Consider the following 115,343-nt stretch of genomic DNA (forward strand, 5'->3'; position numbering starts at 1 on the left):
CGGCGTACCCGGTCAGCAGATCGGCACTGTCCTGTTCGGCGATGTGCCGGACGAGACAACCCTCCATTACATTGCCGCACACCTCGAATGGATCGAGACGGAGCTCGGATGACAAATATTTCCAAGGACGCTGTGCTGCTCGAGACGCCGAGCGCGCAGGAGGCCGCGGCGGCACTGGCCGCACTGCGCACCGAGATCGGCAAGGCGGTGGTCGGCAACGACCAGGCCGTGCTGTACCTCATGCTCGCCCTGCTGTGCCGCGGTCACGTGCTGCTCGAAGGTGTTCCCGGCGTGGCGAAGACGCTGCTGGTGCGCGCGCTGGCCACCTCGCTGGCGCTCGAGCACGCACGCGTGCAGTTCACCCCGGACCTGATGCCGGGCGATGTCACCGGATCCCAGATCTACGACCCGCATTCGGCCGAGTTCACCTTCCGCAAGGGTCCGGTCTTCACCAACCTGCTGCTGGCCGACGAGATCAACCGCACCCCACCGAAAACCCAGTCCTCGCTGCTGGAATCGATGGAGGAGCGCCAGGTTTCGGTGGACGGTCAGCCGCGTCCACTGCCCGATCCGTTCGTGGTGGTCGCCACCCAGAACCCGATCGAGCAGGAGGGCACCTATCCGCTGCCCGAGGCGCAACTCGACCGGTTCCTGTTCAAGGTCGACATCCGGCTGCCCGACCGCGACGACGAGTTCCGCATCCTGCAACGCCACGCGAGCGGCTTCGATCCGCGCGACCTCGGCGCCGCCGGACTGCGCCCGGTCGCCGGACCCGAACACATCGCGGCCGCGCGCGCCGCGGTGGGCCAGGTGACGGTGAGTCCGGAGGTGCTGGCCTACATCGTCGATCTGTGCCGTGCCACCCGGTCCTCCCCCGCCGTCGCGCACGGCGCGTCCACCCGTGGCGCGACCGCGCTGCTGGCCGCCGCCCGCGCCTTCGCCTGGCTCAACGGCCGCGCGTATGTGACGCCCGACGACGTGAAAACCGTGGCGATGGCGGTACTTCGGCATCGCTTGCAGTTGCGGCCGGAGGCCGAGCTGGACGGGGTGAGCACCGAGGGCGTGCTCTCGTCGTTGCTGGTCTCGGTGCCGGTTCCGGTCTAGCGACGTGGTGGTCACAGGCCGGTTCGCACTGCTCGCCACGGCTGCGGCGGCGGTGGTGATGTTCGTGGTGCCCACGTGGGCCGGCGTGCTCGGCGCCTGCGCGGTGCTGGTGGCGCTGCTGCTGACCGATATCGCGCTCACCGCGCGCGCGGATGCGCTGTCGCTGACCCGTGATCCGCTGACGGTGGTGCGGCTCGGTCGCGGCACCGAGGTGGAGCTGGCTGTCACCAATACCGGCACGGCCACGGTGCGCGGGATGCTGTGGGACGCCTGGCCCGACAGCGCGCGTGCCGACATCCGCGAACACCGTCTGGATCTGGCCCCGCACACCCGAATCCGCTTGCGCACCAGCCTGACTCCCACCTATCGCGGTGATCGGGTCGCGGGCCCGGTGACGGTGCGGCTGCTCGGACCGCTGGGGCTGGCCGGACGGCAGAGCCGGGTCGAGGTGCCTGCCAGGGTGCGCGCGCTGCCCGCGTTTCGCAGTGAGCGGCTGCTGCGTTCGAAGGTGAAGCGGCTGCATCATCTCGAGGGGCGCAATGTCGCCAATACGCGCGGGCAGGGCACCGAGTTCGATTCGTTCCGCGAGTACGTGGCGGGCGACGACGTGCGCAGCATCGACTGGCGGGCCACCGCGCGCGCGAACGACGTGCTGGTGCGGACGTGGCGGCCGGAACGCAACCGGCACATGCTGATGGTCCTGGACACCGGGCGGGCCAGTGCGGGCCGGGTCGGTGAGGGAACGCGGCTCGACAGTGCGATCGAAGCGGCGCTGCTGCTCGGTGGTCTGGCCGCCGCCGCGGGCGACACGGTCGACCTGCTGGCCTACGACCGCCGAGTCCGCGCGGAAGTGAGTGGCGTAGGCGGTAATCAGCTGCCTTTGAAACTTATGCACACCCTCGCCGGGGTTACTCCACAGCTGGTGGACACCGACACCGACGGGCTGGTACGCACCGTGATCTCGCGGGTTCGGCGGCGGGCATTGATCGTGTGGTTCACCAGTCTCGACGGGCCGACCGTCACCGAGCACCTGTTGCCCGCGCTGCCGACGCTCACGCGGCGTCATCGGGTGCTGATCGTCTCCGTGATCGATCCCGACATCGCCGCGGCGGCGAGTGACAGTTCGCAGGTCTACACGGCGGCCGCCGCCGAAACTGTGCTGGCCGAACGCGCGCTCGTACAGGAATCGCTGCGGCGGCGCGGGGTGGCCGTGGTGGCCGCCGCACCCGATCGACTGCCCGAGGCGCTGGCCGACGAATACCTCGAGCTCAAGCAGTCCGGCTCGCTGTGATCGGTGGACATCGCGAATTGTGCACAACCGCACATGGTTGTGGATAACCGCAGTTTCCACCAGTACTCACAGTTCATCCACCGACTCGCCAACAGATTCATCCACAGGCGGGGTTGTGCACAGGTGGGTTCCCGCACAACCTGATTCGTGCACAGGCGATTCATCCACAGGCTGTTGAGCTAGACCCGTGAAAGCTGCTGTCGCCGAGCGAGAATCGCGCCGAGCACGTGAAAGGGCGGGTAGCCGACGGGCACCGGGCAGCGCAGTGCGGCGCACATGGCCTCGACGAGCTGCGTGCCCAGATAGTGCTGTGTGGGCGGCGTCAGCGTGGGCAGCCTGGTCAGATACCGCCGTGCCGCCGCAGCCAGTTCATCGGAGATCCCGCTCGGATCCAGCTGCGCCGACCAGCCGGTCAACCAGGGCGGGGCGACCGCCAGCGACGGCACCGGCATGGTCTGGCGGGTGTGCACAACTACCGTCCCGGCGAGCACGTCACCCACCCGTCTGCCCTCGCGCGAACACAGCGACGTGACGACCGCGACCGCGCCGAACGCACCGAGCATCCAGAAATCCACAATCGCGCCCGCGAGGCCGCGGGTGAGCGCGTGCCGGAAGTCGATCGGCCCGGCGTCGGCGCGCACCACACGCAAGCCGAAGGCCAGCTTGCCCAGCGACCGGCCGCGCGAGACGGTTTCGCTGACCACCGGATAGGCGATCAGCACGGCCACCAGCGTGATGACCGCCGTCACCGAGAACCAGGCCGAGTCGGCATCGGTGGCCAACAGCACGAGCATCAAGACGTACTCCAGCGTCGCGGCGAGGGCCAGCTGGAGCATCAGGTCGAGCAGAAAAGCGCCCGCACGGCTGGGGATGCGCGCGATGGGGAGGTCGAGCGCCACCGCTTCGCCGGTGGTGAATTCAGCCATGTGGCTAGCATTCCCGATATGGACACCGATGCCTACAGCTGGGCACGTCAACGGTCGTGGTATCGGCTCGATCAGCTGGTCCGCCAGCGCAAGCTGTCCGGCGCGGAGGCCGACGAGCTGGTCCGGTTGTACCGGTCCACCTCGCAGCAGCTGGCGAGATTGCAGGGGCACCACCCGGATCCGGAGCTCGTCGGCCGGCTGAGCGCGCTGCTGGCGCGGGCCCGTGGGCGGGTGCTGGCGGCGCGGTCGCAGCCGTGGCGCGAAGTCGGCCGGTTCTTCACCCGGCACTTTCCCGCGGCTGTGTACAGAGCCTGGCCGTGGTGGTTGGGGACAACTGCGATCTTCCTCGGCGTCGCGGGCGTGATCGGCGTGCTTGTGGATCGTTCGGCGGCGGCCCGCGACGCGCTGGGGATACCCGAGGGCGACCTGTCGGATGTCACCGGACCTGGGGGTTCGTTCGAGTCGTACTACTCCGCGCACCCCAACGAGGCCTTCGCCGCGAAGGTGTGGACACACAATTCGCTGGTCTCGGCGATCGCGTTGTTCACCGGCGTCCTGATCCTCCCGGCTGTGTACGCACTGTTCATGAATGCGCTGAATCTGGGGATAACCGGTGGATTGATGGCCGAGGCGGGGCGGCTGGATTCGTTCTTCGGCTTCATCCTGCCGCACGGCACGCTGGAGCTCACCGCGCTGTTCGTCGCGGGCGGGGTGGGGTTGAAGCTCGGGTGGACGCTGGTCGACCCGGGCCGGCGCAGCAGGGCGGCCGCGATGGCCAGGCAGGGGCGTGCGACCGCGACCGTGGCCCTCGGGCTGGTGGGCGTGCTGCTGGTATGCGGCCTGCTCGAGGGATTCGTGACGCCGAGTCCGCTGCCGGCGCCCGTCCGGATCGCGCTGGGGTTCGCGGCCGAGGCGCTGTTCCTCTACTACGTCTTCGGGATCGGCAGGCGGGTGGCCGAGGAACAGGATGCCGCGGCGGCGGTGCCGGTCGCGGCGGCGGATCCGGCCGATCGGTGGCTGATGGCGCCGGCGAAGGCCGTTGACCGGGCGTGAGTTCGCAACTGTGCGTGCATTTGTGAGGCCGACAACTCCGAGCACACCGCGCCGGGACAGCACCGGACAATCGGCAGCTACGGAAGGTTAAGAGACGGTGACGAACTCCCCCATTTGAGTTCCGCTGGCCGCAGCGAGTCGGGCTCGAACTGCGGCCAGCGTTACCGTCAACTGTACACAATCGTTATGCCCACGCAACCCCCAACGCGCAGGTCCGGGGTAGGAATTGTGAACCTGCAAAGCCCTGTGGACGCACCGATTTTCACACCTTCAGCAAACTCCTGGCGTGACCCTCACCGAGCAGTCGGCGGCACCGAGAATTCACCCCGAGCAAACCTTCGATAACGAATCACGCACCCTCCGCGGAGCCCGCTCGCGAATGCCGGGCAAGGTTGCTTCGGATCACACTGAGGCCAAGACATAGCTGTCACCTGGGGTTTCGGCAACGGAATTACGGTTGCCGCCTACTTGAAACGTTAAAAGAAACCTCAGGTTTGTTAACTACGTTGCAAACGAGATGTGCGCCCAGCAATCACAGTGAAACACCGAATTCATCGCCTCTAACTGGACGAACGACTGGTTGCGAACGGTCCGCCGAACGGACAGAAATCGGCAGAAGAACATCCGGAATACAAGGTTGCACGGGCAGTGTGACCTTCGCCTCACCTGCGAGAATCGGGAGTATCCGACAGTGCGAGCGGGCATGTGTGTCTCGGCAGGGGCAGCAGCGATACCGGCAGGCCACGGTGGTCATCGGGCTGCCGAAACAGACGCGAGGTCGGGTTCAGCGCGCGAGACGGGCGCAGCCGATTCGGACGACCTCGGTGACGGTTCCTGCCGAGCGCGCTGCGCCGGGTGATGAGCGCGCCCCTCCCTGGCGGGCCCTCGGCGACCGCGCCCGGCAGCGGAGTCGAGGTGTGAACGGCGCGGGTCGAGGGGCCGATAACGGCAGAATCGAATCCGTCGAGGGGGGTTGTCGGATCGGCCCCGACACGCCGCAGGGTCATCGACGGCCACCAGCCGATCCCCGTTGCCGAGAGAGGCGTAGGCCCCGCCGAGCAGGCTGTCCCTCGGTCGACGGCCGACGGCGGCGCGAAAATGCCGCCTACGATGACGAAATGACCGGGGTCAAAGATCGCCTGCTCACGACAATCGCCGGGCAGCTCGGCAATCCGCACGGTGTGCTCGGCAAGGGCGTGGCGTTCGTCCTCGATCGCGGGAACAAGCGTGCCATCGCGGCGGCGGTCGATGCCGCGGCGCCGCCCACCGGAGCGACGGTCGCCGATATCGGCTTCGGTGGCGGGGTGGGACTGGAGTTGCTGCTCGCTCGCGTCGGTGCCGAGGGCACGGTGCACGGCATCGAGCCCTCCCCCGACATGCTCGCCCGCGCCCGTGGCCGTTTCGCGGTGGAGGTCGCGGAGGGCCGCCTCCTCCTCGCCGACGGCACGCTCACCGCGCTCCCACTGCCCGACGCGAGCCTGCACGCGGCGATCACCGTCAACACCATCTACTTCCTCGACGATCTCCCGGCCGCCTGCACCGAACTCGCCCGAGTCCTGCGTCAAGGCGGTACCGCGGTGATCGGCATCGGAGATCCGGACGCGATGGCCAAAATGCCCTTCACCCCTTATGGATTCACCTTGCGCCCGGTTGCCGATGTGGTGGCGGCACTGAGCTCCGCGGGACTGACGGTGGACCAGCGCACCTTGCCGAATCCGCCGATCCCCCACCACCTGCTGATCGCCCGCAAAGCCTGACCCAAGCCTTGACCGACCGGTCGGTCATAGCTACCGTCGGTCCATGACACCGTTCACCGTCACCACGCGGTACGGCGAGATCGCGGTCCACCTGAGCGGATGCTCGCCCGAGGACGCACCGGGACTGCTTCTGCTGCACGCGAATCCGGGTGACCATCGCGATTTCGATCAGATCGTGCCGGCGCTGGGCAAGACATGGGCCGTCGCCGCTGTCGACTGGCCGGGCTACGGCGCGTCCACGGTCACCGACCCGGACGCCGTCACCGTCGACGCGCTCGGCGACATCGCCGTGCGAGTGTCGACATCGTTGGCGCAGATCGGTTTCGGTTCACTCACCGTGATCGGCAACAGTGTCGGCGGGTACGCCGCAGTGCGGTTGGCCGAGCGCGCACCGGACCTGGTGCGCGGGCTGATCCTGGTGCAGTCGGCCGGGTTCGCACCGCTGAATCCGTTGACCAGAGCCATGTTCGGGCTGATCGCCCGCCCGTCGGTGGCCCGGCGGTTCGTCGTCCCGCACGCGCGGCTCTACCTGGGCTCGCCGCGCAACGAGGGTGTTCGCCCCCTCTTCGAGCGGGCACGCGAGGTATCCGGCGATCCGACCCGGCTCGCCGTGTATCGCAGTCTCTGGCGGAGCCTGGACGACCCGCGCGTCGACCTGTCCGCCGCGGCGCCACTGCTGCCCGGGCTACCCGTCCAGGTCGTCTGGGGCCGCGACGACCCGACCAATCCCTGGCTGGTGAACCGGCGCGGCATCGCCCGCGCCCTGCCCGGCGCGCCGGTCGCCGTCCTGCCCACGCGGCACGAACCGTTCGCACAGGCGCCCGGGTTGTTCCTCGACGCCGTGCGCGAGTTCCTCACCGCCCGTGCTGGAATGCGGCAATGAGATCCGCCGAACCCGGGCGCCGCGCCCTCCTGAACGCGGGCAGGCAGCTACTGGCCACCGAGAATCTGAGCAAGCTCTCGGTCAACGCGATCGCGGCCGAGGCCAAGATGGCCAAGGGCAGCTTCTACCAGCACTGGCCGAGCCGCGAGTCCTACATACTCGCCCTGCACCGTGCCTTCCACGACGATCTCGACGATCAGGTCAGCGCGGCGACCGCCGACCTTGCGCCCGGCGAAGGACGGCTCGCGGCCGGGATCGCCGCCTACCTCGACGGCTGTCTGGCCGCCCCCGCGACGAAGGGCCTATTAGTACAGGCCAGAACAGATGCCGGCCTGGCCACCGAGGTGAGCGCCCGCAATTCCGCCGCCGCAGGCTTGCTCGCCACGGACCTCACGGCGATGGGCTGGTCCGACGCCGCGCCCGTCGCCGTCCTGTTGGTAGCGGCGATAGCCGAAACCGCCCTGCTCGAGCTGGACGCACAGTCGCCCCGGCCGGATCTGCGCGCGGCCCTGCTTCGCATCGCCCGTCACTGACCCCGGAAACGACCGAAGGCCCGATCCGGAAGGATCGAGCCTTTAGTCTTGTGGGCGAAGGGGGACTTGAACCCCCACGTCCTTACGGACACTGGCACCTGAAGCCAGCGCGTCTGCCATTCCGCCACTCGCCCGAGCGACTGGAAAAATCTAACATGCCCCGCGGGGGAAAATAAAATCGATTCCCTGACCTGCGGCGATGCCGATTGAAAGGGCGCGGGAACTGGGTCACGCCGCCGGGAGTTACCCAGGTAGAGGATCGTGGATATCATGCAAGGAACGTGGTCGGGTCCGGACACGCCGTAACCAGCGTGTCGAGGAGGGCGGACACGCGCACCGAAGGGAGGGCTGTGATGGGCATCGTGTCGAGATTCGAACGTCGCTTGCAGGGCGCTGTCGGTGACGTGTTCGCGAGGGTGTTCGGCGGCAGTGTGGTTCCCCAGGAGGTGGAGGCCGCCCTGCAGCAGGAAGCCGCAGATCAGATCCAGGATCTGGAGGGCGGGCACCGTCTCGCGCCGAACAGTTACGTGATCACGATCAACGAAACCGATCACGGCAAGCTCGACGCCGATCACGACCTGACAACCAAAGCGTTCGCCAAACATCTGCAGGATTACATCCGCGAGCAGGGCTGGCAGACCTACGGCGAAGTACACGTGGCGTTCGAGGCATCACCTACGCTGCACACCGGAATGTTCAGAGCGAGCGGCCGCGTCGACCCCGACGCCGGTCGCGGGACGGCCCCACCTCGCCCCGGACCGCCACAACGACCCGCACACCCGCAACCAGGAGCTGGCCCCATGACGCATAACTCAGGCTACGAGCCAAGCCGAGAGCCCGCGGAGTCCGATCCACGCAACCGCGGGTACGCACCGCCGCCCGCCGGCGCACCAGGGGCTTCCTACCCGGCCGACGATTACGGCCGCGGTGGCGGCTACGGCGCGCCCGAGGCGCAGCCCGGATACGGCGACGCGTACGGCCAGCAGGGTGGCGAATACCAGAACGGCTACGACCCCGCCGCGCCCGCACAGCAGGGCTACGGCCAGCAGGGTGGCTACGGCGCCGCGCCCGCGTACGGCGAGCCCGGTTACGACCAGCAGGGCGGCTACGGCCAGCAGGCCTACAGCCAGCAGGGCGGCTACGGCGCGCAGGGCGGCCAGGCCGGTTACGCCGAGCCCGGTTACGACCAGCAGGGCGGCTACGGCCAGCAGGGCTACGCCGAACCCCAGCAGCAGGGCTACGGCCAGCAGGGTGGGTACGGCCAGCAGGGCTACGCCGACCCGGGCTACGACCAGCAGGGCGGCTACGGCCAGCAGGGCTACGCCGAACCCCAGCAGCAGGGCTACGGCCAGCAGGGATACGGCGCGCAGCCCGGTTACGCCGAGCCCGCCTACGGCCAGGAGGAGCAGGGCGGCTACGCCCAGCCCGCCGCCGGTTACGGCCAGCAGGGCTACGGCCAGCCGCAGGGCGCGGGCTACGGCGCCGCCCAGTCGAGCTACTCGGCCACCCTCCAGCTCGACGACGGCAGCGGCCGCACCTACGCGCTGCGCGAGGGTTCCAACATCATCGGCCGCGGCCAGGACGCCCATTTCCGGCTACCCGACACGGGGGTGTCGCGTCGCCATATCGAGGTGCGCTGGGACGGCCAGACGGCCATGCTCTCCGACCTGGGTTCCACCAACGGAACCCTCGTCAACGGTTCCCCCGTGCAGGATTGGCAGCTCGCCGATGGCGACGTGATCCGGGCCGGACATTCCGAGATCCTGATCCGGATCGTCTGATCCCGTAAGCTGCGCGGTGCACGTCACGAGTCGACGCTGTCGGCTCTATGATGCTGCCATTACACGCACGGTCCCGACCTCGGGGCCCGCAAGCCAGCACGCTGGTGGGGGTGGTTCGCCCCGCACCTGCCGTACCGACGTACCCGGGCGAACAGGAGGTGGAACGCCGTGCAGGGATTGATCCTGCAATTGACCCGCGCGGGGTTCCTGCTGCTGCTCTGGTTGTTCGTCTGGGCCGTTCTGCGGACCTTGCGCAGCGATATCTACGCGGCATCCGGCATACGGATACAGCCGAGGGCAACCCGCGGAAATCGCGGATCCATCGGTCTGCCCTCCTTCAGCCGAAGCCAGAAGGGCGCCAAGTATCTAGTGGTGACTCATGGTTCACTCGCCGGCACTCGAATCACCCTCGGCACGCAACCGGTTCTCATCGGACGCGCCGACGATTCCACGCTGGTACTCACCGACGACTACGCCTCGACCAGGCACGCGCGACTGTCTCAGCGTGGTGACGACTGGTACGTGGAAGACCTCGGTTCCACCAACGGCACATATCTCGACCGCGCGAAAGTCACCACCGCCGTCCGTGTTCCGCTCGGCACTCCTGTGCGAGTCGGCAAAACAGTGATCGAGCTGCGATCGTGACACTTGTTCTGCGCTACACCGCGCGAAGCGACCGCGGACTCGTCCGGGGCAACAACGAAGATTCGGTCTACGCGGGCGCACGCCTGCTAGCGCTGGCCGACGGCATGGGTGGGCACGCCGCCGGAGAAGTGGCCTCCCAGTTGATGATCGCCGCGCTGGCGCATCTCGACGACGACGAGCCGGGCGACGACATCCTCGGCAAGCTCGACCACGCCACGCATTCCGGCAACGCCGCCATCGCCGACCACGTCGAGGCCGAACCCGAACTCGACGGCATGGGCACCACGCTCACCGCCATCCTGTTCGCGGGCCGCAAACTCGGCCTTGTCCACATCGGCGACTCGCGTGCCTACATGCTGCGCGACGGCGAACTCGCCCAGATCACCCGCGACGACACCTTCGTGCAGTCGCTGGTCGACGAGGGCCGGATCACCGCCGAACAGGCGCACACCCATCCACAGCGTTCGCTGATCATGCGTGCCCTCACCGGCAACGAGATCGAGCCGACGCTGATCATGCGCGAAGCCCGCGCCGGTGATCGTTATCTGCTGTGCTCCGACGGACTTTCGGACGTGGTGAGTGACGAGACCATCGGCAACACCATGCGCGAGGGCAACACCGACGAGTGCGCCGACCGGCTCATCGAACTGGCACTGCGCAGTGGTGGGCCGGACAACGTGACCGTTGTCGTCGCCGATGTGATCGACCTCGACTACGGCCAGAGCCACCCGATTCTCGCGGGCGCCGCCTCCACCGAGGAGGAGGAAGACTCCCCGCCGCCGAACACCGCGGCTGGGCGTGCCGCCGCGATGCGTCCGCCGCGGGCGCAACCGCGCCGGGCCGCCGCCGCACCTCCGCCGCCGGAGACGAAGTCGCACAAGCTGCGCTGGCTGCTGCTGTCGCTGGCGTTGATCGCCGCGGTCGCCGTCGGACTCGTGGTGGGCTACAAGATGATTCGCAGCAACTACTACGTGGGCGCCGACAACGACAAGGTGGTCGTGATGCGCGGCCTGCCCGGTTCGATCCTCGGCTACTCGATCCACGATGTGGAGCTGACGGGCTGTGTGAACAGCAAGAGCGAGCTCACTCTGGTCGAGGTCGGCAAGTCCGCGCCGAGTGGGTGCAAGCCGCTGCTGGTCAGTGACCTGAAGCAGACCGGACGCGACCAGGTGCAGAAGGGCCTGCCGCCGGATTCGCTGGACAAGGCGCGCGGCAGCATGAAGGTGCTGGCGCAGAACGAGCTCCTGCCGCCGTGCCCGAAGAAGGAATCGGTACCGCAGCCCGGCGTGCTTCCGCCCGAGCAGACCCCGGTGATCCCCGGCGGCGCACCGACTCCCGGCCCCGACCAGCCCGCGACACCGACCACGACCGCGCCTGCCCCGACCACCACCACCGTCCCCCCGACAACCCCGCAGATCTCAGGGGAGAACTGCCGGGTGACGGACTGATGTCCGCACCGCCACCGCCGTCGGCTGGGGCGTTCCCCAGTCCCCCTGGTGGATTCGCGCCGGCGCCGCCGCCGTCGACGCGACGCAACCAGGAGTTGCTGCTGCTGGCGGGCGCGGCGGGCATCACCACGGTGTCGTTGTTCATCGTCGAGGCGAGCCAGGAACAGTCGATCACCACCGACATCGCCAAGTACGGGGTGGCGTTCCTCGCGCTGTTCGGGATCGCGCATCTCGCGGTGCGCCGGTTCGCGCCGTTCGCGGACCCGCTCCTACTACCGATTGTGGCGCTGCTCAACGGATTGGGGCTGGTGCTGATCCACCGGCTCGATCTCGCCGAAGCGCAGAAGGCGGCATACGACGCGACATCGGTCCCCTCCCCCGACGCCAACCAGCAGATCATGTGGACCGGCCTCGGCATCGTGGTGTTCATCAGCCTGCTCATCGTCTTGCGGGACTACCGCACGCTGGCGCGCTACACCTACACACTAGGCCTGGTAGGCCTGGTCGCGCTGGCGATTCCGGCACTGTTGCCGAGCCGGTTCTCCGAAGTGAACGGCGCCAAGATCTGGATCCGGCTGCCCGGATTCAGCATGCAGCCGGGCGAATTCGCGAAGATCCTGCTGATCATCTTCTTCGCGGGCGTACTGGTGGCCAAGCGTGACCTGTTCACCGCGGCGGGCAAGCACTTCCTCGGCATGGAATGGCCGCGACCGCGCGATATGGGCCCGATCCTGATCGTGTGGATCGTCTGCATCGGCGTGCTCGTGCTCGAAAAAGACCTCGGCACTTCGCTGCTCATCTTCGGCACGGTGCTGGTGATGATCTACATCGCCACCGAACGGGTGGGCTGGCTGATCATCGGTGGCGGACTGCTCGCGCTCGGATTCGTGTTCGCCTACGAACTGTTCGGGCACGTGCGCGTGCGCGTGGACACCTGGCTGCACCCGTTCGACGACTACCACAACACCGGGTATCAGATCTCGCAGTCGATGTTCGGCTTCGCCACCGGCGGACTCGCCGGCACCGGCCTCGGCAGCGGACGGCCCCAGCAGGTGCCCTTCGCCAAGACCGACTTCATCGTCACCACCATCGGCGAGGAACTCGGCCTGATCGGGCTCACCGCGGTGCTGATGCTGTTCCTGATCTTCATCGTCCGCGGGTTGCGCACCGCGCTGGCCGTGCGTGACAGCTTCGGCAAGCTGCTCGCGGCGGGCCTGTCGTTCACCATCGCGATCCAGATCTTCGTGGTCGTCGGCGGCGTCACCAAACTGATTCCACTCACCGGTCTGACCACGCCGTTCATCTCCTACGGCGGTTCATCGCTGCTGGCGAACTACGCGCTGCTCGGGCTGTTGATCAAGATCTCCGATGCGGCCCGCGCACCGGCACCGGCCCGTAAGCGCGCGCCCGCCCCGATCGCGGACGCGGCCACCGAACTGGTCCGCAGGCCGGAAAGCAGGGTGAGCGAATGAACACACCTCTGCGTCGCGTCGCCGTCGCCGTGATGGTGATGGTGGTGGCGTTGCTCGTGAACGCGACCTACCTGCAGGTGGTCAAGGCCGACGACCTGCGCAGCGATCCGCGCAACTCGCGGGTGCTGCTCGACGAGTACTCGCGCCAGCGCGGTCAGATCTCTGCGGGCGGCACCGTGCTCGCCGGCTCCGTCGCGACCGACGACCGGTACAAGTACCTGCGCGAATACCCCTCCGACCCCTCGGCGTACGCGCCGGTCACCGGCTTCTACTCGATGCAGTACGGCAAGACCGGGCTCGAATTGGCCGAGGATCCGCTGCTCTCGGGCAACGACTCGAGCCTGTTCGGCCGCCGGCTCATCGACATGTTCTCCGGGCGCGATCCGCGCGGCGCGAACGTGCTCACCACGCTGAATCCGATGATGCAGCAGGTCGCCTACGAACAGATGACGTCGAAGGGCTACACCGGCGCCGTGGTGGCGATCGAGCCGAGCACCGGCAAGATCTTGACCATGGTCTCCACGCCCAGCTACGACCCCAACGAGCTGTCGGGCCACGACGGCGCGGCGGGTCGCGCCGCCTGGGAACGACTGAGCACCGATCCGAGTCAGCCGATGCTCAATCGCGCCGTCTCGCAGACCTATCCGCCGGGGTCGACGTTCAAGACCGTCGTCACCGCGGCCGCACTGTCCAACGGCGTCGCCGGTCCGAACGACCAGTTCACCGCAGCGCCCAACATCACCCTGCCCGGAACCAGCACCACGCTGGAGAACTACAACGGCAGCACCTGCGGCGACCAGGCGACGGCCAGCCTCTACGAGGCGTTCCGGCGGTCGTGCAACACCGCGTTCGTCGAACTCGGCGTGAAGGTCGGCGCGGCCAAGCTCAAGGACGAGGCCGCCGCGTTCGGCATCGGTGTCGAGGATCCGCCCGGTGTGCCGATCCCGGTCGCCGAATCGACCGTCGGCCCGATCCCGGACAACGCCGCGCTCGGCCAGTCGAGCATCGGCCAGCGCGATGTGTCGGTGACGCCGCTCAACGTCGCGGTGATCGCCGCGACCATCGCCAACGGCGGCACCAGGATGCAGCCGTATCTGGTCGATCAGACCCAGGCGCCCGATCTGTCGGAGCTCAGCAAGACCAAGCCGGTCAGCGTCGGGCAGGCGGTGAGCCCCCAGGTAGCGTCGACCCTGACGGATCTGATGGTCGCTTCGGAAGCCAATACCGCGGGCGGTGGACGGTCGCCGTACCAGATCGCGTCCAAGACCGGAACCGCCGAACACGGCAGTAATCCCCGTAACACCCCGCCACACGCCTGGTATATGGCCTTCGCGCCCGCGCAGAACCCGAAGATCGCCATCGCGGTGATCGTCGAGAACGGCGGCGATCGGGCGCTGGCGGCCACCGGAGGTTCGGTAGCCGCGCCGATCGCCAGGTCGGTACTGGACGCGGGCCTGGCAGGGGGCTGAACGAAATGAGTGTGCGAGTGACAACACGGGGGCCCCGATGCTGAACAACGGCGCCATGATCGCCGACCGCTACCGCCTGCAGCGGCTCATCGCCACGGGCGGTATGGGTCAGGTGTGGGAAGCGATGGACACCCGGCTCGATCGCCGGGTGGCGGTCAAGGTCCTCAAGACCGAGTTCTCCGCCGACCCGACCTTCCGGGCGCGGTTCCGCGTCGAGGCGCGCACCACCGCGCAGCTCAACGCGCCCGGAATCGCGGGCATCTACGACTACGGCGAGACCACCGACCCGTCGGGCGGCGAGACCGCCTACCTGGTGATGGAGCTCGTGCAGGGCGAACCGCTCAACGCGGTGCTCAACCGGATGGGCAGGCTCTCGGTCGTCCAGGGTCTCGACATGCTCGAGCAGACCGGGCGCGCGCTCGAGGTCGCCCACGCGGCCGGGGTGGTGCACCGTGACGTGAAGCCGGGCAACATCCTGGTGACGCCGACCGGGCAGGTGAAGATCACCGACTTCGGCATCGCCAAGGCGGTCGACGCCTCGCCGGTGACCAAGACCGGCATGGTGATGGGCACCGCCCAGTACATCGCGCCCGAACAGGCCGTCGGCGAGGACGCCACCGCGGCGTCGGACGTCTACTCCCTCGGCATCGTCGGCTACGAAGCACTGGCCGGAGTCCGCCCGTTCACCGGTGAGGGCGCGATCACCGTCGCGATGAAGCACGTGCGCGACGCACCGCCGCCGATGCCCGACGACCTGCCCGCGAACGTGCACGAACTGATCGCCATCACCATGGCCAAGGACCCGCTGCAGCGCTACAGCAGCGGCGGCGAGTTCGCTGATGCCGTGGCCGCGGTGCGTGCCGGGCACATGCCGCCGATCCCCGGTGGCGCCACCGGTCCGTCGATGACCGGGGCCACCCGGGTACTTCCGCCCGGCCCGACCGTGGTGCTCCCCGCCGCCGCGGCAGCCGCGGCCGCGGCGGACTACGACGGCGCGACCATGCGCTTCGGCCATCAGCCCGGCGGCCCGGTCGGTCCGCCCACCGGCGGTTACAGCGGTCCGGCCACCCAGGCTTCCGCACCCGCGCCGGTCCCCGCGAGCAACGCCAAGAACAACCAGAAGTGGCTGATCGCGCTCGGTGTCGGCGCGCTGCTGCTCGGCGGCGGTGTGCTGTGGCTGCTGTTCGGCGGTGAACCGAACCGGGATTCGGGGACCACGACCACCACCGTGCAGACCACCAAACCGCTGCCGCCGCCGGTGACCACCACCCGGCCGGTCCCGCCGCCGCCGGTGACCACCGAGGAACCGCCGACCACGACGGTGCCGCCGACCACCACCGAGCCGCCGACGACGACCACCGAGCCGCCGACGACCACGACGGTGCCGCCGACCACCACCACGACCAAGACCAAGCCGACCACCACGCCGAAGCCGACCAAACCGGAGCCGACCACCACGGCGCCGGCCGCGGGCACCACCACCGTCGGTCGTCCCCGGCTGCCCACCTTCGACCTGCCGTTCCCCGATGGCGACACGGCGGTAGGCCCGACCATAGGACAACCATGACGACCCCGAAGAATCTCTCCTCGCGGTACGAGCTGGGCGAGATCATCGGGTTCGGCGGCATGTCGGAGGTGCACCGCGCCCGTGACGTGCGGCTGTCCCGTGACGTGGCGATCAAGGTGCTGCGAGCGGATCTGGCCCGCGATCCTACGTTCTACCTGCGGTTCAAGCGCGAAGCCCAGAACGCGGCCGCGCTGAACCACCCGGCCATCGTGGCCGTGTACGACACCGGCGAAGCCACCGTCGACGGCGGGCCGCTGCCCTACATCGTCATGGAATACGTCGAGGGCGACACCCTGCGCGACATCGTGCGCGGCAAGGGACCGCTCGCGCCGCGCAAGGCGATGGAAGTCGTGGCCGACGTGTGCGCCGCGCTCGACTTCAGCCATAAAGCCGGGATCGTGCACCGCGATATGAAGCCGGCCAACATCATGATCAACCGCGCCGGTGCGGTGAAGGTGATGGACTTCGGCATCGCGCGCGCGATCGCCGACAGCGCCAACCCGATGACCCAGACCGCCGCGGTGATCGGCACCGCCCAGTACCTCTCGCCCGAACAGGCGCGCGGCGAGACCGTCGACGCGCGCTCGGACGTGTACTCGGTGGGCTGCGTGCTCTTCGAGATCCTCACCGGGCAGCCGCCGTTCACCGGTGACTCGCCGGTCGCGGTCGCCTACCAGCATGTGAAGGAAGATCCGCCGCTACCGTCGTCGGTCAATCCCGGTGTGCCGCGTGAGCTCGATTCGGTGATCCTCAAGGCGATGGCCAAGAACCCGGCCAACCGCTACCAGACGGCAGCGGAGATGCGGGCCGACCTGATCCGGGTGCTCGGCGGGCAGAAGCCCAGCGCGCCCATGGTGATGAACGAGGAAGACCGCACCGATTACGACGACGAGCCGGGGCCGCGGAGTTTCCACGACCGCCGCGACGACACCTCCGAACACCCCGTGGTCGGGCCCGATGGCGAGGAACGTAACCGCACCGGGCTGATCGCGCTCGGTGTCGCGGCCGCGCTGGCTGTGGCGTTCGGGCTGTTCTGGGTACTGGTCGGTCCTGGTAGCCGGGCCGATCAGGTCGCCGTCCCCGATCTGTCGGGCAAGCCCGCCCAGCAGGCGCAGACCGCACTGCAGCAGGCCGGTTTCTATGTGGCCGTGCAGGAGAAGCCGGACGGCAAGGTCGCGCCGGGCAATGTGATCGCGACCCAGCCGCTCGGCGGTTCGCGCATCGACAAGGGCAGCACCGTGACGCTGCAGATCTCGACCGGGCCGACGCAGGTGCAGTTGCCGCGACTGATCGGCATGAGTCAGGCCGACGCCGAACGGCAGCTGAATTCGCTCGGGCTGCAACTCGATCCGAATGTGGCCCGCAAGCCGTCGAGTACGGCAGACACCGACAAGGTGATCGCGCAGGAACCGAGTGCTGGTGTGCGGGTCGACATCGATCAGCCGATCATCATCACCATCGGCGGCGGGCCGGAAGAGGTCCGAGTGCCCTCCGTGGTCGGCCAGGACATCTCCGTCGCCCAGCCGAATCTGGTGGATTCCGCCGGTTTCAAGGTCGAGATCCAGGAAATGAAATCCTCGCTGCCGAAGGGCCAGGTGCTCGCCACGAACCCGGCAGGCGGCAGCAACGCGGAGAAGGGCTCGACCATCACGGTCCATGTCTCCGCCGGTGACCGGATCACCGTGCCCGATCTGACCGGGCTCACGCCGGTGCAGGCGCAGGAAACGTTGCGCGGGCTCGGGTGGACCGGTCAGCTCAGCCAGACCACGGTGATCACGCTCGACGGCAATGCCTCGGGCAAGGTCGTCGGGCAGAATCCGGCGGCCGGTTCGGCAGTGACGATCAACGGCAATGTGGTGCTGCACGTGGGAGCGTCGCCGATTCCGCGATGAGGTCTCGATTGGATGGCGAACACGTCCGCCGTGTCCGCGCGGGCGCAGAATGAGGCTGCTTTCATCCCATCCAGCGTTGCTGACGAGGAGGTAGCCCCCTATGACGACAGCCAGGGACATCATGAAGCCCGGTGCGCAGTGGATCACCCGTGGTGACACCGTGACGACCGCGGCGACGGCGATGGCCGATCTCGGGGTCGGATCGATCGTCGTCGCCGATGACGACGAGCGCATGTGCGGCATCATCACCGACCGCGACATCGTGGTGAAGTGCGTCGCGCTCGGACTGTCACCTGATCTGACGACAGCGGCGGAACTCTGCGAGTCGACGCCGCGGTGGGTCAGCGCGGACGCCGATGTGGAAGACGTGCTCGACCAGATGGAATCGCACCGGGTGAAGCGGATGCCGGTGATCGAGAACAAGCGCCTGGTCGGGATGATCAGCGAGGCCGATCTGGCGCGGCACCTCGATGACAATCAGCTCGGCGAATTCGTGACCGCCATCTACGGGCGGCCCTGAGCTAACTCAGGTCGAGGTGGGTGTTCATCGACTTGGCTTCCGCGGCCAGGTCGGTGAGCTCCACCACGCGCACGCCATGGGTGCGGAGTTTGTCCACACCCTCGCAGGCGGCGACGAACAGGCTCGGCTCGCGCCAGGCGATCACGACCGTGGGGATGCCGGCGGCCAGGATGCGATCGGTGCACGGCAGCCGGGTCGCGGTGGCGCGGGTGGAGCACGGCTCGAGGGTGCTGTAGATCGTGGCCCTGGTCAGGCGGGGGTCGTCGGGGTCGAGCTTGTTGAGCGCGGACTCCTCGGCATGCACTTTCTCGTCGGTTTCGCGGGAGAAGCCGGTCGAGATCTCCACCCCGTCGGCGACGATCACGGCGCCGACCGAATAGGCCGTCTCGCTGGGCGGACAGTTCCTGGCGAGCTCTATAGCCCTGTGCATGAACCGGTGGTCGGCGTCGTCGTGGCTCATGTCGTTTCCCTGTGGTCGGCGAGTTATCCACAACTCTCGCGTGATGTGGAATCGGTCATGTTCAGGTGTGGAGCAAAGTTGTCCGCGAACTGTGGACAGCTGAATTTTCCCAGGTCGATGCAGTGATTCTGTTCGCGGTATCAGTTAGTTGCGGGCTGCGGATCGGGGCTGACCAGGTAGTTCAGCACAGCGACATCCCCAAGTTGTTCCACACCCGCCAGCTGCAACCTGCGACCGGCCCCGCCGGGGAACTGCGCCGGTCCGACGAAGCGCGGCGCCGCCGGATCGCCGACCAGGATCGGCGCGATCGCCAGGCGGATCTCGTCGACCAGATCGGCCGCGAGGAAGCCGGTGTGCATGCCGGTACCCCCTTCGACCATCAGCCTGTGGATACCTCGTGCGCCGAGGTCGGCGACGAGGGCCGGGAGCGCGAGTCGCTCGCCGAGGCCGACCACCTCGGCGAGTCCGTCGAGCCGGTCGCCCAGCCTCCTGACGCCCGCATCGGAGGTGTAGACGAGTTTGTCGCCGCCGGTGTGCCAGAAGCGCAGCCCCGGATCGAGATCACCGGACTCGGTGACGGTCACTTTCACCGGGAACTCCGGTTCACCCGCCGCCACCCGAGCGGCCCGGCGCTCGGCGCTGTTCACCAGCAGGCGGGGATTGTCGGTGCGCAGAGTGTGCGCACCGATCAGGATCGCGTCGGACTCCGCGCGGATCTGGTCGACCCGATCGAAGTCCGCGGAGTTCGACAGCAGCAGGCGCTGCGCGCTCGCGTCATCGATATAGCCGTCCAGACTCGCCGCCACCGACAACCGCACCCACGGCCTCACTGCGTGACCAGCGCGGCGACCTCCGCCTCGAGCGCGGAGACGAGTGTCTCGGACGGACGTTCGCCGCAGACCTCGAGCCAGTTGGCGAGCATCCGGTGGCCACCCTGGGTGAGCACGGACTCGGGGTGGAACTGCACGCCGTGGATGGGCAGCGTGCGGTGGCGCATCGCCATCACGATGCCGCTCTCGGTGTGGCCGACCACCACCAGCTCCTCGGGAATGGTTTCCGGGAGAACCGTCAGCGAGTGGTAGCGGGTGGCGGTGAACGGGTCGGGCAGGCCGGCCAACACGCCGGACCCGAGATGGAAAACTTCGCTGGTCTTGCCGTGCAGTAGTTCGGGCGCCCGGTCGACGGTGCCGCCGAACGCCTCGCCGATCGCCTGGTGCCCGAGGCACACGCCGAGCAGCGGCTTGTTGTGCCGGGCGGCCGCGTGCACGAGCGGGATGCTCGCGCCCGCGCGGTCGGGGCTGCCCGGCCCGGGGCTCACCAACACGCCGTCGAACGCTCCACCTTCGTTCCCGACGGTGAGGAGGGTGTCCAGATCGTCGAGGCGGGGGTCATCATTGCGCCAGACCACGACGTCGGCACCAAGCTGGCCGAGGTACTGCACCAGGTTGAACACGAAGCTGTCGTAGTTGTCGACGACCAATACACGCATGCGTCGAGGGTACGGGAGTTGAGATAGCCTAGGAGTTACCTGTACTCCGAATTCGAGGACGTCATGCCCAAGTCCAAGGTCCGCAAGAAGGCCGACTACACCCCGAGCCCCGCCAGCCGCACGCCGGTGAAGGTGAAAGCGGGGCCGTCGCCGGTCTGGTACGTCGCGATCATGCTGGGCTTCATGCTCGCCGGCTTGGTGTGGCTGATCGTCTACTACCTGGCCCAGGACCACATCGGCTTCATGCTCGATCTGGGCGCCTGGAACTTCCTGATCGGGTTCGGCCTGATGGTCATCGGCCTGGTCATGACCATGCGATGGCGCTGATCGCAGCGGATTACACCGGTGTTATTCATGCACACCTGTGGATAACCCTGTGCACAACTCGAGGATAGAGGGGCGAACAACCGCGTGAGCGATGCACAACCCGTCTCGTGGTCCACCCCTGTCGCAGGTCTGCTCGCCATCAGCGGTGGCGGAATCCTGCTGGCCGTGCTGGCGATCCTCGCCCAGGACGGCCCGAGCAGGCTGCTCATCGGCATCGCTGCGGCCGCCGTGCTGGCGATGTCCGCGCTCGGTATCCGGCAGCGCCCTCGGCTCACCATGGTTCCCGGCCCCGCGCCGCGCCTGGTGGTCGGCACGCTCACCGGCCCGAAGGACTACCCACTCGACCGGATCGACCGGATCCGGATGGTCTCCTACCGCCGCATCGGCCGCAAATCCTCGATGCTCGAGGTCGATGTGCGCCACGAGGACACCGAGCGATTGCTGATCTTCGGCCGCTGGGACCTCGGCACCAATCCCCACGACGTGTACGACGCTCTGGTCGTCAACGGCTTCGCCTCGGTGACTTCTGACTGACGTTGTTTCACGTGAAGCAAAGAGAACTCCCCGCCGCGACGGTCCGCGGCGGGGAGTTCCGTGTCTGGCCTTGATCAGTCGATCGTCACAGCCGAGATGATGACCGGCTCGTCGGGGCGATCATTGCGATCGGTCTTCACCGAGGCGATAGCGTCGACGACCTTGCGCGAATCGGGGTCGACCACCTCGCCGAAGATCGAATGCTTGCGGTTGAGGTGCGGCTGCGCGCCGACGGTGATGAAGAACTGCGAACCGTTGGTCTCGGTACCCGCGCCCGCATTCGCCATCGCGAGCAGATAGCCGCGGTCGAAGCGCAGATCCGGGTGGAACTCGTCGGCGAACTCGAAGCCCGGCCCACCACGGCCGGTGCCTGTCGGATCGCCGCCCTGGATCATGAACCCCGGAATGATCCGGTGAAAGACGGCGCCGTCGTAGAACGGGCCACTTTCCGTCCCACCGGCGTTGACGGTGGAGTACGGCGCGGTGCCGTCGGCGAGACCGACGAAGTTGCGCACCGTCTTCGGGGCGTGGTTGCCGAAGAGCGCGATCCTGATATCGCCGTGGTTGGTGTGCAGAGTTGCCACGGCCGTCTGGTTGGGTGAGGTCACGCCGTTATGGTGCCACGCGACACGTCGAATCTGTTTGTGCCACAGTGGTCGAATGAAGCTTCGTAATCCGCTGCTCGCGTCGATCGCGCTCGCCGGGGCGGGCGCCCTGGCCTACCTGGCCCGCGCCAAGCGTCCACAACTGCCGGAACCGGCCGCCGAGCCGCCGCGTCTGGGGTATTCCCGCAACGGCTCGGCGCACTAGTTCCGGCTGTTGTTCAGCGGCTGACCGACTTCTTGTACTGGATCTGAGCCAGCGGCACGAAGACGATCAGGATCACCACGATCCACATCAGCGTGGTGGTCACCGGATGCTGCATCGGCCACGCGTCCGAGGGCGGCGCCATCGGGTTGACGTTGCCGAACAGGTCACGCACCGCTTGGGTGAGCGCCGAGACCGGGTTCCATTCGGCGAAGACCCGCAGCGGAGCAGGCATGTTGTCGAGCGGGACGAACGCGTTGGACAGGAACGTCAGCGGGAAGATCACCATGAAGCTGGCGTTGTTGAACACCTCCGGCGCCCGCACGATCAGGCCGACCACGGCCATCATCCACGACAGCGCGTAGGCGAACAGCAGCATCAACGCGTACGCGAGCACCGCGTCGAGGAACGATCCGCGGATCCGCCAGCCGACGACCAGACCGGTCAGCGACATCACCACCAGGCTGACCACGTTGATCACCACATCGCTGATCGTGCGCCCGACCAGCACCGCCGACGGCGCCATCGGCAGCGACCGGAACCGGTCGATGATGCCCTTCTGCATGTCTTCGGCCAGGCCCGCACCGGTGAAGGTGGCGCCGAACACCACGGTCTGGGCGAAGATGCCGGCGATCAGGAACTCCCGGTAGCCACCTTCGAGCCCGGGGATCGAGATCGCCGAGCCGAAGACATAGGCGAACAGCAGCACGAACATGATCGGCGACATCGTCGTGAAGATCAGCACGTCGGGCACGCGCTTGATCTTGATGACGTTGCGTTTGGCGATGGTGATGCTGTCGCTCACCACCATCGACAGTCGTTCGCCGAAGCTGGGAGGGTGCAGCTCGGCCTTGTCGAGTGCGACGGTCATCGGTTCTTTCCTTCCGCGGCGCCCACGGTCTCCGACTCGCGATCACCGTTGACGAGTTCTTCGGCCTCGTGCCCGGTGAGCGTCAGGAAGACGTCGTCGAGCGAGGGTCTGCGCAAGGCGACATCGTTGATGTCCACCTTGTGCTCGGTGAGCCTGCCGATGGCGGTGACCAGGTCCTGTGACCCGTCGGCGACCGGCACGATGAGCTTGCGCAGGCCGGGTTCGAGATGGATCTCGCCGTCGGCGAGCCCGCTCAGCACCTGCTGGGCGACGGCGAGCTGGTCGGCGGCGCCGACGGTGAGTTCGATCCGGTCGCCACCGACGAGGGCCTTGAGTTCGTCGGCGGTGCCGCGGGCGATCACCTTGCCGTGGTCGATCACCGCGATCGAATCGGCGAGGCGGTCGGCCTCGTCCATGTACTGGGTGGTGAGCAGCAGGGTGGTGCCGCCGGCGACCAGCTCCTCGATGACGTCCCACAGGTCGAGCCGCGCACGCGGGTCCAGACCCGTGGTCGGCTCGTCGAGGAACAGCACCGGCGGGTTGGCCACCAGGGCGCCTGCCAGGTCGAGGCGCCTGCGCATACCGCCCGAGTAACCCTTCACCGGCCGGTCGGCCGCGTCGCTGAGGCGGAAGCGGTCGAGCAGTTCGCGGGCCCGCTCCTTACTTCGCTGGGTGCCGAGGTGGTAGAGCCTGCCGACCATTTCGAGGTTCTCGAAACCGGTGAGGTATTCGTCGACCGCGGAATACTGGCCGGAGGCGCCGATGCGCGAGCGCAGGGCCTGTGGATTGTCGAGTACGTCGATGCCGGCGACGGTGGCGCTGCCCTCGTCGGGTATCAGCAGCGTGGTGAGAACGCGAACAGTCGTGGTCTTTCCCGCGCCGTTGGGGCCGAGAAGCGCGGTGACGGTACCTTCCGGAACGGACAGGTCGAGTCCGTCGAGGGCGACGAGCTGCCCATACCGTTTGACCAGACCCTCGGCGACGATTGCGTCGGGCATGATTCTCCTGAAGTCGTGGTTGGCGATGCTGTGCCCAGTATTGCCCTACCCACCGACAAGTCGCATCCCAAATTTCCGCGCGACCACATGTCAGATGTACACATTTGTTCGACATGCCGACGTGTCGCGACACGCGGCGAATCGGACTGATTTTCTGTCTCCCGACACGAACAAGAGCGCCTGTTCGCTGGACGGTCGCCACCCGCGAGACGAGAACATGTTCACCGGTGATTCCCCGTAAAAGCTTGTGTACCAGCCGATTCCGATGTCCGTAAGACACCTGACAGGTACCGGGAGCGGGCACCGGCCGAGCGCCGCACCCCGGGCCACCGCCGACACCCGCACCGGCACCCGAAAAATCTTGTGAACTCGCCCGGTGCGCGTACACGAATTCCGCGCGTATCGCGTAGGATCGTTCAGGTCGGCCCCTCCCCCCCGGGCCGACCCTACGCGGGCCTCGGCTAACTCCCCCCCTTCGCCGAGGCCCGCTCCCCATTTTCCGGCAAGGTCGCAGCTCGGCAGATCAGCCGAAGCGCACCGCAACGCCGAGCGTCACAGTCCGGCCACGTTCCGGCGATCACCCGGCAACCAGGGTTATCGTCGGCCCATGGTGCCTGGTCGCGGTGCGATCGCCGGGGTCGTCCTCTCGATGACGATCCTCGTTGGTTGTAGCGGATCCACCGACGACACCCACACCACTACGACGACCACCGCCGAGCTCCCCCCGAATCAAGTCGCCGGTGTCGCCCTGCCCGCCGACGCGGTCGGCAAAGCCGTCGGGCAGCTCGACGAACTGGTGGGCTCGCTGATGGACTCCAGCCGCATTCCCGGCATGGCCGTCGCCGTGGTCCACGGTGGAAAGACCTTGTACGCGAAGGGTTTCGGTGTTCGCCAGGCAGGCGCGCCCGACAAGGTCGACGCCGACACCGTCTTCCAACTCGCCTCGGTGTCGAAGTCGCTCGCCGCGACCGTCGTGGCCAACCAGGTCGGCGCGGACACGATCGAGTGGACGACCCCGGTGGTCGCCCACCTTCCGTCGTTCGCGCTGGCCGATCCCGCCATCACCGCCCAGCTCACCGTCGGCGACCTGTTCGCGCACCGCAGCGGCCTGCCCGATCACGCGGGCGACCGGCTCGAAGACCTCGGCTACGACCAGGCCGCGATCTTCGACAAGCTACGCCTCGAGCCCCTCGACCCCTTCCGGATCACCTACCACTACACCAACTTCGGGCTCACCGCCGGCGCCGAAGCCGTGGCCGCGGCGGCCGGGAAGGATTGGGCCCAACTGTCGTCGGATGCCCTCTACGCACCACTCGGCATGCGCGACACCAGCTCTCGCTTCGACGACTTCCTCGCCCGGCCGAATCACGCGGTGGGACACGTGAACATCGACGGCGACTGGGTGGCCCGCTACGTGCGCGACCCCGACCCCCAGTCCCCCGCCGGCGGCGCGAGCTCCTCGGTGAACGACATGGCCCGCTGGCTCACGATGCTGCTCGGTAACGGCACGGCGGGCGCGACAACCATCGCCCCGCCCGAAGCGCTGCTGCCCGCCGTCACACCCCAGATCGTCTCGGCGCCGCCCACGTCCCCCACCGCGCGGGCGGGCAGCTACGGGTACGGCTTCAACGTGTCGGTCTCCGCGGCCGGGCGCACCACCACCAGTCATTCCGGTGCCTTCGGCCTCGGCGCGGCGACCAACTTCCTGGTGATCCCGTCCGCCGACGTGGCCATCGTCGCACTGACGAACGCCGCGCCGCTCGGCATCCCGGAGACGTTGACCGCCGAATTCGCCGATCTGGTGCAGTTCGGCGAGGTACGCGAGGACTGGCGCGGGCTGTACCGCGACGCGTTCGCCGCCATCGACGATCCGGAAGGCGACCTGTCCGGTGAGCCCGCCCCGGCGAATCCGGCCCCCGCACAGCCACTACCGACTTACGAAGGCACCTACGACAGTGCCTATTGGGGTCCCGCCACGATCGTCGCGACCGACACCGGATTGCGCCTGACCATCGGCCCCGAGCAGCGGACCTATCAACTCCGGCACTGGGACGGCGACACGTTCGCCTTCGACCTGAGCGGCGAGAACGCACCGCCCGGCAGCGTCACCTCGGCACGGTTCGCCGACGGCACACTGACCATCGACTACTTCGACGAGAGCGGTCTCGGCACGTTCACCAGAACGAATTGACACCGCACCAGAACGGATTGACACCGCACCAGAACCGGTCGATCAGGCCAGCGTGCGCCACGCGGTCGCCAGTCGCGCCGCCCGCACCTTGCCCGCGACCCCGAGCAGCGGCGCATCACGCTCCCAGCGCTTCCTGATCTCCGGATCCACCGGCGTCCACAGCGGCTCCAGTTCGGTCCGCAGACCGGCCAGCCGATCGAAGATGCCTCCGAGCGCGATGTGCACACCCGGGGAGCTCGGGTCCTCGGCACCGACCCCACGCACCGCCGCAAACAGCGCCAGCAGCTGTTCTACGGGCTCCGCGGGCCACTGCGCTAGCCGGGCGACCCGGACGAGCTGACCGAGCACAGCGGCCACCACATGCAGGTCCTCAACGGTCCGGAACGGCTTCAGGTAATCGGCGTAGCCGTCACCGGGCAGCAGTTCGCCCGGCGCGGCATCGAAGACGACTTCCGCGTGTGGGATCTCCGGCGCGAACGGCAGCGTGGGCAGCGGCGTCACCGCGGCCGACGCACCGGCGCGGACGAGCACAGCGCGCAGCAGCGGCCTGCCGTCGGGCTGGGTGCCGGAGCGGGCGATCACCAGGAACCGATCGGCGAACGCGCCCAGCGTGGCGAAGGATTTGGTGCCGCTGACGGTGCCGTCCTCGCGCACTGTTGTCGTCATCGTCGACGGTCGCGCACCGGCGCCTTCGGTCGCGCACATCGAGGAGAGCTCGGCGGGATCGAGCGAGGGAACCAGCGCGTGCAGGGCTTCCTGATATCCACCGAGGAAAGCGGGACCTGTTCCCGCGCCGTCGAATCCGGCGATCGCGGCCCGATCGAGCGAACTCGCGAACCCGGCCGTCCTGGTGCGGTGTCGCGCCCAGTCCGCCGCGAAATCAGCCGAAACGGCGTCGGCGGGAGTGCTGGTGAGAAGAAAATCGAATACCGAGGAATTCACAGATGTGGAGCCTAGGGGAATCGAACCCCTAACCCCTGCCTTGCAAAGGCAGTGCTCTGCCAATTGAGCTAAGGCCCCTTACCGGTCATCGACCGGTTGGCAACCCGAAATCAGCGGGTGGTGACCTCGCGCCAGAGGTCTGCGTCGTCGCGCTTGCGGAATTTGTTGACACCGATGAGAACGGCGATCACAACACCGACCATGAGGACAATCTTCATGATTCCCACCCTACTGTGCTGTTCGGGAGTGGGCCTAGGAGGACTTGAACCTCCGACCTCTTCGTTATCAGCGAAGCGCTCTAACCGCCTGAGCTATAGGCCCGAACTCATTTCGATCCCCGCCGGAGCAGTGAACCGCAACGAGAAACGAGGTTACCTTACCTGCCTGCCGATAACCAAAACGGCCGGTCAGACCCAGTTTCCTGGGACCGACCGGCCGTACCGGAAACCGGCTTCTAGTCGGGATCGGCCAGGGTTACCTGGATGCCACCGACGAGATCGCAGCACTGGTTGTAGATGAACACGCCGACCGTGGCCAGCGCGGTGAACAGCACCACGTTGATCAGGCCGATCACACCCGCGTAGCCGAACACCGTGCCCGCGTCGATCAGGCTCGACGAGCTGCCCTCCTGGTTCAGCATCTCGCCCAGCGAGTTGTCCAGGTTGTCCCACACGCCCATGCCCGCCAGCACGATGTAGAGCAGGCCGACGGCCAGCATCCACACGAAGAACAGCGCGACACTGATCACCAGGGTGATCTTCAGGGTCGACCACGGGTCGATCCGGCGGATCTGCACGGTCGCGCGTAGTGGCTCACCCGACGCGGCGGCCGCGATAGCCACCGGCACCGCGGGCGAGACGCTGCCCGCCGCGGCTGCCCGCGCGCTCGGCCCCATGTTGTGCTGGGGCTGCGGCGCCATCGGCAGCCCGGGCGGCGCCACCGGCGCCTCGGGTGCCGGGTGGCGCACGTCGGACAGGTCGGGCATGTCCTTGACCAGCTCCGGACGCGCGATGCTGCGGGTCGGCCCGTCGATCCCGACGGACTTCACCATCGCCGCTTCCTTGCGGGCCGCCTTGGCCGCCAGGTCGGCAGTGGTGCGGGCGTTGGACGCCCCACTGCCCTTGAGACCGCCGCCGCCCGGTGCCCCGGACGAAGGCCGCCCCTGACTCGGCGATTCGCCGGGCCGGTACAGGTTCGACTGCGGTTCACGCTGCGGAAGCTGAGCCCACCCGTCCTGGTAGGGCGAGGATTTGCTGCCCTTGCCCTCGAACGAATCGGTCCCGGCCGCACCGGATTCCGGCGCCGCGCCCTCGGCCGGACCGCCCTGGCGTGGGATCGGCCGCGGCGGGATCGGAGACGTGGCGATCCGCTCGGTGACGCCGTTGGTCTGGTTCCGATCGTCGTTCGACTGATTCGGTGTGGTCAATGGAATCCTCAGATCCGTTCGTTGCCGCCGCTATTTGGTGTGTTACTCCGAAGCCACGTCGCCGAGGAGCTGATCGGGATCGGGCTCGTCGGCGTTGCGCGCGATCGCTAGCAAGGTATCGCCATCCGCGAGGTTCATCAATCGCACGCCCTTGGTCTGGCGTCCGGCTTTACGAACCTGCTTGGCTGCGGTGCGGATGACGCCACCACTGGAAGTGATCGCGTACAACTCGTCCTCGTCGTCGACGATGAGCGCACCCACCAGGCTGCCACGCTTCGGATCGTATTGGATTGTCAATACGCCTTTTCCGCCACGTCCCTGCGCGGTGTACTCCTCGATCGCGGTCCGCTTGGCGTACCCGCCGGCCGTCGCGACCAGCAGATATGTCTCCAAACGCACCACATTGAGCGAGAGCAGCTCGTCGTCGGTGTTGAAGCGCATACCCTGCACGCCGGAGGTGGCGCGGCCCATCGGACGCAGCGCCTCATCGGTCGCCGCGAAGCGGATCGACTGACCGTGCGCCGAGACCAGGAGCAGGTCATCGTCGGACGAGCACAGCACCGCACCGACCAATTCGTCGTCATCGCGCAGGTTCACCGCGACGATGCCGCCGGAGCGGTTGGAGTCGAAATCGGTGAGTTTCGACTTCTTCACCAAACCCGCGCGTGTCGCGAGCACGAGGTACGGCGCGTCCTCGTAGGTCTTGAGCTGGATGATCTGGGCGATCTTCTCGTCCGGCTGGAACGCGAGCAGGTTGGCCACGTGCTGACCACGCGCGGTCCGGTTGGCCTCGGGCAGCTCGTACGCCTTGGCCCGGTAGACGCGCCCCTTGTTGGTGAAGAACAGCAGCCAGTCGTGCGTGGACGACACGAAGAAGTGCTTGACGATGTCGTCCTGCTTGAGGCCGGCGCCCATCACGCCCTTGCCGCCACGCTTCTGCGAGCGGTAGAGGTCGGTCTTGGTGCGCTTGGCGTAGCCGGTCTCGGTGATCGTGACCACCACGTCCTCGCGGGCGATCAGGTCCTCGTCGGCGACGTCACCGTCGGCGGCGATGATCCTGGTCCGGCGGTCGTCGCCGTACTTCTCGACGATCTCGGCCAGCTCGTCGCGCACGATCGCGCGCTGACGCTCGGGCTTGTCGAGAATGTCCTTGTAGTCGGCGATCTCGATCTCGATCTTGGCCAGATCGTCGATGATGCGCTGACGCTCGAGGGCCGACAGGCGACGCAGCTGCATGTCGAGGATGGCGGTCGACTGGATCTCGTCGATGTCGAGCAGCTGCATCAGGCCGGTGCGCGCGGTATCGGTGTTGGCCGCGCCGCGGATCAACGCGATGACCTGGTCGAGCATGTCCAGGGCCTTGACCAGGCCGCGCAGGATGTGGGCCCGTTCCTCGGCCTTGCGCAGCAGGTAGCGGGTGCGCCGCACGATGACCTCGAGCTGGTGATTCACGTAGTAGCGAATCATCTGATCCAGCCGCAGCGTGCGCGGGACGCCGTCGACGATCGAGAGCATGTTCGCGCCGAAGCTGGTCTGCAGCTGGGTGTGCTTGTAGAGGTTGTTCAGCACCACCTTGGCCACCGCGTCACGCTTGACCGTGACCACGATGCGCATGCCGACGCGGTCCGAGGACTCGTCGTGGATATCGGAGATACCCGCGATCTTCGCGTCCTTCACCTGCTCGGCGATGGAGTTGACGAAGTTGTCGGTGTTGACCTGGTACGGCAGTTCGGTGATGACGATCGTGGTGCGGCCACGCGCGTCTTCCTCGATCTCCACCACACCGCGCATGCGGATGGAACCGCGGCCGGTGGTGTACGCGTCGTGGATGCCCTGGCTGCCGACGATCAGGCCGTGCGTCGGGAAGTCGGGGCCCTTGACCCGTTCCATGCAGGCGGCGAGGGTGGATTCCTCGTCGGCCTCGTAGTTCTCCAGCGCCCAGTAGATGGCGTCGGCCAGCTCGTTGAGGTTGTGCGGCGGGATGTTGGTGGCCATGCCGACCGCGATGCCGTTGGAGCCGTTCATCAACAGGGCGGGCACGCGCGCGGGCAGCACGGTCGGCTCCTGCGAGCGACCGTCGTAGTTCGGGACGAAATCGACCGTCTCGGAGTCGATATCGCGCAGCATCTCCATCGCGAGCGGCGTCAGGCGGCACTCGGTGTAGCGCATGGCGGCCGCGCCGTCGTTGCCGCGGGAACCGAAGTTGCCCTGGCCGTCGACCAGCGGATAGCGCAGCGACCACGGCTGAGCCATGCGCACGAGGGTGTCGTAGATCGACGAGTCGCCGTGCGGGTGGTAGTTACCCATGGTTTCGGCGACGGGGCGCGCGGACTTCACGTAGCCGCGGTCCGGGCGGTAGCCGTTGTCGTACATCGCGTAGAGCACGCGACGGTGCACCGGCTTGAGGCCGTCACGCACGTCGGGCAGCGCACGCCCGACGATCACGCTCATCGCGTAGTCGATGTAGCTGTTCTGCATTTCGGTCTGGATATCGACCGGTTCGGTCCGGTCGCCCGCACCGCCGGACGGGGGCAGCGTGGTCTCAGTCATCAAATCTCCTTCGAGGGGCCGACATGCGAGCGGGCGCGCCCGAGGGCGCAGCGCCGCTTACACATCGAGGAAACGGACGTCCTTGGCATTGCGGGTGATGAAGCTGCGACGCGCCTCCACGTCCTCGCCCATCAGCACGGAGAACAGCTCGTCGGCCGCGGCCGCGTCGTCCAGCGTCACCTGACGAAGCACCCGTACCGAGGGATCCATCGTGGTCTCCCACAGCTCCTTGGCGTTCATCTCGCCCAGACCCTTGTAGCGCTGGATCCCGTCGTCCTTGTTGATCTTCTTGCCCGCGGCCAGACCGGCCTCGACCAGCGCGTCGCGCTCACGGTCGGAGTAGGCGAACTCCGGGTCCGAACGCATCCACTTGAGCTTGTACAGCGGCGGCTGCGCGAGGAATACGTGACCGTGCTCGACCAGCGGACGCATGAAGCGGAACAGCAGCGTGAGCAGCAGCGTCGCGATGTGCTGACCGTCCACGTCGGCGTCGGCCATCAGGATGATCTTGTTGTAGCGCAGCTTGGCGATATCGAACTCGTCGTGGATACCGGTGCCGAACGCGGTGATGATCGACTGGACCTCGTTGTTCTTGAGGACGCGGTCGATGCGGGCCTTCTCGACGTTGATGATCTTGCCGCGCAGCGGCAGGATCGCCTGGTACATCGAGTCGCGACCCGACTTCGCCGAGCCACCGGCGGAGTCACCCTCGACGATGTAGATCTCGCACTTGCCCGGGTCCTTGGACCGGCAGTCGGCCAGCTTGCCCGGCAGTCCGCCCAGGTCGGTCGCCGACTTGCGACGCACCAGCTCGCGTGCCTTACGGGCGGCCATCCGGGCCTGTGCCGAGGACACCGCCTTCTGCACGATGGTCTTCGCGTCGGCCGGATTGGCCTCGAACCAGTGCTGCAGGTGCTCGTTGCAGGCACGCTGCACGAACGACTTCACCTCGGTGTTGCCGAGCTTGGTCTTGGTCTGGCCCTCGAACTGCGGCTCGCCGACCTTGACGCTCACGATGGCGGCCAGGCCCTCGCGGATGTCGTCACCGGTGAGGTTGCCGTCCTTCTCCTTGAGGAGCTTCTTCTCCTTGGCGTACTTGTTGACCACCGTGGTGAGCGCCGCGCGGAAGCCCTCTTCGTGGGTGCCGCCCTCATGGGTGTTGATCGTGTTGGCGAAGGTGTGGACCGACTCGGAGTAGCCCGAGTTCCACTGCATCGCGACCTCGAGCTCGTGGCCGGTGCCCTTGACCGTGTAGCCGACGACCGAGTTGTGGATGGCCGACTTGGTGCGGTTGATGTGGCGGACGAAGTCCACCAGGCCGCCCGGGTAGTGGTAGGTGCGGGTCTTCACCTTGTGCTCGACCGCTTCCGCGGCGACCTCTTCGGCGTGCTTGGGCGCCTCGGCGGTCTCACTGACCACTTCGTCGGTCACGTCGCCCACGGCGACCCGCTCGTCGGTGAGCTTGATGGTGAGGCCCTTGTTCAGGAAGGCCATCTCCTGCAGGCGCCGCGCCACGGTCTCGAAGTTGTAGGTCGTGGTCTCGAAGATGTCGGGATCGGCCCAGAAGCGCACCGTGGTGCCGGTGGCCTTGGTCGGCTCGCCCTGCACCAGCTTGCCGGGCTTGGCGTCTTTGTAGGTCTGGGTCCAGTGGTAGCCGTCGACGTCGATCTCGACCTCGACCTTGGTCGAGAGCGCGTTCACCACCGAGATACCGACACCGTGCAGACCACCCGACACCGCGTAGGAGTCGGAGTCGAACTTGCCACCGGCGTGCAGCTGGGTCATGACGACCTCGATCGTGGGCACGCCCTGTGCGTGCATCCCGACCGGGATACCACGGCCGTCGTCGATCACCTCGACGCCGCCGTCGGCGAGCAAGGTCACCTCGACCTTGGTGGCGTAGCCGGCCATCGCCTCATCGACCGAGTTGTCCACAACCTCCCAGATGAGGTGATGCAGACCGCGTTCACCGGTGGAACCGATGTACATGCCAGGGCGCTTGCGCACCGCCTCGAGGCCTTCGAGGACCGTGATGGAAGAGGCACCGTAGCCTGAATTGTTGCCCGATGCGTTGGAGTCGTTGGCAGCCACTTCTCGGTAGCTCTCCTTACTTGCTGATCCCTGGCGCAGCGATCCGGGCAGCACGCGCACGGCTCGCAAAGAGCCATCGAATACACGGACTGCACAGCACGCGCCGAGGGTTCGCCGCTGGTTACGTCACCATCCTACTGGTAAGCCCAACTTACAGTGCACCTACGACACCCCTGGCTTCGCCGTGAATGCAAGAAATCGTCCAACCGCGAGACGGTTCCGCCTCCCCGAGTATTTTGCCGGTCGTAGGCGCGAATAGAGTGTCCAGTCGGACCGGCGGTCGGGATGCTCGAGATTTGTGGGTTCCAAGGGAGTTACCCATGTCCTCGCGAAATCAGATTTGGCCTTCGAAGTTATCCACAGGCTCTATGCACATGTCCACAACTTCGGGCCTGAGAGCGGCGCGGGCCCAACGGATCTCGCCCCGGTCACCGCGCGGCTACCCGTAGGTATCGCGCGGGCCACGGCCCTTGATGTGGCGATCGCCCTTGCGCCAGCTCGGCGCGGCGGGGCCGGTGATGCGCAGCGAGGTCACCACTCCATGACCGACCGCGGCATTGATCTTGGCCAGGATCTGGCTCTGCAACATGCGCAGCTGGGTGGCCCACGCGGTGGACTCGGCGGCGATCTTGAGCACGCCGTTCTCCAGGGTCACCGGAGTGGCGTGGGAGGCGATGTCCTCACCGACCACCCGCGGCCAGCTGCCGAACACCGTGCCCTCGGCTACCTTGCCTGACCAGCCACGATTCTTCGCGAGCGTGCCACTGAGCGCCCCGAGGAGCTGGGGATCACGGGCATCGGGACCCGACCCGGACCAACCACTGCGGCGCCTGCCACCGGCCCGCAGCTTGCGCACCGGCGAGGCCCTGCCCTGCCCGACGGACTTGCCGCTGGCCTTGGCCGCGGCCCGCGCCTCTTCCAGCGCCCGGCGGGCCAGATCGATGCCGCGCAGTTCCGGTGCGGGTTCTTCCGGCACGGGTTTCCGCCTTCCGGTGTCGAGGGTGGCCGAGTGTGGATGGAGTCTACGCCGGGACGCAGACGGGCTCGTCGAGCACCGATCCGGCATATATCCAGCATGTTGCCGGTTTTCCACAGGGGCTGGGGATAACTATCGCGATCTGTGCATATCTTCGGCGTGTTGGGCGACTTCGGGGACGATCTGTGAGGTACGCCGGTCCGCCTCGCCGGTCGTGTGCACACGCAACGGTTCGGCGGCCAGTTCCGACGGCACATCCTCGGCCACCGCGGCCGTGATCAACACCTGCTCGGCACCCGCGGCCACCTCCGCGAGCGCGGTGCGCCGGCGGCGGTCGAGCTCGGCGAACACGTCGTCGAGCAGCAGCACCGGTTCGGAACCTTCTCCACGCAACAGCTCGAACGAGGCCAACCGCAGCGCGAGAGCGAACGACCAGGATTCCCCGTGACTGGCGAATCCCTTCGCCGGTGCGCTGCCGAGCAGCAACTCCAGATCGTCGCGATGCGGGCCGACCAGACAGACCCCGCGATCGAGTTCCCGGTTCCTGGCGGCGGCCAGCTCGCGCAGCATGATCTCGTGCAGCAGCTGTGCATCACCGGCCTCCGGCACTCTGGCCGGATCGAGAAGTTCCGGTGGGAGATACCCGGAGCGGTAAGTGATTGCCGCAGGACGTGATTCGGGTGCGATCGACCGATATGCCTGGGACAGATGGGGATACAGGTCGTGGACCAGGCGCAATCGTTCGGCGAGCAGCACCGCCGCATGATCGGCGAGGTGCCCGTCCCACACGTCGAGGGTGCCCAGATCGGCACGTGAACGCGATTGGCGCCCAGCGGTTTTCAACAGCGCCGAACGCTGCCGCAACACCTTGTCGTAATCGGCGCGCACACCGGCGAGCCTGGGCAACCGGGCTGTGGACAACTCGTCGAGGAACCGGCGCCGCTCCCCCGGATCCCCACGCACCAGCGCCAGATCCTCCGGCGCGAACAACACGGTCTGCAGAATCCCCAGGATCTCGCGCGAGCGGCGCACCGGCGAGCGATTGATCTGCGCGCGATTGGCGCTGCCCGCCTTGAGTTCCACATCGACGCGCAGTTCCCGCCCGGTGTTCACCACGGTGGCCCCGATCCTGGCCTGGGTGGCGCCCATCCGGATCAGCGGCGCGTCGGCGGAGACCCGGTGCGAGCCGAGTGTCGCCAGATAACCGACGGCCTCGAGCAGATTCGTCTTGCCGTTGCCATTCGCCCCCAGGAGCACCGTGCGCCCTGGGGACAACTCGAGATCGGCGTGTTCCCACGAACGGAAATCACGGACCGACAGCTCACGGATGAACATGTAGGCCTAGCCGCCCCTGCCTGCTCAGCCGGGCAGCCGGACCGGCATCAACAGGTAGATGTACTGGCTCTCCAGCGCCGCGAACGCGCCCGACTCGAGGACCTTGGGCTCCTCGTCGGAGGCGGGCAGCAGCACCGCGGGACGGCTGGGCGTGGTGAACCCGAACGTGACCCGGTCGGTGTGCAGCGCGGCCAGGCCCTCGGTCAGGTAGCCGGGGTTGAACGCGATGGTGAGCGGTTCGCCGCGGAAATCGGCTTCCAGCCATTCCTCGGCCCGGCCCGCGTCGTCCCCACCCGCCGACAGCAGCACGCCGTCTGTGGAGAACTCCAGCCGCACCTGGGCACCGCGCTCGGCCACCAGGGCGACACGCTTGATCGCCTCGGACAGCACGGCGACGGGCAGGGTGGCGATGGAGGTGTGCTCCTTGGGGAGCAACTGGCGGAACTTGGGGAATTCCGCGTCGAGCAGTCGGGTGGTGGTCCGCCGGCCACCGTTGACGATGCCGAGCAGGCCGTCGGCGCCACCACCGCTGCCCAGCGACAGCTGCACGGGCGCCTCGGCGGCACCGAGGGTCTTGGCGGCCTCGGACAGCGTGCGCGCGGGGATGAGCACCGCGGTCTCGATGTCGGAGCGGGTCGGGTTCCACTGCAAGTGGCGCACAGCGAGGCGGAAGCGGTCGGTGGCGGCGAGCACCACGTCGTTGCCCTCGATCTCGACGCGGATACCGGTGAGCATCGGCAGGGTGTCGTCACGGCCCGCGGCGACGGCGACCTGGCCGACGGCTTCGGCGAACACGTCGACGGTGAGTTCACCGGTCTGCTGCGGCACCTCGGGCAGCTGGGGATAGTCCTCGACCGGCATGGTCGGCAGGGAGAACTTCGCGCTGCCACAGGCGATGAGCACACGGGTGCCGTCGACGGAGACATCGACCGGCTTGTTCGACAGCGACTTGGTGATATCGGCGAGCAGGCGGCCCGACACCAGTACCTGGCCGGGACCGGCGACCTCGGCCGCGACACGCATCTGCGCGGAGACCTCGTAGTCGAACCCGGAGACCGTCAGGCCGTTCTCGTCGGCCACCAGCAGCACACCACCGAGAACAGGCACCGGAGGCCGGGACGGGAGACTGCGCGCCACCCAGGCCACCGATTCGGCGAAGTCCTCTCGGGCGACCCGAAACTTCATGCTCGCAAGCTCCATCGCCCGATTTGTCCTCTCCGAGTTTCGAATCCGTGTGCGGGTGTGTGTCAGCGGAGTTGAACTGCTGTGTCGGCCGCGCATTGAGTCTCGCACAACCGACCGACAACCAAACGGTACCCGTGCAGTGCGCGAACTCCGCATCGACCCTCCCGGTCGATTCCCGCTCGTCGAACCACCCCGCTCCTCCTTGCCTGTCTGTGAGTGAACGACCGCCTGACTCGAGCCTCCCCAACCGAGTTTCCACACACCCTGTTTTAAAAGAGTTCTCTCTAGAAGGAGAACTGAAGTAGTAGTAGGCACTGTGGAATCTGTGGATTTCGCCCAAATCCGCAGGTCAGAGCGCTTGATGGCATGGGGATGGCCTTGGGGTGACTCGAGGATGAATCAGCGGTGGCTGTGGAGGCGTGAAGTTGTCCCCATTCCATCCTCGAGTTGTCCTCGAGTTGTTCCACCGGATTCACCCAGTTGTTCACACGTCGGGCCAGCCTGGTGGCAACGGTGGGGATTCCTCGAGGACTCCACAGGGACTCCTCGAGGAATCCACAGGCCGGATTCGGTGACGCCGCAGGTCACCGCTAGTGCACAGGTGTTAGTGGAGCGTCTTGTGGATGATGTGGACAACTGCCTGTGCATGAACGCTGCACACCCTCGCCCAACACCCTGTGTACCGACCGGTGCACAAAGGTGTGGATTCCTCGAGGAATCCACAGGAATTCCTCGAGGAATCCCCAGGGCAAAAAAGAACACCGCCCCAGGTCAGGGCGGTGTTCCGGGTTGGGGATGAAATCAGCGGGAGCGCTGTTTGATTCGGGCTGTGAGTTCTTGGACCTGGTCGTAGACCCGACGGCGCTCGGTCATCTCCTTGCGGACTTTTTTCTCCGCGTACATCACGGTGGTGTGGTCTCGACCGAACGCCTGCCCGATCTTGGGCAGCGACAGGTCGGTGAGCTCACGGCACAGATACATCGCGATCTGCCTGGCTTGCGCGAGCGGACGCGCCTTGCCCGGGCCGGTCAGCTCCTCGAGCGTGGTGTTGAAATACTCGGCGGTGACAGCCATGATCGTCGCCGCGTTGATCTCCAGTGCCGCCGTGTCGGGCATCAGGTCGCGCAGCACCACCTCGGCCAGCGAGAGGTCGAGCGGCTGACCGTTGAGCGAGGCGAACGCCGTCACCCGGATCAGCGCACCCTCGAGCTCGCGGATATTGCGCTCCACCCGGCTCGCGATCAGCTCGAGCACGTCGTGCGGCACATCGAGCCGGTCCATCCGCGCCTTCTTGCGCAGAATCGCGATGCGAGTCTCCAGCTCAGGCGGCTGCACATCGGTGATCAGGCCCCACTCGAAGCGCGTCCGCAGCCGTTCCTCCAGGGTGGCCAGCTGCTTGGGCGGGCGGTCCGAGGACACCACGATCTGCTTGTTCGCGTTGTGCAGGGTGTTGAAGGTGTGGAAGAACTCCTCCTGGATGCCTTCCTTGCCCTCGATGAACTGGATGTCGTCGACCAGCAGGATGTCGGTCTCGCGGTAGCGACGCTTGAACGCGACCTTGCGGTCGTCGCGCAGGCTGTTGATGAAGTCGTTGGTGAATTCTTCGGTCGAGACGTACTTCACCCGCATGCCGGGGAACAGCCGCTGCGCGTAGTGACCCGCCGCGTGCAGCAGGTGGGTTTTGCCCAATCCCGAAGCGCCCCAGACGAACAGCGGATTGTAGGCACGCGCAGGCGCCTCCGCGATGGCGACCGCGGCAGCGTGCGCGAACCGGTTGGACGCGCCGATGACGAAGGTCTCGAACGTGTACTTGGCATTGAGACTGGCCGACGAGGAGGACTGCGGCGGCGCCTCGGGCGACTTGCTGAAATAGGTCGGCCAGTTGTTGCGGTTGCTCACCACGGGTTCGTCGTCGACCGGCTGCGCGCCGGGCTGACCGGGGAACGGCTTGTCCTGGCTCTCGCCACTCGGCTCCTCGGCACGAGCGGCGGCCGGCTCTTCGGACGGCCTGCCGCGGTTCGGCGCGCGCTGCGGCGCCGGGTCGGGAGTGAACAGCGACTCCTGGCCGGAGTGGTCGCGCCGCGGTGCCGCGGCTTGCTCGCGGCGGGCGGGCGGTGCGGTCTCGGGGACTCGCTGGTCCGGACGCGCGCCACGGAACTCACCGCGGCCGCCGAACTCGGCGCCGGGATAGTCGGGTACCGGGTACGCCGCGGTCGGCTCGAAATCGGTGCCGGGGAACTCGTTGCGGTCGCCCTGGTACTCGGCAGGCTGGCCGAAATCGGACGGTGCCTGCTGGTATTCCGGTTGCTGGCCGTACTCCGACGGTGCCTGCTGGTACTCGGGCTGCTGGCCGAATTCCGACGGACTCTGCTGGTACTCCGGCTGTTGCTGCTGGTACTCCGATTCGGCCGGGTACTCGCGGTGCCCCGCGTAGTCGTTGCGCTCGCCGTACTCGCCGGCCTGGCCGGGGTACTCACGGCCGCCGTAGCTGCTCGGGTACTCGCCGTTGGCCGGATAGTCGGGGGACGACTGATAGTCGTTGCCGTACTCGCCACCCTGGACGGGGTACTCGCCCGCGCCGTAGCGCGGCCTGCCGTACTCACCACGGGCGGCGTAATCGGGAACACTGAAATCGGGACCGGGATAACCGGCGGGTGGGCGCACCTGCTCGCGCGGACGCTCCGGCCTGCTCGTCATCCTGGCGTGCCGGGGCGAACTACCGGCCCGCTCCCCCGCGGCCGGGCTCGGCGCGGCGATGCGCACCCCGAGTCCTTCCACTTGGGGGCCCAGCCGACGGCCGAGCGATCGCAGGATCGGCTCGCGCAGATCACGCTCGATCGCCTCCTGTGCCAGCGAGGACGGGACCGACAGCAACGCGAAACCCTGCGCGACGGTGAGTGGCTTCACCAGCTTCAACCAGGCCTGCTGTGCGCGACTCACCGCGGGGATGGCGCCGTCGGCAGAGCCGGTGGTGAGCTCGGCAACCACCTCCGGCCACACTGTGGCCAGCACGTTCTGCTCGTCGTCCATACAGCGTCCTCCCCGGACCGGTTTGTTGGGGCCCACGGCCTTCGCGCACGCCGGAAAGCACCCGTGAACAGGTGTAATCCAGTGATCCTGCGTACAACCGAAGCCGGTTCGAACGCTGTGGCCCGGTAATTCCGGACTGCGGCGCGGGCACCGACGGCCTTACGAATATGCCACTGCGGCCGTCTGTCCACATAATTATCCACAGATGTGGACAAACCTGGGGATAAAGGAATTCTGCCAGCGTGTGGCAGTGAATGGGGCTGGACCTGCGGTTCTTCAGCAATCCCCCGGCTACAGAGGTTAGCTGGCCGCGCCACGCAACGCCAGGGGTGTGGAAGAACTCACGAAAAGTGGCCGCATGCGTCACTGCGGCCCGGGCGTGTCGTGCCTGGTCGGGCCAGACCTCTGGTCCGTTCGGGCGTCCGGTAGCCTTGACCTGTGCCGGTGACAGGTACGTGGGGGCCGAGTTTGACCCGTCCCTTCGGGATAAGTACCCTCGTACAGTCACCCCTTGGCGCGGTTGGCGGCTGTCTGCTGCACACCGATCGCCAAGGCAATCTGTGCGTAGACCGCGGTCCGCAGCGCAGACAAATCATTTGTACAGACTTCGGGCGCCGAATGGTGCCCACCTACTACAGGAGTGTTGACCGTGGCCAAGGGCAAGCGGACGTTCCAGCCGAACAACCGTCGTCGGGCGCGCGTCCACGGCTTCCGTCTCCGGATGCGGACCCGTGCGGGCCGCGCCATCGTTGCGGCGCGTCGCCGTAAGGGCCGTACCGAACTGACTGCCTGATCGCGCGTAGTCGGACGCTCGGGTGTTGCCTGAGCCGTATCGGTTGCACCACCGTGCCGAATTCTCCCGCACGGTGCGCCGCGGTCAGCGAATCGGGAGGCGAGATCTCGTCGTACACGCGCTCACGCACGCGTACGACGATGTCGCCGACGGCGATTCTCTGGTCCGCGTAGGTGGTCCTCGGTTCGGACTGATTGTCAGCAAGGCGGTGGGAAACGCGGTGGTTCGCCACCGGGTGGCCCGCCGCCTGCGTCATATGTGCGCCCAGGTGGTCGATGAACTGCCGGTCGGCACCGATGTCGTGATCCGGGCTCTGCCCGGCGCCGCCACCGCCGATTCCGCCGAGTTGCTGCGCCAGCTGCGCACCGGCCTGCGCAAGCTCGGATTGCGTGGGGAACCGGAGCTCGCGCTCGGTCGCACCTCGGCCGGTGAACGGCGATGAGGACCCTCACCCGCCTGCCCGCGAAAGCCCTGATCGCCCTGATCGAGCTCTACCGGACCTATGTCTCCCCCACCCGGATGCCGATCTGCCGGTTCACCCCCACCTGCAGTGAGTACGCGGTGACTGCCTTGCGTACCCGCGGGTTGGTCGTCGGATCGGCACTGACGGTCGTGCGGCTCGCGAAATGCGCGCCCTGGCACCCTGGAGGGTGGGATCCCGTGCCTGAGCGCGGGTCGAATGCCTGCACAAAGTCATCGCCCGCGCTGATCGGCGATACGAACGACGGGAGTACCTAGAGCCGTGCTCGACATCATCTATTGGCCGGTATCCGCAATTCTGTGGTTCTGGCACAAAGCCTTCGGCTTTGTGTTCGGGCCTGACAGCGGTCTCACTTGGGCACTGGCGATCGTGTTCCTCGTGTTCACGCTGCGCCTGGTGCTGTACAAGCCGTTCGTCAAGCAGGTACGCACAACCAAACAGATGCAAGAGCTGCAGCCCCAGATCAAGGAGCTGCAGAAGAAGTACAAGAACGACCGCGAGACCATGGCGAAGGAGATGCAGAAGCTCCAGAAGGAGCACGGCTTCAACCCGCTCATGGGCTGCCTGCCCGTCCTGGTGCAGGTGCCGGTCTTCCTCGGTCTGTTCCACGTGCTGCGCTCGTTCAACCGTACGGGCACCGGCTGGGGCCAGATCGGGATGTCGAACTACGACAACGCGCACACCGCGAACTACATCTTCAGCGCTGCCGACGTCCAGTCCTTCCTGAGCGCCCGCATCTTCGGTGCGCCGATCGCGGCGTTCATCACCGCGCCGCCGGAGCAGCTGGAAGCATTCGCGGACTGGGGTGGCACGCCCACCAAGCTGAGCATCGCGCTCGTCGCCGTCCCGCTGATGATCATCGCCGGCCTGGCAACCCACTTCAACGCTCGCGCCTCGGTGCAGCGGCAGACGCCCGAAGCCGCCGCCAACCCGCAGGCCGCCATCATGAACAAGTTGTCGCTGTGGGTCTTCCCGCTCGGCGTGATGGTCGGTGGCCCCTTCCTGATGATCGGCATCCTGCTCTACTGGGTGGCGAACAACATCTGGACCTACGGACAGCAGCACCTGGTGTTCGGCCGGATGGAAAAGGAAGACGAAGAGCGCAAGCAGAAGAAGCTGGAGCTGCGGTCGCAGAACGCGCCCAAGCCCGGTGCCAAGCCGGTCGACGTCCGCAAGAAGCAGGACGCCCCGGCCGTCGATGACGAGCCGTCGGTGAACGGCGCCGCGGCGACCAACGGCACCCCCAAACAGTCGGCCAAGCAGGGCGGTGGCAAGCGCAGGCCCGGCGGGCAGCAGCGGCCGGGTAACCGTGGCCGTGCGAACCAGAAGCGTAAGCGCTGAGACGCGATCGGATAGAGGGAATCCAATGACTGTTGAGACCGAGACCGACGGAGGGGACGCCACTGTGGCGACGACTGCTGTTGACGTCGTGAACGACGCCGAAGAAGCGTTGATCGAAGAGGGCGAGATCGCGGGCGACTACCTCGAGCAGCTACTCGATGTGCTCGACTTCGACGGCGATATCGACCTCGATGTCGAGGGCGACCGCGCCATCGTGAGCATCGACGGCGGCCGTGATCTGACCAAGCTCGTCGGACGTAACGGTGAAGTGCTCGACGCGCTGCAGGAGCTGACCCGGCTCGCCGTGCAGCAGGCGACCGGCGTGCGTAGCCGGCTGATGCTCGATGTGGCCGGTTGGCGCGCGCAGCGCCGGACCGATCTGAGCGAGATCGGCGTCGCCGCCGCCAAGCGGGTGCTCGAGTCGGGCGCGCCTGAGGCGCTGTCCGCGATGACTCCGTTCGAGCGCAAGATCGTGCACGACGCTGTCGCCGATATCGAGGGTGTGGCGAGCGAGAGCGAAGGCGTCGAGCCGAATCGTCACGTGGTGGTAGTGCCCGAGTAGGCTGACTTCCGCCGTAACCACGAACGATGTGATTAGGCCTCCGGTCTCGGACCGGGGGCTTTTTCATTGCCATCACTCGGAAGGATGTTTCACGTGGAACGAGAACTGGGTGCGCCGGCCGACGAGCTGGAACCGCCCGCCGCCGCTGCCCGAGTGTTCGGCGACCGCTTGGACATCGCCCGCCGGTACTACGCGGCGCTGGCGACGGCCGGTGTGGAACGCGGTCTCATCGGTCCCCGTGAGGTTCCCCGGCTATGGGAGCGTCACATTCTCAACTGTGCTGTCATCGGCGAGCTGATCGATGAAGGCGCTTCGGTTGTCGATATCGGCAGCGGTGCCGGGCTTCCTGGAATCCCCCTCGCGATCGCCCGGCCCGACCTTCGCATCACTCTCGTGGAACCGCTGCTGCGTCGGACGATCTTCTTGAGCGAGTTCATCGAAGAAGCCGGGTTGGATGTCACGGTGGTTCGCGGTCGGGCGGAGCAGTCCGGTGTGATCAAAGAAGCGGGCGGCGCGGATGTCGTCACTTCGCGCGCGGTGGCTCCTCTCGCCAAACTCGCCCACTGGTCGCTCCCCCTTCTTCGCGACCACGGTCGCATGCTCGCTCTCAAAGGAACCAGTGCCGCCGAAGAACTCGAGCGCGACGGTGCCGAGCTGATTCGCGACGGTGCTACCGATCTCCGGGTTGTCGGGTGCGGTGCCGGCATCGTGGAAATCCCCACTCTTGTCATCAGTGCCGAACTTCTCCCCCGCGCCGAGCGTCCGACTCGTCGCAGTGAACGGAAAGCCGCCGGGGTGGAGAAGAAGGCTCGGAAGCGTCGCGAATCCTGATCGGCCTGAAATCTCTTCCATCTAGCGGGTTCGCACGTTTCGTAACGTGACGAATCTTGCCGAGGGTCGTTGTATGGGCTTGGGGCGGGTCTATTTTTGGTAGTTGCGGATGGGTGTCGCGTTCGGTGAGTGGAAGTGTTTCACGTGGAACGCGACAACCTCTCCTCCTCGTTGTTGATCGAACTTCGTATGCGTCGTGCGGACTTCGCCAGTCGGGTTTGGTCGGGGTGGATTCGCTCGCTCGGTTTGAAGCGGAATGCCATCTGTTGGGGAAGTGCATTGGCTGTCAGCCGGGGCAGGTCTGGTGAGATCGAATCTTCGGCTCACGGGTCGGGGTGATCGTCGGGTGTCCGTTGGGTGGGGTGAGCGTCGGCGAAGTCGAGGGCGAAAATCTGGCGGTCTGTTGTGTGGCAGATCCTGGGATGGAAGTTGCCGTGAGCGAGTGTGTTCGGCAGTTGTGTGTTTGCCGATCAGCAATGGGCGTTGGTGTCCGATCGGAAGATGTGTGGCATCGGGTCTTCTCGGCGGCGCAGCTGGGTTCCGCTTCTCTCGTTGAGTAGCGCCACGGTGGTCGTCGCGGGCGACGCGTTCGGCTGGACCATCGTTGACTGCTGGGTGTGTGGAGATAGTCCGGTGGTGATCGGGCGTCGTTCGGTTCCCATAGGGGTGGGGTCAGAAGCTAGGCGGGTCGGATGTCGGCGAGACGGGCTGAGACTGTGAGCCGATGATTCATGTGGATCTGTTTGAGATGGGGCTCGGGGCGAGTGGTGAATTGGTTGGGGTGCTGTGCTGATGCTGAGGGGTGCTTCTCCGCTGACTCCGGGTGCATGGGTGATGGGGAGTGCGGGTGGGATTTGTGGCTGGGATTGGGTGTTCGGTAGTCCCAGGGGTTTGAGGCTGTGTTTGTTGGCGCGCTGGCGCGCGCGTGTCCGCGGCCCTGAGGGGCCGCCGGTTAGCGCTCGAGACTCGCGCCTGCGGCGCATGCGCTTCGAGCGCTAACCGGCGACCCGGCCGCGGACCGGCCACTTCGTGGCCGCCGCTCCCTAGGGGTCGCGGGGGCGGGGTTGGGAGTGCGGTCATGGCGGATCTGGGGAGTGCGGTGTGGCTGGGAGTGCGGTGTGGACGGGAGTGCTGTCTGGTTGGGAGTGCGGATTCCAGACGGATTTGAGGACGGGGTGGATGGGACGGGCTGAGTGGGGGAGCTCTCTGGGCGAGCTCGGCTCGTGTGTTGAGGCACTCATCGGCCGTCTGATTGTGGTGCCCACTCCCCCGTTGTTTCCCGTGAAACATCGGCCGCGGGCTCTAATTTGTGAGTGTTGGGTGTGTCCTTGTCGGCGTGCCGCGATTCAGCTTTCCTAAGTGTCCTGGGGCTGGCAAGCTGTCAGAGTCGGGCGGGAGTGAGCCACCCTCCTCGAGTCTTCGAGTTCTCCACCGACACAGTTTGTTTGTGACGACACGGCGCCGACGTTCGTCGGGGATACGTGATCTGAAGTTTCTCGGGTTAGGAGCAATCTATGTCGAGCGGTCCGGCGAATGTTTCACGGGAAACAACGTCGCGGGTCCCGGGGATGCTGGATTCCAGCAGCTTCGACGCGGAGACGTTCGGGAATACTCCTTTCGGGCATATCTCCCCGGCCGAGACCCCGATCGCGGCGGAAGCGCAACGCGCCAGCCAGATTCTGCATCCAGGAAAGGTCACTGTGCCGAAACCTCGCGAGCAACGGATCATCACTATCGCCAACCAGAAGGGCGGCGTCGGTAAGACGACTACGACGGTCAATCTCGCTGCGGCGCTAGCGCACCAGGGAATGACGGTCCTTGTGGTCGATCTTGATCCGCAGGGCAACGCGAGTACGGCGCTGGGCGTCGCACACAACTCGGGTGTGCCGTCCAGCTACGAGCTGCTGATCGGTGAAGTGACGGTCAAGGACGCGATCCAGGTGAGCCCGCACAGCGAGCGATTGCTGTGTGTCCCGGCCACGATCGACCTGGCCGGCGCGGAGATCGAACTGGTCTCGATGGTCGCCAGAGAAGGGCGGTTGAAGACCGCGATCCGCGAGGCGGGCATGGTCGGCTTCGACATCGACTACGTGTTGATCGACTGCCCGCCCTCCCTCGGTCTGCTCACGGTCAATGCGCTCGTGGCGGCCAAGGAGGTGCTGATCCCGATCCAGTGCGAGTACTACGCGCTGGAGGGTGTCGGTCAGTTGCTCCGCAATATCGGGCTGGTGCAGGCGCACCTCAACCCGGAGCTACACGTGTCGACCGTCCTGCTGACGATGTACGACGGCCGCACCAAGCTGGCGGACCAGGTGGCCGAGGAAGTGCGCAACCACTTCGGCGATGTGGTCCTCAAGTCGATGATCCCGCGCAGCGTGAAGGTCTCGGAGGCGCCGGGCTACGGGATGACCGTGCTCGATTACGATCCAGGCTCGCGCGGTGCGATGAGCTACATGGACGCGGGGCGCGAGCTCGCCGCTCGTGCGCAGCTGAAGCAAGACGCGTCTTAGCGTGAGTTGGAACGAGGAAGGGATCGGTAGCCGATGAGTCAGGCGAAAAAGGGCGGTCTCGGTCGCGGGTTGGCCGCATTGATCCCGACGGGTCCGGCCGTGGCGCCGGGCTTGAGTAGTGCCGCCGCGAGCGTGATCGGGATCAATCCGATCGGCCCGCAACCGGCCGAGGCGTTCCTGCATCGTGTTCCGGACGCGGAGCCCGCGCCGGAGCCCGAGCCCGAATCCGATCTGGTCTCCCCCGGCGGCGCGGTGTACCGCGAGGTGCCCGCGGACCTGATCGAGCCGAACCCGAAGCAGCCACGTCAGGTCTTCGAGGAAGACGCACTCGCGGAGCTCGTGCACTCGATTCGCGAGTTCGGTCTCATGCAGCCGATCGTCGTGCGCCGCGTCGAACCGGGCGTCGACAAGTTCCAGTTGGTCATGGGCGAGCGCCGCTGGCGCGCATGCCAAGAGGCCGGACTCGCCACGATCCCGGCGATCATCCGGGACACCGACGACGGCTCGATGCTGCGCGACGCGCTCCTGGAGAACATCCACCGCGTGCAGCTGAACCCCCTCGAGGAGGCGGCGGCCTATCAGCAGCTGCTCGAGGAGTTCGACGTCACGCACGAGGAATTGGCTTCGCGAATCGGTCGCTCGCGGCCGGTGGTGACGAATATGATTCGTTTGCTGAAGCTGCCGATTCCCGTGCAGCGTCGGGTGGCCGCCGGGGTGCTCTCGGCCGGACACGCCAGGGCGCTGCTCGGTTTGGATGCCGGCGCGGACGCACAGGAAGAGTTGGCTGCACGAATCGTCCGTGAGGGAATGTCGGTTCGGTCTACGGAGGAAGCGGTGCAACTCGCGAACCGCGAGCCCTCGCCGACCGCTCCCCCGGCGCCGAAGCGTAAACCGATCCACATGCCGGGTCTGCAAGATGTTGCCGAGAGACTGTCGGGTTCCTACGACACCCGGGTCACGGTCAGCCTCGGTAAGAACAAGGGCAAGATCGTTGTCGAGTTCGGGTCCGTCGAAGATCTCGAGCGCATCGTGGCGCTGATGGAGCAAGTCGGCCCCGAAACGTCACTGTGACTGAAAGAGGCGGCACGTACTGTGGATAGTGATGTGGCGTGAGCGTGGATGAATCCGACAGCTGGAGGCTGAACAGAGCGGTGTCGACCAGCGTCACGGCTTTGACTCTCGACGGGCTCGGTCAGCTCCCGGCGCACACCCGGCGGTGTGTGTTCTGGGAGCTCGACCCGGCCGTCGCCGCGGACTCGCACGCGTTCAGCGATCCGGTCTTCGAAAAGGAAGCCTGGCTCTCGACGGTGATGCTCGAGTGGGGTTCGTGCGGGCAGGTGGCCCACGTGGACAACAACCTCGCGGGCTGCGCGCTGTACTCACCCCCGAGTGCCGTGCCACGTTCCGCGCTGTTCCCCACCTCCCCAGTAAGCCCGGACGCGGTCCTGCTGACCACGCTGCAGGCCGAATTCCCCTACGACGAGGCCGATGTAGCCCATCGCCTCGTTCAGGCCGTGGTGGCCGATCTGGTGCGTCGTGGCGTACGGGCACTGGAAGCGTTCGGCATTCGCAACGGCCCACCGTCGAGTTCGGTGGCCGATCGCGGCTTCGGATCATCGATGCGGCTGATGGAACGGATCGCGGCGCCGCTGCGGGACCCGTCGTCGGCGACGAGGTGCACTCCCGAAACCTGCATGATCGACGCGGATTTCCTCGCCGAGGTCGGTTTCGAAGTGGTGGCCCCGCACCACCGCTTCCCCCGGCTGCGCCTGGAACTCGACTCCGATCACGGCTGGAAGGAAGACGTCGAGCGCGCGCTCGATCAACTCCTGGCGGCGGCGTCTATGGAACCGCCCTCGCGCGTCGGCGCGCACTGACCCGAGACAACAAGAACGGCCCCGCGGACAACCGCGGGGCCGTTGGTCTTGTGTGGGGCTAGACGCGCGGGGCGGGCACGTTGCCCGCGTCGGCGGCCGCCAGTTCTTCGGCGAGCAACTCGGCGAAGGTGTAGGTGCCGGTCGGCTGGTCGTCCTGGCCGAGCAGATAGAGCCGCTTCACCGAGATCAGAATCGCTTCGGCGATCACGTCGCGCATGCGCGGGTTGGTGAGGACCGAGGCGTCGTAGTCGTTGGTGAGGTAGCCGAGGTCGACCTGCACGGTCGGCATCTTGGTCAGGCGCAACAGGTCCCAGGTGCGCTGATGAGTCCGGCAGTCCTGCACCGAGGTTCGGGCCACCACTTCGCGCTGAATGAAACCGGCCAGTACCTGACCGATCATCGACACCGAACCGTGCGAGTTGCCCCAGTAGAAACCGGCCACTCCCTTCGCGGACGGATTGTCACTGGTCGCGCAGCGCAGCGAGATCATCAGGTCGGCATCGAAGGCGTTGGAGGTGTCGGCGCGTTCGGCATCGGTGGGGTTGGCGCCCCACGGCCGGGACAGGAAGGTTTCCATGCCGGTCGCGGCCATCCGGCCTTCGAGCCTGGAAGCGAGATCCCACAGGATCTCCGACTCGTAGACGTCGCCGTATTCGGTGGGCACCGCGAAACCCTTGTCGGCGCCGCCGAATCCGGGATCGATGACGATCCGCTTGCCGGTGAGCTGCGGGCCCGCACGATGCACCACTTCTTCCTCGGCGATGCGATGCGGGTTGCCACCGGTGACGCGCGCGCCGAGCAGATCCAGCGAGCGCAAGGTGTCGGGTCCGCAGATACCGTCGGCGGACAGGCCGATCTCGCGCTGGAACGCGCTGAGCCCGTCGTGGGTGTGCGGGCCGAAGTGCCCGTCCACCCGGTACACGTAGAAGCCGAGATCCTGAAGCTTGCGCTGCAGGGTGGCCACGTCGTCACCGTAGAGCGGTGCCGACAATTGGTAGATCAACGTGCGAGCACCCAGCCGGTAGGAGGCTTCCTTCAGCGCGCGATAGGTGGCCGGACCGACCACCCCGTCGACGAGGAGACCGCGCTGCTGCTGGAACGCGCGGATCGCCGAATCGAGGGGCCGATCGAACACCGCCTCGGTGTCCTTCCAATACTCCGGTCCGTCAGTGGATTCGACGTGTGGGAGATGCAGGAAACCGAGGCTTGCGAGGGTGCTCCGAACCTCTGCGACGGCTGGTCCTGAATCGCCGTGACGAAGTCGGTGCATGCGTGAGAGCCCTTTCCTTCGGCCGGAGCGTCCGTCGATTGTCTCAGACCCGGGCCGCTTTGCGGGAATCCCGGGTCCAGGCATCCTACGGCGCGTCGGCCGGTAGGAAGCGCTTTTGTCGGATGCTCTGTGTTAGATGAGACCGTCGAGCTCGCGCAGCAGCGCCGCCTTACCTTTCGCGCCGACGATCTGCTTCACCGGCTTGCCACCCTGGAACAAGATCATCGTGGGCAGCGACAGGATCTGGTAGTCGCGGGCGGTGCCGGGATTGGCCTCGGTGTCGAGCTTGGCGACGGTCAGCTTGTCGGCGTGGGTGCCCGCGATCTCCTCCAGCACGGGGGCGACCATCTTGCACGGGCCGCACCAGTCGGCCCAGAAGTCGACGAGCACCGGCTTTTCGCTGAGCAGGACGTCGTCGGCGAAGGACTGGTCGGTGACGGTGATGGTGTTGGCACTCTCGGCCATGGGTGTCTCCTCGACAGGGGTGGAACTCGAAATCAGTTGGCGCGCACAGCGGCCGGGCCGTCGGCGTGGTCGAGCGTGTTGGCGGTGATGTCGCCCTGCTCGGCGAGCCAGCGTTCGGCGTCGATCGCGGCGCGGCAGCCGGTGCCCGCGGCGGTGATCGCCTGCCGGTAGGTGTGGTCGACGAGGTCGCCCACGGCGAAAACACCCGCGACATCGGTGGCGGTGCCCGGATCGGTCACCTGCACATAGCCTTCGCCGTCGAGTGCGACCTGGCCCTTGACGAGTTCGCTGCGCGGATCGTGCCCGATGGCGACGAACAGGCCGGTCGCGTCGAGCTCGGACTCCGCGCCGGTGCGGGTGTCGCGCAGGGTGAGGCTGGTGACGCTCTTCTCACCGTTGACCTTCACAACCTCGGAGTTGAGCTGGAATTTGATCTTCTCGTTGGCCTTGGCGCGCTCGAGCATGATCCGTGACGCACGGAACTCCTCACGGCGGTGCACGATGGTGACGCTCGCGGCGAACTTGGTGAGGAAGGTCGCTTCCTCCATGGCGGAGTCGCCGCCGCCGACCACGACGATGTCCTGGCCCTTGAAGAAGAAGCCGTCGCAGGTGGCGCAGGCGCTCACACCGCGGCCGAGCAGGTCCTGCTCCCCCGGCACGTTCAGGTAGCGCGCGGCCGAACCCATCGCGAGGATCACGGCGTAGGCCTCGAAGGTCTCGTCACCGACGGTGACCTTCTTCACGGGGCCGGACAGGTCGATCGCGTCGACGTCCTCGGTGCGCAGCTCGGCGCCGAAACGCTTGGCCTGGTCGCGCATCTGCTCCATGAGGTCGGGGCCCATGATGCCGTCGCGGAAGCCGGGGAAGTTCTCCACCTCGGTGGTGGTCATCAGGGCGCCACCGAACTGGGTGCCCTCGAAGACCAGCGGCGAAAGCTCCGCGCGGGCGGCGTAGACGGCCGCCGTGTAGCCGGCGGGCCCTGAGCCGACGATGATCAGGTCGCGAACTGGCGTGCTCATGGGGACCTTCCGAGAAGTAAAGCTGGGACGTGTCGGTCAACAACAGCCTAAACGGTGTTGTTCCCGGTATTTCCTCGCGGCTGGTCCCTCAGCCGATGTCGCGCAGGGTGAGCCGTTCCGGGGTGCCGGTGGTGCAGCCGGTGCCGACCACCAGGGCGGTGATGGTGGGGGCTTGCTCGCCCTGGACGAGGACCAGGACGGCATCGGAGCCACGGAAAGTGATATTCGACGCTCCCAGCACCGCGCGGTCGATGCCGTTGGCTTGCACGCAGCGGGTGAGGGCGGCTTCGTCGGCCAGCGGGCCGATCACGTCGCGTTTGCCCAGCGCGCGTAGTGCGGCGGCGGTGGTGAGTTCGTCGGCGGCCGCAGGTTCGGTGAACGGCGCGGCGGTGGGGGTGCCCTCGGTGGTGTCGAACGTGCTGAACACCGCGCCGGCGCCCGCCAGGACGGCCACGGTGGCGGCGGCCGCGGCGAGTAGCCCCAGTCGGCGCCGGGAACGGTAGCGGTCCAGCGAGATCGGGGCCTCGTCGGCCGGTACGGGGGAAACGGCCGCAAGCGGCGTGATGCGCTCGGTCGGGCCCTCCCCCGCGTCGAGTTCGGCGACGAATCGGAACATGCGGTCGGCCACGTCGTCGGGCATGCGGTGCATGACCCGCTCGTCGGTGGCGAGCGTGCGGAGGTGGGTGTTCACCTCGTCGAGCTTGTTCAGGTAGTGCAGCGCGTCTTCGTCGGTGCGGACCACGGGCCACAGCTGCTCGCACAATTCGGGCGCGAGGTTGTCGGCATGCAGATCGGCCAGCAGTTCCGACGGGAACGGAGGCTGCGGCACGGATCGAGACACCCTCGCACCTCCCCTGTTCTGTCGATATCGGATCGCAGGATTTACATCGCTGACTTGTTCGTCACTGTTAATGACGCATCCCGACTACATCCGGTTCCCTGGATCCCGGAAAAATTCCAAACGTTCTTGCAAACGTACGCGCGCTCGGGCGCATCGGCTCTTGATCGTGCCCGGCGCCACGCCGAGCGCAGCGGCGGTTTCGGCGACGCTGCGGCCCTCCATCTCGGTCATGACCAGGGCCAATCGTTGTTCGTCAGGGAGGGTGAACAGCGCCTCGCTCACGACGGTGGACAGTTCGTAATGCGCGAAGGCGTCGTGCGGGTCGACCGCCTCGGGCATGGTGTCGGGCAGGATCGACACGGCGCGACGGGTCTTGTTGCGCCGGATCCGGTCGAGGCAGGCGTTCACCACGATCGCGTGCAGCCAGCTGCGCACCTCGGATTCGGCGCGGAACGAGTCGGCGGTGCGATGGGCCGAGAACAAGGCGTCCTGCAGACAGTCGGCGGCGTCCTCGCGGTTGTAGGACGTGCGCAGCGCGGTCTGCCACAGATGGTCGGAATGCCTGCGCAGCAGTTCGGCGAAGACATACGGTTCCCCGCGAACGTGGGCGGCAAGCAGTTGCTTGTCGCTGCCGTTCTCCAGGAACGAGCGGACGCTGGGCGCGACCTGCCGCGGTGGCACACCGCGGACTTGCTCGTTGACATCCGGCGACAAAACTGACCCCTTGGACAGCGCTCATTACGGCGACTTCGAGCCGACGAACAAGGCCGATCCATCACCTGACTACAACGCGGCGTCCAGGATCGACGTCAACAAATCCTGGGTAACTCTCAACCGAGAGCGCGGGGGGATCATATCGTTGATAACAATTACGCACCAACCGGACCGCGGTTCGATGAAGATCGGCAACGGGCCCGGAAATGGTCGACCACCTGCGCAGATAGCAGAGGTGGGAGAGTTTTACGGCGCGATGAGACTAAGGGGCCGCGTCGAAGCGGACGTCGGCGATCGCGGTCTGGAACTGACCGCCGGAATTCGCCAGGCCGGTGATCCAGACGAGCACGAAACGAGCGGCCTGATCGGTCTGCACGGCGATATCGGTGATGCCGTCGCCGAGCTTGGCCGAACCGATCAGCTGGGTCTGGTCGAGAGTGGGCGCCTCGGTGGGCGAGGTACGGATCTCGACCGTGCTGCCCGCACTGGGCGAGGTGATCGACACATTGGTGAGCTTGGCCGGCGTCGGCAGCGTGGCCAGCAGCCCCACGCCCTTCTTGAGGGCGGGGAACTGCTGGAAGTACTGATCTGTGCGCCACACCGTCGCCGCGTTGTGGTCGAGCACCGCGCCCGCCGCCGCGGCGCCGTCGGGGGTGCCCTCCGGGGAGAACACCGCGGCACCGGTGACCGGTACCGGCACACTCGTCGGCGCCGCCGCGGGGTCGTCGGCGGGCGGTGCGGACGCCGCGGGCGGCGCCACACTCGAGGTGAGCCCGATATTGATCTGCTGGTCCAGCGGCTTGTCCGACGCGCCGGGCGCGAAGATGCTGACCATCCACCAGATCAGCACGCCGACCACCAGCGCGGCGAGCACGCCGAGGCCGACCATGATCCACATCATCCGCTTGGAGCGTTCCCGCTCGGCCGCGAGCAGTTCCGGGTCGGCGAGTGAATCGGCACCGGGGGCCACAGCCCGCTGACCCAGACGTAAGACCGGAATGAAGTCGGTCTTCTGATCGACGACCGAGGCCTGCTCGAGCACGTGCTGCACGGTGGCAGCGGTACGCACGCCCTTGTTGGACTCCAGCGAGCGAACCGCGACGGCCGAGATCTCGAACGGCACCTCCGGCCGGATCTGCCGCGGTTCCACCGGCGTGCCGTCCGGCCCGAAATCGGCCAGTCGCAGACCGCCGATGGTGGCCGCCGACCCGGTGACACCGCCGACACGAATCGGCCAGCGTGCGGTGATCAGGGCGTAGAGCATCGCGCCGAGGCCACGGACGTCGCCTTGCGCGTCGGAATCGCCGAGGGTGCCGGGGAACGCGAGGACCGCGTCGCCGGAGGCACTGATCCGGATCCGATCGGGGTGATCGATCGACAGCGAGCCGCCGCCACGGTGGGCGAGTTCGGCCGCCGAGGCGAGCGCCCTGATGGCCCGTGCCGCGCCGACCGGCGACGGCACGGTCTCGGCCATCTCGCGCAGCGAACGACCGGGGGTCCACTCGGCCACGACGATGCCGCCGGAGCTGCCACGGACCACGTCGAGGACTCTGGCCAGGCCGGGCGAATTGATCCGGCCCAGCCGCAGCGTGCGCGACAGCACCGCCTGCGGGCCGTCGTGACCGGAGTTCTCGCCCGAGGTCTGATCGGCGTCCACGAAGGTCAGCGCGACCTCGCGATCGAGCTTGATATCGAGTGCCTGCCAGAACTTCAGCCCGCGCGCACCGCCGTGACCGGCCAGCAAACGGTACCGGCCACCGGCGACGGATGCGCCGGGGATGAGCTTGGGGCCACGCTGCCCACGGTTGGCCGCGGCGCTCGGGGGCACCTGCGGTGGAATCGGCAACATGCCGGTGTCGTATGTCGGATCGTGCGGCGGCATGGCCGAACGCGCGCCGTCTTCGTGCGTATCGCCTTCGTCTGGCGCGTCGGTATGCTCGGAATCCGTCGAGTTCGGCGCATCGGGCCCGACCTCGGTGGACATTCCTGCTGCCGCGCGCGCCGCAGAATCAGCGGCCGGGACGCCGCCCACCGCGTCATCGCTCACCCTCGGTCCTCCTTCGGCCTGAAAACCCGTGTCGGTCTGCGGAACAGCGTACGGGAACTGTGCTTTACCGGTGCTGTCAACAGCGCCCGGTCGAATGACGGGAAGCACCATGGTCTGGGTGTCCAAAGACTGCCCGTATGCGGGGAATCCGTAGGTATCGGGACGGCGCAGGACGGTGGTCGCGTAGATGTCGTCTGCCGGGGTGTCGTCGAGTCCGAGATCCGGCGCGGGCGGGGTGATGCCGAGCTTGCGCGAGATCGCCACGGTGATGGCGACGACCTCGGGGATACCGGCCAGACGCATCAGGCCGAAGGCCACCGAGAACATGACCAGCGAATCGATGACGACGCGCAGCAGCGAGCCCGCGCCGCCGGAGACACGGTCGAGTCCGGTCACCGTGTCGACGATCAGCATCACCGCGCCGCCTGCGATCGAGGCGAGCAACACTCTGGTCACAGTTCGGCCGACATTGACCATGCGCAGGTCGCCGAGGCTGCGGTGCAGCAGCACGCCGCCGATCACCGCGCCCGCGGTGAATCCGAGACCGGTGGCGACACCGAGAACGATCACCACGTCGTCGCTGTCGCGGGCGATGACCGGCGCCAGTGCCGAGATCAGGATCTTGATCGTCGTGATGCCGAGGATGATCCAGGTCGGTGTCCATGCCTGCTCGCGCGCGTAGAACACCCGCAGATGGATCAGCACGAGCGAATACGGGATGAGCGAGAACGCCGACCAGCTCACCGCGCTGCCGAGCCGTTCGGCGTCGCCGGAGAATCGCGCGTAGCCGTAGAGCGCCTGGCCGATCTCCGGGCCGGCGAGAGTCATGAAAGTGACGATCGGCAGCATCGCGATCATCGTGAGGCGCGTGGCTACGGACAGGTCGTCGACTACGGCGGGGGTGTCGTCGTCGGCGGCGCTGCGGCTCAGTCTCGGCATGATCGCGGTGAGCAGAGTTACCCCGATCACGCCGTAGGGCAGCTGCAACAGTGCCCATGCGTTCGCGAAGATCGCGGGACCCGCTTCGTCGGCCGAGGAGGCGATGTTGTTCGCGACCACCAAGCCGACCTGGCTGATCAGCACGTACAAGATGATCGCGACGCCCATCTTGCCGAACTGCTTGAGTCGCGCGTCGACTCCCCACAGCGGACGCAGGTTGATCCCGTGCCTGCGGATCGCGGGTAGCAGGCAGAGTGCCTGTGTCGCCACGCCCGCGGTGATGCCGAGGCCGAGGACCAGCAGTTTCGGGTCGCTCATGCGCACCGGGTCGAGCGTGATCTCGCCGGGTGTCAGCGCGTAGACCGCCAGCACCGTCAACGCGACCACATTGTTCATCACAGGGGCCCACGCACCCGGTTTGAACGCCTGCCTGGTGTTGAGGATCGCGGTGAACAGCGCGGACATGCCATAGAAGAGCAGCGCGGGCGCCAGCAGGTAGGTCAGCGCGACGGTCAGGTTCGTGTTCACCTTGCCGTCGGAGGAGACGAGCACGTGACCGGCCAGGATCGGCGTGGCCGCCAAGGTGAGCACCGTGGCGACGAACAGCACCGTGAAGGCCGCGGTCACCAATCTGCGCACGAACGCGGCGCCGTTGTCGGCGTCCTCCTGTTCGGCGCGGATCAGGGTCGGCACGACGATGGCCGTCAGCACGGCGCCGAGGACGAGCTCGGCGACCATGTTCGGGATCAGGTTCGCCGAGATGAACGCACTCGCGATGGCCGGACCGAGCACCGTCAGCAACAGCAGCTGCTTGGCGAATCCGGTGATCCGGCTGATCAGCGTCGCGACCGCGATCGAACCCGAGTCCTTGAGCAGCTTCGCGTTGGCACTCATCGGGGCGCCGCCCGCCTTGTCGGCAGGTTCGGCCGCTACCTTCTTCGGCCGGGCGATGACCTGAGTCCGCTCCGCTGACCGATCGCCGGCGGGCACACCGTTCGCGTTCCGTCCACGATCGCCGAATCCGGCACCTGCCTGGCGCGGATCCCGCGCGGGATCCGCGGCGGGCATCCCCGGGAAACTCCCCCGCGGTGGCACTGGACGTCCCTGCTCCGGCGGAGCTTGCCTGCGGCCACCGGCCTGATCGGGCCGATCCTGTCTCGGAATGGCGCCGGACTGCCCACCACGCGGCGGGACGGGTCGTTGCTGAGGGAATTCGCCCGATGGGTTCGGCCCGGATCGCCGCGGGGCGAACCCGTCCGGTCCGGGTCGTTGCTGCTGGGGGAACTCGCCCGAGCGCCCGGCGGAACCGGGTCCGGGGCGCTGCTGTTGCGGAAACTCACCTGAGCGCCCGGCGGAACCGGGCCCGGGGCGCTGCTGTTGCGGGAACTCACCTGAGCGTGCGCCGGAACCCGGTCCGGGGCGCTGCTGGGGAGGTGCGGGGCGACCGTCCGGCCCATAAACAGGAGGGCGCGGTGGCCGGCCGGGCGGACCGGCAGGGGGCTGTGGAGGGCCGCCGACGCCGGGGCGCGGGGGCGGTCCGGGACGTTGTTGCTGCGGGAATTCACCCGAACGATTCGCCTGGCCTGGCGGTCGTTGATGGGGAGCGGGCCCGCGCCCTTGGCGTTCGCCCTGCGGCGGCCGCTGCTGATCCGGGCGATAGTCGGCCGGTCGTGGTTGACCCTGTGCCGGGCGGAACCCGGCCGGTGGCTGTTCAGTGGGGCGACCGGGAGCCGGCGCAGCGCCGTGATCCGGCCCGGGACGGTATCCGGCCTGTTCGGGGCGCACCCCGGGCCGAGGACCTGGCGCGGCGGGCCGCTCACCGGGATGACGTGGCGCGCCGGGCAGATCCACCGCGGGCCGATTCACCGGCTGACGAAATCCACCGGGCTGTTCGAACGCCGGATCACCGGGGCGTACCGGCGGTCGGCCATCGCGAGGTGCGGGGTCCGGTCGATGACCAGGCGCGCCGGGCCGCCGATCCACGTGCTGTGCGGCCTCGTCGCGGTCGGCGTCCTGTCCGGCCGTCATCCCGCGTTCCCACGGAGCACTGGGCGCCCGGCGCAGGGTCGGGTCGTCGTCGTGGTCACGCCGATGAGCGGAATCATCGTCGCCCATCATGCCTCCTGTACCCGGCGTAACCCGCGAATCCCGCCGGTCCGATGAGCGTTTCGCTCACCAGTGCCACTCTCGTCCTTGTCTGTCATGGTGCCCTGACCGCGCGTCAGGCGCGGGTGTTCACTGCCGTTGCAGCCGCTGACGTGCGCGCCGCAGTCGACCCGCCCGTTCGACCGTCTCCGGGGTGAACCCTTCGTCGGCGGGGTCGGGCTGCCCGCGGAACCGCCGCAGCAGTCGGCGCCCGGCCAGCAGCAACAGCAGTATCGCGGCACATGCGGTAATTATGGCCAGGGCTTGACCGTAGGCGTTCGAGCGCACCGAGACCGAGGTCGCCTCTCCTAGCGCTATCCCGTCCGGGGTGGTAAGGGCGATCGGAATGACCAGCTTACGGCTGTCGCTCACCTCGGTCGGGATCTGGAACGACCGGGTCCCGGACGGCGGAAGCAGCTGTTCGCCGATATCGGTGATGTTCGTCTCGGCAGGCGCTTCGATCCGGAACATCACCCGGATGGCGACGGGCAGTTCATTGCGCGCCACCAGCAACAACGGGCTCTGCTCGGAGGCCAGCGTGTACACCCCGCCCGGTGGCAGCACCGAGACCGAGGAGAACATCGTGTCCAGTTCGCGGGTCGCCTGGTCGATGCGCCGCTGGGCGTGCAGATCGGCGAGCGTGTCGTTGTCGGCCCTGCGGTCGGACAGGCTCAGCGCGCGCAGCAGGTCCTCGCGCGCCGGGGTGAGGAACGCGTGCGGGGTGAGCTCGGATTCGGGCAGTTCGACCAGTGCGCGCATCAGTTCGGTCACCCGGGCGCCTTGGTCGTGAACCGGTCCGATGAACTGTTCCGGCGCGGCGTCCTGGGCGGCGCGCGGCAGGTACTCCAGCGCGAACGGCCGCGGATCGGGTGCCTGCGTGACAAGGTCGGTGAAGCTGCGCGGGCTCGCGAGGTTGTTGCGGGTGAGCAGTTCGACCTGCTTGAGCAGCGCGACGCCCTCCTCCCGGCTGGCACCCCACTGCTGCGGTGGCATCAGCAGCTGCGAGCGCGGCCGGTCCGGCGACGGATTGAGCGCACTCCACGCCATCGCGCCGAGCGCGTCCTGCAACCGGGCCGCGCGTGAGTCGTTGGTGACGTCGAAACGCACCTTCGACGGCGTGAACGACGGCGTCGGCGGGTTCGAGCCGACCGCGGCCAGCGCGGTGGCCGACCAGATGTCGAAGGTGGTCACCCGCAGCGCGGGATCGGTCCCGGCGGCGGCGCCGGCGGGCGGTTCCACGCTCACGCCGGGCACCCGCACGACATCGGGCGCCGACTGTTCCCCACCGACGACCACATCGGGTGTGAGCGTGGTCGGGGCGGAGGTGAGCGCGTTGTCGGTATCGGCGGGCGACCCGTCACCCGACACCGCGGAACCGGCCAGCACCGCCGTGCCGTATCCGTGCTCGCGCAACAACAGCCCGGCCGGATCGTCGATGCTGCCCGAATCGGGCAGGCTCACCCCGCGCAGCGACTGCGTGCCGAGGATCGAGTCCACTACATCGGCGGGCGCGAGCAGGGCCCGCGCCGACAGACCCGGATCGTTCACCGCGGCCAGGGCCGACACGTCGACCTGCGCGAACGGCAGGGCCACCGTGCACATCGATCCGGCCAGCGCGCGCAACCGGTCGAGCCAGGCCTGCGCGTTGGCCGCCCCGGCCCCCTCCCTGGTCGCCCCGCTCGGATCCGACGGACTGGCCAGCACCCGATAGCCGCGCGTCATCGTCTGCACGGTCGAGACCAGGTCGGGGTCGATGGCGATACACACCGATCCGGCCACACTTCTGTCTTTGCCCGGCGCGGGCACCACCGATTCCAGCGCGGCGACGAGCTGTTCGAGACGCCCGCCCTTGCCGACCGAGGCCGCCAGTTCGTCGTCGAGCAGTTCGGCCTGGCCGTTCACCGAGCCGGGCTTGCCCGCGACCATGCGGGGCCGGTCGGCCAGCGGCCAGATCATCGTGGTCGCGATCGGTGACGCTTCCGGCGGCGGCGTCACCGCCGGTTCCGCGCTGCCGTCCACACCCGTGGGCGGCAGTCCGAGGACCGGGAGCAGGAATCGCGCGTCGTCGAGTCTGGCCTGGGTGCCGTAGGCGGGTTCACCGTTGACGTTGAGCAGCAGCGGATACACCCCGGGATCGGTGAGCCCGAGCGATGCCTCCGAGCCCGCGCGCAACGCGATGCTCACCGAGAACTGTTTGCGCTGACCGGGACTCAACTGCGGCGCCACATCCTGGAACGGACCGGTCACCTCGTAGTTCACCTGGTCCAGCCGTAGCGAACTGCGCAACCCGCTCGGCGAATCCACCGCGGCGGCCCGTTGGATCCGCACGCTCACATCGTCGACGACCCGGTCGCCGATATTGGTGACCGTGCCGGAGATGGTCAGCTTCGGGTCGCTGCCGGTGGTGACAGTGCCCGGAGCCACCGCGTCCAGGGTCAGCTTGAGAAACTTCGGCGTTCCCGACCCGTCCGTTTGAGCGTGCGCGACCGCGGGCAGCAGCGTCATCGAACCCAAGATGGTCAGGACCGCCGTGATCAGCCGGATCAGTCCACCCGTCATCGCTTGCCGGTCTCCATCCGGTCGATCAATCGGTTCGCCACTTCGGCCAACCGCCGTTCATCGGCGTAGGCCAACCGGGAATCCAACTCGCTCAACGGAACCCACGCAACCTGGGTCACTTCGACGTCGGCGTCGGACAGCTCACCGCCCAGACACCGCAGCAGAAAATGGTGCACGGTCTTGTGTACCCGTCTGCCCTCGGTGACGAACCAGTAATCGATGCTGCCGAGCTCGGCGACCACTTCCCCGTCGATTCCGGTTTCCTCGGCGACTTCGCGGATCGCGGTCTGCTCGGAGGTCTCGCCCTCTTCGATATGTCCTTTGGGCAGCGACCACAACAGCCGTCCGCGACGGTCGGTGCGCCCGATCAGCGCGGCGGTGCGCTGTTCCTTCGGGCCGTCGAGCCCTTCGACGACCAGGCCGCCGGCCGACGTTTCCCGGACGGTACGCATGCGGGGTTTGCCGGCGTTGTTCGCCGAACCGCGCCGCCGCGGCTGGCGGCGTCGACTGTTCGCGCGATCGGCCGGAGGAGACACCCAGCCAGCTTAGCTGTGTTGTCAGCTCCTTCGGGCGCGCGGGGAATCGATTCGACGGCGCCAGTAAAGTGCTTGTTTGTGGTTTCCCCTGACGTTGTCCCTGATGCTGTGGCGGATCGTCGTGCTCGCCTGCTGGCGGGGGCGGCGGTGACTCTGGGGCAGCTCAATGATGTTTTGGCCCCGCTGGGGGCGATGTTCGCCGAGCGGGGGCACAGCCTGTATCTCGTCGGAGGCAGCGTGCGTGACGCGGTGCTCGGCCGGCTCGGCAACGACCTGGATTTCACCACCGACGCGCGGCCGGAGGTCGTGCAGGAGTTGATGCGTGGGTGGGCCGACCACCTGTGGGATACCGGCGGCTTGGCCTTCGGCACGGTCAGTGCGGCCAAGAACGACCAGCAGCTCGAGATCACCACCTTCCGCGCCGACACCTACGACCGGGTCTCGCGCAATCCCGAGGTCACCTTCGGTGACACCCTCGAGGGCGACCTGGTGCGCCGCGACTTCACGGTGAACGCCATGGCGGTGAAGATCGCCGCCGACGGGTCGCTGGAATTCGTCGACCCGCTCAACGGGATCGAAGCGCTGCTCGAAGGCGTGCTGGATACTCCAGCGGCGCCACAGGATTCGTTCGACGACGATCCGCTGCGGATGCTGCGGGCCGCGCGCTTCGTCGCCCAGCTGGGTTTCGAGGTGGCGCCGCGGGTGCGTGCGGCGATCATCGAGATGGCCGATCAGATCGACCGGATCACCGCCGAGCGGGTGCGCGCCGAACTCGACAAGCTGATCGGCGCCGACCACCCGATCGACGGCATCAATCTGATGTGCGACACCGGTCTGGCGCAGCGCGTGCTGCCCGAGGTGCCCGCGATGAAGCTCGAGATCGACGAGCACCACCAGCACAAGGACGTGTACCAGCATTCGCTGACCGTGCTGCAGCAGGCGATCGACCAGGAGGAAGGCGACGCCGACTTGGTATTGCGCTGGGCGGCACTGCTGCACGACATCGGCAAGCCCGACACCAAACGCAACGAGCCCGCGGGCGGCGTGAGCTTCCACCACCACGAGGTGGTCGGCGCGAAGATGGTGCGCAAGCGGATGCGAGCGCTGAAGTACCCGAAGGCGTTCACCGAAGAGGTTGCGCGCCTGGTGTTTCTGCACCTGCGTTTCCACGGCTACGGCAAGGGACAGTGGACGGATTCGGCGGTGCGCCGATACGTCACCGACGCCGACGACCTGCTCGATCGCCTGCACAAGCTCGTGCGCGCCGACTGCACCACCCGCAACAAGCGCCGCGCGGCGGCCCTGCGCTCGACCTACGACGAGCTGGAGGAGCGGATCGCGGCGCTGCGCGAGCAGGAGGACCTGGCCCGGGTGCGCCCGGATCTGGACGGCAACGCGATCATGGAATTGCTCGGGCTGCCGCCGGGGCCGCAGGTCGGTAAGGCGTGGAAGTACCTGAAGGATCTGCGACTCGACCGCGGCCCGATGACGCGGGACGAGGCCGAAGCCGCCCTTCGGGAATGGTGGGCCACGCAGAACTGATCAGAAGACGATCAGTGTTGTTCCCGCGATGATGGCGTCGCGGATCTGGGTCAGGTCGAACGAGCCGGTGGTCTCGGGCAGTTCGAGCCGGAATTTCACCACGTCACCGCGCCGGTGCGCGTAGGAGATGCTGGCACGGTTGGGCAGGTCGTCGAGCAGTAGCGCGGGTGCGGGCACCACGCGCTTGGGGAGCCGGATGCCGTACCAACTGGCCTTGCGGATGTCGAGGGTGAGCAGGTTGTCGTAGACCTGCCCGTCGACGACCGCCCGCATCTTGCGCGTGCGATGCGTCGCGACGATCTGTCCGCGCTGGTCGAGCCGCACCCGCCAATCCAGGTTCTGGGCGTCCACCCAGTCCGCCAGCGCGCCGATGCCGATGGTGCCCTCGATGTCGAGCTGCTGGACCCGGACCTTGGTCGGCACACCGGGAATCAGCCGCACACCGTGCGCGACCACGGTGACCGTGTCGAACGGATGTGAGTCCCAGACCAGGTTCGACAGCACTGTCTTGCTCTGGAAGTGAGCGCCGCGTCTGCGCAGCTTGAACGTGTCGAGGGTGGCGGTGAGGTCGTGCCCGAGCAGCGTGGCACTGATCTCCTGGCCGCCGAAACGGCTGAGGATGCCCTCGCTGAGCACGGTCATCAGCACATCGGGCATGAGCGCGGTGACGGTGCCGGAACCGAGGTCGGCGACGGGGTCGGCCCAGGACGTGGTGAAGCCGAGCCACTGGTCGATCCATGACGGGTCGAGCAGACGTTTGCCCATATCGACAGCGCCTGCCAGTGACCAGGACTTCGGATCGAAATACGTGGCCATGATGGCTTCGAGCGTACTTGGCCGCGTCGCCGGTGGCCATGAAGTGTGACCCGATTATGGGATATCACGACCGGTTGTTTCCGGAAGTGCGGAGTTGTTTTCTTGTTATGTCCGAATCTGCGGACATATCCTGATCGGGTGGCGAAACTGCGAATCAAGGAAGCGGCCGATCTGCTCGGCGTCAGCGACGACACGGTGCGTCGCTGGATCGACACGGGCGCCCTCACGGCGACCAAGGACGCCGCGGGCCGCCTGGTGCTGGACGGCCGGGAGCTGGCCGAACACGCCGTCGACCAGGCACGCACGCCACACACCCAGGTGGGTAGTGCCAGCTCGGCCCGCAATCGGTTTCCCGGTCTGGTCACTCGCGTGGTGACCGACACGGTGATGGCACAGGTGGAGATGCAATGCGGTCCTTTCACGGTGGTCTCGCTGATGAGCAGCGAATCGGTGCGCGAGCTGGGGCTCGAGCCGGGCAGCGTCGCGCTGGCCAGCGTCAAGGCCACGACAGTGGTGGTCGAGAAGGCCGCCGAATGATCGGCCGGGTCGCGCTCGGTGCCGCGCTGGTGCTGGTCACCGTGAGCGGTTGCGGGAGTGGCGATACCGAGGAATCCACGCTCACCGTGTTCGCCGCGGCTTCGCTGAAGAGCGTTTTCACCGGCCTGGAGAAGGATTTCGAGTCCGCGAATCCGGGTGTGGACGTGCAGTTCTCGTTCGCGGGCTCGTCCGACCTGGCCGCGCAACTCCAAGCGGGAGCGCCCGCTGATGTTTTCGCCTCGGCCGACCAGCCGACCATGGACAAGGCCGTCCAGAGTGGCCGCATCACCGCAGCCCCCACCACTTTCGCCACCAACGTGCTCACCCTGGTCACGGCGCCGGGAAATCCCAAGGGCATCAGCGGAATCAACGACCTCGCCGACGCGACCGTGGTCGTCTGTGCCCCCCAGGTTCCGTGCGGCCGGGCGACGAAAAAGGTCGCCGACGCCGCGGGGGCCACGCTGCGTCCGGTGAGCGAGGAATCCTCGGTGGCCGATGTTCTCACCAAGGTGACCTCCGGCCAGGCCGACGCCGGCTTCGTCTACGTCACCGATGCTTCCGCCGCGGGTGCGAAGGTGGGCGTCGTGGCGGTTCCCGAGGCGTCGGCTGCCGTGAACACCTATCCGATTGCCGTGGTGGCCGATTCGAAGCAAGCCGCGAACGCGCGGAAATTCGCCGAACTGGTCACCGGCCCCACCGGACGCGCGGCCCTGGCCGCGGCGGGGTTCGGCGCACCGTGACCGGTGTCGGCAGTACCGGGCTGCCTCGGTGGTTGCCGGTGCTCGCCGTCTTCGGTTTCGCACTGGTGGTGCTCCCGCTGGCCGCGTTGGCCTGGGGAGTGGAGTGGGGTCGGTTCGCTGAGCTCGTGAGTACCGAAGCATCAAGGGACGCACTGTGGTTGAGCCTGCGCACCGCTACCGCGAGCACCGTGCTGTGCCTGGTGTTCGGGGTGCCGATGGCGGCGGTGCTGGCGCGAGCTCGGTGGCGAGGGTTGCCGATGTTGCGCGCTCTTGTGCTGCTGCCCTTGGTATTACCCCCGGTGGTCGGCGGTATCGCGCTGCTCTACACCTTCGGCCGGCGGGGGCTGCTCGGCGAACACCTGGAAGCCGCGGGAATTCGGATCGCGTTCAGCACGACCGCGGTCGTGCTGGCGCAAACCTTTGTGGCACTGCCCTTTCTGGTGCTCACCCTCGAAGGGGCGTTGCGGACGGCGGGTAGCCGCTACGAGCAGATCGCCGCGACGCTCGGTGCGGGCCCGAGCACGGTCTGGTGGCGGATCACCCTTCCCCTGCTCCGCCCCGCGCTGATCTCCGGCGCGGTCCTCGCCTTCGCTCGCGCCCTCGGCGAATTCGGCGCCACCCTCACCTTCGCGGGCAGTCTCCAAGGCCGCACCCGCACCCTCCCACTGGAGATCTACCTCCAGCGTGAAGCCGATCCCGACGCGGCCGTCGCCCTGTCGGTGGTGCTGATCGTCGTCGCCGTCCTGATCGTCCTGCTCGCCTACCGCCGCACCAGCCCGATCCCCGGCACCCAGCTGCGCAGCGGTGCCCCGCGAGCGATCGGCGGCGCGAAGTGACCGAGGATTCGCCCGAGCAGAGCCCCGCGACCGGACCGGCTGATGTGCCGAGCGACCATACCGGCCCACCTGCGACGTGGCCCGCCGATCGTTCGAGCCCTCCGAGCGGGCTGTCGGTGTCCGCGCGGATCGCCGGCCGCCATCTCGACTTGCGGATCGAAGCCGCCCCCGGCGAAGTACTCGCCGTGCTCGGCCCCAACGGCGCGGGGAAGTCGAGCTTGCTGCAAGTCATCGCCGGACTGCTGGTCCCCGACGAGGGCCACGTACGACTCGGCGAACGCACCCTCACCGACACTGCCGAAGGCATTGCGCTGCCCCCACATCGGCGCGGAGTCTCTCTGCTCGCCCAGGACCCACTCCTGTTCCCCCACCTCAGCGTGCGCGACAATGTCGCCTTCGGCCCACGCAGTCGAGGTGCCAACAGGCGCACCTCCCGCGAAATCGCCGAATACTGGCTGAGCGCCGTCGATGCGAAAGAATTCGCCGACCGCCACCCCGGCGGGCTCTCCGGTGGCCAATCCCAGCGTGTCGCCCTGGCCCGCGCTCTCGCCGTCGACCCCGACCTGCTGCTCCTCGACGAACCCATGTCGGCGCTCGATGTCGATGTCGCCCCGGCCATGCGAACCCTGCTCCGTCGCGTCCTGCGCGACGAACCCGGTCGCGCCCACCCCCGCTGCGCCGTCCTGGTCACCCACGACATCATCGACGCCATCACCCTCGCCGACCGCCTCGTTGTCCTGGAAGCGGGCCGCATCGTCGAATCGGGCCCGGTCGCCGAGGTGATGGCGCACCCCCGCAACCCCTTCGCGGCCCGCATCGCCGGCCTCAACCTCCTGCGCGGCACCGGCGTCGAGTCAGCGCTCCTGACAGGTCCGGTGGCCGAACGCGGTGGCCTGCTCACCGGTGCCGGCGAACCGCAGGCACCGCGGACTCACCCCGGCGATCCGGCCCCGGCCCTGGGGACGGTGCTCGTCGACGACCTCGGCGTCGATGGCTGCGTCGTCGGCGATTTCCTCCCCGGCGCCCACGCCGCGGCGGTGTTCGCTCCGGCCGCGGTGTCGGTATTCCGCAGCCGGCCCGGCGGTAGCCCACGCAACGTGTTCACCGTCGACATCACCGAGATCACCGACCGGGGCGGCATCGTCCGGGTTCGCGGTGACGCACCGCAGGCTCCTGGTCTCTGCGCGGACCTGACCCCCGCCGCTGTCGCCCAACTCCACCTCACCACCGGCATTCAGGTCTACTTCGCGGTGAAGGCCACCGAGGTCCGCGTGTACGCCTGCTGAACCGCGCCCCGGTGATAACGGTATGAATCTGTGCGTTCATGCTCGAAATACCGGGGTACATTCCCGGCGAGTGACCCGCGAAGACCGGAGGGCATCGCATGCCGCTGGACCTGAACAGTGATCTGGGCGAGGGCTTGGGCCCGTGGCGGATGGGTGACGATGCCGCCATGCTCGACATCGTGACCAGCGCGAACATCGCGTGTGGTTTCCATGCGGGCGATCCGACCATCATGCGCCGCACCTGCGAACTCGCGGTGGCCAAGGGGGTGCGGATCGGCGCGCACGTCGGCTATCGCGATCTGGTGGGTTTCGGCCGCCGCGATATCGCCATCGCCCCGGCCGATCTGCGCGACGAGGTGCTCTATCAGATCGGCGCGCTCGCGGCCTTCGCGCGGGCGGCGGGCGACCGGGTCCGCTATGTGAAACCGCACGGCGCGCTCTACCACGCGGCCGCGCGCGATCGCCTGCTCGCCGAAGCCCTTGTCGCCGCGGTGGCCGAGGCCGAACCCGGTCTCGCACTGCTCGGACCGGCGGGTACCGAACTGGAACGGGCCGCCCAGCGGGTGCGTTTCGTCGGTGAGGGATTCGCCGACCGGGCCTACACTGCAACAGGTTCGCTGGCCCCGCGCGGAGTTGCCGGGGCGGTGCTGTCGGCCGACGACGCCGTGGCCCAGGCGACAACTCTTGCGCTGTCGGGGACCGCGCGTACCGTAGACGGTCCCGGTACGGTCGCCGTGTCCGTGGCCAGCGTGTGCGTCCACGGCGACTCTCCGGCGGCCGTCGAGATGGCCCGCCGGATTCGGGGGGCGCTCGACGAAGCCGGGATACCGGTGGAGCCGTTCAGCTGAGGGGTGGGAGGCACGATGGACATCGATTGGAACGCGCGGATCCGGCCCGCGGGTGACCGCGCCATGCTCATCACCCTCGACGACCCGCGCCCGGTACAGCGCTTGGCCTCCGCGCTGCGCGTGCACGCGATAGCCGGTGTCGAGGATGTGCTGCCCGCGGCGGAAACCGTGCTGGTCACCATGCATTCGGTGAGTTACGGCGTGCAGGTCCGCCGTGAGCTCGTCGCGCTGCTCGACCGGCTGGATCACGAGCCACCGCAAGCGGATTCGCCGGATGTTTCCCGTGGAACAGTGCCGGATACCGAGCCGGTGGTGGAGATCCCGGTGCGCTACGACGGCGCGGACCTGCCCGAGGTGGCGCGGTTGCTCGACCTGTCGATCCCGGAGGTGATCGCGGCGCACACCGGCACTGTCTGGCGGTGCGCGTTCGTCGGTTTCGCGCCCGGTTTCGGCTACCTCACCTCGCCCGACGGCAGGCTCACGGTGCCACGCCGCACCCATGCCCGCACGGCCATTCCGGCCGGCGCGGTGGCGCTGGCCGGCGGATATTCGGCCGTCTACCCGCGCGGCACGCCGGGCGGTTGGCAGTTGATCGGCACCACCGATCTGCGAATGTGGGCGGTGGACCGCGATCCACCCGCGCTGGTGCGGGCGGGTTCGGCGATCAGGTTCGTCGCTTCCGACGAATAGCTGCTTCGGCGGAAAATCAAGGGCTGCTCAACGGTGCGCCGCCTCGACAGCGAATCGGGGAGAGATCGCATGCTGATCTTCATCGAACGGGTGGGGCCGCTCGCGACAGTGCAGGACCTGGGCAGACAGGGCTGGTTCGATTCCGGCGTCGGCCAGGCGGGTGCGGCCGACCGCGGGTCACTGCGGCTGGCGAACCGGCTGGTCGGCAATCCGGAGGACTTCGCCGCCATCGAAGCGCTGCTCGGCGGTCTCGCCTTGCGCGCCGACGGTCACCTCACCGTCGCGGTCACCGGCGCGCCCGCCCCCGCCACCGTCGACGGCACCCCGGTCGGGCACGCGAGTGTGCTCGAACTCGACGAGGGCCAGGTGCTGCGACTGGGCCTCGCGAACACCGGTCTGCGCAGCTACGTGGCGGTGCGCGGCGGTATCGATGTGGCCAAGGTGCTGGGTTCGCGCAGCCGCGACACCTTGTCCGGCATCGGTCCCGACCCGCTGGTGGTCGGCACGCAGCTGCCGGTCGGTCCCCCGCCGCGCACCCTCCCGACCGTGGAATTCGCGCCGGTTCCGCTGCCGCCGAAAGTGCTCACGGTCCGAGCGTGTCCGGGCCCGCGCGCGGACTGGTTCACCGATCCCGATCAGCTGTTCCGCGGTTCCTGGATCGTTTCCACCGACACCGACCGGGTCGGCGCCCGGCTGGATCGCGGCGACGGACCCCCGCTGGTGCGGTCGATCGGCCGTGAATTGCCCTCCGAGGGCGTGGCGCTGGGCTCGGTGCAGGTGCCACCGAGCGGTCAGCCGGTCGTCTTCCTGGCCGACCACCCGATCACCGGCGGTTATCCGGTGATCGCCGTCGTCCTGGATGCCGATGTCGACCGTGTCGCGCAGGCTCGCCCCGGCGACAGACTGCTGTTCGTGGCGGCGTCCTGACTCAGCGCGGCGGATTCAATCGCGCGTGCATGAGGTACACGTTGTAGCTGTCCCACGCCGACATCGTGAAGTACAGGTCCTGCGCGGTCGACCAGGGATGGATGAACCCGCCGTACGCCTTCGGATACATCTCGGTGGACACCAGCGGCACTGTCGAGGTCCAGGCGCCCTGCGGCTGGCCGGCGGTCCGCAACACGATCTGGCTCGCGGCCGAATCGAGATAGACCATCTGCCACTGCCGGCTTTCCTCGTCGAACCGCACCGACAGCTCGCTGGCCATCCCGTTCACGAGCGGTGTCGCCGAATTCTGCGCCGCGGGCGCCCAATTGCCGTCCACCCAGTACTGGTAGGCCGTCTTGTTGAGCACGTCGGCCTTGCGCACCCTGGCCAGGCCGATCGTCCCGATCCGGCCGTTGGGCGTGCCGAACATGTAGACGTAGTCCCCGTGCGGCACCATCGCCGCCACCTGGAATTGCCCGAGGCCGAACATGTTCTCCCAGCGGGCATGCTGATCTTTGGTCCAGGTCGAGCCGCCGTCGTCGGAGTAGGCGAGTCCGCCGTAGTTCGTCATCCACATGCCGGGGATCTTCGACCAGTGGTTCACCGACATGTAGCTCATGAACTGCCGTTTGCCGAGCGCGAACCCCGAGGTCGGGATCGTGGTGGTCTCCCAGTTCTTGATCTTGCGGCTGCCGAGGAGCTCGGCGGCGTGACAGGGGCTGTCCTGCACCATCGAGTCGATGGTGATGCCGTCGCTCAGATCCTTGTCGGTGCTGTAGGCCAGCACATTCGATCGCCAGTCGGCGCCGTCGGAGCCGGCGCCGCCGTAGGCCCAGCCCTCGCCGAAGGTGTCGCCGAAAACCATGGCCACCTTGCCCGGTTCGGTTTCCCAGAACAGCCCGAGGTCGGTGCCGTCGACCTGCCAGCGCATATCGGTCCGGTTGGTCGAGCCGTGTCCGGTGACCTGGTCCACGAGGCGGACGGACTCCACCTTCGCGGGCACGACCGGCGCCCCCAGCGGACCGCGCTCGATCGGCCGGACCACCGGTTCCGGTGCTTCCTGGGCCGGTTCGCCCTCGCCGCCGGGCACCGGGATCGGAATCGGCTCGATCTCCGGGTTGATCCTGATCCGCGGCAACGCGATCGCCGATCCGGTCGAGGTGGACTCGTCCGTACTTTCCGGTTCGGGTTCCGGCGTGTCACGGACCTCCGGGCACGGATTGCGGCACGGGTCCGAGGGCAGCGGAACCTGTGCGACGCGCGTGTTGTCGTGCGGCGGGTCGGGAATCGGTACCGGCGTCAGCTGCGGTACCCAGACCGGGATGTCGATACTCGGCGGCAGGACCGGCGCGGGCGGTGCGGCCGGGTCGGGCAGCCGGTTGACCGGGTCGAATCCTGTTTCCCCGCAGAGATTCACCGGCGGGGGCACCCACGGCAGCGGGCCCGCCTGTGCGGGGACGGCGAGGATGGCGGACAGCAGCACACCCACGGCGGCAGTTCCGTGCGATACCGGTCTTGCGCGCATCTGGCTCCCTCGAATCGGTGTCGGCGAGGAACACCTGTGATCTTGTGAGAACTTACCGGAACCGATCGCTGTTGCCGTGCGTCCAAACACATGTGAACGAAATCGAGTACGTCTTCGGAACCGGCGACGCGGTCGTGCACCACTGGTCGAGCTACGACGAACTGGCCGACACGAGCGTCGTCGACGCGCTCTGGATCGATTACGACACCGGCGTCGACCACGACACGCTGCTCCCCGACATCGCGCCGGCCACCGCCGATCACCGAACGGTGCTGGCCCAGGAACCCGCGGGCACCCTCAGCAGGCCACCCTGGCTCGACGGGAATTGAGGACGATGGCCGCGATGCCGAGGGCGTACACCCCGGCGCCGGCCAGCACCACCCCGATCGAACGTCCGTCGGCCGGGATCACCAGCGCGGTCACCGCGATCGCCAAGACGAAGCAGACGTTGAAAACCGTGTCCTGCAGGGCGAATACCTGTCCGCGCTGGTCGTCGTCGATGTCGATCTGCATGCTCGCGTCGCCGGTGAGCTTGATCGTCTGCCCGGCGAGGCCGAGCCCGAACGCGCCTGCCAGCAGCAGTCGGTGCGCGTTGTCGACCGCGGGCCCGGTGGCCAGCGCGATTGGCGTCACGAGCGTGAGCTGCACGATCACCGCTGTCGTGAGCCCGAGCAGTACGGTGCGCGGCCTGCCGAGGCGCGGAATCAGGATCGGCGCACCGATCGCGGCCAGCAGCATGCCCGCCGCCGCGAAGCCGATCGCCACCCCGAAGCCGACCAGCCCGCCGCTCATCTCGGCGCCGTCGGTGGGCTGGCGCAGTACCAGCACCATGATCAGCGTGTTCATCCCGAAGACGATGCGATGCGCGCCGATGCCGATCATCGCCGTGGTCACCTGGGCCGCACGCCACACGGCCCGCGCGCCGGTGCGCAGACCGGTCGCGATGGCGTGCACGGTGCTCTCGGTCGCGGCCGAGCCACGGTCCGGCCCGAGCACATGCGGTCCGAACCCGTAGGCCAGCACCGCGCCGACCAGCGAGCCGAGCCCGCTCAACGCCACCGCGACCGCCGAGGCCGCGTCGCCCGCGCCGATCAGCGCGATCACCGCCACCGACGCCGCGGCGCCGATCCCGGCACATACCGAGACCACCGTCGCCAGCACCGAATTCATCGGCACCAGCCAGCGCTGCTCGAGCACCCGCGGCAGCGCCGCCGACACACCGGCCAGCACGAACCTGCTGATCCCCACCGTCGCCAGCGCCAGCACCAGCAGTGGCGTCTCCCCCACTCCCACGAACAGCCCGATCGCGGCCACGCCGATCAGCACCGCCCGCGCCACACTCGCCGCCAGCAGCACATTGCGCCGATCCCACCGATCCAGCAGCGCGCCCGCGTACGGCCCGAGCACCGAATACGGCAGCAGCAGCACCGCGAAACCGGCGGCGATGGCCAGCGGATCGGTCTCGCGTTCCGGGTTGAACAGGATCGCGCCCGACAGGGCCGCCTGGAACATCCCGTCACCGAACTGCGCGGCCAGCCGCAACAGGGCCAGCCGTGGCACCCGCGGGTTCCGGCGGACCACCTCGCGGGTGTCGCGAAGCAGATGTCTCATCGAGATCGGCTGCTCATCCGCCGTATTCGAGCCGTCAGGGGGATGAGTCGACACGTCATGACCATAGTGGTGCCAGAATTGAAGGGTGACGCCCACATCGACGACACCGCCGCGGATCGAACTACACCGCGGTGGCGACCGGATGAAGACGCGGATCCCGTGGCTCGACTCCAAGCATTCGTTCTCCTTCGGCGAGCACTACGACCCCGACAACACCCATCACGGGCTACTGCTGGTGAACAACGAGGACGTGGTGCTGCCCGGCGAGGGCTTCGACACCCATCCGCATCGGGACATGGAAATCGTCACCTGGGTGCTCGGCGGCAGCCTCGTGCATCAGGATTCGCTCGGCCACAACGGTGTCATCTATCCGGGTCTGGCCCAGCGCATGAGCGCGGGCACCGGCATCATGCACTCGGAGAAGAACGATTCGTGGCGCCTCGACGGCAAGACCCACGACGAGCCGGTGCACTTCGTGCAGATGTGGGTGGTTCCGGATGAGCCGGGCGTCGACCCCGGCTACCAGCAGCTCGAGATCGACGACGAGCTCGCGCGCGGCGAGCTGGTGACGGTCGCGTCGGGCCTACCTCGCTATCGCGACCGCACGGCCATCGCGATCAATTCCTCACATGCCGCCATGCACGTTGCCAGGATGACGGCCGACAGTCCCGGCGTCACCCTTCCTGATGCCCCCTACCTGCATGTTTTCGTCGCACGCGGTGAGGTCGACGTCGAGGGTCTCGGCACCCTGTCCCAGGGCGACGCGATTCGGCTGACCCGCTCCGGCGGCCAGTTGATCCGTCCGCACGGCGACGCCGAGGTGCTCGTCTGGGAGATGCACGCGCGCCTCGGCGGTGGGTGAGCTCAGGCCGAACCCGGCTGCCGGATCAAGGTCGCCGACTTGGCATTTGTCCTGGTAGCGGCAACGATCTGCGCGAAATCGGGTCGGAAGTCGCCGTCGGGCGCCTGCATCCAGGTGCGATATCCGCTGCGCTCGTCGGCCGGCGACGGCAGCACCACCTCGCTACCGGGCAGGGCGACCGAGGCGCAGACCCGGAACAGCTCGGCGAACAGCACGGTGTCGAGGTAGGAGTTGTCGACCGGCCCGGTGAGGAAGGTCCAGCGGCCGGAGCGGGGGTGGGCGATGATCGGCCCGCAGCGCAGGCCGCGCGTGACGAGCATCCCGCGGACTCGTTCGCCCAGCGTCGACGGCATCACCACCGCGCCGACCGCGCCGATCTCGAGCACGATCCGTCCCAGCGCCGCGTCGACGACGCCGTAGAGGCCATGGTCCTTGCGGTATTGGCGACAGCGCGCCAAAGCGTCCTGGGTGGCCGAGTATTCCTCGGCCGCCGTATACCCGCCCTTGTCCTCATCAGTGTGCAACGTGCTCATCACGACCTCGTCTCTGTCGACGGTGGTTCGATGTAGCTGTGAGTTCGCTCGATTGGGGCGAATCTCGGCGAGAGGTGGAGCATCACGACCAGGTGGCGCGGAAACTTTTTCATAACGGCAGGACGTGAGGGAAAAATGCCGTTCTACGCAGCCTATAGCCGCACAACCGCGCTGACAATAGTCAGTAGCTGGTGTGTCGATCAGCGTACGATATTCGCCCATGGCTCCCGTTTCGCCGACCGTCGCGCGGTGGGAACTCGTCCTGCGTCTGCGCGAACTCCGTGAGCAGCGCGGATTCGATTCGGCCGGGTTCGCCCGTCGCGTCGGGTTCACGCCCGCGAACTGGTCGCATGTCGAGAAGGGCAGGCGGGTGCTCACCCGCACCACTATCGAGCCGGTTCTCGACGTTCTCGATGTCACGCCCGACGAACGCCTCGAGCTGCTCGCCCTGCTCGAAGCGAGTAAGCAGCGCGGCTGGTGGACGACGGCCTCCTCGGCGCTGATCGGTCCCGAGCTGCAGCGGCTGTACGGGATGGAGGCGGGCGCGCAGAGTATCCGCAGCTACGACAGCATGATCGTGCCCGGTCTGTTGCAGACCGAGGCGTACGCGCGGGCACTGATCAGTGCCGATGTGATGATCCGCCCGGTCCAAGTTGACCAATTAGTCTCGATACGACTACGTCGCCAGCAGCGGTTGCACGGGCCCGATCCGCTGGAACTCACCGCGGTGCTCGGCGAGGCCACTCTGCGTCAGCAGACCGGCGGTGGTGAGGTGCTGCGCGGGCAGTTGCGGCACCTGGTCGCGCTGGTGCGCGAACTCGACACCGTCGACGTGCGCGTCATTCCGTTCAGTGCGACCGAGGGGGCCGTGCTCGGCGGCTCCAGCTTCCATCTGCTCGACTTCGCAAGCGATCAGCTACCTACCTTCGCCTGGGCCGAGAGCGCGGTGTTCGGCGGTCATGTCGACGACGCCGAACAGGTCCGCGATCTCGGCTTCGCCTACGTACGTGCCCGCGAGCAATCCCTTTCCCGCACCGAATCTCTCGCCCTGATCAGGGAGTATGCAAGCGTGTAAGATTCTGGGTATGTCCACCACCGCTCGCCGCCGCCCGGCCGAACACGGCTGGTTCACCTCGTCACGCTCGAATAACGGCAACCAGTGTGTCGAGGTTCGTTTCGATGGAGACGCTGTCCAGATACGAGACAGCAAATTCCGCCGCAACCCGATGAACGCCGGCCTGGACGAGCCCATCATCACCGTCGACGCCCCCCTCTGGACAGCCTTCCTCCACTGCCTTCTCACCGCCCGCCCCCACCCCGACCTGGTGGCCCACACCTCCCCCGACGGCTCGACGACCCTCCGCCACGAAGCCATCGTCCTCCGCTTCACCCCCGAAGAGTGGAATGCCTTCGTAGCCGGCGTCCGCGACGACGAGTTCGCCTGCGTGTAAGACCACGTCGCCGGCCATCGGTGTTTCGGCATACTGGGGGGCGTGACTTCTGATCTGAGCGCTCCCTCCGGTATTGATCTGTCCTTCCGCGATCAGGATGTGCGGGTGCAGGACGATCTGTTCGCGCATGTCAACGGGCAGTGGTTGGCCGGGTATGAGATCCCGGCCGACCGGGCTGTCGACGGTGCGTTTCGCACGCTCTACGACCAGGCCGAGCTAGATGTGCAGGCGATCATCACCGATAGTGCCGCCGGTGCGGCCGACGATGCCGACGCCCGCAAGATCGGGGATCTGTTCTCGAGCTTCATGGCCACCGATGTGGTCGCGGCGGCCGGGTTCACACCTGTCGCCGAGGAGTTGCGCGCGATCGCCGAGGTCGGCGATCCGAGTGTGTTCGCCGCGCTGCTCGGGCGCTTGCAGCGCACGGGGGTCCGTGGCGCGCTCGCCTACTACGTGGACACCGACGACAAGAACTCCACCCGCTACCTCGTGCACGCGACCCAGTCGGGCATCGGGCTGCCCGACGAGTCCTACTACCGCGCCGACGAGTTCGCGGAAATCCGCGACGCGTACCTCGCGCACATCACCAAGACGTTCACCATCGCCGCCGCGGACGCGTCGCTGGCGGGCCTGCTCCCCGCTGACCCGGCCGACGCCGCCCGCCGCGTGTTCGAGCTGGAACGCACACTCGCCGCGGGACATTGGGATGTCGTCCGACGTCGGGATGCCGAAAAGAGCTACAACCTCACCACTTTCGCCGACCTGGTCGCCGAGAACCCGGAATTCGACTGGGCCGCGTGGGTAGACGGTGTCGCCACCGGACTCGACCGTGACGGCAAGGACCTGTTCGCCGAACTCGTCGTGCGTCAGCCAGGCTACTTGCGCGCCTTCGCCGCCGCGTGGGCCGAGGTGCCGCAAACGGATTGGCAGGCGTGGGCGGCGTGGCAGGTGCTGCACGCGCGTTCGGGGTTCCTCACCGACGAGATCGTCGAGGAGTACTTCGACTTCTACGGACGCACTCTCACCGGCGCCGAGGAGAACCGCGAACGCTGGAAGCGCGGGGTGTCGCTGGTGCAGGAACTGCTCGGTGAAGCAGTCGGCAAACTGTATGTGGCCCGGCACTTTCCGCCGCAGGCCAAGGCCCGCATGGTGGAGCTGGTGGCCAATCTCCAGGAGGCCTACCGCCGCAATATCGCCGACCTCGAGTGGATGGGCCCCGACACCCGCGCGGCCGCACTGACCAAGCTGGAGAAGTTCACCCCCAAGATCGGCTACCCCGACACCTGGCGCGACTACTCCGCGGTCGAGATCGACGCGAGCGACCTCGTCGGCAACTACCGCCGTGGCCATGCCGCCGAGCACGACCGTGACCTGGGCAAACTGGGTGGTGAAGTCGATCGTGGCGAATGGTTCATGACCCCGCAGACCGTGAACGCCTACTACAACCCCGGCATGAACGAGATCGTGTTCCCCGCGGCGATCCTGCAGCCGCCGTTCTTCGACATGAACGCCGACGACGCCGCCAACTACGGCGGGATCGGCGCGGTGATCGGGCACGAGATCGGGCACGGCTTCGACGACCAGGGCGCGAAGTACGACGGCGACGGCAACATGCAGGACTGGTGGACCGACGAGGATCGCGCCGAGTTCGGCAAGCGCACCAAGGCCCTGATCGACCAGTACAACGTGCTCTCCCCCGCCGACCTGGACGACGAGCACACCGTGAACGGCGAATTCACCATCGGTGAGAACATCGGCGACCTCGGCGGACTGTCCATCGCCCTCGCCGCCTACAAGATCTCGCTCGAAGGCAAGGAACCTCCGGTGATCGACGGCCTCACCGGGCTGCAGCGCGTCTTCTACGGTTGGGCGCAGGTCTGGCGCACGAAGGCCCGCACCGAGGAGGCGATCCGCCGTCTCGCCGTCGACCCGCACTCCCCGCCGGAGTTCCGCTGCAACGCGGTGATCCGCAATATCGACAGCTTCTACGAGGCTTTCGACGTGACTCCGGCGGACAAGCTCTACTTGAAGCCGGAGGAACGTGTGACCATCTGGTGACGAGGTCTCGACCCTGCCGGTCGCCGGTAGGGTCGAAACCCACTGCATCGGAGAGGGACAATTCTCATGCGTCACCAGCAGGTCGCCGACAACGTCTTCACCATCGCGGGCACGGACGTGAACATGGTCCTGCTCCGCGAGGGTCGTGACCTCACCCTGATCGACGCGGGGTGGTACGGCGACGCCGGCCTGATCGAAGCCACCATCGAGGCCCTCGGTCATCGCCCCGAGGACATCACCGCGGTGCTGCTGACCCATGCACACCTGGACCACGTCGGCGCCCTCAACCACCTACAGGCGAAGTACGGCATTCCCGCCTACACCAGTCGCCTCGAGGTGCCGCACGCCAAAGGCGAGGTCCACGAGTCCGCCACCCCGCTCGACGTGATCAAACGCCTCACCGACGTCTCCACCTGCGGCTGGGCCCTGAGGATCACCCGCGCGGGCGGCCTCCGTAAGAACCAGGTCCCCCACATCCAGCCCTTCCGCACCGCGGGCGAGCTGGATCTTCCCGGCCGCCCCACGCCGATCGCGACCCCGGGACATACCTCGGGCCACTCCGCCTTCCATCTCGCGGCCGCCGGCGCGGTAGTCACCGGCGACACCCTGGTTACCGCGCATCCCACCTCGAAATTCACAGGCCCCCAACTACTTCCCGACTTCTTCAACCACTCGACCCCGGAAACCCTCACAGCACTCGAGGCCCTCGAGCCGCTCGCCGCCGACCTGGTTCTCCCCGGCCACGGTGACCCCTTCACCGAGGGCATCCGGCAAGCTGTCGACCGGGCGCGGACCCACGCGAGAACCGAACGGCGCGAATAACGAGTAGTCACCTAGTTGCTGTCGTCACTTTCGGCAAACGCGAGTAGTGACCATGTAAGTAGAGTTTGCGATAGCGAAAGTACAGTAAGAGCACATGGATTGGCCGGCCCACCGCACGGAGCAGCGTTCCTGGCAGGCGCGTGACGGACGAAGTCCGCGAGTCGGCCCCGTCCCCGAACAGGCAGCGGTGTCGATCCCACCGCGCATCGCCGAACTCGACTTCGCCACCAGGCGAACAACATCGGCTAGCGAAGCCGCCGTGATCGCGGTGACACATCTCGAAGCCGGCCAGGGCCAGTATTCGGCACCGTTGCGCGAATTCCTGCTGCGCAGCGAAGCTGTCGCGTCGTCACGGATCGAGCACATCGATGCGGGGTGGCGAGCATTCAGCAAATCCTTCGGCGGCGCGACGGCCGGACCTGAGGCGGCGTCACAGGTCAGCGCGGTCCGGGCACTCACCGGACTGGTCGACAGTGCGGCGACCAGCCGGATCACGGAGGCGAATCTGCTCAGCGCCCATCGTGTGCTGATCGCTCCGGAGTGGGAGAAGGCCGGACGCTTCCGGACCGTCCAAACCTGGATCGGCGGTAGCGATTACACGCCGCTGCACGCCCTGTATGTGCCACCGCCACCGGAACTCGTGCCCGAACTGGTGGCCGACCTGCTCGCCTTCGTCGCGCGTGGTGATCTGCCGATCCTGGTCCAAGCGGCGATCGCGCACGCGCAGTTCGTGTCGATCCACCCGTTCGTCAGCGGCAACGGCCGGATCGGACGCGCCCTGGTGAGCGCCATTCTGCGCAGACGCGGGCTGACCGACAGAGTCACCGTCCCCTTGGCGTCGGTCATGCTCGCCGACACCTCCCGCTATTTCGCCCAGCTGGCCGCCTACCGCGCCGGTGCCGCCGACGAATTCGTCATCTATCTGGCGCTCGCCGCGGTGTACGCCAGCGAGGCGGCGATCGACTCGGCCCGCACTCTCGCCGCGCTCCCCCAGCGATGGCGAGACCGCGCCCGCCCCCGCGGCGGTTCCGCCGACGAGGCGCTCTTGGCGAACCTGCTCGAGCACCCGATTCTCACCGTGGCCGGCGCGAACGCCATCACGGCGACAACCGATTCGGCGACCTACCGTGCCCTCGAACGACTGGTCGACGTGGGCATCCTCGACGTCGTCTCCGACTCCAAACGAAACCGAATATGGGCCGCCACCGACATCCTCGCCGAACTCGACGCCCTCAACGCCGCGATCGGCCGCCGCACCGCGGCGGGCCTGTCCTAGCGCAAGCGCAGTTCGATGTCCTAGCGCAAGCGCAGTTCGGTGTCCGCGTCGAAGAAGAACACCTCGTCCGGCTTCGGCCGCAGGTGCTGGTCACCGCTCACCACACCTCCAAACATGCAGGCCCCCAACTCCTCCCCCGCGTCTTCAACAACTCAACCGAAGCAACCCTCGCAGCGTTGTCGACCTTGTCAGTCCTCCCTGTCAACCTCATCCTGCCTGGTCACGGACTCGCAAGCTCCCAACCGATCACCCATGCGGTGATTGCGGCAAGCAATCACGCGGAAACAGGTCTGATAAGGTCCTGATCTTCAAATCGTACATATACCTCGAGTGTGCCGCGCCGATTTTCGACAAGGACCTCGAGGAGTTTGTATACGATCCGGTCGAGTCCAGCGAGTTTCATACCGTTGTAGCTAGCATGCCATTTCTTAAGATCCCTGACCTGGGAAGTTATTCTGTGCGACTGAAGGAGATAATAGCACTGCCGATCAAGCTGGATGATGACGAATCGGGATCATCTGGCGATCATAATGACGCTGATGGAATTGCGTTACCGGTTATGACGGTGGAGTCTGAATCCTATGTTCGGAGTAAGCACTATCCTGGCGGAGCACTCAATACTCCCTTCAAGAGCACTTTTGACAAGGGTGAAGACCCATACGCGCTGGTAGACGCTGCGCAAAACAGCCCTGCCATCCCGCAAGGAGACGGAACATATCGAAGGGAAGTATTTGTGCCGGATAGGTACATCGGGCACAAGTCGGAGAAGCGGGGCGGAGAGGCAACTCAGAAGTATATCGTCGTTCAAGATAGATTCGGCGCAGTAATTACAATGCATCCCGAGGGAGACGAATGAGGACGCAATGGCGCTAGAAATAGTAGTTCAGAATATCAACCATGCCGAACAACAGCGAATTGGTGACGATGAGAAGGACTCAATTTACTTTCTCTGCGCTGCGCAGCCCACAACCAGCGTGCTCCGTGGTGTCTACCGCTACGGCGACACGATGTTCAATACCTGGCAGTTGAAGATCATGCTCGAGCAAACCGAGGGCGTAACTGGCGAAACCGAGGAACAGCGGGATGCCCTCGAGCAACTCCGCCGGCTGGCCGATATCGCCATCCGTTCCAATGGGTACCTTATGTTCATCGGCGACTGAGCGGCTCCCACTCTGGCTGGATCGTCGCTAGGCTTGACTGCGGCGACCGCGCACGCGGCCACCAACTCACCGAGCAGGTTCCCCTTACGGTTGTTCGGCGGAGTCCCGGCTCACGTCCTGTGGTGTCCTAGCGCAAGCGCAGTTCGGTGTCCGCGTCGAAGAAGAACACCTCGTCCGGCTTCGGTCGCAGGTGCAGGGTTTCGCCGAGGGTGGTCTGGAAGCGGCGGTCCACCCGGACGACGATCTTGCCGGAGCGGGTGGACCAGTCGGTGCCCGCGCCGTGGGTGTAGACGAAGGATTCGGCGCCCAGTTCCTCGAGCAGTTCGGCGACGACGGTGATTCCGGCGGGATCGGTGGTGACTTCCCAGGATTCGGGGCGGATGCCGAGAACCACGCGCGCTCCGGAGATGTTGCGGGGCACCGGGATCCGCAGTCCGTCGAGCACTGCCTCGCCGTCGGCCACGGGGGCTTCGAGCAGGTTCATGCCGGGTGAACCGATGAACCCGGCAACGAAGGTGTTCAACGGATTGTCGTACAGCTCACGCGGAGAGGCGATCTGCTGGAGGGTTCCGTCGCGGAGCACCGCGACACGGTGCCCCATCGTCATCGCTTCCACCTGGTCGTGGGTGACGTAAACGGTGGTCGTGCCGAGTCGCTGCTGCAACGCCGCGATCTGGGACCGGGTGCTCACCCGCAACTTCGCGTCCAGGTTGGACAGCGGCTCGTCCATGCAGAACACCTGCGGGCGGCGCACGATGGCGCGGCCCATGGCAACGCGCTGACGCTGGCCGCCGGAGAGCTTGGCCGGTTTGCGGTCGAGCAGCGGCTCGAGTTCGAGCATCGCTGCGGCTTCATTCACCCGAACCAAGGTGTCGGACTTCGACATTCCCGCGTTGCGCAGCGCGAAGCCCATGTTCTCGGCGACGGTCATGTTCGGGTAGAGCGCGTAGCTCTGGAACACCATCGCCACGTCGCGGGCGCGCGGCGGCAGGTCGGTGACATCGCGCTCACCGATGCGAATCGTGCCCGCCTCCACGGATTCGAGTCCGGCCAGCATCCGCAGGCTGGTCGACTTGCCGCAGCCGGAAGGGCCGACCAGCACGAGGAATTCACCATCGGCGATGTCGATGTCGAGTGCGTCGACGGCGGGGGCGTCGGCGCCGGGATAGCGATGGGTCACACCGTCGAACTGCACTGTCGCCATGGCGAATTCTCCTAGCGGGGAAAGCGAAACGGGCCGGTGGTCACAACGAACACCGGCCCGTGGGGGAACTACTTGGGCAGCTTGGGCGTGATCTGCCGGTCGATGATCGCCTGCACGTCGGCGGCCACCTTCGCGAGAACCGTTGCCGGATCGGCGTTCTGGAGGCCGATCTGCTCGTAGCCGGTGCCGATGATCTGATCGGCGCCGGGCACGAACACGCGGGCGTAGTCCTGCGACTTCGCTACCGAGAGCTGGTCGATGGCGACCTTGGAGTTGGGGTTCTTCGCCAGGAAGTCGATCTCGCTCGGGTCGGTCACGGCCGACTTGCGCACCGGCATATAGCCCGTGTTCTGCGTGAAGTACGCCGTGTTGGCCGCGTTGGTGATGAACTCGATGAACTTGAGCGCGTTGACCTTTCGCGTGTCGGAGATCCGCGACGGAATCGCCAGACCGGCGCCGCCGGTGGTGACGCCGGGACCGTTCGGGTGCGGCAGGAACGCGGTGCCGACCTCGAACTTGCCGTCGGCGTTCTTCTTGATGCCCTTGAGGTCGCCGGTGGAGGCGATGGTCGAGGCCGCGACGCCGGTGCCGAAGTCGACCGCGATCTGCGGGCGGATCGCGGCGTACTTCTTGACGTTGATCGAGTCGCGCAGGTAGGTGGCCGCGGCGATCGAACCCGGATCGGTGAACTTCAGCTTCCACTGATCGGAGTAGGCGCCGCCGAAGGTCCAGTTCGGGCCCTGGAAGGTCCAGCCCAGGTAGTTCTTCGCGTCACCCCAGGCGTGCGCGAACTTGTCGGCGCCGACGAGCGACTGCAGCTTCGGGCCCCACTCGTCGAATTCCTGCCAGGAGTTCGGGCCGCGGTCGGGCAGTCCGGCCTTCGCCCAGACGTCCTTGTTGTAGTAGAACAGCGGCGTCGAGCGGGCGTAGGGCAGCGCGTAGTGCTTGCCGTCGAACAGGTAGTCGGCGGCGAGGGAGTCGACGTAGTCGCTCAGCTGCACACCCGCGGCGCCGAAGTGCCCGTCGAGCGGTTCGATGGCCTTGCTCAGCGCGTAGTTGAACCACCAGACGTCCGACAGCACCACAACATCGGGCAGGTCACCACCGGTGAGCGCGGCGTTGAACTTCTGCGCCACCTCCTCGTAGTTCTTGCCCGCGTCGACCAGGTTCACCTTCAGGTCGGGGTTCTTCGCCTGGAACCGGTTGATCAGCTCCAGCTCCAGCTCCTTGGAGGTACCGGGGTGGTTGGACCAGAAGGTGATGGTGTTGGCGTCACCGGAATCACCGGATCCGCCGCCGGTGCCCGCGCACGCGGACAGCGCCGCGGCAGCGGCGACGCCGCCGGTCAGGCCGAGGAAGCCACGGCGACTCAACGCCGGGAATCGTGAGTTGGACACTGGCGAACTCCTGTTCGAGATCTATCCCTTGACCGCACCGGAGGTGAGGCCCTTGATCATGTGACGTTGCAGGGCAAGGAAGACGATGAGGATCGGCAGCATCGTGAGCACGGTGCCCGCCATCACCGGCCCCCAGTTGGTGACGCTGGGGTTCTCGGTGTTCTGCAGCAGGGTCAGGCCCACCGGCAGCGTCGCGACATCGGCGGAATCGGCCATCAGGAACGGCCAGAGGTACTCGTTCCACTCGTTGACCAGCGTGACCACCGCGAACGCCACCATCGTCGGTCCCGACATGGGCAGCACCACGCGGGTGAGCAGCCGCCACCAGTTCGCCCCGTCCATCCGCGCCGCCTCGATCACCTCGGCGGGCAGCGACAGGAAGTGGTTGCGCATCAGGAAGGTGCCGAAGGCGACCCCGCAGAGCGGAATGATGATGCCCTGGAAGGTGTTGCGCCAGCCGAGCTGTGCGATGAACGCGTAGTTGGAGATCACCGTGATCTGGTTGGGCACCATCAGTGCCGCGATGATCACCAGGAACACGATGTTCTTGCCGGGGAAGCGCAGGAACACCAGGCCGTACGCGCTGAACACCCCGAGCGCGAACTTCACCACCGACACCACGCCGGTGACGATCAGCGAGTTCCGCAGGAACGTCCAGAACGGCACCGTGGTGGTGGCGTGGCTGTAGTTCTCCGGGTGCCAGCTGTGCGGCCAGTAGACCGCGGGCTGGGTGTAGATGTCGGAGCGGTCCTTGAGCGAAGTGATCAGGATCCAGAACAGCGGAACTCCGACGATGATCAGCACACACACCATCGCCGCGTAGCCGAGGAGCGTCACGGCACGTTCGCGCCGCTTGTACGACAGTGTTTGCGGGCCTATATGTTTCATCGTTCGCCTCGGTCCATCACGCGTACCTGGATCAACGTGACCACCAGCAGCACCACGAACATGATCGTGGCCACAGTGGCGCCGTAGCCGGCCCGGAAATTGCGGAACGACTCCTCGTACACCTGGAACACCATCGTCGTCGTGCCGTTGCCGAGCGGTCCGCCGCGCGTCATCACATTGATGATGTCGAAGACTTGCAGCGAGTTCAGCAACACGGTGATCGACAGAAAGAAGGTTGTCGGACGCAGTTGTGGCAGAAGAACTTTCGTGAATCGGGTCCAGCTGCTCGCACCATCCATTTCGGCTGCTTCGAGCAATTCGGCGCGCACACCTTGCAGCGCGGCCAGATAGATCACGAAGGCATAGCCGAGGTTCTTCCAGATGTAGGTGAGCGTCACCATGAACAGGGCCCAATCCGGGTCCTGATAGAAATCCGGTACATTGTCGACGCCGAGCCGGTGCAGGACGTCTTGTACCAGACCGAAACTCGGATCGAAGATGAATTGAAAAGCCACGCCGATCGCCGCGCCCGAAATCACGAACGGCGCGAAAATCGCCGAGCGGACTACATTGCGCCCGAACAGTTTTCGATCGAGCAGCATGGCCAGCGCGAGACCGAGCGCCATACTCACCCCAACGGCCGCCACGGTGAAGATCACCGTATTGCTGACGACCTTCCATGAGTCGTCGCGCTGCCACCACTCGATGTAGTTGTCGAACCCGACCGAATTCGCTACCGGGTCAGCGATATTCCAGTCGGTGAACGATAGCCGGATGTTATCGGCAAGCGGTCGGTAAACGAACAGGGTGAGCAGCGCCAGGTTCGGCACCACTAGTACCGCGAACAGCGCGTAGTCCTGCCACGGACGGCTCCTCCCGGGGAGTACCCGCTCTGGACTCTTTCGCACCGCGGCAGCTTTACGGCGCATGGCGAACCGTTGGTTAACCCTGCCCGCCGATTTTCTGAACATCGGGCACACAGTGCCGATTACAGCAAAAACCCGAACAACACGACCTCGATTGATCGTATTGTTCGGGTTTTGTTCAGCGCATCGCGCTCAGTACATCAGTTCCAGTCGCCGAGACCGTCGCCCGCACTGAGGGTTCCGCCCTGGGTGCCGGTGATGACCACGGCGTCACCACGGCGCGAGTTCTCCAGGAACCACTTCGCGTCCTCGGTGCTCACGTTGAGGCAGCCGTGGCTGGCGTTCGAATAGCCCTGCTGCGCAACCGACCACGGCGCGGCATGCACGAAGATGCCGCTGTTGGAGATGCGGGTGGCGTATTCGACCTCGAGCTTGTAGCCCTCGGGATCGGTGACCGGCACGCCGTAGGTGGACGAGTCCATGGTCATCTTCTCGAGCCGCTCACCCACGATGTAGGTGCCGTTGGGGGTCTCGTGGCCGGTCTTGCCGAGCGAGGTCGGCATCTCGCGCACGACTTCACCGTTGATCGTCACGACGATCATCTTGGTGGCGTCGTCGACGGTGGCGACGAACGCGTCACCGATGTGGAACGCGCTGGAGGTGCCACCCGCGACCACGGTCACGTTGGTGTTGGCCGGCCAGAACTCGGCGGGCTTCCAGCGGACCTGCTTGCTGGAGGTCCAGTAGAAGTAGCCGGGCGCGTTGGTGCTCGAGGTGACCTTGATGGCCCGCTCGGCGGCCGCGCGGTCCTCGACCGGCTCCTGGAAGGTGATGATGATCGGCTGCGCGACGCCGACGGTCTCGCCGTCGGCGATGTTGATGTTCGGCGGCGCGAAGGGCGCCTGCTGCGCGGGCTCGTTCACCGCGGGCTGGCTCGAACCGGCGCCGAAGCCCGGCAGAGTCGGCTGAGCCTGCGCGGGCACGGCGATCAACGCGCCGGTCGCTGCGATCGCTGCCGACAGCAGCAGACCCCGGCGGAGCCAGTGCGATTGCCGCATATTTGCCTCGTAGTGCATAGGTTTCTCGTCCATTCCATCTCTCGTACCGCGTGCGGCGGCGCGAGATCTACTCAGTGACGCTCGTTCTCATGTGCCGTAGAGGCCGCAACGGGTCTCTACGGGGTAACGACTTCCCCGACCCTGACCCTCCATTACTACCCGCACCAGGTGACACGGTGCCAGCCGCGCAGAGCGGTGATAACAGGCCCGCAACTATGTGCCGTGGGTCACATAACATGCTGTTATTCATCGGCTTTCGTCAAACGCCGCGCTCACAGCGGCGAGTCGGCGGCGGTGCGTGCGAACAGCGGGGAAACACACCGGTGTGACTCTCAAACGTCACGTGAGGCAGATCACCCGGTGCGTGTGAAGTGGATCGCCCGATCCGGTGCGGTCGCGAGATTGCGGGGCACGGTGCGCGGTCGCCCACCGAGCGCCAGCGCGGGATCCAGGGTCAACCGGACCTCGGTCAGTAGCGTGGCCAGCACGATCCGCAGCTCGTAGTCGGCCAGTGTCGCGCCGATACAGCGCCGGTGACCACCGCCGAACGGCGCGAACTCGAATGGCGTGACGGTGCGGTCGAGGAACCGGTCGGGGTGGAACAGGTGCGGTGCGGGCCAGGTGGACGGTTGGCTGTGCAGCACGCCGACGGCAAGGCCGATGGTGGCGCCCGCCGCCACGTCGACCCCGAGCCAGCGCAGCGGCTCCTTCACCGTGCGCAGCACGATCGGCACCGGTGGATGCAGGCGCAGGGTTTCCTGGCAGACGGCGTCGAGCAGCGGGAGCCGGGCCTGCTCGGCCGGGTCGTCGCCCGCGGCGGGTAGCTCGGTGAGCAGTCGGGCGAGCAGGCCGGGTTCACGGTGCAGGTGGTAGAGCGCCCAGGTGAGCGTGGTCGCGGTGGTTTCGTGGCCCGCGACGAGCAGGGTGCGCAGCTGCTCGCACAGTTCGGCGTCGGTGAGGGTGGTGCCGTCGTCGTAGCGGGTGGCGAGGAGGAGATCGAGCAGGTCACCGTCGGCGGGGCCGGTGCGGCGCCGGCGGGTGATGTCGGCCAGGATCAGCTCGTCGAGCCGCTCCCGAGCCGCGGTGAACCGCTCCCACGGACCGAACCCGCCTATGCCACGGCGCAATACGGGCGCCACCAGGAGCGGGGTGGTGAAGGCGGTGAGGAAATCGGTGACCACGCCGCCGTATTCGGCCGCGCGATCGGAATCGGCGCCGAACACCGCGGCGAGGATGACGCGCAGGGTGATGGCGCGCGCTGCCGCCAGCGAATCGATGCGCGTGCCGAGCTGCCAGGGACCTCGTGCACCGTGATGGATCTCGTTCAGTGTCGCCTCGCGAATCACCTTGCCCAGCAGTCGCACCCGCGCGCCGTGCAGTGCGGGTGCCAGCAGCGCGCGGTCGGTGCGATGCCGCGTCCCGGAACTCAGAATCAGCGACGCGGCCCCGACCATCGGCTCGATCGGATTCGGCCGCGGCGGCTCGAGCAGCGCCACCGGCGCCCGGAACAACGCGCGCGCGCCCTCGGCCGTTCCGGTGAACAGCACCGGCGGAAACCCGGGGAACCCGACCGCGAACGGATCACTGCGCGCGGCGCGTCGTCGCAGGTAGCCCTCGAAATCCCGCCCCGCGGCCACGCCGTGCAGCAGGGACAACCGCGGCGCGGTGGGCGCAGGGCTCGGCGAACTCATGCCCAGTACTACGTGGCACCCCTTCGAGAGGTTCGATCGCCGCGCACCGTCCCCTGCGCCATCGCCGCCAGCTTGGCCAACCGCGCGTCACCGAGCGCCGTCACGGCCCCGCCCAGCCGATTGGTGACGAACGCGATCGACATCCCCAGATCGGGATCGGCATAGGCACCGGAGCCGCCGACACCGTAGTGGCCGAAGGCATGTCGTGGTTGCTGCTTGGTCATCAGTACCGGCCGGTGGTAGCCGAGGGTGAACCGCAGCGGCAGTCCGAGGACATAGTCGCGGCTGCTCGTCTGCTGGGTGCGGTTGATCGTCTCGATCGTCTCCGGCCGCAGGAACCGCACGTCGCCCACCTGCCCACCGTTGGCGAGGGCCCCGTACATCCTGGCCAGTGCCCGCGCCGAGAACACCCCGTTCCAGCCGGGCATCACCGCGTCGTGCACCCGTGGGTCGCGGACCAGTTCGTCGAAGCTCTCCGGCATACCCGCCTCGGCCAGACCACGCGCCGGTCGCACCCACGACAGCACCGACGACGCGGTGTTCCAGCGGATCCCCGGTGGCGCCAGATGCGGAAAGATCTTCGCGATCCGATGCCGCTCGCCCGGCGGTACCTGGAACCAGAACTCCTCGATTCCCAAGGGCTGGGCCACTTCTCGGCGCAATACCGCCGTGAACGGATCGCCGGTGACCCGCTGCACGATCTCGGCGACCAGCCAGCCGAAGGTGATCGCGTGATAGCCCGAGGTGCGGATGCGGCGCGGGTCGGCGGGGCTCTCGGCCAGGGCGGTCACCACCGCGTCGTAGTCGAGAATGCCCTCGCGACCCGGCACCAGCCCGCGCACGCGGTGCAGGCCCGCGCGATGGGACAGCACATCACGCACGGTGATGTCGTCCTTGCCGTGCGACCCGAACTCCGGCCAGTAGGTGGCCACCGGCTCCTCGTAATCGATGAGCCCGCGCTCGGCCAGCCGATGCAGCACGGTGGCGGCGACACCCTTGCCGGTGGAGAAGGTGAGCGCGATGTTCTCGCCGGTCCAGCGCTGATCCTTGGCCGCCCAGCCGGCCCAGATGTCGACGACCGGGCGTCCGTCCAGGTAGATGGCCAGCGCACCGCCGCCACGACTGGGCTGGGCGAACATCCCGAAGAAATGATCCGCGAGCCGGATGAAGCGCGGATCGACCACCATTTGCCGTGGCGCCGCGAAGTCGTCGACCGGTGCTGACACGATGGATACCTCCTGATACACGCGATCGGGGGCCCCGCGCCGCACACGGCGACCGGAATCCCAAGGGTATCGCAGGGACAGACCCGCCGGTTGGAGTCGACGGGGGTGGCTCCGGTGGTGTATTCACAATGGGTGTTTGCAGATTTGCCAATCGGCCGGCTCGTCGGCGCGATCGCCATCACCGTGACCGCGTTCGTCTCGACCGGTTGCGGAGGCACCATCGACGGCCACGCCCAGCCGGCGATCGATGTCGTCCCCGCGACCAGCACCGCGACGCCGACCACCAAGCCGGGCAAATCGACCACCGGCAAACCCACCGCGAGCAAGCCCGCGCCGACCTCGAGCAAGGGCGGCAAGACCGACTTCCAGGCCAACGTCGGCGACTGCGTCGCGCTCGGCGGCACGGTCAACGACGCGACCATCGAGAAGGCCGCGTGCGGTAGCCGTTCGTCGAACTACAAGGTCATCGGCAAGGCCAAGACCAGCAACGGCTGCGTCGGCGACCGCGACAACTTCTACGCCGAGACGCTCAACGGCATCGAGACCGGCGCCCTGTGCCTCGACATCGACTGGGTCGTCGGCGGCTGCATCGACGTGGGCGGCGACGAACCCAAGCGCATCGAGTGCGGCGAGGGCGGGACCGAACCGGTCAAGGTCATCACGATCAACAAGAACTCCGACAGCGTCGACGACTGCCCCGATGCCGCCGATTCCGGCTTCAAGTACGCCGAGCGCCACGTCGTCGTCTGCGTGGAGAGCCTGTAGTCCCTACGAAAGACGTGGGTGGCGGCTAGTTTGGAGTAGTGCCACAGACGGTTCGGCTGAACTCGGCCACGGGCCGGTGGATTCTGCTCGCCACCATCCTCGGCTCGTCGATGGCGTCGCTGGACGCCACCGTCGTCTCCGTCGCGCTGCCACGGATCGGCGAATCGCTGCACACCGATGTCGCCGGGTTGCAGTGGACCGTGAACGGTTACACGCTCACGCTGGCCTCCTTCATCCTGCTCGGCGGTTCGCTCGGCGACCGGCTCGGCCGTCGGCGCGTCTTCGTCTGGGGCATTGTCGGATTCGCGATCACCTCGCTGCTGTGCGCGGCCGCGGTGAACATCGAGATGCTCGTGGCCGCGCGCTTGCTGCAAGGCGTGGCGGGCGCATTGCTCACCCCGGGCAGCTTGGCGCTGATCTCGGCGTCGATCGATCGACGCGACCAGGGCAGTGCGATCGGACTGTGGTCCGGTCTCGGCGGGGTGGCCGGTGCGTTCGGGCCACTGCTCGGTGGTGGCTTGATCGATCTGGTCGGCTGGCGGGCGATCTTCCTGCTCAATGTGCCGCTCGCGCTGGTAGTCGCCGTCGTCACGCTCAAATATGTCCCGGAGAGCCGTGATCCGGAGGCGCCCGCGCGGATCGACATACCGGGCGCGGTGATCGTCGCGCTCGCGCTCGGTGCGCTCACACTGGGACTCATCGATTCCCGGGTGGTGCTGGTGGCGGTCGGGCTGGCCGCGCTGGCGTGTTTCGTGCTGGTGGAGCTGCGCAGCCCCAATCCGCTGGTACCGCCGTCGCTGTTCCGGTCGCGGGTGTTCACGGTGGCGAATCTGGTGACGTTGCTCGTGTACGCCGCGCTCGGCGGCGTCTTCTTCCTGCTGGTGCTGCAATTGCAGCTGGTGGCCGGGTACTCGCCGATGGCCTCGGGCGCCGCCGGACTGCCCGTCACTCTGCTGATGCTGGTGCTCTCGGCGCCCGCGGGCCGATGGGCGCAGCAGCACGGGCCGCGGATTCCGATGACGTTCGGTCCGCTGCTGGCCGCGGGCGGCGTGTTCGCGTTGCAGCGGATCGGACCGGGCGCGGACTATCTCACCGATGTGCTGCCCGGCGTGTTCGTCTTCGGGCTCGGACTGTCGGTGCTGGTAGCGCCGTTGACCGGCGCGGTGCTCGCCGCGGTGCGTGAGGGCGAGGCCGGCATCGCGTCCGGGGTGAACAATGCCGTGGCGCGAACGGCACAGCTACTCGCCGTGGCGGCGTTGCCAGGGGTGGCCGGGTTGTCCGGTGCGTTCGACGACCCGGTCGCCTTCGCCGCCGGCTTCGACACCGCGATGCGCTGGTGCGCGTTGTTGCTGCTGATCGGCGCGGGGGTCGCGGCGGTCCTGCTCCGCGTGCCGCGTCAGCCTCCGCAGCCCGAACGCGTCGACTGCCTGCCGCATTGCGCGGGCGCCGACGGACCCGCGCTGGCGCCGAAATCGCTTGCCACATAGCGAGAGCGGGCCGCGTGGACAACCACGCGACCCGCTCGACATCCAGGGAGTACGGGCGAGGGACTAGATCGGGTGATAGCCCGAACCCACGCCGCCGCGGGCGTTGATGTCGTCCATGATCGAATTCATGTTCGTCCCGACCTCGGGCCCGAAGCAGGCCAGCGCGAGATAGGCGTTGACCATGCCGACCAGTGTCGAGCCGACGACGACCGGCGCGCCGGAATCGCCCTCGACCACGCACATCTGCGACCAGGTCTCGGTATTGGTCGCGAACACGTCGCCCCAGGTGATGCCGCAGGTATTGCCGGTGGTCCGGCCTTCCTTACAGACGATCGTCGGGAACTGCGCCGGTCCGCCGACGCCGGTGATGGTGACGTTGCCGATCCGGTTGACCGGGATGATCCGGCCCGGCGTGAACTCGATGACCGCGTAGTCGAGTTCGGAGTTGCTGTACACGAAACGGCCGATCTCGCCGTAGCCTCGATCCACCTCGGCGCTGACCGGCGCGCCCGCGTCGCCGCAGTGGCCCGCGGTCAGTCCGACCAGCCTGCCCGCGCCGTCGTGTCCCACCGTGGTGACGGTGCACTCGAACGCGTTGTCGATCACGATGCCGGAGCCGCCGCCGATCACCGGGGGGCCTGCTTGCGCGTTGGCCGCACCGGTGCCCAGCAGAGCTGCACCGAGGGCGAGGGCGAAGGCGGTGTTGGCCACCTTGGCGAGTTTGCTGAACATGTCCCTCCAGATGTCGGAAGTTCGCACAGTATCAATACGGTCTGTCTATCGTGCCTGTATTCGGTCCCGGGCGCGCCCCCGGACCGGTGCGTTTGCCGCCGTGTCGTGCGGGTCTTCCCGAAGTGGTTGTCATAGCGATTCCCTATTGCAATCGCGGAGCGGCGCGTCGTTCGTGATTCTCGCGTGAAGTGTTCGGATAATTCGACGAGGACTTCGTTATGAATGACAAAGTTCCGCAATATTCCTTTACCGCGACCGCTGGTACTGGGAAACCATGTAGGAAAAGGACTTCGCGGGTAATCCCAGGAATCCCCGAATTGCGGGCTGTAGGGTCCGGCATGGCCGGTCTCATAGCCGTTTCGGACAGTGACCTCTATCTATGACAGCGCTCACATGTCGGTGATGTGTTCTGCGCTACTCCGTAGTAAGGTGCGTCAAGCAAACAAGTCGCCGGGGCGTTGAGGGCCCGGCGTCGAGAGGGGTTATGCAGTGCAGTCGACCGAGAGTCCGCCCACACGTTCACGAGTCAGCGAGGCTGTCGACTGGACGAAGGGCCTTTGGGACGACCACCCGAAGAAGTCGCTGGAAACCTTCGGTCGACAGATCACGATGGGTATCGAAGCGATCACGGAGTTGATCGTCGCGATCTTCCGTCGGCGTTTTCCTTTCGACGAGTTCGTCCGGCAGTCCGCGTTCATGGCCAGTGTCGCCGCGGCGCCGACGCTGCTGGTCGCCATCCCGATCGCGGTGATCGTCTCGATCCAGGTCGGCGCGGTCGCGGGCCAGGTCGGTGCTACGTCGTTCATCGGCGCGGCCAACGGCCTCGGCATCATCCAGCAGGGCGCCCCGCTGGTCACCGCGCTGATGATCGCCGGTGCCGTCGGTTCGGCCATCTGCGCCGACCTCGGTTCCCGCACCATCCGTGAAGAGATCGACGCGATGAAGGTCATGGGTGTCGACCCGCTGCGCCGCCTGGTGGCTCCCCGCCTCGGCGCCGCGATGCTGGTCAGCTTCCTGCTCTGCGGTTTCGTCGTCTTCGTCGGCTTCCTGACCGGCTACATGTTCAACATCTTCGCCCAGGGCGGTACGCCCGGCTCCTACATGAGCACCTTCGCGTCGTTCGCGGTCACCCGCGACCTCGCGGTGGCGCTGTTGAAGTCGGTCCTGTTCGGTCTGATCGCCTCGATCATCGCCTGCGACTGCGGCCTGAACGCTCGCGGTGGTCCCGGTGGTGTCGCCAACGCGGTGAACTCCGCGGTGGTCAGCTCCACCGTCATGCTGCTCGGTGTCAACGTGGCGATCACCCAGATCTACGCCGCCGTCTTCCCCCCACAGGTGGTCTGAGCCATGTCATCTACGTACGTACCTCCGCTACTGCGACCGATCCGGTCGCTGCAGAAGGCCAGCAAGGCGCCCGGCGACATGCTCGCCCGCCTCGGCCACCAGGTCTTCTTCTTCCTGCGTTCGGTCGGGTCCATCCCGCTGGCGTTCAAGCAGTACCCGAAGGAGGTCTGGCGTCTGCTCTCCGACGTCACCTGGGGTAACGGCAACATCGTCGTCGGTGGTGGCACCATCGGCGTCATCCTGATCATCAGCGCCTTCGGCGGGATGACGGTGGCCATTCAGGGCCACACCTCGCTGAACCTGCTCGGATTGAGCCCCATCACGGGCGCGATCTCGGCCTTCGCCACCACCCGCGAGCTCGGCCCGCTGCTGGCGGCCTTGGCCTTCGCGGCCCAGGCGGGCTGTCGATTCACCGCACAGCTGGGCGCCATGCGCATCTCCGAGGAGATCGACGCGCTCGAGTCGGTGGCGATTCGCCCGCTGCCCTACCTGGTGAGCACCCGGATGATGGCCGCGGTGATGGCGATCGTGCCGCTGTACTGCCTCGGTCTGACCATGGCCTACCTGGCCTGCTCGGTCACCGTGCAATTGATCGGCGGTACGGCGTCGGGCACCTACTCGCACTACTTCTTCCAATTCCTGGTGCCGACGGACGTCCTCTACTCCCTGCTCAAGGCGATCATCTTCGTCATGATCACGACGTTCATCCAGTGCTACTACGGCTTCTTCGCCTCGGGCGGTCCCGAAGGCGTCGGCGTGGCGGCCGGCCGCGCGATCAAGATGTGCATCATCCTGGTCGTGTTCGCCGACCTCCTCATGACATTGGCGATCTGGGGCATCAACCCCGGTATCAGGATCTCGGGGTAGGCGCGCGATGATCATCGATCCCAGTGGGCGCGGTCCCACCATGAAGCAGTTGTACGTGGCCGGTACCGCCGGTCTGATCGTCTTCGGCGTCATCCTGGCCTTCCTCACGGCCCGCTACCAGGGCTACTTCGTTCCCAAGGTCAACGTGGTCGCGAACCTGTCGACCACCGGTGACGGCCTGCCCTCCGATGCCGACGTGAAGTTCCGCGGCGTGCTCGTGGGCGTGGTGAAGAACGTCGAGATCGGCAAGAGCGCCGAGCAGAAGGTGAACATCGAGCTCAAGCCCGAGTTCGCCGACGGCATCCCCAACACCGTCACCGCCCGCGTGGTGCCCTCCAACCTCTTCGCGGTCACGTCCGTGGAGCTGGTCTACAACGGTGCGAACAGCCAGCACCTGAAGGAGGGCTCGCAGATCCCCGAGGACCGCAGCCAGGGCACCATCGCGCTGCAGGACACGCTCACCACGGTGCGCGACATCCTCGACGAGGTCGATCCGGTGCAGCTGGGTCGCGTGCTCGGCACGCTCACCCAGGCGCTCGACGGCAGCGGCCGGGTTCCCGGCTCGACCATCCAGCGCCTCGACCACTGGCTGACCACGGTCGCCGACGCGGGCCCGAACGTGGGCGGCATGCTGGACAACTTCTCCAACTCCGCGCACGCGCTGAACCAGTCGGCGCCGGAACTGCTCGACGTGCTCGGCTCTTCGGTGCAGACCGCGAACACCATCGCCACCAAGCGCGAACAGCTGATCGCGCTGCTGGCCGGTGCGAGCGCCACCACCGACCGGGTGAACGACCTGTTCGCGTCGAATCCCGATGTGGGCAAGGAAGTCACGGTCGGTATGAACGCCACCCTGGGTGCGCTGGCCGCCGACCCCGCGTCGATCACCAAGACCTTCCAGGTCTTCGGTCCCTCGCTGGCCCAGCTCAACACCACCTTCCACGGTGGACCGAGCGGCAAGCAGATGGTGTGGAACGCCGGCCTGACCTTCACGCCGTACCAGCCCAACACCGTTGCCGACTGCCCGCGCTACGGCGACCTGCTCGGACCGAGCTGCTTCACCGCACCGGCCGAGGCCTCGCTGCCGGCGATCCCGGACAACCTGCGTCCGCGCAAGCTCGACTCGGCCGCGGGTCTCCCGCCGCTGGTGTCGATCCCGGGCATGCCCGACATCCCGGGTCTCACCAGTCCCGGTGTCGCGCCGATGCACACGGCCAACGGCACCGAGATCAAGCCGTTCCAGGGCACGCCGCTCGAGGGTCTCGTCCCCTCGATCCAGATTCCGGGCCTGCCCGGTGTGCTGGGTGGCGCTCCCGCTCCCGCGGCCGCTCCGGCCGCGGCGCCCGCTCCGGCGAGCGTGCCCACCGCGACACCGATCTCCTACTCCGGTGACGCGGCGATGACTCAGCTGCTCGGTCGCAAGCCGAACGCGTCCGAATATCTGCTGCTCGGTCCGATTTTGAAGGGCGGAACCCTGCAAGTGTCCGAAAACGGGGGTGGCGCATGAGTATCCGTAAGCCACTGATCGGGTTCAGTATCTTCGCGCTCGTGTCACTGCTCGTCACCGTGGTCGTGTGGAACACACTGGCTCGCACGGTCGACGGTGACACCCGCAAGTACACCGCGATCTTCACCGACGTCCTCGGGCTGCGGCCCGGCGACGATGTCCGGATGGCCGGCGTACGCGTCGGCAAGGTCGAGAAAATCGAGCTCGACGGCAAGAACGACGCCAAGGTGTCGTTCATCGTGCAGAGCGACCAGACCCTGTTCAACGACACCAAGGCGCTGGTCAGGTACCAGAACCTGATCGGTCAGCGCTATGTGGCGCTGACCCCGGGCGCGACGCCGAGCCCGGAGGCGCTCAAGAGCGGCTCCACCATTCCGCTCGACCGCACCGAGCCCTCGTTCGATATCTCGGCCCTGCTCAACGGTTTCCAGCCGCTGTTCCAGGCGCTCGAGCCCGCCGAGGTCAACGCGATGTCGGAGACCCTGATCCAGGCGCTGCAGGGCGACGGGGTTTCGCTGTCGGCGTTCATCGTTCAGGCGGCCCAGCTGGCTACCGATTTCCAGCGTCGCGACGCGATCCTGTCCGACGTGATCACCAACCTGTCCGGTGTGATGGCCGGGTTGGCAAAGCGAGGGGATGAATTGGAGACCCTGATTACCCAGACCAGGGCGTTGATCGGCGGACTCTACGACCAGGGTCAGTCGCTGCAGGCGTCCACGGTCACCCTCGCCGATTCCACGACCGCGCTGGTCGGGATGATGACCAAGATCCAGCCGAAGCTGGCTGCGACCCAGAACTCGACCACCGCGGCGCTGAATCTGCTGCTGGCCAACGGCGCCAAGCTCGACCAGGTCGCGATCGACATGCCTTCCATGCTCGCCGACCTCGGCCGGATGACATCGGAAGGCACCCACGCCAACGCCTACCTGTGTGGTCTGGACATCTCGCTCTACGGGGTTCTGTTCCCGCGCGGTCTGGTCAGCCAGATCGGTGGCACCGGCCATTCCGAGGTGTGCAGATGAGCAAGATCAAGTCAGCCTTCGTCGGTAACCGCAACTTCTGGCTGGGTGTGATCGGTGCGCTGTGCATCGTGTTGCTGCTGGTCGGTTCGAGCATCTACCAGTTCATCGGGCTCGGAAAACAGTCCATCGACGCGGAATTCGTGCAGGCCGCGGGCATCAAGACCGGTGACAAGGTCGCGGTCTCGGGTGTGCAGGTCGGCACGGTCTCCGGCGCCAAGATCGAGGGCGATCACGTGGTGGTCACCCTCGACGTGGACAGCTCGCTCAAGCTCGGTCCCGATGCGCACGCCGCGATCAAGATGGCGACCCTGCTCGGCGCGCGCTACGTGGACCTGCAGCCGGGCGACGGCACGGGTCTGAAGAACAAGACGATCCCGCGCAACAACACCGACGTGCCGTACAACATCGCCGATGTGGTGCAGGTCGGTACGCCCAAGTTCGAGGCGCTCGACACCAAGAAGCTCGCCGCCTCGCTCAACACCATCAACTCCCAGCTCGGCGATTCGCCGGAGCTGGTCGCCCAGGCGCTCGACAGCGTCGGCGCGGTCGCGAAGGTCGTCGACCAGCGCAAGGGTGAGGTCGACAGTCTGATCAAGGACCTCAACCGGGTCACCCAGCTGCTCGCCGACAACCGCAACTCGATCCTGCTCGTCATCACCCAGGGCGAGGCCATCGCCAACCGGGTGATGGAACGGCAGAGTCTGCTGCGCCAGCTGCTGGACAATGTCGCCACGCTGACCCGTCAGCTGGAGGAGATCGGCGCCCAGAACGGCGATCAGTTCGGCGGCACCATCAGCCAGCTCAACACCATGGCCGAGGGCCTGCAGAAGAACAAGGACAATCTCGACAAGCTGCTGCAGATCGGTCAGCCCACGGCGCGGTACTTCAACAACGCGCTCGGCAACGGTAACTACGGTTCGGTCGCACTGCCGTGGATTTTCCCGGACAACTGGCTGTGCTTCGTTCAGGTGATCCAGGGGTGCCAAGGATGAAACTGACCAACAAGCTCCGCATCGCGCGGACCATGATGATCGCCACCACCGCGCTGGCCCTCGGCAGCTGCTCGCTGATGCCGAGCCAGTTCGACGACGCGCTCGGCCGCTCGACCAAGATCACCGCCGACTTCGAGAACATCGCCGGCATGTACGAGGGCAACGAGATCATGGTCCTCGGCCTCGCGGTGGGCAAGGTCGACAAGATCGTGCCCAAGGGCACCTACGTCGAGGTCCACATGACCGTCGACGCCGGCGTCAAGATCCCGAAAGACGCGATCGCGGCGATCATCTCGCCCTCGATCGTCACCGACCGCCACATCGAGGTGAGCCCGCCGTTCACCGGCGGTGAAGCGCTGAAGTCCGGCGATCACCTGCCCAAGGCGCGCACCAGGACCCCGGTCGAGCTGGACACGATGATCAAGACCATCGACCAGTTCGCCGCCGCCCTCAAGCCCGAACCCGGCCAGGAGGGTCTCGGCCCGCTGTCGGGCCGGGTGCTCTACCCGGTGCTCAACGGCAACGGCCAGAAGATCCGCGAAACCCTCGACGCGCTCTCGGGTGCGTTGAAGGTCGGTGTCGACAACAAGGACGCCATCGCCAACATCATCATCAAGCTCAACGAGCTCACGACGATGCTGGCCGACAACGATCAGTCCGTGCGCGACTTCAGCGACCGGGTGACCGCCATGTCGGGGCTGCTCGCCGACCAGGCGCCCGGTCTGCAGGCCACCCTCGATCAGCTCAACCAGTTCCTGAACAACACCTCGACGACCTTCGCCGGGCATCAGGAAGAACTGGCCGCCTCGCTGACCGGCCTGACCACCGTGACCAACCAATTGCGCGCCAACTCGGGCGCGATGGTCGAGATCGTCGACATCGTGCCGCTGCTCATGCAGAACATCGACGGTGCGATCAACAAGGAAAAGGGCTTCGTCCGCCTGCAGGCGCTGATCGGCACCGCCCTCTCGGGCGAGATCGTCAGCGCGTTCTGTGAGCGGATCCAGATGCGTCCCGATGGTTGCCGCACCACCGGCAACGTCCAGGACTTCGGCCCCGACTACGGGCTCACCGCCGCACTGCTCGGACTGACGAAATGAACCGACGAATGACGATGAAGGCCCGCCGCGCGCTGCTCTCCGCGGCCGCACTGGCCACGGTCACGATCACGACCGGCTGTGGCTTCACCGTGGAGGACCTGCCGCTGCCCAAGCCGGGCACCGGCGGCGAGACCTACACCCTGCACGCGAAGTTCGAGAACGCGCTGAACCTGCCCGACCAGGCCAAGGTGAAGGTCGGTGGTTCTGATGTCGGCGTCGTGTCGGCGATCACGACCAAGAACTTCGAAGCCGTGGTCGACATGGAGATCAACACCGACTTCAAGCTGCCGAAGGGCAGTACGGCGGAGTTGCGCCAGGCCACTCCCCTCGGTGACGTCTTCATCGCGCTGAGCAGCCCGAAGAATGTGGCGGGCGCGCCCGACATGGCCGCGGGCGACACGTTCACCTTGGAGTCCACCTCGGCCGGCGCCACGGTGGAAGAGCTGCTGGTCTCGGTGTCGATGCTGTTCAACGGCGGCGGTGTCGCCAGTCTGAGCCGGCTCGGCACCGAACTCGGCTCGATCCTCAACGGGCACGGCACCGAACTCGGCCATCTGATCTACGAGATGACCGGCGTGATCGGCGAACTGAACGCCAACAGCACCAAGGTCGACTCGGTGCTGACGGAGTTCAACACCCTCGCCAACACCATCGAGGCCAACAAGGGCCAGCTCGGCCAGGTGGCCGACACGCTGCCCCAGGCCATCGGCGCGATCGCCGAGAACAACCGGGCGATCGGCGACCTGCTCAGCAAGCTGGCCACGGCCACCGCCGCCATCGGTGACTACTCCAACACCACCGGTGATCAGCTCTCCGACCTGCTCACCAATCTCGACAACCTGATGAACGCGCTGGCCGCGACCGGTAACGACTTCGGCTACGTGATGGATCAGCTGCACGCGATCCGCCCCGGCGCCAACCAGACGTTCAAGGGCAAGAGCCTGGCGCCGTACGCGACGCTGACCAACCTCGACGTGGGCCTGTTGACCGACCCGGCGAACAGCAAGCTCTGGGACTTGAAAGATGTGAACGATTTCGTCGGCAGCTTCATCCAGGTGCTGCAGATCGTTCAGGGCCGAGTGGGAGGCCACCGATGAGCAGGCTGAAGAAGTTCGCGAGCAGCAAGATCTTGCTGGCGAACAGCGCGCTCGTAGTCGTGCTGTTGCTCGGTGGGACGTATCTGCTGGTGAACGTGATGCGGGTCAATCCGCTGCGGTCCGAGTACGACGTCACCGTCAACCTGGATCGCTCCGGCGGTCTGCAGCCGGGCAACGACGTGACCATGCGCGGATTCCGGATCGGCAAGGTCACCTCGATCGAGCTGATCAACGACGGTGACGCGATCGCCGCCAAGACCCGGATCGACAAGGACTTCAAGATCCCGGTCGACACCATGATCCAGGTGGCGGCGCTGTCGGCGGCGGGCGAGCAGTACATCGACTTCCGTCCGAAGAGCGATGTCGGCCCGTTCCTCAGTGACGGCGCGGTGATCAAGTACAGCCCGGAGCAGATCCAGACGCCGGTTCCGGTGTGGGCGGTGCTCGACGACACGAGCGCGCTGATCGCCCAGGTGAATCCGAAGCAGTTCGACGTGATCCTCGACGAGCTCGACATCGCGCTCGGCGCCGGTCCCGACCAGCTGCGCGGCCTGATCAACGGCGTCAGCCTGGTGGTCGCGGGTCTGGACAACCTGCTCCCGCAGACGGTGAATCTCATCGCCAACCTGCGGGTGATCGCCGAGACCACCTCGAACGCCCAGCCTGATCTGCAGACGCTCACCCAGAATTCGGGTGCGCTGCTCACGCAGTTCAACAACGCCAACGCAGAGCTGCAGGGCGTGCTCGACAACGCGCCCGGTCAGTTCGAAACGCTCGGCGCGGTGCTCGACGCGACCGCCGACCCGATCAGTTCGCTGGCGGCCAACTTCGTGGCGATCACCAAGGCGGCGCAGCTGCGTCAGCCCGCCCTGCGGCTGCTGTTCCCGTCGCTGGCACTGGGCCTCGGGTCGATCAGCGCCCCGGCGCACGACGGCGAGTTCCACACCATCCTCGACATCTGGCCGCGGCCGACGTGTAACTACGACACCCAGTACCGGCGCAACGAAGAGGTGCAGGACGGCAGTATTCCGAAGTGGAACTACTGCACCAATCCGACCTCTGACCTGCAGATCCGTGGTTCGGCCAATGCCCCGCGGCCGAACGTGCCCAACAACGGCGCGCAGATGCCGCCGGGTGTCGACCCGAATGAGCGCACGCCCATTCCCGCCAAGTAAGGCTTGTGGATGCCCGGCCAGGTTGTTCACAGCTTGACCGGGCATACTCGCGGGGAGACGTGTGGCCCGGCTCACGGGCCACACACAGGAAATCGGTGCGTTATGTGCGCCGGGAAAGAGCAGGATTGATTCGATGACCAGCGACGATGCCCAGAGCAAGTCCGATGCTGCCGCGGCAGACAAGCCCGATCTGGCGAAGACCGACGACACCGTGAAGGGTGCGGCGGCGACTCCCGAGGTCGATCAGCCGACTGTCACAGCACAGACCGTGACCGAGGCGCCGGCTCCGGCCGCTGCCCCGAGCGCGGCATCGAGCTCGAAGGGCTGGATCGCCGCAGGTGTGGCCGGTGTGGTCGCGGTCGGCGCGATCACCGCGGGCGTGGTGTTCTTCCTGCAGAACAGCAACAAGGCCGAGAAGCTCGACGCGATCGCCGAGTCCACCAAGGCCGCCTGTGATTACGGCGCCATCCTGGCCAACTACGACTACTCCAAGGATCTCGACGGCTACATCGCGTCGATGAAGGCGGGCGCCACCGGCGACTACCTCAAGGAGTTCAGCGACGCCAGCGATGCGCTCAAGGGCGCGATGGTGCAGGCCCAGGTCAAGTCGACCGGTGAAGACGTGCAGTGCGCCTACATCTCGGGCAGCACCGACGACGTCAAGGCCATGGTCACCATGACCCAGTACCGCACCAACTTCACCCAGACCCAGCCCGACCGGATGATGTTCGCGATCGAGATGAGCCTCGAGCGCTCGGGCGACAAGTGGCTGGTCAGCAAGCTGGACTCGCCGTTGCTCAAGAACGGCGGCGGCGACGCCACCGGTGGTACGGCGCCCGGTCAGGCCGTTCCCTCTCCGGCTCCCGCGCCTGTCCCGACACCCGGGAACTGAGCGCACGGGAAACCGAGCCAATCGAAACGCCGCGGGCAGATTCATCGCCCGCGGCGTTTCGTTGTGCGGTCCCACTCCGGTCGCACCGCACCTAGAACAGGGTCAGAGTCCCTGCTACCGGTACATCAGCTGCGACCGACTTCCCTGTGGAGACCGAGTTCGTGGGGACAGGCGCCGCGGGTTCCCGGCGCCGAAGCCTTGCTGGTTCCGGCGCGACCGGGGCTGACTCGCGGCCGAGAGCCGGGTTCTCGCGGACAGCTCGGGCCGCTTCGCCTGCGAGTTTGTCGGCTTGTTCGTTGAAGTAGTTGCCCACGTGACCGCGCACCCAGCGGAACCGCACCGGTCCTTCGCGGCCGGTGATGGCCCGGTCGATCTGCTTGATGATCTCGACGTTCTTCACCGCGCCGCCGGTGGAGGTGCGCCAGCCGTTGCGTCGCCAGCTGGTGATCCATTCCGAGGCGCACTTGATGGCGTACTGGGAGTCGCTCTCGATGAGCATCGGTTCGGCGCCGGGGTGGGCGAGGATGGCTTCCAGCACTCCGCGCAGTTCCGCGATCTGGTTGGTGCCGCTGGCCGCGCCACCACTGTCGGCGGGCCCGGAATGATTCACCCATGCCCAGCCGATGGCACCACCGGGATTGCGCAGGCAGGACCCGTCGGTGCTCACGATGATCATGACCGCCACCCTAGGCGATGCGGCCGACAAGATCGGTACCGTGGAATGCCTCTATCTCCCTTCGCAACCGCGATTCCGTTCGGCGCAGTGCCGATTTCGCGGCCGCGTCGACGAGGCCGTGGCACAGGCGGCCGAACATGCCGCGTGGTGGTGGATAGTCGGCTTCGGAGGTCAGCACCGACCGTTCGTAGCCGAGTGGATCGAATCGCAGGGTAACGGTTCCGTATACCCGCCCACGCAGGGTATACCCGATGACGGCATTGCGCCGATATTCGGTGATCTCCACCGATGATCGCAGCGGGATCACGCCGAACAACCGGACTTTCACCGCGAACGCGGCGCCCAATCCCTGATCCGGTTCGCCCAGCGGCGCGACGTCGGTGACGCCGAACAGCCACTGCGGCGCGTGGCGGAAATCCTCGGTGTAGGCGAAGGCGGCATCGACCGGTGCGCCGACGTCACTCGCAAACCTGATGTGGCCCATCGGCCCTCCCTGCTCCGGATGGGTTTCCTCGCCCACGCGTACAGGAGCCAAAAGTACTACAAATCTCCTCTTTATTTAGCGGAATGGAGTTGTTCGACCAGGTATTCCGCGATCGGCATCGCCGACGTGGCGGCCGGGGACGGTGCGTTGAGCACGTGGATGGAGCGCGGCGTGCGTTCGATGAGGAAGTCGTGCACCAGCGTGCCGTCGCGCAGCACCGCCTGGGCCCGGATTCCCGCGCGGTGCGGGAGCAGATCGCCGGTGCCGAGTTCGGGGCAATATTTGCGGCACTCGGCGAGGTAGCCGCGCTTGAACACCGAATTGCGGAGCTCGCGGACCCCGGTGGCGAGATGGTCGCGGGCCACCCGGCGCACGCCGGCGAAGCTCAGCACGTCGATGGCGTCACGACGGTTCACGCTGCCCTTGCGATAACCCTCCCGCGACAGCCCGAGCACCGCGTTCGGGCCGACGGTGAGTTCACCGTCGATGGTGGGACTCAGGTGAACGCCGAGGAACGGCAGCGCGGGGTCGGGCACCGGATAGATCAGGGTGCGTACCAGATCCGATCGCTCGGCGGGGAGCCGGTAGTACTCGCCACGGAACGGAACGATACGAAAGTCGGTGTCGATACCGGCCTTTCGTGCCATCCGGTCGGCCTGCAGGCCCGCGCACACGATCAGCGTGCCCGCGGTGACCGAACCGCCCGGACCCGAAACCGTGACGGCGGAGACGCTCTCGGTGATCGCCTCGACAGCAGTGCCGAGCAGAATTTTGCCGCCCATCGACTCGACCTCGGCGGCGAGCGCGGCGGTGACCAACGTGTAGTCGATGATCCCCGTGGCGGGCACGAACAGCGCGCCGACCCCGCTGATCCGTGGTTCGCGCCGCCGCAGTTCGGCCGCGTCGATCGCCTCGACCTCCACGCCGTTGGCGATCGAACGCTCGTACAGCGCCAGCATCCGCGCGTGCTCGGCGGAATCGGTGGCTACCAGCAACTTTCCGCATTCACGGAACGGAATGTCGTGGGCCGCGGCGAATTCCTTCGTCCATCGCGCACCGGCCCGGCACAGCCGTGCCTTCAAACTGTCCGGGGGGTAATAGATCCCGGAGTGGATGACGCCGCTGTTGTGCCCGGTCTGATGCGCGCCGAGGGTGTCTTCCTTCTCGATGAGCACCAGGCTCGCCTCGGGATACTGGGTCAGCAACCGATGCGCGGTGGCCACGCCGACGATGCCGCCGCCGACCACACAGAAGTCGTACGCACCGTTCGAGGTGCCGCGAGGAGTCACACGCCGACGGTAGTCGGCAGTTCCTCGGTCGAGGATCGCGGTGTCTCGGCGTCGCCCTCGCCTTCGTGCGATTCCGTGGCGGTGCCGGGGGTCTCGGCCGGTTCGGCGCCGGTGCCCTCGACCCGCAACGTATGGCTGCCGAGGCCGGGATCCGACAGCACGAAAACCAACTCGCCACGGCGCGCGTCGAATTCGGTGTGCAGCGCGGTGACCGCGGCCGGATCCACGGCCAGACCGAGGTATTTCGCCGCCACCGTCACCAGATTGGTGTCGACGGTGAACGCCACGGTGTCGCTGCGCGGCGGTGTCACCTGCGCGCCGACATAGGTGCCGCCGATCCCGACCCGCCCGGTCAGCGGTGAATTGCCAGGTCGTGCACCGACTCCGGACTGCTGCGCGGTGATCGGCGTGCGCGTGGCGGCGGGGTCGGAGCGCTCGGTGGACAGCGTCGGCGCGCCGAAGGACATGGCCAGCTCCACGCCGCCGACGCGGGGTGCGGAGTCCTCGGTCGAGAAGGGGCGGTGGTGGCCGGGATTCGGCGTCGCGGCCGGTCCCGCGAATTCGGTGGGCGGCGGTGCCAGTTCCGGCATGTGATTGACGATGTAGGCACCCGCGGCCACGGTGAGGCAGAGGCTGGCGGCGCCGGAGAAGATGATCGCGGACAGGCGCACGATCTGAGCAGGTCGATGTGCGGTCACGATGCGGTTCCCTCCTGTGGCTGTGGGTATACCCGAGTAGAGCGGGCCCGCATCGTTGAAAGCCACGTGCTGATACCTACGGTACCGAGTACCGCGCGCGGTGACCGCCTCCCACGGCTGAGATCAGAGCCACATCCGAAACGGTGCCGTATCAGTCCTAGTCGGGGCGGGTTTTCGGCTGGGCAAGTGTTTCTCACACCCTGTATCGGGTATCTGAAGGGAGCAGGCGAGCGTCATTCACGACTGCCACGGTGGTCACCCCCGGCCAACGAAGTCCGGGGCAGTCGGCACGAATGGCGCTCTGGGAAGGCGCTCGCCTGTTCTTGTTCCGGCCCTCAGGCGAACTGGCCTGCGCGGCGGCCCGGTCCGGGCGGGCCCGCGAAGGCTTGGGCGATGCCCAGCCAGTGGTCGGCGTCCGGGCCCTCGGTGGTCAGGGCGGTGTCTTCGCGGTGGCGGCGTTGGGTCGCCACGAGGCAGAAGTCGATGGCGGGGCCGGTGACGCGCTGTGGTGCGTCCTCGGGGCCCCAGGTCCAGACAGTGCCGTCGGGGGCGGTCAGTTCCACGCGGAATTCATCGGTGGGGCCGGATTCGCCGTTGACCAGGTAGGCGTAGTTCCTGGCGCGGACGCTGATGTGGGCGACCGTGCGCAGGCGGGCGGTGGGCACGCGGGTGACGTCGAGCGCGTCGGCGACGTCCTGGCCGTGGGCCCAGGTTTCCATGATGCGGGCCGAGATCATCGACGCGGCACTCATCGGCGGGCCGAACCAGGGCAGTTTGGTGCCCGCGGGGACGGCGGCCAGCGCGGCGATCAGCTGCTCGCGTCCGGTCTGCCAGCGAACCAGCAGGTCGGCGGGTGGGGTCTGGGCGATTTCCTCGGCGCCGTCGTCGACGATGGTCAGGCCGCGCGGGGCCGCTTCGGCGAGGAAGGCCGCGAAGCCCTCGGCGTCGGTGGCGGCGATCAGCGATACCTCGTCGGTCCAGGTCAGGTGGGCGATCTGGGTGGCGATGTCCCAGCGTGGCGCGGGTGTCGGCGTCTGCCACTGCTCGGGGGTCAGCGGTGCGACCAGGTTTTCCAGATCCGCGCATTCGGCGGCGTAATCGTCGAGCAGCGCTGCGAGGTCAGCCATGGAGTTCCCTTGCCGATCATGGCGCGACCCGGTACCGGTGCGCCGTCGTCACCAAGAGTCGCAGCGACCGTCAAAAAATGCAAGCATGCGTGCTTGTTATTACCAGCCGAAGGTCAGCAGGTGGAGCGCGCCGACGCCGATGCCGAGCGCTCCGCCGTGTAGATACAGCAACCACGCGTCCTGTTCGACCGACGCGTAGAACATCTCCATGAACTCCCCGGGCGTCAAGGTCCGCAGCTTGCGCGCCGCGAAGTCGTCGATCTTCTTCGCCTGTTCCAGCACGAACTGCTCGTCCTCGATCATCGTGCGCGCCGAGACCAGCCCGGCGCCCGCACCCGAGACCGCCAGATTCTCGAACTGTTTCTTACCGAGTGCGGCTCGCACCATGAACGCGGTCGCGCCGAGCTGTTTGTGGATCTCCTCCGACACCACCCGCTCGATGAGCTGACGAGTCTTGTCCCCGTTCGGCCCTTCCAAGAGCTCGACGGACAGGTTCTCCACGGTCAGCACCTGGTAGGCCAGGATGTGGGCGAGGTCGGTGGCGGCCTGTGGCTGACGCTTGGCCAGCAGCGCCTGACGCCACAGATACTTGTAGCGCGGCTGCGGATCACCGGGTTCGAACACCATCTTGATCGCGATCACGTTCACCGTCACGCCGATCATGGCCGACGCGAACAGCACGATCACCCAGGCCGGGATCGCGCCGAAGTACGGGATCTTCGAGTGCACATGCAGGTAGAGCGCCAGAATCAGGCCGAACGGCGCGCCGAGCAGACCGATCCGCGCCATGAACTTGAGCTCGGGCGCGGCGATGGTGGTGGTTAGGTCCTTCAGGATGGCCGGGTTCTTCTCCAGGTACCGGATCACGAAGTTCTTCACGTCGAGCAGCTGGTCGATATTGTCGCCCAGGCTCTCGAACGCGCGCCGGCACAGCGCGGGCAGCTGCCGGTCGACCCGCTGGTAGATGGCCTGTTTCACGGGTCTGGGTAGCGAGCGCCACAGGTCGGGGTTCTCCCGGTACATGATCTCGTCGACGATCGGCTGCACCTGGTCGCGCGCCCGTTCGGCGAGATAGTCGCCGATCCCGTCGAGGTCGAGTTCATGGATGAAGTCGCGTGGGCTGCCGATCCGCAACAGCGCCGAGTCGACGCAGATGCTCGCCATCTTCTCCGCGCGTGCCGGGATGAAGCCCTGGAAGCCGAGCATGCGCCCGTCACCGGAGAACGTGGGCAGCACTTGCACGCGCCGCGGTAGGTACGGGTACAGCACGTGCAGCAGCGGCACCCGGAAGCCCTTGAAGTACAGCGGCCAGAACAGCATCAGCACGCCGGTCCAGTTGGTGAGCCAACCGGCGAGCGCGCTGAAGATGGGGAAACTGATCAGCTCGACGACGAACTTCGACTGCCCCGTCAGCTCTTCCCAATCGATGAAGAGTCCGGAGGCCAGTGTGGTCATCGAGGAGCCCCCTAGTGCTGACGCGCGAAATACGTGAAGAACGTGAGGATAAGGCAATCACATTCTGACCGGTCGTGACGGGGTGTCAACGCAAGTCGGCGCTACGCTGACAAGGCTGTTGTCTGCGTCACTGAGTTCTTCCCCGTCGCCTGTGCAAAGGGAGTCGCTGTGAGCAATGTTCCGAAGAATCATTTCGAGCGTCCGGTCGCGGTGATCGGTGGTGGCACCCTGGGCAGACGGATCGCCCTGATGTTCGCCACCAGGGGCGGCGAGGTGCGCATCATCGATCCCGCCGGCGAGGTCGGCAACGCGGCTGTGGCCTTCGTGGAGAAACAGCTGCCCGAGGTGGCCGCCACGGTGCCCGACGGCAAGCCGGGCACCGCGGAGTATGTGCCCGATCAGGCGATCGGCGTGAAGGGCGCGTGGCTGGTGGTCGAGGCGGTGCCGGAGATCCTCGACCTGAAGAAGAAGGTCTTCGCCCAGCTCGATGCCGATGCCGATGCCGATGCGATCGTCGCCTCGAACTCGTCGTCGTACGCGAGCCGGTTGTTCACCGAGGGTTTGAAGACCAACGACCGGATGCTCAACACCCACTTCTATATGCCGCCGCAGTCGACGGTGCTCGACGTGATGTCGGACGGTCACACGTCCCGAGACGTCCTCGACTTCGTCCTGAAGACCTTCCCGGAGTACGGCCTGCACCCGTACCTGGTGCGCAAGGAGTCGACCGGCTTCATCTTCAACCGCATCTGGGCCGCCATCAAGCGCGAGTCGCTCGAGGTGGTTCACGAGGGTGTGTCGATTCCCCATGATGTCGACGAGATGTTCATGCGGAATTTCGGCACCAAGGCGGGTCCGTTCCGGATGATGGACCAGGTGGGCCTGGATGTGGTGCTCGATATCGAGAAGCACTACGAGCAGGAGAACCCGAACCTGCCGAAGGGGCCGGTCGAGCTGCTGAAGAAATATGTCGACGCGGGCAAACTCGGAGTGAAGTCGGGTGAGGGTTTCTACGACGACTACCCGAAGCCGAAGCAGGACTGAGCCCGTGACCGAGATAGTGGCGTTGGACCTCAAAGCAGGTGCGATGCACGCCATTTCGCTGGACGGCAAACACGTGCGCACCGTGGTCGACGGCCTCGATCGATTTCCCGACGGTGTCGTCGTCGACAAATTGCGTGGCCATATCTATTGGACCAACATGGGCACCCCCGACGCGCGGCCGGAGCCGGGCATCGAACCGGAGTTCTTCTCCCGCAACGGTTCCATCGAACGGGTCGACCTCGACGGCGGCAACCGCACCACGATCGTCCCGATCGGCGCCTTCACCACCGGTAAACAGCTCGCCGCCGATTTCGAAGGGGGCAGGCTGTATTGGTGTGATCGCGAGGGCATGCAGGTTCTCACCTGTGATCTGAACGGTGACGACCTGCACGCCCTCGTGGTGACCGGCGAGGGCGATGCCGACGCCTACCTCCCGCGCAACTGGTGCGTCGGCATCTGCCTCGACCTCGACCGCCGCCTGCTCTACTGGACTCAGAAGGGCGCGGCCAAGGGCGGCGAGGGCCGGATCTTCCGCACTCGGATGGATCTGCCCCCCGGCGCGGATCCGGCCGCCCGCACCGATATCGAGCTGCTCTGGGAGAACCTGCCCGAGCCGATCGATGTCGAACTCCACGGTGTCGGCGATCTCGTCTGGACCGACCGCGGTGCCGCCCCCCACGGCAACGCGCTGTACGAGGCCAAGGTCCAGCCGGAGGTCGGCACCCCGGCGATCATCTCCACCGGCTACCGCGAGGCGATCGGCGTCACCGGTTTCGATTCCCGCTTCTATGTGAGCGATCTCGGCGGCACGATCCGCCTGGTCGACGTCGGCACCGGTACCGATACCGACCTGGTCCGGATCGGCAGCCCGCTCACCGGTATCGCGCTGGCCGACCTGTAGCGCCGCGGTTTCTGCTCGGGGGCGGGAACCGCCGGCCGCAGGACGGCTTGCACGGCGAGGCCGACACACCGGCCGACGGGCATCCGGCTGCCCAGCAGGATCAGGTTCATGACACTGCCGCCCTGGCGTAGATGGCGGCCCGGTCGCGGTGGGTGAGTACCGGGCAGATCTCCACCTGGTCGGGGCCGGGCAGCAGCGCGGGGTCCTCCCCCGGCAGCAGTTCGGTGGCCAGGATCGCCTCGCGCACCGCGTGCAGGGCTTCCTCGGTCTCGGCGATGCCGATCACGATTCCGGAGCCGTCGGCGCGGCGCAGTTCGTAGAAGTCGAGCAGCCCCGGCACTCCCGCGACGGCGGGCTCGATGCGGTTGGCATTGGCGAAGTCGACGGCGGCGAGTTCGGTCGCCGTGCGTGGCTGGTCGAACCAGACGACATGTGCGTACATGATTTCATCTCCTGAACTGGGGGAATCGGATAGATCAAGCGTCGCGCCGAACGGCGTCGCGCGGATCAGTGCCGGTACGTATTCGCAGTACTGAACTCGCGCCCGCGCGAGATACTGATGCGGTGCAGACTCCGGCCGTCGGACGGCATGAGGAGATCGCCCGCCTGCGCGCCGCCGTCATGGCCGCGGCCTCGGGTGCGGGCAGATTCGTGCTGGTCAGCGGCACGGCGGGGATCGGCAAATCGTGGTTGGCCGAGCATGTCGGCACGCTGGCCGCCGAGGCGGGATTGCGGGTTGCCCGCGGCAGTGCCCTCGACGACGCGGGGATGCCGCCGCTGTGGCCGTGGCGCCGGGCCGCGCGCGAGCTCCCCGAACTGGCCGCCGCCCTCGATACTGTCACCGAACCCGGTGGCGGGCCCGCCGCCCAGCGCTTCCGGATGTTCACCGAGGTCGCTGATGTCCTCGTCGCGGCCGCCGCGCCGTCGGGTTTGCTGCTGGTGCTCGAGGATCTGCACTGGTCCGATCCCACGTCGCTGGCGCTGCTCACCCACGTGGCGACCGAAACGCCGCGCACCAAGGTGCTCATCGTCGCCACCGCCCGCGAACCGATGGGCGAAACCCTGCTCGCCGACCAGCCCGACTGGCTGCGGCTGCCGCACTTCCAATCCCTGCCGGTACCAGGACTTTCCGAACACGAGGTCCGCTACTGGCTCGAACAGCGCGGCCTCACCCCGGATCTCGCGCACCGCGTGCACGAGCGCACCGGCGGTACTCCCCTGCTGGTCCGCCTGGTCATCGATGCCGACATGGGCACCGGCGAGGACCCACTCCTGTCGGTCCCCGGAATCCGTCGCCTGATCCTCGCCCAGCTCGACCGTATCGATCCCATGGCCATCGAGGTTCTCGGTGCGGCGAGCGTGCTCGGCGAACGCATCGATACCGAATTGCTGGCGCAGGTCTACGGATCGGTGCTGCTGCCGGAGGCCGTTCCGGCTTCCGATGCGGTGACGGTGGCCCTCGATGCGGCATCCGCGGCCGGAATCGTCCGTCGTTTCGCCGACGACACAACGGGTTTCACACACGCTTTGGTACGCGATGCCGTGTACGCCGACCTCGCCCCCTCGCGGCGAGCGGCCTGTCACCGTGCGGCAGCTGAGGTACTGAGTGGGCGAGGTGGCCCGGATTCGGCGGTGGCGGGGGCGATCGCGACCCACTGGCGGCAGGCGAGCGGCTGTGCGGACTCGCCGTCAGGTCGCCATTGGTCTCGCCGGGCCGCACGATCGGCCCGCGCGAGTGCCGCCTATGCCGAGGCAATCCGATTCGGGCAGTGGGCCATCGATGCCGCGGGCGTCACCGCGTCCGATGCCGAGCGCGCCGAGCTGCTGATCGAGCTGGCGCGCGACGAGTTCGCCGCCGGTTGGGTGGCCACGAGCCTCGACCACTGCGTCGAGGCGGGCGCGTCGGCCGAACGAGCAGACCGCCCCGACCTGCTCGCGGAAGCCGGCCTGGTGGTGCAGGGCGTCACCACCCCGACCGTGATGACGCGACTGGATACGCTCTGCGGCAAGGCATTACGACTGCTCGAACCCGAGAAGCATCCCGACCTGATCGCCCGCATCCTCGCGCAGCGCGCCCTGTCGGCCGCCGACCGCGGCGCGGGTGCGCGGGCAAGGGAACTCTCCGACCGGGCCATGCGCGCCGCCGAACGGTCCACCGATCCCGACGTCGTCCTCGACGCGATCCACGCCCGCCACCTCTCTCTCGCGGCCGTGGACTTCCTGGCGGAGCGAACGGCGCTCGCGGCCAAGGCGATCGAGATCGCGGCCGACGCCGAGCAGCCGCTGGCACAACTCTGGGGATACGTGTGGACAGCTGACGCGGCCCTGCAACGCGGCGACCTGCTCGCCTTCGACAACGCCCTCGACCACATCGAACTCCTCGCCGACCGCCGCCGCCTCCCGATCGCCCGCTGGCACCTGTTGCGCCTGCGGGCCACCCGCGCGGCCCTGGTCGGCGACTTCCCCGCCGCCCTCGCCTTCGACACCGCCGCCCACGAACTGGCGGTCGGCATCGGCGACTACTCCCTCGCCGGCCTGCACCACGCCTTCCGTGGCATGTACGCCGTGATCGTCGGTCATATCGACCGCGACGAGCTCACCGCGGCGCTGGCTTCGCTGGCCTTCGCCCCGAAGATCACGATCGCCCAGCTGTTCGCCCCGATGCTGCACGCGATGGCAGGCGATCTCGAGGAGGCGAAGGCCCTGTTCGCGCCGTTCCGCCTGCTGCCCGACACCCTCGAGATCGGCCCGCGCTGGTCCGGCACGGTGTATTCGGTGGGCATCGTGGCCGAATTCCTCGACGACGCCGAGACGGCCGACCGCGTCTTCCGGGCCTTCCGCGGCCGCGAACACCACTACGCCGCCGACGGCACGGGTGCGCTCATCTGTGTGGGTTCGATCGCGCGGATCCGCGCCGACAACGCCCGCGTCGCAGGCCATCTCGACGCCGCCGTCGACCTCTACCACCAGGGCCTGACGATGGACACCGCGATCGGGGCCCGCCCCTTCGTCGCCCTCGGCCACCTCGGCCTGGCCCGCACTCTCCTCGCCCGTGGCGACCTCCCCGCCGCCCGCGAAGCCGCCGACCGGGCCGCCGCCGCCTTCCGCCGCCTCGACATGCCACACCGCCTGCGCGCGGCCGACGCCCTGCTCGCCGGCATCGCCACCGCCACCCGCACCGCCGACCCACTGACCCGCCGCGAACGCGAAGTGCACGACCTCGTCGCCACCGGCCTCACCAACCGGGAAATCGCGACCCACCTGGTCCTTTCCGAGCGCACGGTGGAAACCCACGTCCGCAACATTCTCGCCAAACTCGCCGTCACCAACCGCACCGAGCTCACCCGAGGTTCCCACTGACCGCACCCCGGCCGCCGGGTTCCCGGCGCAGCAGAGCGCGAAGAACTGCGGCGCCAGCCGCCGGAGATCCAGTTACAGTGACCCAGCGGATGGTCAGCGTTTTGGGAGGGAACCCCGGTGGAGCAGGTATTCCAGGTCGACTTGCGGGGCATCGTCGACCTGCTCAGCCATCACCTATACGGCAGTCCACGGGTCTACGTCCGCGAGTTGCTGCAGAACGCGGTCGACGCCATCACCGCCCGCCACGCCCTCGACCCACAGGCTCGCGCGCAGGTGAGGATCGAGACGCCCGCGAGCACCGGTGACGGCACCATCCGTGTCCATGACAGCGGTGTCGGCCTGACCGAGGCCGAGGTGCACACCTTCCTCGCCACGATCGGCCGCAGCGGCAAGCGCGACGACCTCGGCTTCGCCCGGCACGAGTTCCTCGGCCAGTTCGGCATCGGCCTGCTGTCGTGCTTCCTGGTCGCGGACGAGGCCGAGGTTCTCACCCGGTCCGCGCGCGGCGGCCCGACCGTGCGCTGGACCGGTTTCGCCGACGGCCGCTACCGCGTCGAGCCCGCCGCGCGGGAACGCGACGAACCCGGCACCACCGTGATCCTCGCGCCCCGCCGCGGCGCCGAGCAGTGGCTCACCCCGACGACCGTCGTCGAGCTGGCGCGGCTGTTCGGTAGCCTGCTGCCGTTCGAGGTCACCGTCGACGGTCAGCCGATCACCGAGCCCGAAGTCCCGTGGCGCGCAACCCACCCCACCCCTTCGGACCGCACGAACGCGCTCGCCGCGTACGCGGAGGACACCTTCGGTTTCACCCCGTTCGCCACCTTCGATCTCGCGTGCGCCGAATCCGGTGTCAGCGGTGTGGCTTTCGTGCTTCCGCAGCCGGTCAACCCGGCGGCGAAGGTCGGACACCGCGTGTATCTGAAGCGAATGCTGCTGGCGGAGAGCGTCACCGGCCTGCTGCCCGACTGGGCCTTCTTCGTCCGCTGCGTGGTCGACACCACCGAGCTGCGCCCCACCGCGAGCCGCGAAGCCCTCTACGAGGACGACCTGCTGGAGAGCACGAGGGAAGCGCTCGGCGGCCGGATCAGGGACTGGCTGGTGGAACTGTCCACCTCCGACCCGTCCGCGCTGCACCGGTTCCTGCGTATTCACGATCTCGGCGTGAAGGCCCTCGCCCTGCACGACGACGACATGTTGCGCCTGGTCGACCGCTGGTTGCCGGTGGAGACCAACGCGGGCCAGATCCCGCTCGCCGAATTCCGCCGCCGTTTCGGCGAGGTCCGCTACACCCCGTCGGTGGAGGAGTTCCGCCAGCTCGCCGCGGTGGCGAGCGCCGCGGGCATCGGCCTGGTGAACGGCGGCTACTCCTACATCACCGATATTCTCGAGCGCTTGCCCGCGATCGATCCCGAGATCCGGGTGCGCCGTTTGGATCCCGCCGAACTGGCCACCCATTTCGACCTCGTCGATCCGGCGACCGAGCTGGCGCTTCGGCCCTTCCTGACCACCGCCCAGCGGGTGCTCGACCGCCTCGAATGTGAAGTGGTACTGCGCACTTTCGATCCGCCGTCGCTGGCCGCGCTGTATCTGCTCGACCGCGATGCCCAGCATCGCGCCGAACTGCGCGCCACCCGCGAGGTCGCCGACGAACTGTGGGCCGATGTTCTGGGCGCCTTCGATACCGACCAGGCGGGCGACCGTCCGCAGCTCGTGCTCAACTACCGGAATCCGCTGGTACGCCGCATCACCGGGCTCGCCGACGCCCGTTTGGTCACCACGGCGGTCGAGGCGCTCTACAGTCAGGCGCTGCTGCTGGGCCAGCACCCGATGCGGCCGGTCGACACCGCGCTGCTGAACAAATCATTCGTCGGGTTGCTCGACTGGGCGGTTCACGATCCCCGGGGAGAGCTCTGATGTCCGACGCCAACACCCCCGACGACCTGCAACGGCTGCTGTTCCAGGCCTACGACATGCCCTACGGTGACGCTAAAGACGCACTGCTGGAACAGGTGCTGCGGCACGCGGAGGCGGGCGCGCACACCGAGCTCGCGTTCCACGTGCGCATGGCGATGGTCGACGCGTACGGCCACGGGATGAGCCCGGCCAAATTGTTCGTCCCGTTCGCCCGCTGCCTGGCCGAATACGATCGCGACCCCGGCGCCCACGAGTCGTGGGTGGCGCCGTCGCTGCGATGGAAGTTCAAGACCGCGGTGGGCGCGATGACGAAATTCCCCGAGGTACCGATGGATCGGGCGCTGGCCGCTCTCGATCAGATGGAACGGCGCTATCGGGTCGAGGGTCAGAGCCTGAACGCGGTGTACGGCCGTCGGCATCGGGTGGCGGTTCACATCGGCGATCTCGACGCGGCCGCCGAGTGGTACGAAAGGTGGTGCACCACACCTCGTGACGAGAACTCCGATTGTGAAGGCTGTGACCCCACCAACCGGGTCGCCTGGCTGGCGAGCCAGGGCCGCGACATCGAAGCCGTCGAGCTGGCCGCTCCGGTCCTCGCTGGTGAACTCGGCTGTTCCGAGCAACCGCAGCTCATCCTGACCGAACTGCTGCTGCCCTACCTGCGCACCGGTCAGCTCGACGAGGCGCGCAGCGCGCACCGCCGCTCCTACCGCCTGCTGCGCACCAAGCCGCAGGACCTCGCCGCGATCGGCGACCACCTCGAGTTCTGCGCGCTGTCGGGCAATCAGGTGCGCGGCCTGGAACTGCTCGACCGCCATTTCTCCTGGCTCGATCGCGCGCCGAGCCCGAAGGACGCGCTCGCCTTCCTGACCTGCGCGGCGCTGCTCCTGCGCACCCTCGTCGATGCGGGCAACGGTGATACGTTGCTCCGCCGCCCGGCCGCCGCCGATCGCCCCGCCGCCGAATCCACCGCGCGCGCGATGCTGGTGGAGCTCACCGACGAGGCACTGGCCATCGCCGCCCGCTTCGATCACCGCAACGGCACCGACCACCAGACGGCATCGGTCCACCAGAAGCTGGCG

General features: G+C 67.2%; 105 protein-coding genes and 3 tRNA genes (2 of these 108 running past the window's edge). 62 read left to right on the plus strand and 46 right to left on the minus strand.

All coding sequences use genetic code 11. From position 1 onward, the window contains the following. The 3 genes in view from ACWF99_RS19420 to ACWF99_RS19430 are tightly spaced (at most 4 nt apart) and all read left to right on the plus strand, a layout consistent with a single transcriptional unit that may run on beyond the window. Positions 1 to 112, plus strand: partial view of a DUF4129 domain-containing protein gene (locus tag ACWF99_RS19420; RefSeq protein ID WP_452537027.1) — the final stretch only. The gene continues 914 nt to the left of window position 1, outside the view; 112 of the gene's 1,026 nt are visible here — the last part of the coding sequence; the start codon falls outside the window, past its left edge; its stop codon occupies positions 110 to 112. Continuing rightward, entirely contained in the window at positions 109 to 1,104 is a 996-nt protein-coding gene (locus tag ACWF99_RS19425) for an AAA family ATPase (RefSeq protein ID WP_452537028.1), read from the plus strand. The genes ACWF99_RS19420 and ACWF99_RS19425 overlap by 4 nt, the downstream gene beginning before the upstream one ends. A gap of 4 nt (positions 1,105 to 1,108) precedes the next feature. Next, the gene (locus ACWF99_RS19430) at positions 1,109 to 2,395 is read left to right on the plus strand and encodes a DUF58 domain-containing protein (RefSeq protein WP_378634540.1); all 1,287 of its coding nucleotides are present in this window, start codon (positions 1,109 to 1,111) and stop codon (positions 2,393 to 2,395) included. Between the two features lie 179 nt (positions 2,396 to 2,574). Here the strand turns inward: ACWF99_RS19430 and ACWF99_RS19435 are convergent, their stop codons facing one another. Continuing rightward, the gene (locus tag ACWF99_RS19435) at positions 2,575 to 3,321 is read right to left on the minus strand and encodes an RDD family protein (RefSeq protein ID WP_378634542.1); all 747 of its coding nucleotides are present in this window, start codon (positions 3,319 to 3,321) and stop codon (positions 2,575 to 2,577) included. An 18-nt stretch (positions 3,322 to 3,339) separates the two neighbouring features. Here ACWF99_RS19435 and ACWF99_RS19440 point away from each other — a divergent pair, with 18 nt between their 5' ends. The 4 genes from ACWF99_RS19440 to ACWF99_RS19455 all read left to right on the plus strand — a co-directional run bounded on the left by ACWF99_RS19440 (position 3,340) and on the right by ACWF99_RS19455 (position 7,547). Continuing rightward, on the plus strand, positions 3,340 to 4,374 hold the full coding sequence (locus ACWF99_RS19440; RefSeq protein ID WP_378634545.1) for a stage II sporulation protein M: 1,035 nt from the start codon (positions 3,340 to 3,342) through the stop codon (positions 4,372 to 4,374). 1,118 nt (positions 4,375 to 5,492) lie between these two features. Then, positions 5,493 to 6,131, plus strand: a complete 639-nt coding sequence (locus tag ACWF99_RS19445; RefSeq protein WP_452537029.1) for a methyltransferase domain-containing protein — start codon at positions 5,493 to 5,495, stop codon at positions 6,129 to 6,131. Between the two features lie 43 nt (positions 6,132 to 6,174). Next, entirely contained in the window at positions 6,175 to 7,014 is an 840-nt protein-coding gene (locus ACWF99_RS19450) for an alpha/beta fold hydrolase (RefSeq protein ID WP_452537030.1), read from the plus strand. Next, the gene (locus ACWF99_RS19455; protein ID WP_378653494.1) at positions 7,011 to 7,547 is read left to right on the plus strand and encodes a TetR/AcrR family transcriptional regulator; all 537 of its coding nucleotides are present in this window, start codon (positions 7,011 to 7,013) and stop codon (positions 7,545 to 7,547) included. The genes ACWF99_RS19450 and ACWF99_RS19455 overlap by 4 nt, the downstream gene beginning before the upstream one ends. Before the next feature lie 51 nt (positions 7,548 to 7,598). Here the strand turns inward: ACWF99_RS19455 and ACWF99_RS19460 are convergent. Then, positions 7,599 to 7,681, minus strand: a tRNA-Leu gene (locus ACWF99_RS19460). 219 nt (positions 7,682 to 7,900) lie between these two features. On the opposite strand from ACWF99_RS19460, the gene ACWF99_RS19465 reads away from it, so the two are divergent. The 8 genes from ACWF99_RS19465 to ACWF99_RS19500 all read left to right on the plus strand — a co-directional run bounded on the left by ACWF99_RS19465 (position 7,901) and on the right by ACWF99_RS19500 (position 18,341). Further along, positions 7,901 to 9,328: a DUF3662 and FHA domain-containing protein gene (locus ACWF99_RS19465; protein WP_378634555.1), complete on the plus strand. Its 1,428-nt coding sequence runs from the start codon at positions 7,901 to 7,903 to the stop codon at positions 9,326 to 9,328. Between the two features lie 168 nt (positions 9,329 to 9,496). Further along, a complete protein-coding gene (locus tag ACWF99_RS19470) occupies positions 9,497 to 9,973 on the plus strand; it encodes an FHA domain-containing protein FhaB/FipA (RefSeq protein ID WP_062992366.1) in 477 nt (158 codons plus the stop codon). Next, on the plus strand, positions 9,970 to 11,421 hold the full coding sequence (locus ACWF99_RS19475; protein WP_378634558.1) for a PP2C family protein-serine/threonine phosphatase: 1,452 nt from the start codon (positions 9,970 to 9,972) through the stop codon (positions 11,419 to 11,421). The genes ACWF99_RS19470 and ACWF99_RS19475 overlap by 4 nt, the downstream gene beginning before the upstream one ends. Next, a complete protein-coding gene (locus ACWF99_RS19480) occupies positions 11,421 to 12,893 on the plus strand; it encodes an FtsW/RodA/SpoVE family cell cycle protein (RefSeq protein WP_378634561.1) in 1,473 nt (490 codons plus the stop codon). The genes ACWF99_RS19475 and ACWF99_RS19480 overlap by 1 nt, the downstream gene beginning before the upstream one ends. Continuing rightward, positions 12,890 to 14,362 (plus strand): peptidoglycan D,D-transpeptidase FtsI family protein, encoded by a 1,473-nt coding sequence (locus ACWF99_RS19485; RefSeq protein WP_378653497.1) that lies wholly within the window; start codon positions 12,890 to 12,892, stop codon positions 14,360 to 14,362. Before ACWF99_RS19480 ends, ACWF99_RS19485 begins: the two co-directional genes overlap by 4 nt. A 37-nt stretch (positions 14,363 to 14,399) precedes the next feature. Then, on the plus strand, positions 14,400 to 15,929 hold the full coding sequence (locus ACWF99_RS19490) for a protein kinase domain-containing protein (protein ID WP_378634566.1): 1,530 nt from the start codon (positions 14,400 to 14,402) through the stop codon (positions 15,927 to 15,929). Then, entirely contained in the window at positions 15,926 to 17,821 is a 1,896-nt protein-coding gene (gene pknB / locus ACWF99_RS19495; RefSeq protein WP_452537031.1) for a Stk1 family PASTA domain-containing Ser/Thr kinase, read from the plus strand. Before ACWF99_RS19490 ends, pknB begins: the two co-directional genes overlap by 4 nt. A gap of 100 nt (positions 17,822 to 17,921) precedes the next feature. After that, positions 17,922 to 18,341, plus strand: a complete 420-nt coding sequence (locus ACWF99_RS19500) for a CBS domain-containing protein (protein ID WP_378634571.1) — start codon at positions 17,922 to 17,924, stop codon at positions 18,339 to 18,341. Position 18,342: 1 nt separating this feature from the next. Here ACWF99_RS19500 and ACWF99_RS19505 read toward each other — a convergent pair whose 3' ends face one another. The 3 genes from ACWF99_RS19505 to ACWF99_RS19515 all read right to left on the minus strand — a co-directional run bounded on the left by ACWF99_RS19505 (position 18,343) and on the right by ACWF99_RS19515 (position 20,290). After that, positions 18,343 to 18,801, minus strand: a complete 459-nt coding sequence (locus ACWF99_RS19505) for a deaminase (protein WP_378634574.1) — start codon at positions 18,799 to 18,801, stop codon at positions 18,343 to 18,345. Between the two features lie 140 nt (positions 18,802 to 18,941). Further along, the gene (locus ACWF99_RS19510) at positions 18,942 to 19,619 is read right to left on the minus strand and encodes a RibD family protein (RefSeq protein WP_452537032.1); all 678 of its coding nucleotides are present in this window, start codon (positions 19,617 to 19,619) and stop codon (positions 18,942 to 18,944) included. A gap of 8 nt (positions 19,620 to 19,627) precedes the next feature. Next, the gene (locus tag ACWF99_RS19515; RefSeq protein ID WP_378634577.1) at positions 19,628 to 20,290 is read right to left on the minus strand and encodes an aminodeoxychorismate/anthranilate synthase component II; all 663 of its coding nucleotides are present in this window, start codon (positions 20,288 to 20,290) and stop codon (positions 19,628 to 19,630) included. Positions 20,291 to 20,353: 63 nt separating this feature from the next. Here ACWF99_RS19515 and crgA point away from each other — a divergent pair, with 63 nt between their 5' ends. Together crgA and ACWF99_RS19525 are read left to right on the plus strand one after the other, a co-directional pair. Continuing rightward, the gene (gene crgA, locus ACWF99_RS19520; RefSeq protein ID WP_378634580.1) at positions 20,354 to 20,617 is read left to right on the plus strand and encodes a cell division protein CrgA; all 264 of its coding nucleotides are present in this window, start codon (positions 20,354 to 20,356) and stop codon (positions 20,615 to 20,617) included. An 84-nt stretch (positions 20,618 to 20,701) separates the two neighbouring features. After that, positions 20,702 to 21,151, plus strand: a complete 450-nt coding sequence (locus tag ACWF99_RS19525; protein ID WP_378634582.1) for a PH domain-containing protein — start codon at positions 20,702 to 20,704, stop codon at positions 21,149 to 21,151. Between the two features lie 74 nt (positions 21,152 to 21,225). On the opposite strand, the gene ACWF99_RS19530 is transcribed toward ACWF99_RS19525, so the two are convergent. Beyond that, positions 21,226 to 21,759, minus strand: coding sequence for a peptidylprolyl isomerase (locus tag ACWF99_RS19530; RefSeq protein ID WP_378634585.1), 534 nt, complete (start codon positions 21,757 to 21,759; stop codon positions 21,226 to 21,228). A gap of 52 nt (positions 21,760 to 21,811) precedes the next feature. On the opposite strand from ACWF99_RS19530, the gene ACWF99_RS19535 reads away from it, so the two are divergent. Continuing rightward, positions 21,812 to 21,961 carry a hypothetical protein gene (locus ACWF99_RS19535; RefSeq protein WP_170112099.1) on the plus strand — a complete coding sequence of 50 codons (150 nt, stop codon included), beginning with the start codon at positions 21,812 to 21,814 and terminating at the stop codon, positions 21,959 to 21,961. A gap of 13 nt (positions 21,962 to 21,974) precedes the next feature. Here ACWF99_RS19535 and ACWF99_RS19540 read toward each other — a convergent pair whose 3' ends face one another. Both ACWF99_RS19540 and ACWF99_RS19545 read right to left on the minus strand, forming a co-directional pair. Continuing rightward, the gene (locus tag ACWF99_RS19540) at positions 21,975 to 22,769 is read right to left on the minus strand and encodes an ABC transporter permease (RefSeq protein WP_452537164.1); all 795 of its coding nucleotides are present in this window, start codon (positions 22,767 to 22,769) and stop codon (positions 21,975 to 21,977) included. 56 nt (positions 22,770 to 22,825) lie between these two features. After that, on the minus strand, positions 22,826 to 23,827 hold the full coding sequence (locus ACWF99_RS19545; protein ID WP_378634591.1) for an ATP-binding cassette domain-containing protein: 1,002 nt from the start codon (positions 23,825 to 23,827) through the stop codon (positions 22,826 to 22,828). A 607-nt stretch (positions 23,828 to 24,434) separates the two neighbouring features. Here ACWF99_RS19545 and ACWF99_RS19550 point away from each other — a divergent pair. Next, a complete protein-coding gene (locus ACWF99_RS19550; protein WP_452537033.1) occupies positions 24,435 to 26,018 on the plus strand; it encodes a serine hydrolase in 1,584 nt (527 codons plus the stop codon). Positions 26,019 to 26,060: 42 nt separating this feature from the next. Here the strand turns inward: ACWF99_RS19550 and ACWF99_RS19555 are convergent, their stop codons facing one another. From ACWF99_RS19555 to dnaA, 11 genes are all read right to left on the minus strand, one after another. Next, positions 26,061 to 26,960 (minus strand): acyl-CoA dehydrogenase family protein, encoded by a 900-nt coding sequence (locus ACWF99_RS19555; protein WP_452537034.1) that lies wholly within the window; start codon positions 26,958 to 26,960, stop codon positions 26,061 to 26,063. Between the two features lie 5 nt (positions 26,961 to 26,965). After that, positions 26,966 to 27,038 (minus strand) — tRNA-Ala (locus tag ACWF99_RS19560). 32 nt (positions 27,039 to 27,070) lie between these two features. Then, entirely contained in the window at positions 27,071 to 27,178 is a 108-nt protein-coding gene (locus ACWF99_RS19565; protein WP_214516728.1) for a DLW-39 family protein, read from the minus strand. Positions 27,179 to 27,207: 29 nt separating this feature from the next. Continuing rightward, positions 27,208 to 27,281, minus strand: a tRNA-Ile gene (locus ACWF99_RS19570). A gap of 133 nt (positions 27,282 to 27,414) precedes the next feature. Beyond that, positions 27,415 to 28,386 (minus strand): DUF3566 domain-containing protein, encoded by a 972-nt coding sequence (locus tag ACWF99_RS19575; RefSeq protein ID WP_378634599.1) that lies wholly within the window; start codon positions 28,384 to 28,386, stop codon positions 27,415 to 27,417. A gap of 42 nt (positions 28,387 to 28,428) precedes the next feature. Further along, positions 28,429 to 30,936 (minus strand): DNA gyrase subunit A, encoded by a 2,508-nt coding sequence (gyrA, locus tag ACWF99_RS19580; protein ID WP_378634601.1) that lies wholly within the window; start codon positions 30,934 to 30,936, stop codon positions 28,429 to 28,431. Positions 30,937 to 30,993: 57 nt separating this feature from the next. Continuing rightward, on the minus strand, positions 30,994 to 33,027 hold the full coding sequence (gene gyrB / locus ACWF99_RS19585; protein ID WP_378634604.1) for a DNA topoisomerase (ATP-hydrolyzing) subunit B: 2,034 nt from the start codon (positions 33,025 to 33,027) through the stop codon (positions 30,994 to 30,996). Positions 33,028 to 33,466: 439 nt separating this feature from the next. Beyond that, the gene (locus tag ACWF99_RS19590; protein WP_245914449.1) at positions 33,467 to 34,003 is read right to left on the minus strand and encodes a DUF721 family protein; all 537 of its coding nucleotides are present in this window, start codon (positions 34,001 to 34,003) and stop codon (positions 33,467 to 33,469) included. 132 nt (positions 34,004 to 34,135) lie between these two features. Continuing rightward, entirely contained in the window at positions 34,136 to 35,338 is a 1,203-nt protein-coding gene (gene recF, locus ACWF99_RS19595; protein WP_378634609.1) for a DNA replication/repair protein RecF, read from the minus strand. 24 nt (positions 35,339 to 35,362) lie between these two features. Next, entirely contained in the window at positions 35,363 to 36,538 is a 1,176-nt protein-coding gene (gene dnaN, locus ACWF99_RS19600; RefSeq protein WP_378634611.1) for a DNA polymerase III subunit beta, read from the minus strand. Between the two features lie 786 nt (positions 36,539 to 37,324). Beyond that, positions 37,325 to 39,553 (minus strand): chromosomal replication initiator protein DnaA, encoded by a 2,229-nt coding sequence (gene dnaA / locus ACWF99_RS19605; protein ID WP_452537035.1) that lies wholly within the window; start codon positions 39,551 to 39,553, stop codon positions 37,325 to 37,327. Between the two features lie 649 nt (positions 39,554 to 40,202). Between dnaA and rpmH the strand changes: the two genes are divergently transcribed. The 9 genes from rpmH to ACWF99_RS19650 all read left to right on the plus strand — a co-directional run bounded on the left by rpmH (position 40,203) and on the right by ACWF99_RS19650 (position 47,948). Further along, entirely contained in the window at positions 40,203 to 40,346 is a 144-nt protein-coding gene (gene rpmH / locus ACWF99_RS19610) for a 50S ribosomal protein L34 (RefSeq protein WP_082843828.1), read from the plus strand. Between the two features lie 22 nt (positions 40,347 to 40,368). Further along, a complete protein-coding gene (gene rnpA, locus ACWF99_RS19615; RefSeq protein WP_378634616.1) occupies positions 40,369 to 40,788 on the plus strand; it encodes a ribonuclease P protein component in 420 nt (139 codons plus the stop codon). Next, entirely contained in the window at positions 40,785 to 41,084 is a 300-nt protein-coding gene (yidD, locus tag ACWF99_RS19620; RefSeq protein ID WP_101465063.1) for a membrane protein insertion efficiency factor YidD, read from the plus strand. The genes rnpA and yidD overlap by 4 nt, the downstream gene beginning before the upstream one ends. A gap of 4 nt (positions 41,085 to 41,088) precedes the next feature. Next, complete coding sequence (gene yidC / locus ACWF99_RS19625) at positions 41,089 to 42,168, plus strand: membrane protein insertase YidC (RefSeq protein WP_452537036.1); 1,080 nt, start codon at positions 41,089 to 41,091, stop codon at positions 42,166 to 42,168. 25 nt (positions 42,169 to 42,193) lie between these two features. After that, complete coding sequence (locus ACWF99_RS19630; protein WP_056822606.1) at positions 42,194 to 42,730, plus strand: Jag family protein; 537 nt, start codon at positions 42,194 to 42,196, stop codon at positions 42,728 to 42,730. 84 nt (positions 42,731 to 42,814) lie between these two features. Continuing rightward, positions 42,815 to 43,561 carry a 16S rRNA (guanine(527)-N(7))-methyltransferase RsmG gene (gene rsmG, locus ACWF99_RS19635; RefSeq protein ID WP_378634622.1) on the plus strand — a complete coding sequence of 249 codons (747 nt, stop codon included), beginning with the start codon at positions 42,815 to 42,817 and terminating at the stop codon, positions 43,559 to 43,561. 1,514 nt (positions 43,562 to 45,075) lie between these two features. Further along, positions 45,076 to 46,071, plus strand: coding sequence for a ParA family protein (locus ACWF99_RS19640; protein ID WP_378634625.1), 996 nt, complete (start codon positions 45,076 to 45,078; stop codon positions 46,069 to 46,071). A gap of 33 nt (positions 46,072 to 46,104) precedes the next feature. After that, positions 46,105 to 47,142, plus strand: a complete 1,038-nt coding sequence (locus ACWF99_RS19645) for a ParB/RepB/Spo0J family partition protein (RefSeq protein ID WP_378634626.1) — start codon at positions 46,105 to 46,107, stop codon at positions 47,140 to 47,142. An 80-nt stretch (positions 47,143 to 47,222) separates the two neighbouring features. Continuing rightward, a complete protein-coding gene (locus tag ACWF99_RS19650; protein WP_378635240.1) occupies positions 47,223 to 47,948 on the plus strand; it encodes a GNAT family N-acetyltransferase in 726 nt (241 codons plus the stop codon). Positions 47,949 to 48,006: 58 nt separating this feature from the next. Here the strand turns inward: ACWF99_RS19650 and ACWF99_RS19655 are convergent, their stop codons facing one another. From ACWF99_RS19655 to ACWF99_RS19680, 6 genes are all read right to left on the minus strand, one after another. Next, positions 48,007 to 49,218 carry an N-acetylmuramoyl-L-alanine amidase gene (locus tag ACWF99_RS19655; RefSeq protein ID WP_452537037.1) on the minus strand — a complete coding sequence of 404 codons (1,212 nt, stop codon included), beginning with the start codon at positions 49,216 to 49,218 and terminating at the stop codon, positions 48,007 to 48,009. 132 nt (positions 49,219 to 49,350) lie between these two features. Further along, positions 49,351 to 49,683, minus strand: a complete 333-nt coding sequence (gene trxA, locus ACWF99_RS19660; RefSeq protein ID WP_378634630.1) for a thioredoxin — start codon at positions 49,681 to 49,683, stop codon at positions 49,351 to 49,353. Positions 49,684 to 49,715: 32 nt separating this feature from the next. After that, entirely contained in the window at positions 49,716 to 50,702 is a 987-nt protein-coding gene (gene trxB / locus ACWF99_RS19665) for a thioredoxin-disulfide reductase (protein ID WP_378634632.1), read from the minus strand. Between the two features lie 88 nt (positions 50,703 to 50,790). After that, positions 50,791 to 51,531, minus strand: coding sequence for a hypothetical protein (locus tag ACWF99_RS19670; protein WP_378634634.1), 741 nt, complete (start codon positions 51,529 to 51,531; stop codon positions 50,791 to 50,793). A gap of 96 nt (positions 51,532 to 51,627) precedes the next feature. Then, positions 51,628 to 52,224 (minus strand): RNA polymerase sigma factor SigM, encoded by a 597-nt coding sequence (sigM, locus tag ACWF99_RS19675; RefSeq protein ID WP_378635242.1) that lies wholly within the window; start codon positions 52,222 to 52,224, stop codon positions 51,628 to 51,630. 295 nt (positions 52,225 to 52,519) lie between these two features. Further along, the gene (locus ACWF99_RS19680; protein WP_378635245.1) at positions 52,520 to 56,137 is read right to left on the minus strand and encodes a murein biosynthesis integral membrane protein MurJ; all 3,618 of its coding nucleotides are present in this window, start codon (positions 56,135 to 56,137) and stop codon (positions 52,520 to 52,522) included. Between the two features lie 702 nt (positions 56,138 to 56,839). On the opposite strand from ACWF99_RS19680, the gene ACWF99_RS19685 reads away from it, so the two are divergent. Next, entirely contained in the window at positions 56,840 to 57,406 is a 567-nt protein-coding gene (locus ACWF99_RS19685; protein WP_452537038.1) for a hypothetical protein, read from the plus strand. Positions 57,407 to 57,478: 72 nt separating this feature from the next. Here the strand turns inward: ACWF99_RS19685 and ACWF99_RS19690 are convergent, their stop codons facing one another. Both ACWF99_RS19690 and ACWF99_RS19695 read right to left on the minus strand, forming a co-directional pair. Then, positions 57,479 to 59,947: a DUF6049 family protein gene (locus tag ACWF99_RS19690; protein WP_452537039.1), complete on the minus strand. Its 2,469-nt coding sequence runs from the start codon at positions 59,945 to 59,947 to the stop codon at positions 57,479 to 57,481. Then, positions 59,944 to 60,399 (minus strand): NUDIX hydrolase, encoded by a 456-nt coding sequence (locus ACWF99_RS19695; RefSeq protein WP_228536794.1) that lies wholly within the window; start codon positions 60,397 to 60,399, stop codon positions 59,944 to 59,946. Before ACWF99_RS19695 ends, ACWF99_RS19690 begins: the two co-directional genes overlap by 4 nt. A gap of 192 nt (positions 60,400 to 60,591) precedes the next feature. Between ACWF99_RS19695 and ACWF99_RS19700 the strand changes: the two genes are divergently transcribed. Then, on the plus strand, positions 60,592 to 62,025 hold the full coding sequence (locus ACWF99_RS19700) for a CCA tRNA nucleotidyltransferase (RefSeq protein WP_452537040.1): 1,434 nt from the start codon (positions 60,592 to 60,594) through the stop codon (positions 62,023 to 62,025). Here the strand turns inward: ACWF99_RS19700 and ACWF99_RS19705 are convergent, their stop codons facing one another. Continuing rightward, positions 62,026 to 62,841 carry a hypothetical protein gene (locus tag ACWF99_RS19705; RefSeq protein ID WP_378634640.1) on the minus strand — a complete coding sequence of 272 codons (816 nt, stop codon included), beginning with the start codon at positions 62,839 to 62,841 and terminating at the stop codon, positions 62,026 to 62,028. It lies immediately after the preceding gene. A 138-nt stretch (positions 62,842 to 62,979) separates the two neighbouring features. Here ACWF99_RS19705 and ACWF99_RS19710 point away from each other — a divergent pair, with 138 nt between their 5' ends. From ACWF99_RS19710 to ACWF99_RS19740, 7 genes are all read left to right on the plus strand, one after another. After that, on the plus strand, positions 62,980 to 63,378 hold the full coding sequence (locus ACWF99_RS19710; protein WP_378653545.1) for a TOBE domain-containing protein: 399 nt from the start codon (positions 62,980 to 62,982) through the stop codon (positions 63,376 to 63,378). After that, on the plus strand, positions 63,375 to 64,118 hold the full coding sequence (gene modA / locus ACWF99_RS19715; protein WP_452537041.1) for a molybdate ABC transporter substrate-binding protein: 744 nt from the start codon (positions 63,375 to 63,377) through the stop codon (positions 64,116 to 64,118). Before ACWF99_RS19710 ends, modA begins: the two co-directional genes overlap by 4 nt. Next, positions 64,115 to 64,954, plus strand: coding sequence for an ABC transporter permease (locus ACWF99_RS19720; protein WP_452537042.1), 840 nt, complete (start codon positions 64,115 to 64,117; stop codon positions 64,952 to 64,954). The genes modA and ACWF99_RS19720 overlap by 4 nt, the downstream gene beginning before the upstream one ends. A gap of 110 nt (positions 64,955 to 65,064) precedes the next feature. Next, positions 65,065 to 66,240: a sulfate/molybdate ABC transporter ATP-binding protein gene (locus ACWF99_RS19725; protein WP_452537165.1), complete on the plus strand. Its 1,176-nt coding sequence runs from the start codon at positions 65,065 to 65,067 to the stop codon at positions 66,238 to 66,240. Positions 66,241 to 66,338: 98 nt separating this feature from the next. Continuing rightward, positions 66,339 to 67,088 (plus strand): LamB/YcsF family protein, encoded by a 750-nt coding sequence (locus ACWF99_RS19730; protein ID WP_378634648.1) that lies wholly within the window; start codon positions 66,339 to 66,341, stop codon positions 67,086 to 67,088. A gap of 15 nt (positions 67,089 to 67,103) precedes the next feature. Continuing rightward, positions 67,104 to 67,778 carry a 5-oxoprolinase subunit B family protein gene (locus ACWF99_RS19735; RefSeq protein ID WP_378634650.1) on the plus strand — a complete coding sequence of 225 codons (675 nt, stop codon included), beginning with the start codon at positions 67,104 to 67,106 and terminating at the stop codon, positions 67,776 to 67,778. Between the two features lie 69 nt (positions 67,779 to 67,847). Beyond that, positions 67,848 to 68,705, plus strand: a complete 858-nt coding sequence (locus ACWF99_RS19740) for a 5-oxoprolinase subunit C family protein (protein ID WP_378634652.1) — start codon at positions 67,848 to 67,850, stop codon at positions 68,703 to 68,705. A gap of 1 nt (position 68,706) precedes the next feature. On the opposite strand, the gene ACWF99_RS19745 is transcribed toward ACWF99_RS19740, so the two are convergent. After that, positions 68,707 to 70,230 carry a DUF4185 domain-containing protein gene (locus ACWF99_RS19745; RefSeq protein WP_378653552.1) on the minus strand — a complete coding sequence of 508 codons (1,524 nt, stop codon included), beginning with the start codon at positions 70,228 to 70,230 and terminating at the stop codon, positions 68,707 to 68,709. A gap of 92 nt (positions 70,231 to 70,322) precedes the next feature. Between ACWF99_RS19745 and ACWF99_RS19750 the strand changes: the two genes are divergently transcribed. After that, positions 70,323 to 70,559 carry a hypothetical protein gene (locus tag ACWF99_RS19750; RefSeq protein ID WP_378634655.1) on the plus strand — a complete coding sequence of 79 codons (237 nt, stop codon included), beginning with the start codon at positions 70,323 to 70,325 and terminating at the stop codon, positions 70,557 to 70,559. Here the strand turns inward: ACWF99_RS19750 and ACWF99_RS19755 are convergent. Continuing rightward, a complete protein-coding gene (locus tag ACWF99_RS19755; RefSeq protein WP_452537166.1) occupies positions 70,528 to 71,841 on the minus strand; it encodes an MFS transporter in 1,314 nt (437 codons plus the stop codon). The two genes, ACWF99_RS19750 and ACWF99_RS19755, sit on opposite strands and share 32 nt — an antisense overlap. A 142-nt stretch (positions 71,842 to 71,983) precedes the next feature. On the opposite strand from ACWF99_RS19755, the gene ACWF99_RS19760 reads away from it, so the two are divergent. Next, positions 71,984 to 72,703: a pirin family protein gene (locus ACWF99_RS19760; protein WP_378635249.1), complete on the plus strand. Its 720-nt coding sequence runs from the start codon at positions 71,984 to 71,986 to the stop codon at positions 72,701 to 72,703. A gap of 2 nt (positions 72,704 to 72,705) precedes the next feature. Here the strand turns inward: ACWF99_RS19760 and ACWF99_RS19765 are convergent, their stop codons facing one another. Next, on the minus strand, positions 72,706 to 73,236 hold the full coding sequence (locus ACWF99_RS19765; RefSeq protein WP_452537043.1) for a hypothetical protein: 531 nt from the start codon (positions 73,234 to 73,236) through the stop codon (positions 72,706 to 72,708). Between the two features lie 220 nt (positions 73,237 to 73,456). On the opposite strand from ACWF99_RS19765, the gene ACWF99_RS19770 reads away from it, so the two are divergent. The 7 genes from ACWF99_RS19770 (at position 73,457) to ACWF99_RS19800 (ending at position 80,003) form a co-directional block, all read left to right on the plus strand. Then, positions 73,457 to 74,311, plus strand: a complete 855-nt coding sequence (locus ACWF99_RS19770) for a helix-turn-helix domain-containing protein (protein ID WP_378634661.1) — start codon at positions 73,457 to 73,459, stop codon at positions 74,309 to 74,311. A gap of 10 nt (positions 74,312 to 74,321) precedes the next feature. Further along, complete coding sequence (locus ACWF99_RS19775) at positions 74,322 to 74,687, plus strand: DUF397 domain-containing protein (RefSeq protein WP_452537044.1); 366 nt, start codon at positions 74,322 to 74,324, stop codon at positions 74,685 to 74,687. A gap of 42 nt (positions 74,688 to 74,729) precedes the next feature. Continuing rightward, entirely contained in the window at positions 74,730 to 76,745 is a 2,016-nt protein-coding gene (locus ACWF99_RS19780) for a M13 family metallopeptidase (RefSeq protein ID WP_452537045.1), read from the plus strand. 66 nt (positions 76,746 to 76,811) lie between these two features. Beyond that, positions 76,812 to 77,567: an MBL fold metallo-hydrolase gene (locus ACWF99_RS19785; protein WP_452537046.1), complete on the plus strand. Its 756-nt coding sequence runs from the start codon at positions 76,812 to 76,814 to the stop codon at positions 77,565 to 77,567. Between the two features lie 94 nt (positions 77,568 to 77,661). After that, positions 77,662 to 78,843, plus strand: coding sequence for a Fic family protein (locus ACWF99_RS19790; RefSeq protein ID WP_452537047.1), 1,182 nt, complete (start codon positions 77,662 to 77,664; stop codon positions 78,841 to 78,843). Between the two features lie 418 nt (positions 78,844 to 79,261). Continuing rightward, on the plus strand, positions 79,262 to 79,699 hold the full coding sequence (locus ACWF99_RS19795) for a hypothetical protein (RefSeq protein WP_452537048.1): 438 nt from the start codon (positions 79,262 to 79,264) through the stop codon (positions 79,697 to 79,699). Positions 79,700 to 79,706: 7 nt separating this feature from the next. Then, positions 79,707 to 80,003, plus strand: coding sequence for a hypothetical protein (locus ACWF99_RS19800; protein WP_452537049.1), 297 nt, complete (start codon positions 79,707 to 79,709; stop codon positions 80,001 to 80,003). A gap of 127 nt (positions 80,004 to 80,130) precedes the next feature. On the opposite strand, the gene ACWF99_RS19805 is transcribed toward ACWF99_RS19800, so the two are convergent. From ACWF99_RS19805 to ACWF99_RS19835, 7 genes are all read right to left on the minus strand, one after another. After that, a complete protein-coding gene (locus tag ACWF99_RS19805; protein WP_452537050.1) occupies positions 80,131 to 81,207 on the minus strand; it encodes an ABC transporter ATP-binding protein in 1,077 nt (358 codons plus the stop codon). 68 nt (positions 81,208 to 81,275) lie between these two features. Next, complete coding sequence (locus ACWF99_RS19810) at positions 81,276 to 82,604, minus strand: ABC transporter substrate-binding protein (RefSeq protein WP_378634671.1); 1,329 nt, start codon at positions 82,602 to 82,604, stop codon at positions 81,276 to 81,278. A 21-nt stretch (positions 82,605 to 82,625) separates the two neighbouring features. Next, positions 82,626 to 83,492 (minus strand): carbohydrate ABC transporter permease, encoded by an 867-nt coding sequence (locus ACWF99_RS19815; protein ID WP_452537051.1) that lies wholly within the window; start codon positions 83,490 to 83,492, stop codon positions 82,626 to 82,628. Continuing rightward, on the minus strand, positions 83,489 to 84,400 hold the full coding sequence (locus ACWF99_RS19820) for a carbohydrate ABC transporter permease (protein WP_452537167.1): 912 nt from the start codon (positions 84,398 to 84,400) through the stop codon (positions 83,489 to 83,491). The genes ACWF99_RS19815 and ACWF99_RS19820 overlap by 4 nt, the downstream gene beginning before the upstream one ends. Positions 84,401 to 84,558: 158 nt before the next feature. Beyond that, on the minus strand, positions 84,559 to 85,449 hold the full coding sequence (locus tag ACWF99_RS19825) for a L,D-transpeptidase (RefSeq protein ID WP_378634678.1): 891 nt from the start codon (positions 85,447 to 85,449) through the stop codon (positions 84,559 to 84,561). Positions 85,450 to 85,769: 320 nt separating this feature from the next. Further along, entirely contained in the window at positions 85,770 to 87,107 is a 1,338-nt protein-coding gene (locus ACWF99_RS19830; RefSeq protein ID WP_452537052.1) for a cytochrome P450, read from the minus strand. Positions 87,108 to 87,115: 8 nt separating this feature from the next. Beyond that, a complete protein-coding gene (locus ACWF99_RS19835; RefSeq protein WP_452537168.1) occupies positions 87,116 to 88,294 on the minus strand; it encodes a serine hydrolase domain-containing protein in 1,179 nt (392 codons plus the stop codon). A gap of 171 nt (positions 88,295 to 88,465) precedes the next feature. Between ACWF99_RS19835 and lppU the strand changes: the two genes are divergently transcribed. Both lppU and ACWF99_RS19845 read left to right on the plus strand, forming a co-directional pair. Next, on the plus strand, positions 88,466 to 89,098 hold the full coding sequence (gene lppU / locus ACWF99_RS19840) for an LppU family putative lipoprotein (protein WP_378989343.1): 633 nt from the start codon (positions 88,466 to 88,468) through the stop codon (positions 89,096 to 89,098). Between the two features lie 38 nt (positions 89,099 to 89,136). Then, positions 89,137 to 90,585 carry an MFS transporter gene (locus tag ACWF99_RS19845; RefSeq protein WP_378634686.1) on the plus strand — a complete coding sequence of 483 codons (1,449 nt, stop codon included), beginning with the start codon at positions 89,137 to 89,139 and terminating at the stop codon, positions 90,583 to 90,585. 63 nt (positions 90,586 to 90,648) lie between these two features. Here ACWF99_RS19845 and ACWF99_RS19850 read toward each other — a convergent pair whose 3' ends face one another. Continuing rightward, positions 90,649 to 91,317, minus strand: coding sequence for a S1 family peptidase (locus ACWF99_RS19850; protein ID WP_378634688.1), 669 nt, complete (start codon positions 91,315 to 91,317; stop codon positions 90,649 to 90,651). 489 nt (positions 91,318 to 91,806) lie between these two features. Between ACWF99_RS19850 and ACWF99_RS19855 the strand changes: the two genes are divergently transcribed. From ACWF99_RS19855 to ACWF99_RS19895, 9 genes are all read left to right on the plus strand, one after another. Further along, on the plus strand, positions 91,807 to 92,661 hold the full coding sequence (locus ACWF99_RS19855) for an MlaE family ABC transporter permease (protein ID WP_266294734.1): 855 nt from the start codon (positions 91,807 to 91,809) through the stop codon (positions 92,659 to 92,661). Positions 92,662 to 92,664: 3 nt separating this feature from the next. Further along, positions 92,665 to 93,528, plus strand: coding sequence for an ABC transporter permease (locus ACWF99_RS19860; protein WP_378634691.1), 864 nt, complete (start codon positions 92,665 to 92,667; stop codon positions 93,526 to 93,528). Positions 93,529 to 93,535: 7 nt separating this feature from the next. After that, a complete protein-coding gene (locus ACWF99_RS19865) occupies positions 93,536 to 95,035 on the plus strand; it encodes an MlaD family protein (RefSeq protein ID WP_378634692.1) in 1,500 nt (499 codons plus the stop codon). Continuing rightward, entirely contained in the window at positions 95,032 to 96,057 is a 1,026-nt protein-coding gene (locus ACWF99_RS19870; protein ID WP_378634694.1) for an MCE family protein, read from the plus strand. The genes ACWF99_RS19865 and ACWF99_RS19870 overlap by 4 nt, the downstream gene beginning before the upstream one ends. Next, positions 96,054 to 97,049 carry an MCE family protein gene (locus ACWF99_RS19875; protein WP_452537053.1) on the plus strand — a complete coding sequence of 332 codons (996 nt, stop codon included), beginning with the start codon at positions 96,054 to 96,056 and terminating at the stop codon, positions 97,047 to 97,049. Before ACWF99_RS19870 ends, ACWF99_RS19875 begins: the two co-directional genes overlap by 4 nt. Then, positions 97,046 to 98,149 carry an MlaD family protein gene (locus tag ACWF99_RS19880; RefSeq protein WP_452537054.1) on the plus strand — a complete coding sequence of 368 codons (1,104 nt, stop codon included), beginning with the start codon at positions 97,046 to 97,048 and terminating at the stop codon, positions 98,147 to 98,149. The genes ACWF99_RS19875 and ACWF99_RS19880 overlap by 4 nt, the downstream gene beginning before the upstream one ends. A gap of 8 nt (positions 98,150 to 98,157) precedes the next feature. Beyond that, positions 98,158 to 99,246 (plus strand): MCE family protein, encoded by a 1,089-nt coding sequence (locus ACWF99_RS19885; protein ID WP_378634703.1) that lies wholly within the window; start codon positions 98,158 to 98,160, stop codon positions 99,244 to 99,246. Continuing rightward, entirely contained in the window at positions 99,243 to 100,421 is a 1,179-nt protein-coding gene (locus tag ACWF99_RS19890; protein ID WP_452537055.1) for an MlaD family protein, read from the plus strand. The genes ACWF99_RS19885 and ACWF99_RS19890 overlap by 4 nt, the downstream gene beginning before the upstream one ends. A 133-nt stretch (positions 100,422 to 100,554) precedes the next feature. Continuing rightward, a complete protein-coding gene (locus tag ACWF99_RS19895; protein ID WP_378634709.1) occupies positions 100,555 to 101,313 on the plus strand; it encodes a hypothetical protein in 759 nt (252 codons plus the stop codon). A 91-nt stretch (positions 101,314 to 101,404) separates the two neighbouring features. Here ACWF99_RS19895 and ACWF99_RS19900 read toward each other — a convergent pair whose 3' ends face one another. From ACWF99_RS19900 to ACWF99_RS19925, 6 genes are all read right to left on the minus strand, one after another. Beyond that, positions 101,405 to 101,989, minus strand: coding sequence for a ribonuclease H family protein (locus ACWF99_RS19900; protein ID WP_452537056.1), 585 nt, complete (start codon positions 101,987 to 101,989; stop codon positions 101,405 to 101,407). A gap of 10 nt (positions 101,990 to 101,999) precedes the next feature. Continuing rightward, complete coding sequence (locus tag ACWF99_RS19905) at positions 102,000 to 102,473, minus strand: SRPBCC family protein (RefSeq protein ID WP_378634715.1); 474 nt, start codon at positions 102,471 to 102,473, stop codon at positions 102,000 to 102,002. 71 nt (positions 102,474 to 102,544) lie between these two features. Continuing rightward, a complete protein-coding gene (lhgO, locus tag ACWF99_RS19910) occupies positions 102,545 to 103,762 on the minus strand; it encodes an L-2-hydroxyglutarate oxidase (RefSeq protein ID WP_452537057.1) in 1,218 nt (405 codons plus the stop codon). Then, the gene (locus ACWF99_RS19915; protein WP_452537058.1) at positions 103,759 to 104,460 is read right to left on the minus strand and encodes a hypothetical protein; all 702 of its coding nucleotides are present in this window, start codon (positions 104,458 to 104,460) and stop codon (positions 103,759 to 103,761) included. The genes lhgO and ACWF99_RS19915 overlap by 4 nt, the downstream gene beginning before the upstream one ends. A gap of 335 nt (positions 104,461 to 104,795) precedes the next feature. Then, positions 104,796 to 105,587, minus strand: a complete 792-nt coding sequence (locus ACWF99_RS19920; protein ID WP_452537059.1) for a TIGR03084 family metal-binding protein — start codon at positions 105,585 to 105,587, stop codon at positions 104,796 to 104,798. A gap of 99 nt (positions 105,588 to 105,686) precedes the next feature. Continuing rightward, on the minus strand, positions 105,687 to 107,042 hold the full coding sequence (locus tag ACWF99_RS19925; protein ID WP_378634724.1) for a hypothetical protein: 1,356 nt from the start codon (positions 107,040 to 107,042) through the stop codon (positions 105,687 to 105,689). A 168-nt stretch (positions 107,043 to 107,210) separates the two neighbouring features. Here ACWF99_RS19925 and ACWF99_RS19930 point away from each other — a divergent pair, with 168 nt between their 5' ends. Further along, positions 107,211 to 108,086 carry a 3-hydroxyacyl-CoA dehydrogenase family protein gene (locus ACWF99_RS19930; RefSeq protein ID WP_452537060.1) on the plus strand — a complete coding sequence of 292 codons (876 nt, stop codon included), beginning with the start codon at positions 107,211 to 107,213 and terminating at the stop codon, positions 108,084 to 108,086. 4 nt (positions 108,087 to 108,090) lie between these two features. Then, complete coding sequence (locus ACWF99_RS19935) at positions 108,091 to 108,987, plus strand: hypothetical protein (RefSeq protein WP_452537061.1); 897 nt, start codon at positions 108,091 to 108,093, stop codon at positions 108,985 to 108,987. A gap of 106 nt (positions 108,988 to 109,093) precedes the next feature. Here the strand turns inward: ACWF99_RS19935 and ACWF99_RS19940 are convergent, their stop codons facing one another. Beyond that, positions 109,094 to 109,429: a hypothetical protein gene (locus ACWF99_RS19940; RefSeq protein ID WP_452537062.1), complete on the minus strand. Its 336-nt coding sequence runs from the start codon at positions 109,427 to 109,429 to the stop codon at positions 109,094 to 109,096. A gap of 122 nt (positions 109,430 to 109,551) precedes the next feature. On the opposite strand from ACWF99_RS19940, the gene ACWF99_RS19945 reads away from it, so the two are divergent. From ACWF99_RS19945 to ACWF99_RS19955, 3 genes are all read left to right on the plus strand, one after another. After that, positions 109,552 to 112,347, plus strand: coding sequence for an ATP-binding protein (locus ACWF99_RS19945; RefSeq protein WP_452537063.1), 2,796 nt, complete (start codon positions 109,552 to 109,554; stop codon positions 112,345 to 112,347). A gap of 117 nt (positions 112,348 to 112,464) precedes the next feature. Further along, on the plus strand, positions 112,465 to 114,261 hold the full coding sequence (locus ACWF99_RS19950; RefSeq protein WP_452537064.1) for an HSP90 family protein: 1,797 nt from the start codon (positions 112,465 to 112,467) through the stop codon (positions 114,259 to 114,261). Beyond that, positions 114,261 to 115,343: the 5' portion of a hypothetical protein gene (locus ACWF99_RS19955; protein WP_452537065.1), read on the plus strand. Its footprint extends 1,749 nt past the window's final position; only the first 1,083 of its 2,832 coding nucleotides appear in the window; the start codon lies at positions 114,261 to 114,263; the stop codon falls past the right edge of the window. The genes ACWF99_RS19950 and ACWF99_RS19955 overlap by 1 nt, the downstream gene beginning before the upstream one ends.

It is taken from the genome of Nocardia sp. NPDC055002, assembly GCF_053608825.1.

Coding starts and splice junctions, on each gene's coding strand:
- ACWF99_RS19860 (WP_378634691.1), top strand. CDS start 92,665: ATGTCATCTACGTACGTACCTCCGCTACTGCGACCGATCCGGTCGCTG.
- pknB (WP_452537031.1), top strand. CDS start 15,926: ATGACGACCCCGAAGAATCTCTCCTCGCGGTACGAGCTGGGCGAGATC.
- ACWF99_RS19905 (WP_378634715.1), bottom strand. CDS start 102,473: ATGGGCCACATCAGGTTTGCGAGTGACGTCGGCGCACCGGTCGATGCC.
- ACWF99_RS19850 (WP_378634688.1), bottom strand. CDS start 91,317: ATGTTCAGCAAACTCGCCAAGGTGGCCAACACCGCCTTCGCCCTCGCC.
- ACWF99_RS19690 (WP_452537039.1), bottom strand. CDS start 59,947: ATGACGGGTGGACTGATCCGGCTGATCACGGCGGTCCTGACCATCTTG.
- ACWF99_RS19765 (WP_452537043.1), bottom strand. CDS start 73,236: ATGAGCACGTTGCACACTGATGAGGACAAGGGCGGGTATACGGCGGCC.
- ACWF99_RS19540 (WP_452537164.1), bottom strand. CDS start 22,769: ATGGTGGTGAGCGACAGCATCACCATCGCCAAACGCAACGTCATCAAG.
- ACWF99_RS19895 (WP_378634709.1), top strand. CDS start 100,555: ATGACCAGCGACGATGCCCAGAGCAAGTCCGATGCTGCCGCGGCAGAC.
- rsmG (WP_378634622.1), top strand. CDS start 42,815: ATGTTTCACGTGGAACGAGAACTGGGTGCGCCGGCCGACGAGCTGGAA.
- crgA (WP_378634580.1), top strand. CDS start 20,354: ATGCCCAAGTCCAAGGTCCGCAAGAAGGCCGACTACACCCCGAGCCCC.
- ACWF99_RS19830 (WP_452537052.1), bottom strand. CDS start 87,107: ATGAGTTCGCCGAGCCCTGCGCCCACCGCGCCGCGGTTGTCCCTGCTG.
- ACWF99_RS19885 (WP_378634703.1), top strand. CDS start 98,158: ATGACGATGAAGGCCCGCCGCGCGCTGCTCTCCGCGGCCGCACTGGCC.
- ACWF99_RS19880 (WP_452537054.1), top strand. CDS start 97,046: ATGAAACTGACCAACAAGCTCCGCATCGCGCGGACCATGATGATCGCC.
- ACWF99_RS19640 (WP_378634625.1), top strand. CDS start 45,076: ATGTCGAGCGGTCCGGCGAATGTTTCACGGGAAACAACGTCGCGGGTC.
- ACWF99_RS19645 (WP_378634626.1), top strand. CDS start 46,105: ATGAGTCAGGCGAAAAAGGGCGGTCTCGGTCGCGGGTTGGCCGCATTG.
- ACWF99_RS19445 (WP_452537029.1), top strand. CDS start 5,493: ATGACCGGGGTCAAAGATCGCCTGCTCACGACAATCGCCGGGCAGCTC.
- ACWF99_RS19680 (WP_378635245.1), bottom strand. CDS start 56,137: ATGAGTGCCAACGCGAAGCTGCTCAAGGACTCGGGTTCGATCGCGGTC.
- ACWF99_RS19790 (WP_452537047.1), top strand. CDS start 77,662: ATGGATTGGCCGGCCCACCGCACGGAGCAGCGTTCCTGGCAGGCGCGT.
- ACWF99_RS19545 (WP_378634591.1), bottom strand. CDS start 23,827: ATGCCCGACGCAATCGTCGCCGAGGGTCTGGTCAAACGGTATGGGCAG.
- ACWF99_RS19900 (WP_452537056.1), bottom strand. CDS start 101,989: ATGATCATCGTGAGCACCGACGGGTCCTGCCTGCGCAATCCCGGTGGT.
- ACWF99_RS19835 (WP_452537168.1), bottom strand. CDS start 88,294: ATGGTGGTCGATCCGCGCTTCATCCGGCTCGCGGATCATTTCTTCGGG.
- ACWF99_RS19695 (WP_228536794.1), bottom strand. CDS start 60,399: ATGCGTACCGTCCGGGAAACGTCGGCCGGCGGCCTGGTCGTCGAAGGG.
- ACWF99_RS19485 (WP_378653497.1), top strand. CDS start 12,890: ATGAACACACCTCTGCGTCGCGTCGCCGTCGCCGTGATGGTGATGGTG.
- ACWF99_RS19730 (WP_378634648.1), top strand. CDS start 66,339: ATGCCGCTGGACCTGAACAGTGATCTGGGCGAGGGCTTGGGCCCGTGG.
- ACWF99_RS19480 (WP_378634561.1), top strand. CDS start 11,421: ATGTCCGCACCGCCACCGCCGTCGGCTGGGGCGTTCCCCAGTCCCCCT.
- ACWF99_RS19490 (WP_378634566.1), top strand. CDS start 14,400: ATGCTGAACAACGGCGCCATGATCGCCGACCGCTACCGCCTGCAGCGG.
- ACWF99_RS19760 (WP_378635249.1), top strand. CDS start 71,984: ATGAAGACGCGGATCCCGTGGCTCGACTCCAAGCATTCGTTCTCCTTC.
- ACWF99_RS19735 (WP_378634650.1), top strand. CDS start 67,104: ATGGACATCGATTGGAACGCGCGGATCCGGCCCGCGGGTGACCGCGCC.
- ACWF99_RS19875 (WP_452537053.1), top strand. CDS start 96,054: ATGAGCAAGATCAAGTCAGCCTTCGTCGGTAACCGCAACTTCTGGCTG.
- ACWF99_RS19425 (WP_452537028.1), top strand. CDS start 109: ATGACAAATATTTCCAAGGACGCTGTGCTGCTCGAGACGCCGAGCGCG.
- ACWF99_RS19890 (WP_452537055.1), top strand. CDS start 99,243: ATGAGCAGGCTGAAGAAGTTCGCGAGCAGCAAGATCTTGCTGGCGAAC.
- ACWF99_RS19435 (WP_378634542.1), bottom strand. CDS start 3,321: ATGGCTGAATTCACCACCGGCGAAGCGGTGGCGCTCGACCTCCCCATC.
- ACWF99_RS19770 (WP_378634661.1), top strand. CDS start 73,457: ATGGCTCCCGTTTCGCCGACCGTCGCGCGGTGGGAACTCGTCCTGCGT.
- ACWF99_RS19870 (WP_378634694.1), top strand. CDS start 95,032: ATGAGTATCCGTAAGCCACTGATCGGGTTCAGTATCTTCGCGCTCGTG.
- trxA (WP_378634630.1), bottom strand. CDS start 49,683: ATGGCCGAGAGTGCCAACACCATCACCGTCACCGACCAGTCCTTCGCC.
- ACWF99_RS19630 (WP_056822606.1), top strand. CDS start 42,194: ATGACTGTTGAGACCGAGACCGACGGAGGGGACGCCACTGTGGCGACG.
- ACWF99_RS19515 (WP_378634577.1), bottom strand. CDS start 20,290: ATGCGTGTATTGGTCGTCGACAACTACGACAGCTTCGTGTTCAACCTG.
- ACWF99_RS19565 (WP_214516728.1), bottom strand. CDS start 27,178: ATGAAGATTGTCCTCATGGTCGGTGTTGTGATCGCCGTTCTCATCGGT.
- ACWF99_RS19745 (WP_378653552.1), bottom strand. CDS start 70,230: ATGCGCGCAAGACCGGTATCGCACGGAACTGCCGCCGTGGGTGTGCTG.
- ACWF99_RS19805 (WP_452537050.1), bottom strand. CDS start 81,207: ATGGCGACAGTGCAGTTCGACGGTGTGACCCATCGCTATCCCGGCGCC.
- trxB (WP_378634632.1), bottom strand. CDS start 50,702: ATGAGCACGCCAGTTCGCGACCTGATCATCGTCGGCTCAGGGCCCGCC.
- recF (WP_378634609.1), bottom strand. CDS start 35,338: ATGTTCATCCGTGAGCTGTCGGTCCGTGATTTCCGTTCGTGGGAACAC.
- ACWF99_RS19920 (WP_452537059.1), bottom strand. CDS start 105,587: ATGGCTGACCTCGCAGCGCTGCTCGACGATTACGCCGCCGAATGCGCG.
- dnaN (WP_378634611.1), bottom strand. CDS start 36,538: ATGGAGCTTGCGAGCATGAAGTTTCGGGTCGCCCGAGAGGACTTCGCC.
- ACWF99_RS19825 (WP_378634678.1), bottom strand. CDS start 85,449: ATGGACGAGAAACCTATGCACTACGAGGCAAATATGCGGCAATCGCAC.
- gyrA (WP_378634601.1), bottom strand. CDS start 30,936: ATGACTGAGACCACGCTGCCCCCGTCCGGCGGTGCGGGCGACCGGACC.
- dnaA (WP_452537035.1), bottom strand. CDS start 39,553: ATGGACGACGAGCAGAACGTGCTGGCCACAGTGTGGCCGGAGGTGGTT.
- ACWF99_RS19940 (WP_452537062.1), bottom strand. CDS start 109,429: ATGTACGCACATGTCGTCTGGTTCGACCAGCCACGCACGGCGACCGAA.
- ACWF99_RS19800 (WP_452537049.1), top strand. CDS start 79,707: ATGGCGCTAGAAATAGTAGTTCAGAATATCAACCATGCCGAACAACAG.
- ACWF99_RS19465 (WP_378634555.1), top strand. CDS start 7,901: ATGGGCATCGTGTCGAGATTCGAACGTCGCTTGCAGGGCGCTGTCGGT.
- ACWF99_RS19775 (WP_452537044.1), top strand. CDS start 74,322: ATGTCCACCACCGCTCGCCGCCGCCCGGCCGAACACGGCTGGTTCACC.
- ACWF99_RS19505 (WP_378634574.1), bottom strand. CDS start 18,801: ATGAGCCACGACGACGCCGACCACCGGTTCATGCACAGGGCTATAGAG.
- yidD (WP_101465063.1), top strand. CDS start 40,785: ATGAGGACCCTCACCCGCCTGCCCGCGAAAGCCCTGATCGCCCTGATC.
- ACWF99_RS19925 (WP_378634724.1), bottom strand. CDS start 107,042: ATGACCACACTGGCCTCCGGACTCTTCATCGATTGGGAAGAGCTGACG.
- ACWF99_RS19795 (WP_452537048.1), top strand. CDS start 79,262: ATGCCATTTCTTAAGATCCCTGACCTGGGAAGTTATTCTGTGCGACTG.
- ACWF99_RS19450 (WP_452537030.1), top strand. CDS start 6,175: ATGACACCGTTCACCGTCACCACGCGGTACGGCGAGATCGCGGTCCAC.
- ACWF99_RS19455 (WP_378653494.1), top strand. CDS start 7,011: ATGAGATCCGCCGAACCCGGGCGCCGCGCCCTCCTGAACGCGGGCAGG.
- ACWF99_RS19785 (WP_452537046.1), top strand. CDS start 76,812: ATGCGTCACCAGCAGGTCGCCGACAACGTCTTCACCATCGCGGGCACG.
- ACWF99_RS19500 (WP_378634571.1), top strand. CDS start 17,922: ATGACGACAGCCAGGGACATCATGAAGCCCGGTGCGCAGTGGATCACC.
- modA (WP_452537041.1), top strand. CDS start 63,375: ATGATCGGCCGGGTCGCGCTCGGTGCCGCGCTGGTGCTGGTCACCGTG.
- ACWF99_RS19685 (WP_452537038.1), top strand. CDS start 56,840: ATGGGGAGCGGGCCCGCGCCCTTGGCGTTCGCCCTGCGGCGGCCGCTG.
- ACWF99_RS19655 (WP_452537037.1), bottom strand. CDS start 49,218: ATGCACCGACTTCGTCACGGCGATTCAGGACCAGCCGTCGCAGAGGTT.
- ACWF99_RS19740 (WP_378634652.1), top strand. CDS start 67,848: ATGCTGATCTTCATCGAACGGGTGGGGCCGCTCGCGACAGTGCAGGAC.
- ACWF99_RS19755 (WP_452537166.1), bottom strand. CDS start 71,841: ATGAGACATCTGCTTCGCGACACCCGCGAGGTGGTCCGCCGGAACCCG.
- ACWF99_RS19440 (WP_378634545.1), top strand. CDS start 3,340: ATGGACACCGATGCCTACAGCTGGGCACGTCAACGGTCGTGGTATCGG.
- ACWF99_RS19550 (WP_452537033.1), top strand. CDS start 24,435: ATGGTGCCTGGTCGCGGTGCGATCGCCGGGGTCGTCCTCTCGATGACG.
- ACWF99_RS19535 (WP_170112099.1), top strand. CDS start 21,812: ATGAAGCTTCGTAATCCGCTGCTCGCGTCGATCGCGCTCGCCGGGGCG.
- ACWF99_RS19815 (WP_452537051.1), bottom strand. CDS start 83,492: ATGAAACATATAGGCCCGCAAACACTGTCGTACAAGCGGCGCGAACGT.
- ACWF99_RS19705 (WP_378634640.1), bottom strand. CDS start 62,841: ATGGCCACGTATTTCGATCCGAAGTCCTGGTCACTGGCAGGCGCTGTC.
- ACWF99_RS19865 (WP_378634692.1), top strand. CDS start 93,536: ATGATCATCGATCCCAGTGGGCGCGGTCCCACCATGAAGCAGTTGTAC.